This is a genomic window from Nesterenkonia halophila, assembly GCF_009467795.1.
In the GTDB taxonomy this organism is placed as follows: Bacteria; Actinomycetota; Actinomycetes; order Actinomycetales; family Micrococcaceae; genus Nesterenkonia; species Nesterenkonia halobia.
In genome coordinates this window covers 57,428-165,151 of record NZ_WIAX01000006.1, presented here as the reverse complement: position 1 = coordinate 165,151, position 107,724 = coordinate 57,428, and the positions used below count along the sequence as shown (strand labels likewise).

The 107,724-nt window shown below is 71.8% G+C and carries 103 protein-coding genes (1 of these 103 running past the window's edge); 42 read left to right on the top strand and 61 right to left on the bottom strand.

The window, feature by feature from the left end:
* Window positions 1-249 precede the first annotated feature (249 nt).
* From tyrS to GCL72_RS03205, 4 genes are read right to left on the bottom strand one after another with little or no spacing between them, the layout of a single operon-like run.
* On the bottom strand, window positions 250-1,563 hold the full coding sequence (gene tyrS, locus GCL72_RS03220) for a tyrosine--tRNA ligase (protein ID WP_153143270.1): 1,314 nt from the start codon (window positions 1,561-1,563) through the stop codon (window positions 250-252).
* A gap of 49 nt (window positions 1,564-1,612) precedes the next feature.
* On the bottom strand, window positions 1,613-3,937 hold the full coding sequence (locus GCL72_RS03215; RefSeq protein WP_246160981.1) for a HelD family protein: 2,325 nt from the start codon (window positions 3,935-3,937) through the stop codon (window positions 1,613-1,615).
* A gap of 49 nt (window positions 3,938-3,986) precedes the next feature.
* The gene (locus GCL72_RS03210) at window positions 3,987-4,721 is read right to left on the bottom strand and encodes a DNA-3-methyladenine glycosylase (RefSeq protein WP_153143269.1); all 735 of its coding nucleotides are present in this window, start codon (window positions 4,719-4,721) and stop codon (window positions 3,987-3,989) included.
* 46 nt (window positions 4,722-4,767) lie between these two features.
* Complete coding sequence (locus tag GCL72_RS03205; protein ID WP_153143268.1) at window positions 4,768-5,709, bottom strand: GTP-binding protein; 942 nt, start codon at window positions 5,707-5,709, stop codon at window positions 4,768-4,770.
* Window positions 5,710-5,927: 218 nt separating this feature from the next.
* Here GCL72_RS03205 and ykgO point away from each other — a divergent pair, with 218 nt between their 5' ends.
* Complete coding sequence (gene ykgO, locus GCL72_RS03200) at window positions 5,928-6,050, top strand: type B 50S ribosomal protein L36 (RefSeq protein WP_153143267.1); 123 nt, start codon at window positions 5,928-5,930, stop codon at window positions 6,048-6,050.
* A gap of 58 nt (window positions 6,051-6,108) precedes the next feature.
* On the opposite strand, the gene GCL72_RS03195 is transcribed toward ykgO, so the two are convergent.
* From GCL72_RS03195 to GCL72_RS03180, 4 genes are all read right to left on the bottom strand, one after another.
* A complete protein-coding gene (locus tag GCL72_RS03195) occupies window positions 6,109-6,912 on the bottom strand; it encodes a lytic transglycosylase domain-containing protein (protein ID WP_153143266.1) in 804 nt (267 codons plus the stop codon).
* Between the two features lie 5 nt (window positions 6,913-6,917).
* Window positions 6,918-8,384, bottom strand: coding sequence for an argininosuccinate lyase (argH, locus tag GCL72_RS03190; protein WP_153143265.1), 1,467 nt, complete (start codon window positions 8,382-8,384; stop codon window positions 6,918-6,920).
* A gap of 3 nt (window positions 8,385-8,387) precedes the next feature.
* Entirely contained in the window at window positions 8,388-9,626 is a 1,239-nt protein-coding gene (locus tag GCL72_RS03185; protein ID WP_153143264.1) for an argininosuccinate synthase, read from the bottom strand.
* Window positions 9,627-9,759: 133 nt separating this feature from the next.
* Entirely contained in the window at window positions 9,760-10,788 is a 1,029-nt protein-coding gene (locus GCL72_RS03180; protein ID WP_153143263.1) for an arsenic resistance protein, read from the bottom strand.
* 89 nt (window positions 10,789-10,877) lie between these two features.
* On the opposite strand from GCL72_RS03180, the gene GCL72_RS03175 reads away from it, so the two are divergent.
* The 3 genes from GCL72_RS03175 (at window position 10,878) to GCL72_RS03165 (ending at window position 13,994) form a co-directional block, all read left to right on the top strand.
* Entirely contained in the window at window positions 10,878-11,339 is a 462-nt protein-coding gene (locus GCL72_RS03175) for an ankyrin repeat domain-containing protein (RefSeq protein ID WP_153143262.1), read from the top strand.
* Between the two features lie 250 nt (window positions 11,340-11,589).
* The gene (locus GCL72_RS03170) at window positions 11,590-12,966 is read left to right on the top strand and encodes a hemolysin family protein (RefSeq protein WP_153143261.1); all 1,377 of its coding nucleotides are present in this window, start codon (window positions 11,590-11,592) and stop codon (window positions 12,964-12,966) included.
* A complete protein-coding gene (locus GCL72_RS03165; protein WP_153143260.1) occupies window positions 12,963-13,994 on the top strand; it encodes a CNNM domain-containing protein in 1,032 nt (343 codons plus the stop codon). Before GCL72_RS03170 ends, GCL72_RS03165 begins: the two co-directional genes overlap by 4 nt.
* Window positions 13,995-14,073: 79 nt before the next feature.
* On the opposite strand, the gene GCL72_RS03160 is transcribed toward GCL72_RS03165, so the two are convergent.
* The 6 genes from GCL72_RS03160 to argC form a co-directional block, all read right to left on the bottom strand.
* Window positions 14,074-14,577, bottom strand: coding sequence for an arginine repressor (locus GCL72_RS03160; RefSeq protein WP_153143259.1), 504 nt, complete (start codon window positions 14,575-14,577; stop codon window positions 14,074-14,076).
* Entirely contained in the window at window positions 14,574-15,551 is a 978-nt protein-coding gene (gene argF / locus GCL72_RS03155) for an ornithine carbamoyltransferase (RefSeq protein WP_153143258.1), read from the bottom strand. Before argF ends, GCL72_RS03160 begins: the two co-directional genes overlap by 4 nt.
* Window positions 15,551-16,792: an acetylornithine transaminase gene (locus GCL72_RS03150; protein ID WP_153143257.1), complete on the bottom strand. Its 1,242-nt coding sequence runs from the start codon at window positions 16,790-16,792 to the stop codon at window positions 15,551-15,553. Before GCL72_RS03150 ends, argF begins: the two co-directional genes overlap by 1 nt.
* Entirely contained in the window at window positions 16,789-17,691 is a 903-nt protein-coding gene (gene argB / locus GCL72_RS03145; RefSeq protein WP_211364953.1) for an acetylglutamate kinase, read from the bottom strand. The genes GCL72_RS03150 and argB overlap by 4 nt, the downstream gene beginning before the upstream one ends.
* 118 nt (window positions 17,692-17,809) lie before the next feature.
* Complete coding sequence (gene argJ / locus GCL72_RS03140; RefSeq protein WP_153143255.1) at window positions 17,810-18,976, bottom strand: bifunctional glutamate N-acetyltransferase/amino-acid acetyltransferase ArgJ; 1,167 nt, start codon at window positions 18,974-18,976, stop codon at window positions 17,810-17,812.
* Complete coding sequence (gene argC, locus GCL72_RS03135) at window positions 18,973-20,004, bottom strand: N-acetyl-gamma-glutamyl-phosphate reductase (RefSeq protein WP_153143254.1); 1,032 nt, start codon at window positions 20,002-20,004, stop codon at window positions 18,973-18,975. The genes argJ and argC overlap by 4 nt, the downstream gene beginning before the upstream one ends.
* Window positions 20,005-20,163: 159 nt before the next feature.
* On the opposite strand from argC, the gene GCL72_RS03130 reads away from it, so the two are divergent.
* Entirely contained in the window at window positions 20,164-21,171 is a 1,008-nt protein-coding gene (locus GCL72_RS03130; RefSeq protein WP_153143253.1) for a quinone oxidoreductase family protein, read from the top strand.
* A gap of 121 nt (window positions 21,172-21,292) precedes the next feature.
* On the opposite strand, the gene pheT is transcribed toward GCL72_RS03130, so the two are convergent.
* Window positions 21,293-23,863, bottom strand: coding sequence for a phenylalanine--tRNA ligase subunit beta (gene pheT / locus GCL72_RS03125; RefSeq protein WP_153143252.1), 2,571 nt, complete (start codon window positions 23,861-23,863; stop codon window positions 21,293-21,295).
* A gap of 4 nt (window positions 23,864-23,867) precedes the next feature.
* A complete protein-coding gene (gene pheS, locus GCL72_RS03120) occupies window positions 23,868-24,941 on the bottom strand; it encodes a phenylalanine--tRNA ligase subunit alpha (RefSeq protein WP_246160980.1) in 1,074 nt (357 codons plus the stop codon).
* Between the two features lie 398 nt (window positions 24,942-25,339).
* Between pheS and GCL72_RS03115 the strand changes: the two genes are divergently transcribed.
* Window positions 25,340-26,329, top strand: a complete 990-nt coding sequence (locus tag GCL72_RS03115; protein WP_153143251.1) for an aldo/keto reductase — start codon at window positions 25,340-25,342, stop codon at window positions 26,327-26,329.
* 101 nt (window positions 26,330-26,430) lie between these two features.
* On the opposite strand, the gene GCL72_RS03110 is transcribed toward GCL72_RS03115, so the two are convergent.
* Together GCL72_RS03110 and GCL72_RS03105 are read right to left on the bottom strand one after the other, a co-directional pair.
* Window positions 26,431-26,949 (bottom strand): (deoxy)nucleoside triphosphate pyrophosphohydrolase, encoded by a 519-nt coding sequence (locus GCL72_RS03110; protein WP_153143250.1) that lies wholly within the window; start codon window positions 26,947-26,949, stop codon window positions 26,431-26,433.
* Window positions 26,939-27,511 (bottom strand): SRPBCC family protein, encoded by a 573-nt coding sequence (locus tag GCL72_RS03105; protein WP_211364952.1) that lies wholly within the window; start codon window positions 27,509-27,511, stop codon window positions 26,939-26,941. Before GCL72_RS03105 ends, GCL72_RS03110 begins: the two co-directional genes overlap by 11 nt.
* A gap of 186 nt (window positions 27,512-27,697) precedes the next feature.
* Here GCL72_RS03105 and GCL72_RS03100 point away from each other — a divergent pair, with 186 nt between their 5' ends.
* The gene (locus GCL72_RS03100) at window positions 27,698-28,237 is read left to right on the top strand and encodes an O-acetyl-ADP-ribose deacetylase (protein WP_153143249.1); all 540 of its coding nucleotides are present in this window, start codon (window positions 27,698-27,700) and stop codon (window positions 28,235-28,237) included.
* A gap of 22 nt (window positions 28,238-28,259) precedes the next feature.
* Here the strand turns inward: GCL72_RS03100 and GCL72_RS03095 are convergent, their stop codons facing one another.
* Window positions 28,260-28,850, bottom strand: a complete 591-nt coding sequence (locus GCL72_RS03095) for a mycothiol transferase (RefSeq protein WP_153143248.1) — start codon at window positions 28,848-28,850, stop codon at window positions 28,260-28,262.
* Window positions 28,851-28,918: 68 nt separating this feature from the next.
* Between GCL72_RS03095 and GCL72_RS03090 the strand changes: the two genes are divergently transcribed.
* Window positions 28,919-29,953 carry a helix-turn-helix transcriptional regulator gene (locus GCL72_RS03090; RefSeq protein ID WP_170289544.1) on the top strand — a complete coding sequence of 345 codons (1,035 nt, stop codon included), beginning with the start codon at window positions 28,919-28,921 and terminating at the stop codon, window positions 29,951-29,953.
* Here GCL72_RS03090 and GCL72_RS03085 read toward each other — a convergent pair.
* Complete coding sequence (locus GCL72_RS03085) at window positions 29,913-30,524, bottom strand: protein-L-isoaspartate O-methyltransferase family protein (RefSeq protein ID WP_153143246.1); 612 nt, start codon at window positions 30,522-30,524, stop codon at window positions 29,913-29,915. The genes GCL72_RS03090 and GCL72_RS03085 overlap by 41 nt on opposite strands.
* Before the next feature lie 156 nt (window positions 30,525-30,680).
* On the opposite strand from GCL72_RS03085, the gene GCL72_RS03080 reads away from it, so the two are divergent.
* Window positions 30,681-31,046, top strand: coding sequence for a YidH family protein (locus GCL72_RS03080; RefSeq protein WP_153143245.1), 366 nt, complete (start codon window positions 30,681-30,683; stop codon window positions 31,044-31,046).
* 4 nt (window positions 31,047-31,050) lie between these two features.
* A complete protein-coding gene (locus GCL72_RS03075; RefSeq protein WP_153143244.1) occupies window positions 31,051-31,401 on the top strand; it encodes a DUF202 domain-containing protein in 351 nt (116 codons plus the stop codon).
* Between the two features lie 15 nt (window positions 31,402-31,416).
* Here GCL72_RS03075 and GCL72_RS03070 read toward each other — a convergent pair whose 3' ends face one another.
* A complete protein-coding gene (locus GCL72_RS03070) occupies window positions 31,417-31,806 on the bottom strand; it encodes an aldo/keto reductase (RefSeq protein WP_153143243.1) in 390 nt (129 codons plus the stop codon).
* A gap of 102 nt (window positions 31,807-31,908) precedes the next feature.
* Between GCL72_RS03070 and GCL72_RS03065 the strand changes: the two genes are divergently transcribed.
* Window positions 31,909-32,871, top strand: a complete 963-nt coding sequence (locus GCL72_RS03065; protein WP_153143242.1) for an EamA family transporter — start codon at window positions 31,909-31,911, stop codon at window positions 32,869-32,871.
* On the opposite strand, the gene GCL72_RS03060 is transcribed toward GCL72_RS03065, so the two are convergent.
* From GCL72_RS03060 to GCL72_RS03035, 6 genes are all read right to left on the bottom strand, one after another.
* Window positions 32,852-33,766: an NADP-dependent oxidoreductase gene (locus GCL72_RS03060; RefSeq protein ID WP_343030136.1), complete on the bottom strand. Its 915-nt coding sequence runs from the start codon at window positions 33,764-33,766 to the stop codon at window positions 32,852-32,854. The genes GCL72_RS03065 and GCL72_RS03060 overlap by 20 nt on opposite strands.
* 77 nt (window positions 33,767-33,843) lie before the next feature.
* A complete protein-coding gene (locus tag GCL72_RS03055) occupies window positions 33,844-34,866 on the bottom strand; it encodes a glycine betaine ABC transporter substrate-binding protein (RefSeq protein WP_246160979.1) in 1,023 nt (340 codons plus the stop codon).
* The gene (locus tag GCL72_RS03050) at window positions 34,863-35,609 is read right to left on the bottom strand and encodes an ABC transporter permease (protein ID WP_153143241.1); all 747 of its coding nucleotides are present in this window, start codon (window positions 35,607-35,609) and stop codon (window positions 34,863-34,865) included. The genes GCL72_RS03055 and GCL72_RS03050 overlap by 4 nt, the downstream gene beginning before the upstream one ends.
* Window positions 35,609-36,748 carry an ABC transporter ATP-binding protein gene (locus GCL72_RS03045; protein ID WP_153143240.1) on the bottom strand — a complete coding sequence of 380 codons (1,140 nt, stop codon included), beginning with the start codon at window positions 36,746-36,748 and terminating at the stop codon, window positions 35,609-35,611. Before GCL72_RS03045 ends, GCL72_RS03050 begins: the two co-directional genes overlap by 1 nt.
* The gene (locus tag GCL72_RS03040) at window positions 36,745-37,428 is read right to left on the bottom strand and encodes an ABC transporter permease (RefSeq protein WP_425486757.1); all 684 of its coding nucleotides are present in this window, start codon (window positions 37,426-37,428) and stop codon (window positions 36,745-36,747) included. Before GCL72_RS03040 ends, GCL72_RS03045 begins: the two co-directional genes overlap by 4 nt.
* A gap of 73 nt (window positions 37,429-37,501) precedes the next feature.
* Window positions 37,502-38,233, bottom strand: coding sequence for a sulfite exporter TauE/SafE family protein (locus tag GCL72_RS03035; RefSeq protein WP_246160978.1), 732 nt, complete (start codon window positions 38,231-38,233; stop codon window positions 37,502-37,504).
* Window positions 38,234-38,301: 68 nt separating this feature from the next.
* On the opposite strand from GCL72_RS03035, the gene GCL72_RS03030 reads away from it, so the two are divergent.
* Both GCL72_RS03030 and GCL72_RS03025 read left to right on the top strand, forming a co-directional pair.
* A complete protein-coding gene (locus GCL72_RS03030; RefSeq protein ID WP_153143238.1) occupies window positions 38,302-38,646 on the top strand; it encodes a VOC family protein in 345 nt (114 codons plus the stop codon).
* Entirely contained in the window at window positions 38,577-38,996 is a 420-nt protein-coding gene (locus GCL72_RS03025) for a M23 family metallopeptidase (RefSeq protein WP_281347422.1), read from the top strand. Before GCL72_RS03030 ends, GCL72_RS03025 begins: the two co-directional genes overlap by 70 nt.
* A gap of 63 nt (window positions 38,997-39,059) precedes the next feature.
* Here GCL72_RS03025 and GCL72_RS03020 read toward each other — a convergent pair whose 3' ends face one another.
* Both GCL72_RS03020 and GCL72_RS03015 read right to left on the bottom strand, forming a co-directional pair.
* Complete coding sequence (locus GCL72_RS03020) at window positions 39,060-39,503, bottom strand: N-acetylmuramoyl-L-alanine amidase (protein ID WP_153143236.1); 444 nt, start codon at window positions 39,501-39,503, stop codon at window positions 39,060-39,062.
* A gap of 3 nt (window positions 39,504-39,506) precedes the next feature.
* On the bottom strand, window positions 39,507-39,773 hold the full coding sequence (locus tag GCL72_RS03015) for a hypothetical protein (protein ID WP_153143235.1): 267 nt from the start codon (window positions 39,771-39,773) through the stop codon (window positions 39,507-39,509).
* A gap of 215 nt (window positions 39,774-39,988) precedes the next feature.
* Between GCL72_RS03015 and GCL72_RS03010 the strand changes: the two genes are divergently transcribed.
* Together GCL72_RS03010 and GCL72_RS03005 are read left to right on the top strand one after the other, a co-directional pair.
* Window positions 39,989-40,627 (top strand): acyl-CoA-like ligand-binding transcription factor, encoded by a 639-nt coding sequence (locus GCL72_RS03010; RefSeq protein ID WP_153143234.1) that lies wholly within the window; start codon window positions 39,989-39,991, stop codon window positions 40,625-40,627.
* A 64-nt stretch (window positions 40,628-40,691) separates the two neighbouring features.
* Window positions 40,692-42,197 (top strand): MDR family MFS transporter, encoded by a 1,506-nt coding sequence (locus tag GCL72_RS03005; RefSeq protein ID WP_153143233.1) that lies wholly within the window; start codon window positions 40,692-40,694, stop codon window positions 42,195-42,197.
* A 68-nt stretch (window positions 42,198-42,265) separates the two neighbouring features.
* Here the strand turns inward: GCL72_RS03005 and GCL72_RS03000 are convergent, their stop codons facing one another.
* On the bottom strand, window positions 42,266-43,150 hold the full coding sequence (locus tag GCL72_RS03000) for a phosphatase PAP2 family protein (RefSeq protein WP_170289543.1): 885 nt from the start codon (window positions 43,148-43,150) through the stop codon (window positions 42,266-42,268).
* Between the two features lie 214 nt (window positions 43,151-43,364).
* Between GCL72_RS03000 and GCL72_RS02995 the strand changes: the two genes are divergently transcribed.
* The 4 genes from GCL72_RS02995 to GCL72_RS02985 all read left to right on the top strand — a co-directional run bounded on the left by GCL72_RS02995 (window position 43,365) and on the right by GCL72_RS02985 (window position 46,161).
* Window positions 43,365-44,072, top strand: coding sequence for a maleylpyruvate isomerase family mycothiol-dependent enzyme (locus tag GCL72_RS02995; RefSeq protein ID WP_153143231.1), 708 nt, complete (start codon window positions 43,365-43,367; stop codon window positions 44,070-44,072).
* 41 nt (window positions 44,073-44,113) lie between these two features.
* Window positions 44,114-44,941, top strand: a complete 828-nt coding sequence (locus tag GCL72_RS02990) for an aldo/keto reductase (protein WP_153143230.1) — start codon at window positions 44,114-44,116, stop codon at window positions 44,939-44,941.
* A 117-nt stretch (window positions 44,942-45,058) separates the two neighbouring features.
* Window positions 45,059-45,181 carry a hypothetical protein gene (locus tag GCL72_RS09925; RefSeq protein ID WP_281347421.1) on the top strand — a complete coding sequence of 41 codons (123 nt, stop codon included), beginning with the start codon at window positions 45,059-45,061 and terminating at the stop codon, window positions 45,179-45,181.
* A gap of 53 nt (window positions 45,182-45,234) precedes the next feature.
* Complete coding sequence (locus GCL72_RS02985) at window positions 45,235-46,161, top strand: CHAD domain-containing protein (RefSeq protein WP_153143229.1); 927 nt, start codon at window positions 45,235-45,237, stop codon at window positions 46,159-46,161.
* A 5-nt stretch (window positions 46,162-46,166) separates the two neighbouring features.
* On the opposite strand, the gene GCL72_RS02980 is transcribed toward GCL72_RS02985, so the two are convergent.
* The 8 genes from GCL72_RS02980 to GCL72_RS02945 form a co-directional block, all read right to left on the bottom strand.
* Window positions 46,167-46,646 carry a GNAT family N-acetyltransferase gene (locus tag GCL72_RS02980; protein WP_153143228.1) on the bottom strand — a complete coding sequence of 160 codons (480 nt, stop codon included), beginning with the start codon at window positions 46,644-46,646 and terminating at the stop codon, window positions 46,167-46,169.
* 122 nt (window positions 46,647-46,768) lie between these two features.
* Window positions 46,769-47,176 (bottom strand): hypothetical protein, encoded by a 408-nt coding sequence (locus GCL72_RS02975; protein WP_153143227.1) that lies wholly within the window; start codon window positions 47,174-47,176, stop codon window positions 46,769-46,771.
* 129 nt (window positions 47,177-47,305) lie between these two features.
* Complete coding sequence (locus tag GCL72_RS02970) at window positions 47,306-48,112, bottom strand: alpha/beta fold hydrolase (RefSeq protein ID WP_153143226.1); 807 nt, start codon at window positions 48,110-48,112, stop codon at window positions 47,306-47,308.
* Window positions 48,113-48,121: 9 nt separating this feature from the next.
* Window positions 48,122-49,309, bottom strand: coding sequence for a low temperature requirement protein A (locus tag GCL72_RS02965; RefSeq protein ID WP_170289542.1), 1,188 nt, complete (start codon window positions 49,307-49,309; stop codon window positions 48,122-48,124).
* Window positions 49,310-49,318: 9 nt separating this feature from the next.
* Window positions 49,319-49,924: a class I SAM-dependent methyltransferase gene (locus tag GCL72_RS02960; RefSeq protein ID WP_153143225.1), complete on the bottom strand. Its 606-nt coding sequence runs from the start codon at window positions 49,922-49,924 to the stop codon at window positions 49,319-49,321.
* 97 nt (window positions 49,925-50,021) lie between these two features.
* Window positions 50,022-50,624: a dihydrofolate reductase family protein gene (locus GCL72_RS02955; protein ID WP_153143224.1), complete on the bottom strand. Its 603-nt coding sequence runs from the start codon at window positions 50,622-50,624 to the stop codon at window positions 50,022-50,024.
* A 50-nt stretch (window positions 50,625-50,674) separates the two neighbouring features.
* Window positions 50,675-51,322 (bottom strand): dihydrofolate reductase family protein, encoded by a 648-nt coding sequence (locus GCL72_RS02950; protein ID WP_170289541.1) that lies wholly within the window; start codon window positions 51,320-51,322, stop codon window positions 50,675-50,677.
* Window positions 51,323-51,353: 31 nt separating this feature from the next.
* Window positions 51,354-52,016 carry a winged helix-turn-helix transcriptional regulator gene (locus tag GCL72_RS02945; protein WP_153143222.1) on the bottom strand — a complete coding sequence of 221 codons (663 nt, stop codon included), beginning with the start codon at window positions 52,014-52,016 and terminating at the stop codon, window positions 51,354-51,356.
* Window positions 52,017-52,088: 72 nt separating this feature from the next.
* Here GCL72_RS02945 and arfB point away from each other — a divergent pair, with 72 nt between their 5' ends.
* Window positions 52,089-52,529: an alternative ribosome rescue aminoacyl-tRNA hydrolase ArfB gene (gene arfB, locus GCL72_RS02940; protein WP_153143221.1), complete on the top strand. Its 441-nt coding sequence runs from the start codon at window positions 52,089-52,091 to the stop codon at window positions 52,527-52,529.
* Between the two features lie 28 nt (window positions 52,530-52,557).
* Here the strand turns inward: arfB and GCL72_RS02935 are convergent, their stop codons facing one another.
* Together GCL72_RS02935 and GCL72_RS02930 are read right to left on the bottom strand one after the other, a co-directional pair.
* A complete protein-coding gene (locus tag GCL72_RS02935; RefSeq protein WP_153143220.1) occupies window positions 52,558-53,115 on the bottom strand; it encodes a dihydrofolate reductase family protein in 558 nt (185 codons plus the stop codon).
* A gap of 85 nt (window positions 53,116-53,200) precedes the next feature.
* On the bottom strand, window positions 53,201-54,733 hold the full coding sequence (locus tag GCL72_RS02930) for a BCCT family transporter (RefSeq protein WP_153143219.1): 1,533 nt from the start codon (window positions 54,731-54,733) through the stop codon (window positions 53,201-53,203).
* A 116-nt stretch (window positions 54,734-54,849) separates the two neighbouring features.
* Between GCL72_RS02930 and GCL72_RS02925 the strand changes: the two genes are divergently transcribed.
* Window positions 54,850-55,104 (top strand): PspC domain-containing protein, encoded by a 255-nt coding sequence (locus GCL72_RS02925; protein ID WP_153143218.1) that lies wholly within the window; start codon window positions 54,850-54,852, stop codon window positions 55,102-55,104.
* Window positions 55,105-55,530: 426 nt separating this feature from the next.
* On the opposite strand, the gene GCL72_RS02920 is transcribed toward GCL72_RS02925, so the two are convergent.
* From GCL72_RS02920 to ychF, 3 genes are all read right to left on the bottom strand, one after another.
* Window positions 55,531-58,029 (bottom strand): PEP/pyruvate-binding domain-containing protein, encoded by a 2,499-nt coding sequence (locus tag GCL72_RS02920; RefSeq protein ID WP_153143217.1) that lies wholly within the window; start codon window positions 58,027-58,029, stop codon window positions 55,531-55,533.
* A gap of 55 nt (window positions 58,030-58,084) precedes the next feature.
* The gene (locus GCL72_RS02915; protein ID WP_153143216.1) at window positions 58,085-59,176 is read right to left on the bottom strand and encodes a lysophospholipid acyltransferase family protein; all 1,092 of its coding nucleotides are present in this window, start codon (window positions 59,174-59,176) and stop codon (window positions 58,085-58,087) included.
* Between the two features lie 959 nt (window positions 59,177-60,135).
* Window positions 60,136-61,221: a redox-regulated ATPase YchF gene (gene ychF, locus GCL72_RS02910; protein WP_153143215.1), complete on the bottom strand. Its 1,086-nt coding sequence runs from the start codon at window positions 61,219-61,221 to the stop codon at window positions 60,136-60,138.
* A gap of 211 nt (window positions 61,222-61,432) precedes the next feature.
* Between ychF and betT the strand changes: the two genes are divergently transcribed.
* The 9 genes from betT to GCL72_RS02865 all read left to right on the top strand — a co-directional run bounded on the left by betT (window position 61,433) and on the right by GCL72_RS02865 (window position 72,921).
* Complete coding sequence (gene betT, locus GCL72_RS02905) at window positions 61,433-63,589, top strand: choline BCCT transporter BetT (RefSeq protein WP_153143214.1); 2,157 nt, start codon at window positions 61,433-61,435, stop codon at window positions 63,587-63,589.
* Between the two features lie 34 nt (window positions 63,590-63,623).
* Complete coding sequence (locus tag GCL72_RS02900; RefSeq protein ID WP_153143213.1) at window positions 63,624-65,105, top strand: aldehyde dehydrogenase family protein; 1,482 nt, start codon at window positions 63,624-63,626, stop codon at window positions 65,103-65,105.
* Window positions 65,106-65,119: 14 nt separating this feature from the next.
* Window positions 65,120-66,694: a GMC family oxidoreductase gene (locus GCL72_RS02895; protein ID WP_153143212.1), complete on the top strand. Its 1,575-nt coding sequence runs from the start codon at window positions 65,120-65,122 to the stop codon at window positions 66,692-66,694.
* A 243-nt stretch (window positions 66,695-66,937) separates the two neighbouring features.
* A complete protein-coding gene (locus GCL72_RS02890) occupies window positions 66,938-67,903 on the top strand; it encodes an ABC transporter ATP-binding protein (RefSeq protein WP_153143211.1) in 966 nt (321 codons plus the stop codon).
* Window positions 67,900-68,661: an ABC transporter permease gene (locus tag GCL72_RS02885; protein WP_153143210.1), complete on the top strand. Its 762-nt coding sequence runs from the start codon at window positions 67,900-67,902 to the stop codon at window positions 68,659-68,661. The genes GCL72_RS02890 and GCL72_RS02885 overlap by 4 nt, the downstream gene beginning before the upstream one ends.
* Before the next feature lie 65 nt (window positions 68,662-68,726).
* Window positions 68,727-69,902 (top strand): sensor histidine kinase, encoded by a 1,176-nt coding sequence (locus GCL72_RS02880; RefSeq protein ID WP_170289540.1) that lies wholly within the window; start codon window positions 68,727-68,729, stop codon window positions 69,900-69,902.
* Window positions 69,899-70,540, top strand: a complete 642-nt coding sequence (locus GCL72_RS02875; protein WP_153143208.1) for a response regulator transcription factor — start codon at window positions 69,899-69,901, stop codon at window positions 70,538-70,540. Before GCL72_RS02880 ends, GCL72_RS02875 begins: the two co-directional genes overlap by 4 nt.
* Window positions 70,531-71,796: an MFS transporter gene (locus GCL72_RS02870; RefSeq protein ID WP_153143207.1), complete on the top strand. Its 1,266-nt coding sequence runs from the start codon at window positions 70,531-70,533 to the stop codon at window positions 71,794-71,796. The genes GCL72_RS02875 and GCL72_RS02870 overlap by 10 nt, the downstream gene beginning before the upstream one ends.
* A 162-nt stretch (window positions 71,797-71,958) precedes the next feature.
* Window positions 71,959-72,921, top strand: a complete 963-nt coding sequence (locus GCL72_RS02865) for a universal stress protein (protein WP_153143206.1) — start codon at window positions 71,959-71,961, stop codon at window positions 72,919-72,921.
* Between the two features lie 21 nt (window positions 72,922-72,942).
* Here GCL72_RS02865 and GCL72_RS02860 read toward each other — a convergent pair whose 3' ends face one another.
* Both GCL72_RS02860 and GCL72_RS02855 read right to left on the bottom strand, forming a co-directional pair.
* Entirely contained in the window at window positions 72,943-73,698 is a 756-nt protein-coding gene (locus tag GCL72_RS02860; RefSeq protein ID WP_153143205.1) for a histidine phosphatase family protein, read from the bottom strand.
* An 84-nt stretch (window positions 73,699-73,782) separates the two neighbouring features.
* The gene (locus tag GCL72_RS02855) at window positions 73,783-74,772 is read right to left on the bottom strand and encodes a hypothetical protein (protein ID WP_153143204.1); all 990 of its coding nucleotides are present in this window, start codon (window positions 74,770-74,772) and stop codon (window positions 73,783-73,785) included.
* A 123-nt stretch (window positions 74,773-74,895) separates the two neighbouring features.
* On the opposite strand from GCL72_RS02855, the gene GCL72_RS02850 reads away from it, so the two are divergent.
* On the top strand, window positions 74,896-76,173 hold the full coding sequence (locus GCL72_RS02850) for a DNA recombination protein RmuC (RefSeq protein ID WP_170289539.1): 1,278 nt from the start codon (window positions 74,896-74,898) through the stop codon (window positions 76,171-76,173).
* Window positions 76,174-76,190: 17 nt separating this feature from the next.
* Here GCL72_RS02850 and GCL72_RS02845 read toward each other — a convergent pair whose 3' ends face one another.
* Complete coding sequence (locus GCL72_RS02845; RefSeq protein ID WP_153143202.1) at window positions 76,191-76,955, bottom strand: TSUP family transporter; 765 nt, start codon at window positions 76,953-76,955, stop codon at window positions 76,191-76,193.
* A gap of 329 nt (window positions 76,956-77,284) precedes the next feature.
* Between GCL72_RS02845 and GCL72_RS02840 the strand changes: the two genes are divergently transcribed.
* On the top strand, window positions 77,285-77,446 hold the full coding sequence (locus GCL72_RS02840) for a hypothetical protein (RefSeq protein ID WP_153143201.1): 162 nt from the start codon (window positions 77,285-77,287) through the stop codon (window positions 77,444-77,446).
* A 266-nt stretch (window positions 77,447-77,712) separates the two neighbouring features.
* Here GCL72_RS02840 and GCL72_RS02835 read toward each other — a convergent pair whose 3' ends face one another.
* Together GCL72_RS02835 and GCL72_RS02830 are read right to left on the bottom strand one after the other, a co-directional pair.
* The gene (locus GCL72_RS02835) at window positions 77,713-78,816 is read right to left on the bottom strand and encodes a 4-hydroxy-3-methylbut-2-enyl diphosphate reductase (protein WP_153143200.1); all 1,104 of its coding nucleotides are present in this window, start codon (window positions 78,814-78,816) and stop codon (window positions 77,713-77,715) included.
* A 31-nt stretch (window positions 78,817-78,847) separates the two neighbouring features.
* The gene (locus GCL72_RS02830; RefSeq protein ID WP_153143199.1) at window positions 78,848-79,804 is read right to left on the bottom strand and encodes a hypothetical protein; all 957 of its coding nucleotides are present in this window, start codon (window positions 79,802-79,804) and stop codon (window positions 78,848-78,850) included.
* A gap of 225 nt (window positions 79,805-80,029) precedes the next feature.
* On the opposite strand from GCL72_RS02830, the gene xseA reads away from it, so the two are divergent.
* Together xseA and GCL72_RS02820 are read left to right on the top strand one after the other, a co-directional pair.
* Entirely contained in the window at window positions 80,030-81,415 is a 1,386-nt protein-coding gene (xseA, locus tag GCL72_RS02825; protein WP_153143198.1) for an exodeoxyribonuclease VII large subunit, read from the top strand.
* A complete protein-coding gene (locus GCL72_RS02820; protein WP_153143197.1) occupies window positions 81,412-81,705 on the top strand; it encodes an exodeoxyribonuclease VII small subunit in 294 nt (97 codons plus the stop codon). The genes xseA and GCL72_RS02820 overlap by 4 nt, the downstream gene beginning before the upstream one ends.
* A 16-nt stretch (window positions 81,706-81,721) precedes the next feature.
* Here the strand turns inward: GCL72_RS02820 and GCL72_RS02815 are convergent, their stop codons facing one another.
* From GCL72_RS02815 to GCL72_RS02805, 3 genes are all read right to left on the bottom strand, one after another.
* Complete coding sequence (locus tag GCL72_RS02815; RefSeq protein WP_153143196.1) at window positions 81,722-82,960, bottom strand: pyridoxal phosphate-dependent aminotransferase; 1,239 nt, start codon at window positions 82,958-82,960, stop codon at window positions 81,722-81,724.
* 82 nt (window positions 82,961-83,042) lie between these two features.
* Window positions 83,043-84,296 carry a pyridoxal phosphate-dependent aminotransferase gene (locus GCL72_RS02810; protein WP_153143195.1) on the bottom strand — a complete coding sequence of 418 codons (1,254 nt, stop codon included), beginning with the start codon at window positions 84,294-84,296 and terminating at the stop codon, window positions 83,043-83,045.
* A 121-nt stretch (window positions 84,297-84,417) separates the two neighbouring features.
* The gene (locus GCL72_RS02805; RefSeq protein WP_153143194.1) at window positions 84,418-85,500 is read right to left on the bottom strand and encodes a glycine betaine ABC transporter substrate-binding protein; all 1,083 of its coding nucleotides are present in this window, start codon (window positions 85,498-85,500) and stop codon (window positions 84,418-84,420) included.
* Window positions 85,501-85,560: 60 nt separating this feature from the next.
* On the opposite strand from GCL72_RS02805, the gene GCL72_RS02800 reads away from it, so the two are divergent.
* On the top strand, window positions 85,561-87,366 hold the full coding sequence (locus GCL72_RS02800) for a tetratricopeptide repeat protein (RefSeq protein WP_153143193.1): 1,806 nt from the start codon (window positions 85,561-85,563) through the stop codon (window positions 87,364-87,366).
* A 31-nt stretch (window positions 87,367-87,397) separates the two neighbouring features.
* Here the strand turns inward: GCL72_RS02800 and GCL72_RS02795 are convergent, their stop codons facing one another.
* The 5 genes from GCL72_RS02795 to GCL72_RS02775 form a co-directional block, all read right to left on the bottom strand.
* Window positions 87,398-88,723: an aminoglycoside phosphotransferase/kinase family protein gene (locus tag GCL72_RS02795; RefSeq protein ID WP_153143192.1), complete on the bottom strand. Its 1,326-nt coding sequence runs from the start codon at window positions 88,721-88,723 to the stop codon at window positions 87,398-87,400.
* 16 nt (window positions 88,724-88,739) lie between these two features.
* A complete protein-coding gene (locus tag GCL72_RS02790) occupies window positions 88,740-89,609 on the bottom strand; it encodes a hypothetical protein (protein ID WP_153143191.1) in 870 nt (289 codons plus the stop codon).
* A 401-nt stretch (window positions 89,610-90,010) separates the two neighbouring features.
* On the bottom strand, window positions 90,011-90,703 hold the full coding sequence (locus GCL72_RS02785) for a GNAT family N-acetyltransferase (RefSeq protein WP_153143190.1): 693 nt from the start codon (window positions 90,701-90,703) through the stop codon (window positions 90,011-90,013).
* Complete coding sequence (locus GCL72_RS02780; RefSeq protein ID WP_153143189.1) at window positions 90,700-92,448, bottom strand: DUF885 domain-containing protein; 1,749 nt, start codon at window positions 92,446-92,448, stop codon at window positions 90,700-90,702. Before GCL72_RS02780 ends, GCL72_RS02785 begins: the two co-directional genes overlap by 4 nt.
* Window positions 92,445-93,884, bottom strand: a complete 1,440-nt coding sequence (locus GCL72_RS02775) for an NAD(P)H-quinone dehydrogenase (protein WP_153143188.1) — start codon at window positions 93,882-93,884, stop codon at window positions 92,445-92,447. Before GCL72_RS02775 ends, GCL72_RS02780 begins: the two co-directional genes overlap by 4 nt.
* A gap of 135 nt (window positions 93,885-94,019) precedes the next feature.
* Between GCL72_RS02775 and GCL72_RS02770 the strand changes: the two genes are divergently transcribed.
* From GCL72_RS02770 to GCL72_RS02750, 5 genes are all read left to right on the top strand, one after another.
* A complete protein-coding gene (locus GCL72_RS02770) occupies window positions 94,020-94,904 on the top strand; it encodes a purine-nucleoside phosphorylase (RefSeq protein ID WP_153143187.1) in 885 nt (294 codons plus the stop codon).
* A gap of 93 nt (window positions 94,905-94,997) precedes the next feature.
* The gene (locus tag GCL72_RS02765; protein WP_153143186.1) at window positions 94,998-96,842 is read left to right on the top strand and encodes a phospho-sugar mutase; all 1,845 of its coding nucleotides are present in this window, start codon (window positions 94,998-95,000) and stop codon (window positions 96,840-96,842) included.
* Between the two features lie 126 nt (window positions 96,843-96,968).
* Entirely contained in the window at window positions 96,969-97,706 is a 738-nt protein-coding gene (gene deoC / locus GCL72_RS02760; protein WP_153143185.1) for a deoxyribose-phosphate aldolase, read from the top strand.
* 82 nt (window positions 97,707-97,788) lie between these two features.
* On the top strand, window positions 97,789-98,064 hold the full coding sequence (locus GCL72_RS02755) for a hypothetical protein (RefSeq protein WP_211364950.1): 276 nt from the start codon (window positions 97,789-97,791) through the stop codon (window positions 98,062-98,064).
* Window positions 98,065-98,075: 11 nt separating this feature from the next.
* A complete protein-coding gene (locus tag GCL72_RS02750) occupies window positions 98,076-99,122 on the top strand; it encodes an acyltransferase family protein (RefSeq protein ID WP_153143184.1) in 1,047 nt (348 codons plus the stop codon).
* 10 nt (window positions 99,123-99,132) lie between these two features.
* On the opposite strand, the gene mfd is transcribed toward GCL72_RS02750, so the two are convergent.
* The gene (mfd, locus tag GCL72_RS02745; protein WP_153143183.1) at window positions 99,133-102,753 is read right to left on the bottom strand and encodes a transcription-repair coupling factor; all 3,621 of its coding nucleotides are present in this window, start codon (window positions 102,751-102,753) and stop codon (window positions 99,133-99,135) included.
* Window positions 102,754-103,078: 325 nt separating this feature from the next.
* Between mfd and GCL72_RS02740 the strand changes: the two genes are divergently transcribed.
* A complete protein-coding gene (locus GCL72_RS02740; RefSeq protein ID WP_170289538.1) occupies window positions 103,079-103,582 on the top strand; it encodes a DUF2505 domain-containing protein in 504 nt (167 codons plus the stop codon).
* A 93-nt stretch (window positions 103,583-103,675) separates the two neighbouring features.
* On the opposite strand, the gene pth is transcribed toward GCL72_RS02740, so the two are convergent.
* Window positions 103,676-104,260, bottom strand: coding sequence for an aminoacyl-tRNA hydrolase (gene pth / locus GCL72_RS02735; RefSeq protein WP_153143181.1), 585 nt, complete (start codon window positions 104,258-104,260; stop codon window positions 103,676-103,678).
* A gap of 52 nt (window positions 104,261-104,312) precedes the next feature.
* A complete protein-coding gene (locus GCL72_RS02730; RefSeq protein ID WP_153143180.1) occupies window positions 104,313-104,954 on the bottom strand; it encodes a 50S ribosomal protein L25/general stress protein Ctc in 642 nt (213 codons plus the stop codon).
* Between the two features lie 281 nt (window positions 104,955-105,235).
* On the opposite strand from GCL72_RS02730, the gene GCL72_RS02725 reads away from it, so the two are divergent.
* A complete protein-coding gene (locus GCL72_RS02725; RefSeq protein WP_153143179.1) occupies window positions 105,236-106,057 on the top strand; it encodes an alpha/beta fold hydrolase in 822 nt (273 codons plus the stop codon).
* Between the two features lie 73 nt (window positions 106,058-106,130).
* On the opposite strand, the gene GCL72_RS02720 is transcribed toward GCL72_RS02725, so the two are convergent.
* Together GCL72_RS02720 and GCL72_RS02715 are read right to left on the bottom strand one after the other, a co-directional pair.
* Window positions 106,131-107,252 carry an NAD(P)-dependent alcohol dehydrogenase gene (locus tag GCL72_RS02720; RefSeq protein ID WP_153143178.1) on the bottom strand — a complete coding sequence of 374 codons (1,122 nt, stop codon included), beginning with the start codon at window positions 107,250-107,252 and terminating at the stop codon, window positions 106,131-106,133.
* 246 nt (window positions 107,253-107,498) lie between these two features.
* Window positions 107,499-107,724, bottom strand: partial view of a ribose-phosphate diphosphokinase gene (locus tag GCL72_RS02715; protein WP_153143177.1) — the 3' portion only. Its footprint extends 755 nt past the window's final position; only the last 226 of its 981 coding nucleotides appear in the window; its start codon lies off the right edge, out of view — the gene reads right to left on this strand; it ends in the stop codon at window positions 107,499-107,501.

Here is a 107,724-nt window from a genome sequence, read left to right as displayed (position 1 = left end):
TCCAGTCGCCATGCCCGGCCCAGCACCCCAGAGCGACCCTTCCGGCGTCTGCCCTGTGCCCTGAGCACGGGATAAAACTTTACACACACCCCGGTGACCCGTGCAAACTCGCTGCGCGGTGACCTCGACCACATGCGGAAGAAGCCGCCGGCCCGACCCGTGTGCGGGTCTGACCTGCGGCTTCTTCTATCCCTCACGGCGGAGGGAGCAATGGTGGGCGCCTACCCGACGGCAGAGGGCGCCTCGGGGTCACCCCCGGCGTCGAGTCACCATCGCCAGGTTCTTCTTGCCCCGGCGCAGCACCAGGTGCTCGCCGTGGAGCCACTGGTCCTCAGGTGGGGGCAGCTCGCCGTCGTCGACCTTCACGTTGTTCGCATACGCCCCGCCGTCCTTCACCGTCCGGCGCGCCTCGGACTTCGACGAGACCAGACCGGCGGCCACGAAGAGGTCCACCAGCGGCGTCTCCGGATCCACCTCGGCGTGGGGCAGCTGCTCCGCGGCGCCGCGGAGCGTGGGGGCATCGATCTGCGAGACGTCCCCCTTGCCGAAGAGCGCCTCGGAGGCTTCGATGACCCGACGGGTCTCGTCCTCCCCGTGCACCAGGGTGGTGACCTCCCAAGCGAGCCTCTTCTGCGCCGTCCGCGCCTGGGGGCGCTCGGCGACCTCGGTCTCCAGCTCCTCGATCTCCGCCCGGGTGAGGAAGGTGAAGACCTTCAGTCGATCGATCACGTCGGCGTCGGCCGCGTTGAGCCAGAACTGGTAGAAGGTGTACGGCGAGCAGAGCTCGGAGTCCAGCCAGATGGCGTTGCCCTCCGACTTGCCGAACTTCGACCCGTCGGCATTGGTGATCAACGGCGTGCCGAGCGCGTGGACCTGGGCATCCTCCACCCGGCGGACCAGCTCGGTGCCGGCGGTCAGGTTCCCCCATTGGTCCGAACCGCCGGTCTGCAGCCGGCACCCGTGCTCGCGGTAGAGCTGCAGGAAGTCCAGCCCCTGCAGAATCTGGTAGCTGAACTCCGTGTAGGAGATCCCCTCCTCGGAGTGCAGCCGCTTGGCGACGATGTCCTTCTTGACCATCGTGCCCACCCGGAAATGCTTGCCGATGTCCCGCAGGAACTCGATGGCGCTCATCCCCTGGGTCCAGTCCAGGTTATTCACCATCGTCGCGGCGTTCTCGCCCTCGTCGAAGTCCAGGTAGTGGCGGATCTGATCCTTGAGGCTGTCCACCCATCCGGACACGGTCTCCGGAGTGTTCAGCACCCGCTCGCCGCTCTGCCGAGGGTCGCCGATCAGCCCGGTCGACCCGCCCACCAGGGCCAGGGGCCGGTGCCCGGCGAGCTGCAGCCGACGCATCGTCAGCAGCTGGACCAGATGCCCCAGATGCAGCGACGCCGCCGTCGGGTCGAAGCCGCAGTAATAGGTGACGGGCCCCTGGGCGAGGGTCTTCTCCAGCTCCTGCTCATCGGTGGAGACCTGCACCAGGCCGCGCCAGGTGAGCTCCTGCCAGATCGTCTCGAAGCTGTCGTCGATGCGCTGGGCGTCCAGCGCGGGGTTCTTCTCCATGGGGCTGTTCTCCATCACCTGAGTCACGTTAGCACTCCCCCGCACGGGGTCAGTCCGCGTCCGGCGCCGCCGCGAACCCCGGAGGCAGCTCCTCCGCGGCGACCACGTGCAGCGCATGGGTCGGCCGGGTCAGCGCGACGTACAGGCTCCCGATCCGCCCGCCGGCCTCGCGGAGCAGAGCGGCCGGCTCGACGACGACCACCGCGTCGAACTCCAGTCCCTTGGCGTCGTCGGCGCCGAGCACCACGATGTCCTGGGCCAGCGAGCCGGCGCCCTCGCCGACGCGGTCGCCGTAGCGGCCGCGCAGGCTGCGGCGCAGCGGCTCCACCATCGGCTCCGGCACGATCGCGGCCACCAGTCCTTCGCCGAGGCGCTCGATCTCGGCGTCGACGGCGGCGGCCGCGGACGCCTGGAGACGGTCGGCGTCGACGGACTCGACCACCGGGTCGTGCTCGCCGTCGCGGACAGTGCGCAGGCTGGTGATCGGCAGACCGTGCGCCCGGGCGACGCGCTCGGCGAGGTCCACGATGCGCCGCGGCGTGCGGTAATTGACCGTCAGCTCCTCGACGCGCAGTCGGTCGCCGACGAAAGGCCCCATCGCCTGCGCCCAGCTCGCGGCCGCCGTCGCCGAGGACCCCTGAGCGGTGTCGCCGACGACGGTGAAGGACTTCAGCGGGCAGCGGCGCATCAGCACGTGCCACTGCATCGCCGAGAGCTCCTGGGCCTCGTCGACGACGACGTGTCCGTAGGTCCAGGTGCGGTCCACCTGGGCCTGCTCGGCCGCGGAGAGCCGACCGGCGGTCTCGGTGTTCATCGCCGCCACGCCCTCGGCGTCGAGGAAGCCTTCGATGCCCTTCTCCTCCAGCTGGGGCGCGGCGTTCTCCACCGCCTTCTGGGCGTTCTCCAGATTCTTGTCCCGTTCGGCCTGCTGGCGGGCCTCCTCGCGGCCGGCCGAGTCGTCGAGGTCGCCGAGCAGCTCGGCGGCCTCGTCCAGCAGCGGCACGTCGGAGGTGGTCAGCGGCGCTCCCGGCGCACGGCGGAGCAGCTCGCGCTCGGCCTCGTCGAGCTGCGGGGCCGCCCGCCGCAGGTACTCGGGCTTGGAGAAGAGGTCCTCGAGCAGATGCTGCGGCGTGCGCGGCATCCAGCACAGGTTCAGCAGCACGCGCACGTCGCGGGAGGAGCGCACGTCCTCGGTCAGATAGCTGCGGTCTGCCTCGTTGCCCTCCGACCGTTTGTTCAGGGTCTTCTCGACCTTCTCGGCGATCTCCCGGACCATGACCTTCACGAACGTGGTCCGGGCCTCGTTGTACGGCTTGCCGGTGGCCCGGGCGCGCTCTTGGGCGCGGCGGATCATCGCCGGAGTGACCTTCGCCCGGATGCCCTCGACTTCGACGTGGCGCGGCTCGTCGATGGTCCGCTGCCGGTCGGCGACGGCGGCGGCGACGACGTCGACCATGTCCAGCCGTCCCTTGATCTCGGCGACGCGCGGGTCCTCCTCCTCGATGCCGTGGACCCCCGGATAGAGGTCGGCCAGCGAGCTCATCACCACGCCGGTCTCGCCGAGCGAGGGCAGCACACGCTCGATGTAGGACATGAAGGTGGGGTTCGGCCCGACGATCAGCACCCCGGCGGACTTCAGCCGCTCGCGGTGGCCGTAGAGCAGGTAGGCCGCCCGGTGCAGCGCCACGGCGGTCTTGCCGGTGCCGGGCCCGCCCTGCACGACCATCACCCCGGGCATCTCGGAGCGGATGATGCGGTCCTGCTCGGCCTGGATGGTCGCGACGATGTCGCCCATCTGGCCGGTGCGCCGCGCCGTCAGCGCTGCCAGCAGCGCGCCGTCGCCGTGGTTCTCGGTGGCCTCGGCGAGCATGTCGACATCGAGCACCTCGTCCTCGATGCCCTGGACCTCGCGGCGCCGCAGCATCAGGTGGCGGCGCCGCCGCACGCCGTGCCGCTCGAAGGCGGTGGCCTGGTAGAAGACCCCGGCCTCGGGCGCGCGCCAGTCGATCATCAGCCGCTGCAGGTCGTCGGTGGTCAGCCCGATGCGGCCGATGTAGCGGCACTCGCCGCCGTCCAGGTCCAGCCGTCCGAAGACCAGCCGGTCGTCGACGGCGTTGAGCTGGGCGAGGCGGTCCTCGTACATCGTCGCGAAGGCGTCGCGCTCCGAGATGTTCTGCATGGTGCCCACCGCGCCGGTGCTGCGCACCTGGGTCAGCTGGTCGTGCTTCTCGTCGCGCAGCTCGTCCAGCCGTCGGTACAGCACGGCGACGTAGCGGCGTTCATCCTCGAGGCCGCCCTCCAGCGGCGGCACCGGGACGTCGTGGGTGGCGGGGTGCAGCGGCTCGGCCGAGGCCGAGGAGATGGAGTCACTCATCTGGATGCGCATCTCTCATGTCCGAATACGATGACCACCCATCCTACAGTCATGCGGGTGAACCTCGGGTGACCACGTCGTCCCCGCGGGCAGCGCCGACGGCGCCCTCCGCGGGCACGTTCCGTCCGGGCCGATAGGCCGAGACGCTCGGCTCGTCGACCAGCCGGAACCGCCAGGGGAACGCCGCTCCCCCGCCGACGCCGGAGACGCCGACCCGCGGGCCGGAATGCACCTCGCCGACGGCGTCCGCCGGCGGGGAGAGCAGGAAGGCCGCGCCGTCGTCGAGGTCCGGCGAGGCGGCGGCCTCCCCGGGCTCCGGATGCTGCCGGGCCGGGGCCAGACGCACCGGCGTCGCGTCCATCGGCAGCGTGATCCCGAGCCCCTGGCCCAGCCGACCGGGGCCGGCGAGCAGCTTCGCCCCGGTCTCGCGGCCGCGGCGCCGCGCTGCCAGCTCCCTCCCGCCGAGGACCTCTCCAGCGCGCAGCAGCACGCCGCCGGCCGTGCCCTCCGGCCCGCAGGCGAGGTTCAGGCAGCGGTGGATGCCGTAGTTGAGATAGACGTAGGTCCGCCGCGGCGGCCCGAAGAGCGAGGCGTTGCGCGCTGTGGGACCGCGGAAGCTGTGCGCGCCGGGGTCCTCGCCCTGGTCCCCGTAGGCCTCCACCTCGGTCAGCCGCACCGCGACCGCGCCGTCGGCGGTGACCACCGTCAGCCGGCAGCCCAGCAGCGCCGGCGCCAGCTCGGTCGCGTGGCCGGCGAAGAGTGCGTCGAGCGTCGTGATGTCCACGTCACCAGTCTGGCAGGCCGGATGCGCGGTCGACGTCGGGGCCGGGTCAACGGTCCGGGGCGACGTTCCATCGCGGGAACGGATCAGCGTACTGCGACCAGGCGGCGGGCCCGGCCGTCAGCTCCTGGTCGTCGAGCACCGCCTCGTCCAGCGCGGAGACCAGTCGCCGCGCGTCCATCCCCACGCTGACGATAGCCAGGTCCTGGCCGAAGGACAGGACCTGGTCGGCGTCGGCCGATCCGTCGACGGCCAGCGGCTCCAGGACCAGGCTCCGTCCGACCTGATCCCACCTCGCGAGGACGTGCGGACGCGAGGCCAGGCGGCAGAAGCCCGCCGACCGGACGATCGACCCGCCGGAGCCGCGGGCGAAGAACGTCTCCAGCACGGCGTGGAGCCTGCCCGGGTGGAAGGGGCGCAGCTGCTCGTAGTGCAGCACCTCCACCGGCGCCGGCCCGTCAGTCGGGGCGACCTCCCCGTTGATCACGCCGACCCACCCGGCTCGCGTCTGCTCCTGCCGGTACAGCGTCGGGCGTCGATGCCGCAGCGCCTCGACGACGGCGGCATCGCCGTCCTCTCCCGAGGTCCGCCGGATCGCCGCCTGCGGGCTGAGCGCCCCGACGAGGGCCTCCAGCACGAGCAGCCGGTCCTCCGCCAGGGCCGAGGCCCTGGCCAGGACCACCTGCGAGGCGTGCTCGATCTGCTGGACCACCAGGTCGGCCCGCCGCGCGTAATCCTCGCCGCCCGGCAGCGGGACCAGGTCCGGCGAATCCAGATCGGCCAGCAGGTGGGCGGCGTCGACGACGCAGACCATATCGCTCAGCCGCGTGGCACCGTCCGACTCGGCGAACAGTCCGATGGCCTCCATCGCCGGCATCCCCAGCGGCAGCTCGACGACCAGCCCGGGGCCGTCGGTCGAGCGGGCCAGCAGATCCGCGGTCCGGTCGATCAGCCCGACGTCGGCCTGCACCTTCCCCGCGGGAAGCAGCACCCGTCCTTCCTGCCGAGCCAGGCGTCGGGCCAGCGCCTGTCGTACAGGAGGGCAGGAGCCCACGACGGCGACGACGTCGACCGGTTCCCCGCCGCCTCCCGGGCTGCGGCTCCCGCGGCCCCGCGCCCGTCCGTCCTCCGCCGAGCACTCCATTGGCATCCCTTCCCGTCGACGCGTAGCATTATCGCTAATAATACTCATTCTCAACAATAGGCGCAATGAAGGTGCGCAACTCGGTGAAGTCGCTGAAACGTCGGCCCGGCGCGCAGGTCGTGCGCCGTCGCGGCAGGACCTGCGTCATCAATAAGCGCGACCCCCGCTTCAAGGCCCGCCAGGGGTGACAGCCGGCGGATCCCGCCCGACGCCGCCGCGCACCGCACTGCGGACCTCACCGCGGCCTCACCGCGCGGCGGCGTAGTCCTCCGCCCAGCCGGCCACTGAACGGGCGTAGTTGTCGGACTGGTTATAGGCGGCGACGGCGGCGTTCCAGCCCGAGTCCTCGGTCAGGTCGCCGCCGTGGGCGCAGAGGTGGCCGGCGGCGGCGAGCGCCGCGTCGTCGTACTGCTGCGGGTCGGCGACGCCGTCCCGGTTCCCGTCGCGGCCGCGCCGCTCCCAGGTCGTGGGGATGAACTGCATCGGGCCCACCGCCCGGTCCCAGACGTCGTCGCCGTCGAGCTCGCCGCCGTCGGTGTCGACGATCTCCCGCGTCCCCGGGCGGCCGTCGAGCGGGATGCCGATGATCTCCGGGCGGACGGTGCCGTCCTCGGCGATCTGTGAGCCCCCGTGGGAGCCGTGGACGCTCTCCACCCGCCCGATGCCGGCGAGGGTCGTCCAGCCGATCCGGCAGTCCGGACGGCTCTCGGCGAGGTGCAGCGACGCCCCGGCGTAGGCGGCCAGCGGCCGCTCGGGGATCCCGGTGTCCGCGGCGACCTCGGCGAGCCAGTCCGCGTCGGGCAGCTCGGCCAGCGGCGCCGCCGTCGTCCGCCCGGTCTGCTCGGCGGCCTGCAGCGGCCGGGGCTGCGGCGGAGCGTCCGGGCGGCCGGTGGGCGACGGGTCCGGCTCGGCCGGGGCCAGCGACCCGCAGCCCACCAGCGTCGCCGCCAGCAGCAGCGCGGCCGCCGGCCGGCCTCCGCGCGGTCGACTGCGCAGACCGCGCCGTCGACCGCGCCGGAGTGCGCCGGCCGGACCCGAGCGCGCCGCCATGCCGATCAGCTGACCGCGTCCGGACCCACCACACTGCCGTCAGAGGCGGCGAACGCGCGGACCGGGGCCAGCTGGCGCTTCAGCTCGGTCAGCTGCTCGGCCACTGCGGAGACGGCCGTGCCGCCCTGCGAGGAGCGCGAGTTCAGCGAGCCCAGCGTGGTCAGCACCTCGCGCACCGCCGGAGTCAGGTGCTCCGAGACGGCCGCGAGCTCGTCGTCGGTGAGATCCCAGAGCTCGACGTCGCGCGCCTCGGCGACGCGCACCGCCTCGCCGGCCAGCTCGTGGGCGACGCGGAAGGGCACGCCCTGCCGGACCAGCCATTCGGCGATGTCCGTGGCCAGGGCGAAGCCGCGCGGGGCGAGCTCGGCCATCCGCTCCGTGTGGAAGGTCAGCGTGCCGACCATCCCCGAGACCGCCGGCAGCAGCAGCTCCAGCGTGTCGACGGCGTCGAAGAGCGGCTCCTTGTCCTCCTGCAGATCCCGGTTGTAGGCCAGCGGCAGGCCCTTCAGCGTGGTCAGCAGGCCGGTGAGGTCGCCGATCAGCCGGCCGGACTTGCCGCGGGCGAGCTCGGCGACGTCGGGGTTCTTCTTCTGCGGCATGATCGAGCTGCCCGTGGAGAAGGCGTCGTCGAGCGTGACGAAGCCGGCCTCCTTGGTGGCCCAGAAGATGACCTCCTCGCTGATCCGCGAGAGGTCGACGCCGATCATCGCCGTCACCCAGGAGAACTCGGCGTAGACGTCCCGCGAGGCGGTGCCGTCGATGGAGTTCCAGGTCGCGTCGGCGAAGCCGAGCTCCTCGGCCACCCGCACCGGGTCCAGCCCCAGCGAGGAGCCGGCGAGCGCGCCGGAGCCGTAGGGCGAGACCGCCGCGCGCTCGTCCCAATCGGCCAGCCGCTGCAGGTCGCGCAGCAGCGCCCAGGCGTGGGCCAGCAGGTGGTGGCCCAGCAGCACCGGCTGGGCGTGCTGCAGATGCGTGCGACCGGGCATCGGGGCCGCGGGATGCGCCTCGGCCTGGGCGACGAGCGCGTCGACGACCTCCAGCACGCCGGAGGCGACGACTCGAGCATGATCGCGCAGGAACATCCGTCCCATCGTGGCGATCTGGTCGTTGCGCGAGCGCCCGGCCCGCAGCTTCCCGCCCAGCTCCTCGCCGGCGCGCTCGAGCAGGCCGCGCTCCAGGGCGCCGTGGACGTCCTCGTCGGACTCCGCCGGCCCGAAGGCTCCGGAGAGCACGTCGGACTCCAGCCGATCCAGCGCGGCCAGCATCGACTCCAGCTCGGCGTCGTCGAGCAGGCCGGTGCGGTGCAGCACCCGCGCGTGGGCGCGGGATCCGGCGATGTCATAGCGGGCGAGCCGGAAGTCGAACTGCGTCGACTTGCTCAGCGCGGCCAGCGCGTCGGCCGGCCCGGAGGCGAAGCGACCGCCCCAGAGCGCGCCTTCGTTCGTCGCGTGAGAGTCCTGCTGATCAGCCATCGTTCACTGCGTCCCGATGCCGTGGCCGGAGAGGTCCGGCTTGCCGTACAGCCGCTCCTCACGCTGCGAGGCGACCTTCGAGGAGAGCCCGTAGATGTCGATGAACCCGGGCGCCGAGGACTGGTCGAAGGCGTCGCCCTCGTCGTAGGTGGCCAGGTTGAAGTCGTACAGCGAGGTCGCCGACTTCCGTCCCTGGACCGTGGCCCGACCGCCGTGCAGCTCCAGGCGGATCTCGCCGGAGACATGCGTCTGGGTCGCCTCGATGAAGGTGTCCAGGTTCTTCTTCAGCGGCGAGAACCACTGGCCGTCGTAGACCAGCTCGGTCCAGCGCTGGTCCACGGTCTTCTTGAACCGGGCCTGCTCGCGCTCCAGAGTGACGTTCTCCAGCTCCTGGTGGGCGGCGATCAGCGCCATCGCTCCGGGAGCCTCGTAGATCTCGCGGGACTTGATGCCGACCAGGCGGTCCTCGACGATGTCGATCCGGCCGATGCCCTGGGCGCCGGCACGGCGGTTGAGCTGGTAGATCGCCTCCAGCGGAGTGACCGTCGCGCCGTCGATCGCCACCGGCACGCCCGCCTCGAAGGTGATGGTGGCGACGTCGGGCGCCGGCGGGAAGGCCGGGTCCTCGGTGTAGTCGTAGACGTCCTTGGTGGGGCTGTTCCAGATGTCCTCGAGGAAGCCGGTCTCCACCGCGCGGCCCCAGACGTTCTGGTCGATGGAGAACGGATTGGACTTGGTCGTCTCGATCGGCAGCTGGTGGCGCTCGGCGTACTCGATCGCCTTCTCGCGGGTCAGGGCCAGGTCGCGCACCGGGGCGATGCACTTCAGCTCCGGGCCGAGGGTCTGGATGGAGACCTCGAAGCGGACCTGGTCGTTGCCCTTGCCGGTGCAGCCGTGGGCGACGGTGGAGGCGCCGAACTGCTGGGCGGCGGCCACCAGGTGCTTGGAGATGATCGGGCGCGAGATCGCCGAGACCAGCGGGTAGGAGTCCATGTAGAGCCCGTTGGCCTTCAGCGTGGCCATGCAGTACTGCTCGGCGAACTCGTCGCGGGCGTCGGCCACGTAGGCCTCGACGGCGCCGCAGTCCAGGGCGCGCTGGCGGACGGTCTCCAGGGACTCGCCTCCCTGGCCGACGTCGACGGCGACGGCGACGACCTCGGCCCCGGTGGCTTCGGCGATCCAGCCGATCGCCACGGAGGTGTCGAGTCCGCCCGAATAGGCGAGAACAATGCGGTCGGTCATTCCACTGGCTCCTTGCGTCGTCCCGGCGGGGCGGGAGGGTGTGCGGCTCGCCGGCGATTCTACATAAATATTCGATCGCCTGCATACTCCGTGCCGCGGCTCGCCCTGCTCCTGCTGAGGCACAGTGTCACACTCACGCGGCGAGCGTCATCGCGCGCCGGCGCCGCAGCCGATCGGCCAGCAGCACCAGATGCGGGAACTCCAGCAGCATGCCGAGCACGATCGTCGCCGCGAGCACCGGATCCGGGCCCAGCGTGGCGCTGGTGAGCGCCAGCATCAGCGGCGCGTTGCGCGCGGCCCCGGAGACGCAGAGCAGCGCCGTCTCCTCGTGGCGCAGCCGGAGCCCGCGGGAGACGAGCTCGAGCAGGACCGTGCTCGCCGCGAAGAAGACGACCACGGCCGCCAGCGCCGGGGCGACGACGTCGAGCGCGCCGACCAGCTGCCCCGAGCCGCCGGCGAGCAGCACCGCGAGCAGTCCGGCCAGCACCACCGGCACGGCGCGCCCGGCGCCGGCGATGAGCCAGGAGGAGAGATCGACGGAGAAGCCGGCGGAGGGGTCGGCGCCGCGAGCACCGGACAGCCGAGCGGCGATCAGCCGCAGCACGACGGCGACGCCGGCCGGGACCAGCACCATCGATACCAGGGCCGGGCCGAGCCGTTCGAGGACCCCGTCGACGGCGCCGCCGGCGGCCAGCGAGACCCAGAACGGATAGAGCGCCAGCTGCAGCCCCAGATGCATCGGAATGAGGGCGGCGCCCAGCGCGGTGCTGCCGCCGGCCAGGCGCACGAAGCCCAGGAACCAGTCGGCGCAGGGGAAGAGCAGGTAGATCAGCACTCCGAGCCGGACCATCTCCTGCTCCGGACCGGGGAGGAACAGCCAGGACAGCCCCCAGGCCAGCGCCGGCAGCAGCAGGAAGTTGCAGACGACCAGCAGGCCCAGCACGCCGAGCCCGCGCCTCGACCGCAGCGCGGCGCCCCCGCCGATCGGCCGCAGCTCGAGGAAGAGGAGCGTCACCAGCAGCATGACCATCGGCTCACGGGCCGCGGCGGCGGCGCCGGAGAGCTGCGGAGCCAGCACTCCGACGACCAGCCCTGCCGCGATGCCGACCAGCCCGAGCAGCGCCGTCGAGCGAGACGGGGACGAGAGCGCCGAAGTCGTCATGGAAACCTTCACAAACTCTATTGAGAACCATTATCAGTAGATCACTCTACACAGGTCCCGCCGGGAGGACGAACCGGTAGACTGGCGGCATGCCTCATGACGCCTCCCCCGACGCCGGGCAGCCGGACGACCAGGCGCCCGAGACCGACCAGCCGACGCCGCCTGAGCTCACCGACGAGCAGCTGGAATTCCTCAATTCGATGTTCGACCTGGCCCGCCAGGGACGCGAGGAGGAGCTGCTCGCGCTCGTCGACCAGGGCATCCCGGTGAATCTGGCCAACTCCAAGGGCGACACGCTGCTGATCCTGGCCACCTACAACAACCACGTCTCCCTGGTCCGCGGCCTGCTGGCCCACGACGCCGACGTCCACCGGGTCAACGACCGCGGGCAGTCGGCGCTGACCTGCGCGGTCTTCCTGCAGAACGAGGAGTCGGTGACGCTGCTGCTCGACGCCGGCGCCGATCCCCGCCACGCGGGGCAGAACGCCTACGCCGTCACCGAGATGTTCGACCTGCCGGCGATGCGCGAGCTGCTGGACTCGCGCGGATGAACAGCTCCGCACGCTCCCGACCCTCCGACGCCTCGGCCGCCCGCGGCCGACGCTGAGCCCGGGCTCGCGCGGCCCCGGCTGCGGCCGGGGTGCGCTATCCTGTTGCCAGTCGTCACGCCGCGCAGGCGTCGGCGATGACCGTGTGACCGCTCCGTCTCGGAAGAGGTGCCGCCGCACTCGTGGACGACCCTGACTGTCGCCCCCGCCGCACGACCGTCCCGCTCCGGGCTCCTGACGCAGGGGCCGCGCGATGACCGCCGTCCTCCTGCTGCTGCTCGGCTGTCTGCTGATCTTCGTGATCATCCTGGCCAACGGCTACTTCGTCGCCCAGGAGTTCGCCTACATGTCGGTCGATCGCCACCGGCTGCGGGCCCTGGCCGACTCCGGAGACCGTGCCGCACAGCGCGCGCTGCGCGTCACCGGCCGGACGTCCTTCATGCTCTCCGGCGCCCAGCTGGGCATCACCGTCACCGGCCTGCTGGTCGGCTACGTCGCCGAGCCGCTCGTCGGCGAGGGGCTCGGCGAGCTCCTCGGCGGCGTCGGCGTCCCGGACGCGCTGAGCATCACCGCCGGCACCGTGCTGGCGCTGGCCGTCTCGACCGTGGTGCAGATGATCTTCGGCGAACTCTTCCCGAAGAACTACGCCATCGCGAACCCGACGCCGCTGGCGCTGGGCCTCTCCCGCTCGACGACCTGGTACCTGGCCGGGTTCGGCTGGTTCATCGCCCTCTTCGACCGCTCCTCCGAGCTGCTGCTGAAGCTGGTGGGCATGCGCCCCGTCGAGGACGTCGACTCCAGCGCGACCGCGGACGATCTCGAGCGCATCGTGGCCGACTCGCGGGCCAGCGGCCATCTGCCCGAGCAGATGTACCTGGCCTTCGACCGCATCCTCGACTTCCCCGACCAGGACGTCGAGCACGCCATGATCCCGCGGTCCCGCACCGGATACGTCGCCCCGGGGACCACCGTCGGCGAGGTCCGGGCGATGATGGCCGCCGAGCACACCCGGTATCCGGTGATCGACGCCGACGACCAGCCCATAGGCATCGTGACCATGCTGGACGTGCTCGCCGGCGGCGTCGACGACGCCGAGCCGGTGACGACGGCGATGCGCGAGCCGGTCATCCTTCCGACGCTGATGCGCCTGCCGGAGGCGGTGCGGACGCTGCGCCAGCAGCGCTCGCAGCTCGCCTGCGTCATCGACGAGTACGGCGGCTTCGTCGGCGTGGTCACCCTCGAGGACCTCGGCGAGGAGATCTTCGGCGACATCACCGACGAGCACGACGCCGAGCCGCCGCCGCTGGCCGAGGCGACGGGCGAGGACCGCTGGCGGGTCGACGGCGAGATCGCCCTGGACGAGCTCGAGCGTGCCGTCGGGCACGACGTCCCCGAGGGCGACTACGAGACGCTCTCCGGGCTGCTGATCGATCAGCACGGAGGCCTGCCCGACGTCGGCGACCGGGTGCTGATCGACCTTCCCGCCGAGCCCGGCGACTACTCCGCCGACGAGCCCCCGCCTCACCGTCGCCTGGAGGTCACCGTCGTCAGCCTCGAACGTCACGTGCCGTCCGTCGTCGAGCTGTCAGTCCATGAGGACCGGAACGCGGAGCAGGAGCAGGACCGATGACCGCATGGATCGTCCCCACCGTCGCCACGCTCGCGATCATCGCGCTCTCGGCGTTCTTCGTCGTGCTGGAGTTCTCCATGCTGGCCGCGCGGCGGCACCGGCTCGAGGAGGCCGCCGAGACCAGTCGCTCCGCCCGGGCGGCGCTGCGCGGACTCAATGAGCTGACCGTCATGCTCGCCGCCGCGCAGCTGGGCATCACCGCCTGCACCTTCGCCCTCGGCGCGGTCAGCAAGCCGGCCGTCCACCACGCGCTGGCTCCGCTGCTGGAGGCGACGGCCCTGCCGCTGTGGGCCGCCGATGCGGTGTCCTTCACCGTGGCGCTGCTGCTGATGACGTTCCTGCATCTGGTCGTCGGGGAGATGGCCCCGAAGTCCTGGGCCATCGCCCATCCGGAGCGATCCGCGCGGCTCGTCGCGGTCCCGGCCCGCGCGCTGGCCCGGCTGCTCCACCCGCTGCTGAGCGTGATCAACGGCCTCGCCAACCGGCTGGTCTCCGCCGCCGGGGTGGAGCCGGTCGACCGGGCCGCCGTCGGCGGCTACGACTCCGAGACCATCCACCAGCTCATCCGGCACTCGACGGACGCCGGCGCGCTCGACGAGGCCTCCGGCGGCCAGCTCACCCAGATCATCGCCCTGGAGACGCTGCCGGTCGAGGAGGTCAACGCCGGGCGCCGCCGGTCCGGCACCACGTCCCTGCCCGCGGGGGCGACGATGGCCGACGTCCAGCGCGCCGCCGCGCAGACTGCGCATCTGCGGATCCTGCTCCACGGCGACCGCCCGGCGGACGATCCGCGGATCGTCCACGTCCGCGACACGCTCACCGCCGATCCGCAGGATCCGGCCGTCGAGGTCTCGCGGCCGACGCTCGTGCTGCCGCCGGGCACGCCCGCCCCGCAGGTGCTGCAGCGGATGCGCGAGACCGGCGAGCAGCTGGTCGTCGTCCGGACGGAGGGACGCCCGCTGACCGGAGTGGTCACCTGGAACGACATCCTGCGTCGTGTCTGGCCCGAGTCGGCCCGGCAGGCGTAATCCGGCAGACGCAGCCCGGCGCCGGCGCCCGGCCCGGTCAGGTGACGCGGCTCAGACGGTGCGTCTCAGGAGACGCGGCTCAGGAACGACCTTCGGCGAAGCCGTTGAAGCGGGCGGCGACCGCCTCGCCGCCGACGGGGTCGGTGGTGACCAGCATGATCGTGTCGTCGCCGGCGATGGTGCCCAGCACGTCCTCCAGCCCGGCGTGGTCGACGGCGCTGGCCAGGAACTGCGCGGCCCCGGGCGGAGTCCTCAGGATGACCAGATTCGCGCTGGCCTCCGCGGAGACCAGCAGATCACGGCAGAGGCCCACCAGCCGCGCCGTCGTCGCCGCCTCGGTCTGCTCAGCCTGCAGCTCGCGCTCGTGGCCTTCGCCGGGCACCGCGTAGATCAGCGCGCCGTCGGCGCCGCGGACCCTAGCCGCGCCGATCTCCACCAGATCGCGCGAGAGCGTGCCCTGGGTGACCTTCAGCCCCTCGTCGGCGAGCTCCTGGGCGAGCTCGCCCTGCGAGCGCACACTGTGCCGGCTGATCAGCTCGCGGATCTTCGCCTGGCGCGCCGTCTTGGTCGCCGGAGCGGTCATCGCCGCTCCGCCGCGCGGACCTGGGAGACGGTCTGCTCGTCGGCCCGTCCGGACTCCACCAGCAGCCAGGCCATCAGCGCCTTCTGCGCGTGCAGGCGGTTCTCCGCCTCGTCCCAGACCGCCGACTGCGGCCCGTCGATGACCTCGCCGGTGATCTCCACTCCTCGATACGCCGGCAGGCAGTGCAGCACCAGGGCTCCCTCGGCGGCCTGCGCCATCGCCGCGGCGTCGACGCGGTAGTCGCCGAAGAGCCGCAGCCGCTGCTCCTTCTCCTCCTCCTGGCCCATCGACACCCAGGTGTCGGTGGCGACGACGTCGGCGTCGGCGAGCGCGACGGCCGGGTCGGCGGTGATCGTCGCCGAGCCGCCGGTGACCGCGGCGCGCTCCTCGGCGGCGGCGACGATCGCCGGATCGGGCCGGTGGCCGTCGGGGCCGGCGATGCGCACGTGCATCCCGGCGTTGACGCCGGCGAGCAGATAGGAATTGGCCATGTTGTTCGCCGCATCGCCCAGATAGGCCAGCGAGCGGCCGGACAGCTCGCCGAGCTGCTCGCGGACGGTGAGCAGATCCGCCAGCAGCTGGCAGGGGTGGTAGTCGTCGGAGAGCGCGTTGATCACCGGGGCCGCGGAGTGCGCGGCCATCTCCTCCAGGCCGGACTGCGCGTAGGTGCGCCAGATGATCACCGAGACCATCCGCTCGAGCACGCGGGCGGTGTCGGCGATGGACTCCTTGTGGCCCAGCTGGGACTCGCCGGGGTTGATCACCAGCGGCGAGCCGCCCAGGGCCGAGATCCCGGCGGAGAAGGAGAAACGGGTGCGCGTGGAGGTCTTGTCGAAGAACACGGCGGCGGTCTGCGGGCCGGCCAGGGCACGGATCGCGTAGGGATCGGCCTTCATCCGCGTCGCGAGGGTGAGCACGCGGTCGAGTTCCTCGGGGGCGAGGTCGAGGTCCGAGAGGAAGTGGCGGGTGCTCATCAGTTCTCCTTCGCGGCGGCGAGCAGGACGGGCAGGGCCTCGACGAAGCGCAGCACCTGCTCCTCGGCGATGTTCAGCGGCGGCGCCAGCCGCAGCGTGGTCGGCCCGGTGGCGTTGATGATGAAGCCGGCGTCCAGCGCAGCGGCCACCACCGCCGGGGCCAGTCCGGCGGCCGGGGCGCGCTGCGCATCGGCCTGCAGCTCGACGCCGAGCAGCAGCCCGGCGCCGCGGACTTCGGCGACGCCGTCGACGGCGGCGAGCGCGTCGGCGAGCGTCCCGCCCACGGCGCGGACGTGCGCCAGCAGCCCCTCCTCCTCGATGCCGGCGATCGTCGCCAGCGCGGCCGCCGTGGCCGGCGGGTTCCCGCCGAAGGTGGTCCCGTGCTGGCCGGCGGCCAGCAGCGCCGAGACCTCCTCGCCGCGGGTGATCAGCGCCCCGATCGGGAAGCCGCCGCCGAGTCCCTTGGCCAGCGTGACGGCGTCGGGGTCGACGCCGGCGGAGGCGAACCAGGCGCCGGTCCGGCCGACGCCGGTCTGGACCTCGTCGACGATCATCAGCGCCCCGGCCTCCCGCGTGATCGCGCGGACGGCGGCGAGATAGCCCTCGGGCATCGCGCGCACCCCGGCCTCGCCCTGGATGGGTTCGACGACGACGGCGGCGACGGTCTCGTCGACGGCGGCGCGCAGCGCCTCGACGTCGCCGGCAGGCACATGCTCGACCCCGGCAGGCATCGGCTCGAAGGGCTCGCGCTGGGCGGGCTTGCCGGTCATCGCCAGCGCTCCCATGGTCCGGCCGTGGAAGCTGTCGTCCAGCGCGATGATCCGCGGCCGTGCGGCGCCGCCGTGGCGACGGGCCAGTTTGAAGGCGGCCTCGTTGGACTCGGTGCCCGAGTTGGTGAAGAACACCTTCGACCCCTCCGGCGAGGCGGAGAGCCGCAGCAGCGTCTCGGCCAGCGCGACCTGGGACGGGCTGGTGAACAGATTCGAGATGTGGCCCAGCGTGGCGACCTGCTCGCCGATCGCCGCCGTCACCCGCGGATGGGCATGGCCCAGGGCGTTGACCGCGATCCCGGCCAGCAGGTCCAGGTACTCGCGGCCGTCGGCGTCGACGACGGTGGCCCCGGAGCCGCGCACCAGCACCCGCTGCGGGGTGCCGAAGACGCCCAGCAGCGCGTCGCGGTAGCGGCCCAGCAGCCCCTGCGAGCTCGCCGCGGCGTCGGCAGCATCAGTGGTCTCGCTCAACGGTCCTCCTCCGCATCGGGCACGACCTGGGTGCCCACGCCTTCAGTGGTCACGACCTCCAGCAGCATCGAATGCGGCTCGCGGCCGTCGACGATGTGCGCCCGCGGCACCCCGCCCTCGACGGCGGAGAGCGCGGCGGTCATCTTCGGGATCATCCCGGCCTGCAGATCGGGCAGCATCTCCTTCAGGTCGGAGGCCGCCAGCGAGGAGATCAGCGAGGAGCGGTCCGGCCAGTCGGCGTAGAGCCCCTCGACGTCGGTGAGCATGACCAGCTTGGCCGCCCCCAGCGCCGAGGCCACGGCGGCGGCGGCCAGGTCGGCGTTGACGTTGAGCACCTCGCCGGTCGGCCGCCCGGCGGCGTCGAACTCCGGGGCGATGGTGGAGATCACCGGGATGCGCTTGGCCGCCAGCAGGTCCTGCACGGCGTCGGGGTTGACTCCGGTGACCTCGCCGACCAGCCCGAGGTCGACGTTCTCGCCGTCGACGGTGACCTGCTTGCGCACTGCGCGCAGCAGCGCCGCATCCTCGCCGGAGAGGCCGACGGCGTAGGGGCCGTGCGAGTTGACCAGGCCGATGAGCTCGCGGCCGACCTGGCCGGTGAGCACCATGCGCACCACGTCCATGGCCTCCGGCGTGGTGACCCGGTAGCCTCCGCGGAACTCGGACTCCACGCCGACGGCCTCGAGCATCGTGTTGATCTGCGGGCCGCCGCCGTGGACGACGACGGGATTGACTCCGACGTGCCGCAGGAAGACCACGTCCTCGGCGAAGGCGCGGCGCAGCTCGTCGTCGACCATGGCGTTGCCGCCGTATTTGATGACGATGGTCTCGCCGGCGAACTTCTGCATCCAGGGCAGCGCCTCGATCAGCGTGGCCGCCCGCGCGCCGGCGGCGGCCAGCGGATCGGACTGCCGCGGCTGGTAGCTCGTGGAGGTGGGGTTCACAGGGGTCCTCACGATGGGTCTGGTCGGCGGATCCGGCGTCGACGAATCCGGACTCGGCGGATCCGGCCGAGGGTCAGCTGGAGTAGGCGGAGTTCTCGTGCACGTAGTCGTGGGTGAGGTCGTTGGTCAGGATGGTCGCCTCGGCGTCGCCGGCCTTGAGGTCGATGGTGACCTCCACCTGGCGGCCGGAGAGGTCGACGAGCTCGCGGTCCTCGCCGATGCCGCCGGACCGGCAGATCGTCACCCTGTTGACCGCGACGTCGATGGTCGCCGGATCGAAGGCGACGTCCGTGGTGCCCACGGCCGAGAGGATGCGCCCCCAGTTCGGGTCGCGGCCGAAGATCGCCGTCTTGAACAGATTCGAGCGGGCGACGGCGCGGCCGGCGGTCTCGGCGTCGGCCTCGCTGGCGGCATGGACCGTGGTGATCGCGATCTCGTGGGCCGCCCCCTCGGCGTCGGCGATCAGCTGGGCGGCCAGATCCCGGCACACTGCGGTGAGCGCGGCCTGGAACTCGGCCAGGTCCACGCCGGCGGGGTCGGCGTCGGAGTTGGCGCCGGAGGCCATGGCGACGACGGTGTCGTTGGTGGACATGCAGCCGTCGGAGTCGGCGCGGTTGAAGCTGACCCGCACCGCCTCGCGCAGGGCGGCGTCGAGGTCGGCCGGAGCGATGACCGCGTCGGTGGTCACCACGGAGAGCATCGTGGCCATGCCCGGGGCGAGCATGCCCGCGCCCTTGGCCATCCCGCCGACGGTGAAGCCGGTCCCCGCGGCCTGGGAGGTCTTGGCCACGGAGTCGGTGGTGCGGATGGCGTCGGCGGCGGCCTCGCCGGAGACGGCGTCGTCGGACAGCGCGCCGACGGCGGCGTCGACGCCGGGCAGCAGCGCCTCCATGTCCAGGCGCGTCCCGATGAGTCCGGTGGAGCAGACCAGCACGTCCTGGGAGGAGAGCTCGAGCGCCTCGGCGACGTGCTCGGCGGTGGCGTGGGTGTCGGCGAAGCCCTCCGGGCCGGTGCAGGCGTTGGCCCCGCCGGAGTTGAGCACCACCGCCTCGGCCCGGCCGTCGTCGATCGCCTGCTGCGACCAGAGCACCGGGGCGGCGGCGACGCGATTGGTGGTGAAGACGGCCGCGGCGTGCTTCTCCGGGCCGGTGTTGACCACCAGGGCGAGGTCGCGCCCGGACGGCTTCAGTCCGGCCCCGACGCCGGCGGCGGTGAATCCTGCGGCGGCGGTGATGCTCATGGTGCGACTCCCATCATGTCCAGTCCGGCGGTCTCGTCCAGCCCCAGGGCCAGGTTCATCGACTGCACCGCGCCGCCGGCGGTGCCCTTGGTGAGGTTGTCCGAGGCGGAGACGACGACCGCCCGGCCGGCGTGCTCGTCGACGGCGAGCTGCACGGTGATGTGGTTGGAGCCGACGACCTGCTTGGTGGCCGGCCACTGCCCCTCGGGCAGCAGGTGGACGAAGGGCTCGGCGTCGTACTGTGCGGCGTAGGCCGCCCGCAGCTGCTCCGCCGTCGTGCCCGGGGCGAGCTTCGCCGTCGAGGTGGCCAGGATGCCGCGGGACATCGGCGCCAGCGTCGGGGTGAAGGAGACCTGCACGTCGGCGCCGGCGGCGGCGCGCAGGCCCTGCTCGATCTCCGGGGTGTGGCGGTGCACGCCGCCGACGCCGTAGGGGCTCATCCCGCCGGAGACCTCGGAGGCCAGCAGATGCGGCTTCAGCGACTTCCCCGCCCCGGAGGTGCCGGTGGCCGCGACGATCACGATGTCCTCGCGCTCGACCAGTCCGGAGGCGACCGCCGGGGCGAGCCCCAGCAGGATCGTCGTGGGATAGCAGCCCGGCACCGCCACGCGGCGGGTGCCGCGCAGCCGGTCGCGGCCGCCGGGCAGCTCGGGCAGCCCGTAGGGCCAGGTGCCCTGGTGCGCACCGTCGTAGAAGGCGTCCCAGTCCGCCGACGACTCCAGGCGGTGGTCGGCGGCGGCATCGATGACCAGCACGTCCTCGCCCAGCTGGGCGGCGATCTCGCCGCTGGCTCCGTGCGGCAGGGCGAGGAGGACGACGTCGTGGCCGGCCAGGACCTCGGCGGTGGTGTCCTCGATGGTCCGGTCGGCCAGGGCGTGCAGATGCGGCTGCACCGCGCCCAGCCGCTCCCCGGCCGAGGAGTGCGCCGTGACGGCGCCGACCTCGACCTCGGGATGGGCGGCGAGCAGGCGCAGGACTTCTCCCCCGGCATAGCCGGAGGCTCCGGAGACGGCGACGCGATAGCTCATGCCGGCCAGTCTACGCCGATGTATGCAGGTTCATCAATATTTATGCATATCCGATGCGGCGGGGAGCTGCCGGGCGACGGGCCGGCGATCAGCGCGGAACGACTCCGCGCTCCCCGGCGGCTGTTCGGCGCGACCAGGTGATTTCGGTACTCTGTGCGCATGGTCGACAACACTGTGTATCCCGAGGACCTGCCCGATGCCGCGCAGGTCGTGCGCGCCGAGCAGGCCGGCGGACCGGACGTCCTCTCCCCGGCGGAGACCGCGCTGCCCGAGCCCGCCCCCGGCCAGGTCCTGGTGGAGACGTCCGCGGCCGGCGTCAACTTCATCGAGACCTACCAGCGCGCCGGCGTCTACCCCGTCGAGCACCCCTTCGTCCCCGGCACCGAGGGCGCGGGCCGGGTGATCGACGTGGGCGAGGGCGTCGAAGGCCTCGCCGTGGGCTCACGGATCGCCACCAGCGAGGCCGCGACCGGCACCTACGCCAGCCACTTCCTGGTGGAGGCGGCCAAGGCGGTCCCGGTGCCCGACGACATCAGCGACGAGCAGGCCGCCGCCCTGCCCCTGCAGGGGGCCACCGCCCACTACCTGATCAACTCCACCTACCGGGTCTCGCCCGGCGAGACGGTGCTGACCCATGCCGGCGCCGGCGGCGTCGGCCAGCTGCTCACCCAGCTGCTCAAGGCCAAGGGGGCCCGGGTGATCACCACGACGTCGACGCGGGAGAAGGCAGAGATCGCCCAGGCCGCCGGTGCCGACCACGTGCTGGACTACCAGGACTTCGCCGAGCAGGTCCGCGAGATCACCGCCGACGCGGGCGTCTCGGTCGTCTACGACGGCGTCGGCCGGGCGACCTTCGAGGGCTCGCTGCGCAGCCTCGGGGTGCGCGGCACCATGGTGCTCTTCGGCGGTTCCTCCGGCCAGGTGCCGCCGCTGGACCTGCAGGAGCTCAACGCCCGCGGCGGCCTCTACATCACCCGCCCGGCGCTGGCGTGGTACCTGCGCAACGCCGAGGAGCGGGCCTGGCGCTTCTCCGAGCTGTTCAAGGCGCTGGGCGACGGCACGCTGACGCTCTCCATCGGCGCGACCTACCCGCTGGCCCAGGCCGGGCAGGCCCACGAGGACCTGGAGAACCGCCGCACCACCGGTAAGCTGCTGCTCAAACCCTGATCACGCCCGGCCCGCCCGCCGGAACCGACCCCGCCGACGACGACGGCCCCTCGCCCCGGAGCACCGGAGCGAGGGGCCGTCGTCGTTCTGCAGGATCGTGAAGCCGTGCGCGGAAGGTGCCTCAGCGCTGGGTCGCGCCGTGGCGCCGCTCGGCCAGTGCGACCGCGTGCCCGCGGGCCTCCGAGGCCTCGTCGGCGGTCAGCGTCCGGTCCGACGCGCGGAAGCGCAGCGCGAAGGCCAGCGACTTCCTGCCGTCCTCGATGCCCTCGCCGGCGTAGACGTCGAAGAGCTCGACGTCCTCGAGCAGCGCGCCGGCGCCCTCGGCCAGCGTCGCGCGCAGCTCGCCGGCCGGCAGCCTTGCGTCGACGATCAGCGAGACGTCCTGCGTGGTCTGCGGGAACGTCGACAGCTCGGCGGCGGTGACCTGCTCGGGCGCGGCGGCCAGCACCGCGGAGAGGTCCAGCTCCACCGCCGCGGTGCGCGCGGGCAGATCCCAGGCCTCGACGACCTTCGGGTGCAGCTCTCCGGCGACGCCGATCCTCGTGCCCGCCGCGGCGCCGTCGGCCGCCGGCAGCCGCAGCTCCGCAGTGCGCCCGGGGTGGAAGGCCTGGTGGGCACCCTGGACGACCTCCAGCTCGAGGCCGACGCGCTCGGCGACGTCGCGGGCGACCTCGATCGCGTCCGCCCAGTCCTGGCGGCGCCCGGAGGCGCCGACCTCCGCCGCCGGCTCGGCGCCGCAGAGCGTCGCGGCGACGTGCCAGGGCTGGTCGGGGATGCCGGCGACCAGATCGGCGAGGACCTCCTCGCCGGGGTGGACGCCGAGACCCGGGATCTCCGCGCTGCCGACCTGCTGGCCGGGAAGGAAGACCGCGCCGGCCTCGTAGAGCGCGAGGTCGGCGAAGCCGCGGGAGACGTTGCGCCGCAGCGTGTCCAGCAGCCCGGGCAGCAGGCTGGTGCGCAGCGTGGCGTGCTGGGCGGCGATCGGGTTCACCAGCCGCAGCATCGGCCAGGGCTCCGCGCTCTGCTCGGCGCGGCCGAAGAGCGTGTTGGCCTCCTCGGAGAGGAAGGGGTAGCTCAGCGTCTCGGTCAGTCCCGCGGCCGCCAGTCCGTCGAGCACCTGGCGGCGGCGACGCTGGTCGGCGGTGAGCCCGCGGCCTGCCGGCGCCTGCGGCAGGCGCGCCGGGATGCGGTCGTAGCCGACCAGCCGGGCGATCTCCTCGACGAGGTCCTCGGCGATGGTCAGATCCGGCCGCCAGCTGGGCGGGGTTACGTCCAGCCGGCCTGCGGAGTCGGGGCCGACGACAGTCGCTCCGATCGCGCGCAGCGTCTCGACGATCTGCTCCTCGGTGTACTCCACGCCGGTCAGCCGCTGCGCCAGCGTCGGGTCGAAGGACACGACCGGCGGCAGGGCCGGGTCGCCGACGGCGGTGATCTCGCCGGAGTCGGTGCCGGCGGCCAGCTCGACGAGCAGCTCGACGGCGCGCTGGGCGGCGAGATCGGGCAGCAGCGGGTCGACGCCGCGCTCGTTGCGCTTCGAGGCCTCCGAGGGCAGCTTGTGCCGCCGCCGAGTGCGCCCGATGGAGATCGGGTCGAAGTGGGCGGCCTCGATGAGCACCGACGTGGTCGTCTCTCCGACCTCGGTCTCGCCGCCGCCCATGACGCCGGCCAGTCCGATCGCCCCGCGGTCGTCGGCGATGACCAGGTCCTCGGCGTCGAGCGCGCGGGCCTTGTCGTCCAACGTGGTCAGCGTCTCGCCGGCGGCGGCGCGGCGTACGCGGACCGGGCCGCGCAGCTGCTCGGCGTCGTAGAAGTGCAGCGGCTGGCCCAGCTCCCACATGACGTAGTTGGAGATGTCGACAGGCAGCGAGATCGGACGCATGCCCGCCAGGCGCAGCCGGGAGGCCATCCAGGGCGGAGTGGGCGCGGTGACGTCGACGCCGGTGACCCTCCGCGCGACGAAGCGGTCGCAGCCGGCGGTGCCGTAGATCGGGGACTCGTCCTCCAGCCGGACCTCGTGGCCGGCCGCCGCCGCCTCGGGGACGACGATCTGCGCGGCCGGATCGACGACCTCGGTGCCGGTGGCGTGGCCGTATTCGCGGGCGACGCCGCGCATCGAGAAGGCGTAGCCGCGGTCCGGGGTCACATTGATCTCGGCGGCCTCGTCGGTCAGCCCGAGCAGCGCCAGCGCGTCGGCGCCGACCTCGGGGTCCAGCCCGAGCGTGGAGAGCACCAGGATCCCGTCGTGGTCCTCGCCGAGACCCAGCTCCTTGGTCGAGGCGATCATCCCGGCCGAGACGTGGCCATAGGTCTTCCGGACGCTGATCCGGAAGTCGCCGGGCAGCACCGCGCCGGGCAGGGTGACCACGACTTTGTCGCCGACGTCGAAGTTGTGCGCCCCGCAGACCACGCCCTGCACACCGTCGGGCTCGATGCCCTCGTGCGTGAGCGTCTGGGGCTGTCCCTCGGGGACGACGCGCACGCGGCACCAGTTGATGGTCTTGCCGTTGGTCTGCGGCTCGGGGGTCTTCTCCAGCACCTCGCCGACGACGACGGGACCGCTGATCTCCTCGGAGGGCCGGTGGACGTCCTCCTCCTCGAGGCCGACGCGGACGAGCCGGGACATCAGGTCCTCGGCCGTGCCGTCGACGTCGAAGCTGGTGTACTCGCGGATCCAGGACAGGGGGATGCGCATGCCCTCAGACCTCCATTCCGAAGTGCTGGCTGAAGCGGACGTCGCCTTCGATCATGTCGTGCATGTCGGACACGCCGTTGCGGAACATCAGCGTGCGCTCCACGCCCATGCCGAAGGCGAACCCGGTGTGGCGCTCCGGGTCGACCCCGGCGGCGCGGAGCACGTTCGGGTTGACCATCCCGCAGCCGCCCCACTCGACCCACTGCGGACCGCCGGCGGCGTCGGGGTGCCAGACGTCCATCTCGGCGCTGGGCTCGGTGAACGGGAAATAGGCCGGACGCAGCCGGATCTCGGCCTCCTCGCCGAACATCTGGCGGGCGAAGTGCTCCAGCGTGCCGCGCAGATCGGCCATCGTCAGGCCCTCGTCGACGGCGAGCCCCTCGAACTGGTGGAAGACCGGAGTATGGGTGGCGTCGAGCTCATCCGTGCGGAAGGTCCGTCCGGGGCAGAGCACGTAGGTCGGCAGCTCGCGCTCCAGCAGCGAGCGCACCTGCACCGGGGAGGTGTGGGTGCGCAGCACCAGGTGGGCGTCCTTCGGCTCGAGGAAGAAGGTGTCCTGCATCTCCCGGGAGGGGTGGTCCGGCGCGATGTTCAGCGCGTCGAAGTTGAACCATTCGGACTCGACCTCCGGGCCCTCGGCGATCTCCCAGCCCATGGCGGTGAAGATGTCGGAGACCCGCTCCTGCAGCACCGAGAGCGGGTGCCGGGCTCCGGGGCGACGGCGGCGCGGCGCGGCGGTGACGTCGACGGCCTCCTCGACGAGCATCCGCTCGGCGTGCTCGGCCTCCAGCACCTCGGTGCGCGCGGCCAGCGCCTGCTGGATCCGGCCGCGGGCCTGGCCGAGCAGCTTGCCGGCGGCGGCCTTCTCCTCCTTGGACAGGTCTTTGATCTGCCGGTTGGCCAGCACGATCGGGGCCTTGTCCCCGGTGTGGACCAGTCGCGCGGTCTTCAGCTGGTCGAGGTCGGCGGCGTCGTCGAAGGCGGCCAGCGCCGCGTCGACGCAGCGCTGGACGGCCGCCTCGTCGAGCGGATGAGGTGTCTCGGGCGTGGACATTCTGCTCCCGTGGAAGGCGTTCATGAATGATCCCGCTCAGTCTATGCGGTCGGCTCTCCGAGCGCAGATCGCAGGACGCGCGTCCAGGGGTGGAACTGCCGTGGACCGCCGCCGAGGAGGCTCGCGAGGAGCGTGTCGAACATACGATCTGACAGGTTCTTCACAGACTCCGCGGGATCGAACACCTCTTCTATTCCGCGGCGCGGCGTCTTGCAGACTACCTAGAATACGTGTTCTAATGGCAAGGCGCGATGGGAAGCGCGACGCGCGCAGAAGCCCTCCTCACTGCTTCTGCGCGCGTCTCCCATGCCCGGACCCCGACACCACGCCGAGTGCCACCTCCTCAGCGTCTTGACCTGCGCGATCCCGGCGACCAACGATGGACTCGCCGCCAGGAACCGGATGAACGAGGAGCCTGCATCATGAGCGCATCCCACGAAGCCCTCCCCCACCGGATCGGATTCGGCACCGCCCCGCTGGGGAACATGTTCCGCGACATCCCTGAGGAGGAGGCGCGGGCCACTCTCGACGCCGCGTGGGAGCAGGGCGTCCGGTACTTCGACACCGCGCCGTTCTACGGCGCCGGACTGGCCGAGACGCGGCTCGGCGCGATGCTCGCCGAGCACGACCGGGACGAGTACGTGCTCAGCACCAAGGTGGGCCGCTATCTCCTCGACGAGGAGGAGGAGAAGTCGGGGCTCTTCGCACAGGGACTGTCCCACCAGGTCGTGACGGACTACGGCGCCGAGGCCACGCGACGCTCCATCGAGCAGAGTCTCGAGCGGCTGCGGACCGACCGGCTGGACTTCGTGTTCGTCCACGACGTCTCCCCCGACTTCCACGGCGACGCCTGGCTCGACCACCTCGCCGCGGCGCGCAACGGGGCCTTCCGCGTCCTCACGCAGCTGCAGGAGGAGGGCATGATCCGCGGCTGGGGCCTAGGCGTCAACACCACCGAGCCCATCGAGCTCGCTCTGGACCTGGACGAGACCCCGCCGACGATGAGCCTCTCGGCGACCCAGTACACCCTGCTGCAGCACGAGCGGGCCCTGGAGCGCATGATGCCCGCGACGGCGTCCCGAGGCGCCGGAATCGTCGTCGGCGCCCCCTACAACTCGGGCGCGCTGATGGGCGGCGACCACTTCGACTACGGCGAGGTGCCGCCGGAGGTCGGCCGACGGGTCGCCGCGCTCGGCGAGATCGCCGCGCGCCACAGCGTGGGCCTGAAGGCCGCCGCGCTGCAGTTCTCCACCGCCCATCCGGCCGTCGCTGCGGTGATCCCGGGATCGAGCCGGCCGCAGCGCATCGGCGAGGACCTCGCCGCGCTGCAGGAGCAGATTCCGGAGGCGTTCTGGCAGGAGCTGCGCGAGCAGGAGCTCATCGCCGCCGACGCCCCGGTCCCGACGAGCTGAGCAGCACGGCGGCACGGCCGGCGGGGTCCGGCGAGGCTCCGCCGGCCGGCCCGCGGGACTCCCCGGGGCTCTGCCGCCGGTCTGCTCAGCCGCGGGAGCGCTCAGCTGTCCGCGGCGTGCTCGGCATCCTCGGCGGCGCGGGCCTCTCCGGGCCGCTCCCGGCCGAGCTGGTGCAGCAGCTCCTCGACGATCGGCACGTCGGCGGGGATCCAGTCGTGCTCGAGCAGCGATTCGTCCACCGGGGCCCAGACGAGCTGATCATGATCCTGCAGCGGGGCCGGCTCGCCGTCGACGACCGTCCCGAGGAACAGCCGCATCACCGCCGTGCCGACGAGCGGCCATCCCAGCCCCGGGGAGAATCCTGCCGCAGAGGAGCCGACGAGCTCCTCGCCGAGCACCGCCTCGATGCCCAGCTCTTCGCGCAGCTCCCGGTGCACTCCGTCCTCCGCGGTCTCGCCCGGCTCGATCTTGCCGCCGGGGAACTCCCACATCCCGGCGATCGCGGCGGGACGCGTCCGACGGGCGATCAGCAGGCGGCGCGGTCCGCCGTCGGCCGATTCGCGCAGCAGCGCCGCGGCGCCGACGACCGTCCGCGACGCCCGGTCCTGCTCACCGGCCATCGGGGCGCGCTCCGGTTCCGTCCTGGGCCTCGCAGAGCTGCTTCAATCGGGCGACGGAGGCGGCCAGCTGGTCCGCCGTCGTGGCTCGGGCCTTCGCCAGCCGGCGCTCGTCGGCCAGGCGGGACCAGTCGTAGGTATGGGTGACCTCGGCGCGCCCCTCGGCGCGCGATGCGATCGACCAGCGCCACAGATGCCCGGCCGGCTCGGCGCCGACGTCGGCGGGCATCCAGGCGATGAGTTCGCCCTCGACGAATTCCACGACGTGGTTCTCCCGCGTCAGGCCGTTGGTCAGCCGGGTGCGGAACACGTCGCCGACGGCCGTGACGCGCTGCTCGGCCGCGGCGTGGTCGAGATTGTCGTTCCCGTCCCAGGCGATCTGGCGGGACGGGTCGGCGATGTGCTCGAAGAGCGTCGCCGGATCGGCGGAGACGACGTCGCGCGCGGCGACCACACAGGCGCAGTGGCCGGGGTCGTAGGCGACGTCCTCCGCCCCGTTGTCTCCGTACGAGGCGCTCCCCCGCGGCGCGTCGGCACCGCCGGGTGCGGAGGATGCTGAAGCCATAGGGCCAGACTACGTCACCACTCGGCGCCGGATGGCGGAACAGCGGCGCTGCAGGAGGCGACCGTCCGCCGAGGATCTGGCGTCGAGAGGCCCGGCCGGGCGTCGCCCCGGGGATCGACCCCGGGCGCCCGAGCATTGCCCGGGCCGCCGTGTCGGCGCCAGACTCGTGGACCGGAGGTGCACCGCATGGACATCACGATCGTCGAAGGCGACATCACCGAGCAGCAGATCGATGCGATCGTCGACGCGGCCAACTCGTCGCTGACAGGTGGCGGAGGCGTCGACGGCGCCATCCATGCCGCCGCGGGCCCGGAGCTGCTGTCCCACTGCCGCGCACTGCGCGAGGAGGCCTGGCCGGACGGGCTGCCGCCCGGAGAAGCCGCCGCGACGCCCGCCGGCCGGCTGCCGGCGACCCATGTGATCCACACAGTCGGACCGAACCGTCATGCCGGACAGACCGACCCCGCCGTGCTGACGTCCTGCTTCCGCCGCAGTCTCGAGGTCGCGGTGGAGATCGACGCCGTTCGTGTCGCGTTCCCGGCGATCGGCGCAGGCGTCTACGGCTGGGCGGGCGCCGACGTCGCCGAGGCCGCGCGCAGCGCCCTCGGCGAGATCGCAGCCGACACCACCGGACGCTTCGATGCGCTCGAGGAGGTGCGCTTCGTGCTCTTCGACGGGGCGACGGCCGAGGCCTTCCGCACCGCCTTCGCCGGCGGGGCACGCTGACCGGGTCGGATCCCGGGCCCTCTCAGGCGCGCTGGTAGTCGGCCCAGTCGAAGGTCTCGCCCACGTCGCGGGCGTTGAGCGCATAGGCGATCTGCCCGTCCAGGCTCTCCCGGAGGAGATCGGCTTGGCCGACGTGTCGGGCCACCTCGGCGATCAGGTGCTGGCAGATCCAGCGCACGTTCCAGGACTCCAGGTCTTTCGGGAACCACGGGGCGTCCGGCACCGGGACCCGCGCGTCGAGGTCGACCGCGGTGAGGATCGGTCGCACCAGGTCCCGGACGTGCTCGAGGCGGGCCCGCAGCTGCTCGCCGGTGAGCTCGGGGACCTCCCGGCCGGTGTGGAACCCCTCGAAACCGGCGGCGAGGTCCTCCGGGGACGCCGGATGCCGATCGGCGAGCAGGCCGCGGCTCTGCACATGGTCCAGCCAGCGGGCGACGGCCTGGGTCACGTGGGCGAGCAGGCCCGCCAGGCTCAGCGGGCTGACCGTCGGCGTCGCGCGGAGCGAGGCATCGTCGAGGTCGATCGCGGCGATGCGCAGCTGCTCCAGCTGCTGGACCAGGTACGTCGCCAGCGCGTCGCGCTCCTCTGTGACGGCGGGGGTGATGAACGGCATCGTGGCCTCCTGGCGGATCGTTCGGTCTGCGGGACGAATCCAGCATGCCCGGCCGTCCAGGACAGATCATGTCCGCATCCTCCGTCTACGGTGAGGACATGGCCGACGCCGGAGAGACCGACCCCACCCGCCGGGCGCTGCAGATCCTCGGCATCCTGCAGGCACGCTCCTCCGCCTCCGCCACGGAGCTCGCCGCACGCCTGCGCGTCACCGAGCGGACCGTCCGCCGCGACATGCAGCGCCTGCGCGACCTGGGCTACCGGGTCGACGGCGAGGCCGGACAGGGCGGCGGCTACCGGCTGGCCGGCGGATCGGACCGGCCGCTGCTGGTGCTCGAGGCCGACGAGGCCTCGGCCGTGGTGCTCGGGCTCTCGCACCTGACCGACCTGGGGCTCTCCGGATTGGAGGATCCGGCGCTCTCCGCCCTGGCAAAAGTCGCACGCACGATGTCCCCGACGCTCTCAGCCCGGGCCGAACGGCTGCGCCGCGGCACCGCCGTCGTCGGCGAGCGCGCCCAGACCGCCGACGTCGAGCAGGTGGCCCGCCTGGCCGAGGCCGCCGCCGAAGGACGGATCATCACGGTGACGCACCGACGTCGTGACGGCGCGACCACCGACCGGCGGATCGATCCGCACCGGGTGGTCGCCTTCGCCGGGCGCTGGTACCTCTTCGGCTGGTGCCACCTGCGCCGGGACTGGCGCACCTTCCGCATCGACCGTCTCACCGACCTGCACGTCACCACCCTGCGGCAGCAGGTCCGCGTCGCCCCGGACGCCGCCGGCGCCGTGCGACGCGCCGTGCTGCACTCCCCCTATCCGCAGCTCGCCCGGGTGCTGGTCGAGGCCCCGGCCGAGGAGGTCCGCGCGAAAATCCCCGCCCGTGCCGCCGACGTCGAACCCGCCGACGACTCCGCGCGCACGCTGATCACCGCTGGCGCCCACGACCTCACCGGGCTGGCGCTGCATCTGGCGATGCTCGAGCTGCCGCTGGAGGTGATCGAGCCCGTCGAGCTGGTCGAGACGCTGCATCGTCTCGGCGAGACGCTCTGTTCGGCCGCTGCCGTCAGCGCAGCGGGACGAAGCGGTACTGCCCGTGCCGAGTGATCTCCAGACCGTCGGAGTCGCGTCGGATGCGGTGCATCTCGCCGCGGACCGGCACCACCATCACCCCGCCGGCCTGCTCGCCGTCGGGCGCGAGGAGCTGCTCGACGAGCTCCTCCGGGATCCGCGGGGCGTCGGCGGAGACCAGGATCCGGTCGTACGGGGCGTGCTCGGGAAGTCCGAGCACTCCCGGGCCGGCCGCATGCACCTGCACGGTTCCCGGACACCGGGCGGCGACGACCTGTGCCGCGGAGGCGGCCAGGTCCGGCTCCAGCTCGACGCCGTGGACCACCCCGGCCTCGCCGACCAGCACCCCGAGCAGCGCGGCCGTCCAGCCCGACCCGGAGCCGACGTCCAGCGCTCGCTGACCGGGCCGGATGTCGAGCAGACGCAGCATCCGCGCCACTGTGGTCGGCTGGGAGTTGGTCTGTCCGCAGCCGATGGCCAGCGGCTCGTCGGCGGCGCTGTGGCACCTCACCGAGACCGGGAGGAAGTCGGCACGAGGCACCTCGGCCATCGCCCGGGCGACGGCGTCCTCGGCCGGCCCGTCAGGCCCCTGCTGGATGGCAACCATGATGCCTCCAGGATAGGCGCGACCGGCGGGCGAGGACGAGGCTCGGCCGGTCGGCGGCGGCCGGCCGCCGTCGACACATCGTCGTCGGCTCTGCAACGGCCGAGGCGACGGCATAGGATGCACAGTGTCCCCGACTCCCCGACATCCTGTGGTGCCATGACCTCCGCACGCCGCTTCCCGCAGTCCGTCTACCGGCACGGCGACGAGCCCGACGCCCGGTTCACGCTGGCCAACGAGCGCACCTTCCTGGCCTGGATCCGCACTGCGCTGGCGCTGATGGCCGCCGGCGTCGCCCTCGAGGCGCTGGGCACGGGGATGCACACCGGGCTGCGCCTCGCCGCGGCGCTCGTGCTGATCCTCGCCGGCATCATGACCGCCGCGATGGCCTGGTACGGCTGGAAGCGGACCGAACGGACCCTGCGGCTGCGGAAGCCGCTGCCCGCTCCGCCGATCGGCCTGCCGCTGACCGTCATCGCCGTCGTCGTCGGCGTGCTCGTCGGCCTGGCGATGCTGCTGGGGTGAGGCGATGAGCAGCGCCGTCGACGATCAGCTCTTCGACCCCGGGCTGCAGCCCGAGCGCACTGCCCTGGCGTGGCGGCGCACCGGGCTGTCGATGATCGCCGCCACGCTGATCGCCCTGCGGACTGTGCCCCAGCTGCTGGGCGCCTGGACCCTGGTGCCGCTGCTCGGGCTCGTCGTCGCCGCCGTGGCGGCCACGTGGATGGCCCACCGCCGCTACCGGGCCCATCACGCGCGACTGACCGCCGGAGAGGGCGACCGGGTGCCCTTCTCCGGCGGCCGGCTGGCCGCGCTGACGGCAGTGGTCACGCTCGGGCTCGGGGCGGCCTGCCTGTCCTTCGCCGTCACCCGGTTCTGAGCCGGGCGCGAGGCCTCAGGCCGGCACGCGAGCCGAGACGTCGTCGAGGGCGGCGAGCTCGTCGTCGCCCAGCTGCAGCCGCACCGACTCCATCAGCGCCGGCAGCTGCACGGCGGTCCGGGCGCTGGCGATCGGCGCGGCGACAGTGGGCCGACTGCACAGCCAGGCCAGCGCGACGGTCGGGATGGTCACGCCGTGGCCGGCGGCGATCTCCTCCAGCGTGGAGATCACGCGCAGCCTCTCCTCGGAGACGTAGCCGGAGGCCATCTGCTCACGGTCCGCGCCGCGGAGATCCTCGGCGCCGCGGTACTTGCCGGTGAGGAAGCCGCTGGCCAGCGCGAAGCAGGGCATCACCGCCAGATTCTCCTGGGCGGCGACGCCGCCGCCGGTTCCATCCCGGTGCAACGTCCCATCGACGGCGGTATTCCTGGCCTCAGCACCGTCGCCGAAGCTCGTCGGCCGAGGTCACGGACGCCTCGCGGCGGCGTCGGCGCCTAAGCTGGCAGGGTGCTCTCGCTGCGATCCTCCGTGCCGCTGACCGTGCTCTCCGGCGTCCTGCTGGTCGTCGCCTCCTGTGCGGCGGTGCAGGGGTCTGCGGCGCTGGCCTCCACGCTCTTCGACGTGGTGAGTCCTGCCGGAGTCGTCGCCTGGCGTCAGCTCTTCGGTGCGGCGACGCTGCTGATCATCGCGGTGATCGCCCGGCGCCTCGGCGCGGCCGGGGCGCTGCTGCGCCGGCGCCCGCGCGGCGAGTGGGGACTGGTCCTCGCCCTCGGCGCGGCGATGGCGGCGATGAATCTCAGCTATTACGTCGCCGTGCGCGTGCTGCCGCTGGGCGTGGCCGCGACGATGATGTTCCTGGGCCCCTTCGCCCTGGCGGCACTGGCGTCGCGGCGCGGGCGTCAGCTGATCGGGCCGCTCCTGGCGCTGCTCGGCGTGGTGCTGATCAGCCGACCCGGCGGCGCCGTGGACGTCGCCGGGCTGCTCCTCGGCGCGCTGGCGGCCGTGGCCCTGGCGGTCTACACGATCTGCTCGGGCCGGCTGGGCGATCGCGGCGGCGTGGACAGCCTGGCACTGGCCTCGGTCGTCTCGGCGATGCTGCTCAGTCCGATCGCGGCGTCCCACGCCGCCGAGCCCACGCCGGCGGCCTGGGCGGTGCTGGTCGTGCTCGGCGTCGTGGGGATCTCGGCGACGTTCCTCTGCGACTTCCTGGCGCTGCGGCTGCTCGGCGCCCGGGCGGTGGCCACCCTCTTCGCCCTGGATCCGGTCATCGGGGCGATCATCGGGGTGATCTTCCTGGCCGACGCGCTGAGCCTCGGCGTCGGCGCGGGGATCCTGGCCGTCGCCGGCGGCGGCGCGCTGACCATGCTCACTGCGACCTCCCGCTCCCGGGCGCCGCGGCCGGAGACCGACCGCGGCGCCGGAGCCGAGGAGGCGGAGCCGAACGAGGGAGTCAGCGGGTCGGGTCGATGAGCAGCTTGCCGTTCGCTTCGCCGCGGCGGCTGACCTCCATGGCCTCGGCGGCCTCGGCCAGCGGGACGGTCCGGTCGACGACGACGTCGAGCGTGCCGTCGGCGAGCCGGCCCAGCAGCTCGGCCAGCCGCGGCCCGTCGGGACGGACCCAGACCCAGTGGCCGCCGCGCTGTTCGACCGAGGGGTCGGCGATGGAGATGTGCCGGCCGCCCTCGGCCAGCACCGCAGTGGTCTGCTCGAGCACGCCGCCGACGAAGTCGGCGACTGTCGTCACCCCCTGCGGCGCCAGCTCGCGGACTCGCTCGACCAGGCCGTCGCCGTAGGCCACCGGCTCGACGCCCAGGTCGCGCAGCCGCTGGTGGTTGGCCTCGGAGGCCGTGCCGATCACCCGAGCGCCGGCGTCGACGGCGAGCTGCGCGGCCAGGTGGCCCACGCCGCCGGAGGCGGCATGGATGAGCAGCGTGTCGTCGGCGGTCAGCTCCAGGATCTCCAGCGAACGCTTCGCAGTGAGTCCGGCGAGCGGCAGCCCGGCGGAGGTCGCCAGGTCCACGCTCTCGGGGACCTTCGCCGCCGACGTCGCCGGCACGGCCACGTGCTCGGCGTAGGTGCCTCCGTGGACGTAGTCCTTCCGCGCGTAGGAGGCGACGCGGTCGCCGACGGAGAACTCGGGCACGTCCGGGCCGACGGCCTCGACCACGCCGGAGACGTCCCACCCCGGAGTCACCGGGAAGACGACGTCCATCATGGCGTCCAGCCCGCCGGCCATCAGCTTCCAGTCCACCGGATTGACCGCCGCGCGCTCGACGGCGATCAGCACCCAGCCCGGCCCGACCTTCGGCGCCGGCATCTCGGTCAGGGTCAGGTTCTGCGGGTCTCCGTATGCGGAGTAGGTCATGGCACGCATGTCCACGGCAACGTGAATGCGGAGCCGATCATTCCGAGCCCGCGGACCGGCGGGCGCGGCCCCGACGGTCACTCATCGGCGACGAGCCCCTCCTCGCGCAAGTAGTCCCAGGCGACCGCCGCCGGCTCCTCGCCGCCGACGTCGACGCGGGCATTGAGGCCGCTCATCGTCTCGTTGTCGAGGCGCTCGGTCAGCGGCGTCAGCAGGTCGGTCAGCTGCGGATGCTCGTCCAGGACCTCCTCGGCCAGCACCGGCGCGACGTTGTACTTGGGGAAGTACTGCTCGTCGTCCTCGAGCACCACCAGGTCCAGCGCGGGGATCCGCCCGTCGGTGGTGAAGACTTCGCCGAAGGTGCAGGCGCCGTCGGCGGTCGCCTGGTAGATCGCACCGAGGTCCATCACGCGCCGACGATCCTCCGGCGCCTCGTCCAACCCGTAGTGGCTCAGCAGCGGTTCGAAGCCGTCGTTGCGGGCGGCGAACTCGGCGTCGATGCAGTAGGTCTGCTCCGACGGCGGCAGCTCGTCGATCTGCGAGAGCCGCGTGATGCCATGCTCCTCGGAGGTCTTGCGGGTGACGGCGAATCCGTAGGTGTTGTTCAGCTCGGCCGGCTCCAGCCAGGCCAGACCGTTCTCCGCGTCCGCGTCGCGGACGGCCTCGTACTGCTCGCGCACGTCGATGATCGGATCGTCGTTCCCCATGTAGGTGATCCAGGCGGTGCCGGTGTACTCCCACTGGAAGTCCATCTGTCCCTGCAGCATCGCCTGGCGGACGCTGTTGGAGCCGGGCACATTGGTCAGGTCCTGGACGTCGGCGCCGGCCGACTGCATAAGGATCACCGCAATCTTGCCCAGGATGATCTGCTCGGTGAAGTTCTTCGACCCGACGTCGAGGCTGGCTCCGGAGAGGTCGACGCCGGCGACGTCGCCGGTCAGCCGGCCCGTCGGCGAGAAGCCGCCGGCGGTGCCCAGCCCGCATCCGGTGAGCAGGAGCACCGAGGCCAGCGCCGTCGCCAGCACCTGGACGAGCCGCGGACAGCGCCCGACGGGCCAGCGGCGGCGTGGTGCGCTGCGGATCGGAATCATGCGTGTCATGCCAGCCCCTTCGGCGTCGCGAACAACTCCATCACCCGGCCGGTCCACTCCACGAGCAGCGCCAGCAGGGCCACCAGGAGGGCGCCGGAGACCAAGATCGAATGGCGGAACATGATGATGCCGGTCTGGATGAGCGTCCCGAGTCCCCCGGCATCGATGAACGTGGCGAAGGCGCCGGCGCCGACCAGCAGCACCAGGGCGGTGCGCACTCCGGTCATGATGACCGGCAGCGCCATCGGCAGCTCGACGCGGCGCAGCACCTGGAACGGCGACATGCCCATCCCCCGGGCGGCCTCGATCACCGCCGGGTCGACGCCGCGCAGCCCGGCGACGGTGTTGGCCAGCACCGGTAGGAACGCGTAGACGGTCAGCGCCAGCACGGCGGTCCAGAAGCCGAAGCCCACCGCCAGCGCGAGCAGCACGATCACGCCGATGACCGGGGCGGCCTGGCCGGCGTTCGCCGCCGCGGTCACCGCCGGAGCCAGGAAGCCCGCCCGGGCGCGGGTGAGCAGGATGCCCAGCGGCACCGCGCAGCCGACGACGAGCACCGCGCAGACCAGCACGATCAGCACGTGTTCCAGGGCCAGCTGCCCGACGGCGTCCCAGGCCAGCGCGCGGGCCTCGATGTCGCCGAGGTCCGCGGAGGCCCGCCACAGGCACCAGCCGGCCAGCACCACCAGCACGACAGCCGGCAGGCCGAAGAGCAGCAGCCGATCCTCGCGGGAGAGCGCGGTGGTGCGCATCAGGCCGCCTCCACGCGGAGGCTGCGGATGTGCTCGGTGACCGCGTCGTAGGTGATCACGCCGATGTAGGCGTCACGCTCGATGACCATGGCGCCTCCGTGGCTGGAGACCAGCATCGAGTCCAGCGCGTCGGAGAGCGTGGAGCGGTGGTCGACGACGGTCTGCAGCTCGGTGGTCGGCTCGGAGACGACGGCGTGCCGGCCCAGCGTGCGCAGGAAGAGCCACTCGCGCGGCCGATCGCGCTCGTCGAGGATCACCACCGAGGACTCGCCGGCGGCCTCGACCCGAGCGGTCACCTCGGCGACGTCCTCGCCGATCCGGCAGGTCTGAGGTTCGGTCAGCTCGAGGTCTCCGACGCGCAGCAGGGAGAGCTGCTTGAGCGTGGAGCCGGAGCCGATGAAGTCCGCGACGAAATCCTCCGAGGGGGCGGCGAGGATCCGCTCGGGGGTGTCGTACTGGGCGATGCGCGCGCCCTCGTCGAGGATCAGGATCCGGTCGCCGAGCTTGATGGCCTCGTCGATGTCGTGGGTGACGCAGACGATGGTCTTCTGCAGCTCATCCTGGATGCTCATCAGCTCGTCCTGCAGGCGTTGCCGGGTGATCGGGTCGACGGCGCCGAAGGGCTCGTCCATGAGGATCACCGGCGGGTCGGCGGCGAGTCCGCGGGCGACGCCGACCCGCTGCTGCTGACCTCCGGAGAGCTCGCGCGGATGCCGGTCGCGGTAGATCCGCGGGTCGAGGCCGACGAGGTCGAGCAGCTCGTCGACGCGCGATGCGATGCGCCCGCGATCCCAGTTCAGCAGCTTCGGGACCAGGCCGACGTTCTCGGCCACCGTCATGTGCGGCATGAGGCCGCCGCCCTGGATGACGTAGCCGATGGAGCGGCGCAGCGTCGTCGGGTCCTTGGTGGTGATGTCCTCGCCGTCGAGCAGCAGCCGCCCCGAGGTGGGCTCGATGAGCCGATTGATCATCTTCAGCGAGGTGGTCTTCCCGCAGCCGGAAGGGCCGACGAACATCACCGTCTCGCCGGCCGGGACGGAGAGCGAGAGCCCGTCGACGGCCGGAGACTTCTGGCCCGGATAGCTCTTGGTCACGTCGACCAGCTCGAGCGCGGCGCCGGTGGTGGTCTGCTGGGTCATGCGCGGATCCCCCTGGAGGTGGTGAAGCGGGACAGGAGCACGAGGAGGGCGTCGAGGAGGAGGGCCAACACGATGATGCCCACGGTGCCGACCACCGCGTAGTTCACCGCGTTGGCTCCCCCGACCTGCGTCAGGCCGGTGTAGATGTAGCTGCCCAGTCCGGGACCCAGCGCATAGGCCGCGATGGCGGCGACTCCCATGGACATCTGTGCGGACACCCTGATGCCGGTCATGATCACGGGCCACGACAGCGGCAGGCGGACGCGCCAGAACACCGCCGACCCACTCATGCCCTGGCCGCGTGCGGACTCGATGATCGTGCTGTCCACGCCCTGCAGGCCCACCACAGCGTTGCGGAGGATCGGCAGCGCGGCGTAGAAGGTCACCACCACGACCGACGGGACCGTGCCGATGCCGACCACCGGCAGCAGCAGGCCGAGCAGCGCGAACGACGGGATGGTCAGCCCGACGGCGGAGACGGCGTTGGCCACCGGCGTGAGCCGGCGGATCGTGGTCACCAGCACCGCTAGCCCGACGGCGATCACGGCGGCGAGGATCATCGACTGCACCACCAGCGAGGTGTGCTGATAGGCGCGGAAGAGGATGTCCGCCCACCGTGAGTCGATGAAGGCGATCACAGATCCAGCTCCTCTCCTGCAGGCGGCACAAACGACAGTCATCTTAGTCGCGCGGCCGAATTTTTCCAGTCGGATTCCTCGCCGGCGGCCTCGGACGGCGTGCCGTCACCTCTGGTCAGAGCAGCAGATTGAGCGCCCCGACCGCAGTGAGCACCAGCACCAGCCGGTCGAAGAGCCGCTGGGAGATCCGCACGGCCAGCCAGCGCCCGACACAGGCGGAGATGACGACGCCGGGCACCAGCACCGCCGCGATCAGCGCTACCTGGGCGTCGAGCAGCCCGAGGCCGATCTGGAAGGGCACCTTGGTCAGGTTGATCGCGAAGAAGAACCACGCGGCGGTGCCCAGGAAAGTGCGCACCGGCAGCTGCTTGGCCAGCAGATACATGCTCATCACCGCGCCTCCGGCATTGGCAACCATCGTGGTGAATCCGCCCAGCCAGCCGTAGCCGAACGCGGCGGCGCGCCCTGAGGAGGGCTGGGCGGCAGTGCGTCGGCGCCACAGGGTCAGCACCAGCAGCGCCAGCAGGATCGTCCCGATCACCCGGCGGACGACGGCATCGTCGGCCAGTCCGAGGAAGGCCGCCCCGACCAGCAGGCCGACCAGCACCGCCGGGACCAGGCGCCGGAGCGTGGCCCAGTCGACGTCGCGGCGGTACATCCAGACGGCGAAGAGGTCGCCGACGATGAGCAGGACCAGCAGCGCGGCGGTCGACTCGCGCGCCGGCAGGGCGGCGGCGAAGACTGCGACGGCCAGCGCGCCCGCGCCGGGCACCGCCGTCTTCGACAGCCCGACGATCAGTGCGCCGCAGGCCAGCAGGATCCAGGTCATCAGGTCGAGGTCGATCACCGGCCCAGCCTATAGGCGACGGCCGGCACCCCTGGCCCCGTCGGCGCGCGATCTGGTGCCCTGAGTTCATGCCCGTCGAGAGGATCGCCCCGATGCTGACCGTCGACGACGTCGGCGCCGCCGCCCGTCAGCATGGTGCCGTGCTGGGGATGGAACTCGTCATGGACCTGGGCTGGGTCGCCTTCCTGGCCGACGACGCCGGCCATCAGCTGGGCCTGATGACCGCCGACGCCTCGGCGCCGGTCAACCCGGACGTCTCGGTGTTCGTCGACGACGTCGACGCCGCGCACCGGGCCGCCGTGCAGGCCGGCGCGGAGATCGTGCATCCGCTCACCGACGAGGAGTGGGGCGTGCGGCGATTCTTCTACCGCGACTCCTCCGGTCGGGTGGTCAACGTGGGCACCCATCGCTGACGGCGATCACCGGAAACCACGTCATGCTGCGCGACGCCGCCACCGGCCTGTTCGTCACGCTGGTGCACCTGCGGCGCGGCTCCGTCCGTGTCGTCGGCGGCGATCGGCTCCGCCTCGGCGAGAGCATCGGGGCCTGCGGGGACTCCGGGAGCTCGACCCAGCCGCATGTCCACCTGCAGGTCACCGACACCGCTGACATGACGACGACGCGCGGCCTCCCGGTGCTGCACCTCGACTATCAGGAGTGGCCGTCCGGTGGAGGCGACTCGGTCGACGTCACGACCGGCGTGCCGGCCGAGAGGCCCGTCGTCGGGGGAGCTCCACCACGGCCGCCTCTCCCCGGAGCTTGAGCGGTGGAGCCGACGACGCCGAGCCCACGGCAACCGGACGGCTCGCCCCCGTCGCGACCGGGTTCAGACCTGCTGGGCGGTCCGGTCCCGGATGTCCTCCCAGTCGACCGTGCCCGGGCAGGCGGTGGCCCTGATGGAGTCATGCGGCACGATGGCGGTCATCGGGTCGAGCCCGAACTGTCGACAGAGGATCGTGCAGCGGTCCACCGAAGCCATGATCGTCTCCCAGGTGGGCGCTCGGTACTGGTCCGCAGAGTGTTCGATCCCGATGCTGCGCTGGTTGAACCCCCAGTCGCCTGCGTGCCAGGCAGTGTTGAACACGCTGACGTACTGGTGGACGCGTCCCTCCCCGATCCCGTAGTGGGCGCTGACCCCGGAGTCGGGGTTCTGGAAGGTCGCATCGGCCGCGGAGAGCCGCCCGACGATGTAGTGGATGACGATGCGGTCGATCGGCGTGCCGCCGCGACCCTCGGTGTAGTTGGGGGAGGTGACCCAGGTCGGCGACATGACTCAGTCCCCTTTGCCCAGCGGGCAGCCGACATCGCTGGCGGGGTTGGCGCGCTTGGATGCCCGGTCGTAGCGCGTCGGGGGCGGGCCGGGGACCTGCCCGCTGCGGCCTGGGGCGCCGGAGGCGGCGCGAGAACCGCCCGCGGCGTGTTCGGCGGCGGAGGTCGCGTGGGCGGGGGCAGCGGAGACCGCGGCAGCGGCGGCCACGCCGGCTCCGGCGACCAGCCCGGCCGCCCCGCCGGAGAGGAGGCTGCGTCTCGAAGAGTCCATGGGACGAAGGTATCCGGGCTTGAGGAGCGGTTCAAGCGTCCGACCCCGCCGTTCCGCCGCTCCCCCGATCCCAGCCCTCAGTCGCCCCGCGCATCGGTCGAGGCCAGATGAGCAGGCCCCGGCCGGCGGCCGGCCCGGGGCTGCTCCGGCACCGCGAGCAGGATCACAGCCCATATTTTTGCAGACTGTGCAAGTTTTTGGATACCGTCGCAGTCATGGAGGACGCGGAGCAGTCGGTCGGTGCCATGGGCCGGAGGGAGCACAAGAAGGTCCTGACCCGCCGCTCGATCCGCAGCGTCGCGCTGGATCTCGCCGTCGACGTCGGCCTCTCGCACCTGACGGTGGAGATGATCGCCGAGGCCGCCGAGATCTCGCCCCGGACGTTCTTCAACTACTTCTCCTGCAAGGAGGACGCCCTCGTCACCGATGCCGGGGCGGTCGCCGAGCTGCTGCGCACGCTCGTCGAGGCTCGGCCCGCGGAGGAGGCGCCGCTGCGCGCGATCCGCATGGCCATGACGGAGAACGACCCCGCCTCGCTGGTGCAGGCGAGCCGAACGCGCGCCCGGACCCGCCAGCAGCTGGTCCAGGAGCACCCGGCGCTGATGGCACGACAGCTGGGCAAGTACGCCCAGCTCGAACAGTCCTTCGCCGCGGCGGTCGCCCGGCGGCTCGACGCCGACGTCGACGAGGACCTGCAGCCGGCGCTGATCGCCGGTGCCGCGGTCAGCGCGATCCGCATCGCCGTGCGGCGCTGGACGACTGACGAGACGGCGTCGCTGGACGAGCTCATCGGCTCGGCCTTCGACCTGCTGGAGCAGGGCGGCACGACCGCCGCCGACACACACCACCGCTGACCGCGACGCACCCCGGCGCCGAACAGTCGGGGACCAGGCATGACAGATGAAGGAAGGTCGCCCCTTGTCGACTGAACACCGATCCCCCGACGTCGCCGGGGAGGCCGCCGGCCGTCGCGCCGCGGACTCGCCGCCGCAGCCGATCAATCGCCGCGTGGTGATGGCGGTGCTGGTCTCGGGCGCCTTCGTCATCATCCTGAACCAGACGCTGCTGAACACCGCCCTGCCGGCGTTCATGGCGGACTTCGGCATCTCGGCGAGCGCCGCCCAGTGGATGACGACGATCTTCATGCTGGTCAACGGCATCATGATCCCGGTCACCGCGTTCCTGATCCAGAAGTTCACCACGCGGGCGCTGTTCTTCACCGCGATGATCCTGTTCATCGTCGGCACTGCCATCTGTGCGGCCGCTCCGGTCTATCCGCTGCTGCTCGCCGGCCGCGTGGTGCAGGCCGCCAGCGGCGGCATCATCATCCCGCTGATGCAGACGATCCTCTTCGCCATCTTCCCGGTGGAGAAGCGCGGCAGCGCCATGGGCACCTTCGGACTCGTGATCGGCTTCGCCCCGGCGATCGGGCCGAGCCTCTCGGGCTGGATCGTCGACCACCTGCCGTGGCAGGTGCTGTTCCTGATGATGCTGCCGATCGCGATCGTCGACCTGATCATCGGGCTGTTCATCCTGAAGAACGTCACCGAGCGCACCTTCCCGCGCCTCGACGTGCTCTCGATCATCCTGTCCTCGCTGGGCTTCGGCGGCCTGCTCTTCGGCTTCGGCACCGCCGGCGACGCCGGCTGGTCCAGCCCCCAGGTCTTCCTGCCGCTGGTCCTCGGCGCAGTGGTGCTGGTGATCTTCATCCTGCGCCAGCTGAAGCTCCCCCAGCCGATCCTCGAGTTCCGGGTGCTGCGCTACCCGATGTTCACGCTGAACACCGCCCTGGGCATGTGCGTGTTCATCGTGATGATCGGTGGCATGCTCATCATCCCGCTGTACATGCAGAACATGACCGGCCACACCGCGGTGGAGTCCGGGCTGGCCCTGCTGCCCGGCGCGGCGCTCATGGGCCTGATGTCGCCGATCACCGGACGGATCTTCGACGCTGTCGGAGCGCGCTGGCTCGCCGTCCTCGGCTTCACCCTGGTGACCGGCTCGACCTTCTTCCTGGCCGATCTGGACGCCCAGACCACCTTCGCCTACATCGCCGGGGTCAACACCGTGCGGATGGTCGGCACCGCGATGGTCATCATGCCGGTGACCACGGCGGCGCTGAACCAGCTCCCCCGCCACCTGGTGCCGCACGGCACCGCGCTGAACAACACGCTGCGCCAGATCGCCGCCTCCGTGGGCACCGCCGGACTGGTCACCATCATGTCCGCCACGGCGCGCGACCCGCAGGTCTACGGCATCGAAGGGCCCATCCACGGCGCCAATGTGGCCTTCCTCGTCGCCGGCTCCGTCGGCGTGCTGGGCATCATCGGCGCCTTCTTCAGCAAGGACTCGAAGGGCACGGCCTCACGCGCCGCGGCCGGCGAGGTGCCCGCCGGCGAGGCCCGGGAGAACGAGCCGGCCTGATCCAGGCCGGCCGCGCGGCACGCCGCTCCTGCCGGCCTGGTCGTCGCGGAGGCGACGACGGCGCCCGGTCAGGGCGAGGCCTCCGGCGTGGTCTCGGCGTCCCGCCCCTCCGGCACCTCGGGTGCGCGCGGGGCGCGCCCAGGCAGCCAGCCGCGCCGGTCGGCCTCGATGACCAGGCGCAGCAGCAGCGTCCCGGCCACGGCGCCGGCGACCAGATCGGTGACCCAGTGCCACCCCAGCCAGAACGAGACCACGCTGGCATGGCAGGCGATCGCCGCGACGACGAGGGTCAGCCAGCGGGCCGCACGAGCCCCGCGCCGGGTCCAGTGGACCAACAGATAGACCACCATCCCGTAGATGAGCACGCTCTCGGCGGCATGGCCCGACGGGAAACTGATGCCGTACCAGCCCTCCCGCAGCAGTCCGCCGGCGAAGAACTCCGGGTTCCCCAGCTTCGGGGCCGGACGGGCGAAGAGGATCTTCATCCCGCCGATGCCGAGGAAGAAGGCGGCCTCGGCCAGCGCCGCGCACGCCAGCGGCCGCCAGGAGCGGTGTCTCCAGGCCAGCGCCCCGGCCACCAGGGCCAGCACCGGAAGACAGACCGACTGTCCGGCGACTTTGTCGAGCACGTCGCGGAAGAGCGGCAGCAGCTCCGGAGTGAGCTCCTCGGCCCAGTGACCGTGGAGACGGACGTCGAGCTCGGAGGCCGGGCCGAGGGCCAGCGCCGTGACCGCCGCCAGGATCGCCGCCAGCATGGGGATGGAGGTGAGTCCGGCGACGGCGGACTCAGCACGACTGCCGGGCGTCACACCTGTCGTCGGAGTGATGCGCGGCATGCTCGGCATCTGCGGCAGACGCGGCGACGACGTCGCCGGGACGGCCGCAGTCCCCCATCCGAAGACATCCTCCTCGGTCTGCGGGAGGCTGCCCTCCCCGATCCCTCTGTTCGTCACCTGTGCCCTCCGTTCCCGGGGCTCCCATGACGTCCCCCCGCTCTGACAGCATGCTGTCGAGGAACGCGGCCGCCGCGGGACGGTCACGCGCCTCCGCCCCGATGCTATCGAGGATCGGAGCCGCGCGGACCCCATCGAGGCACCGATCACCGGTCATGCCCGAGCGCGGAGCCACGCCGCCGTCGACGACGACGGCGCGGTCTAGGCTGGAACGATGGACACGCCAGAGCTGCTCGCCGAGCTGACCGTCCTGCAGCGCCGCTTCCACGCCGGTCTGCGCGAAGCTCCACCCGCCGCGCCCGTGCCGACCTGCGCGGGCTGGACCGTCACGGATCTGGCGGACCACCTGGCCGGCGTCCACGCCTGGGCGGCCATGATGGCGAGCGACCAGCGCAGCGTCCGGCCTCCGGCCCGCCGCGGGAACATCGCCGACCATTACGCCGGACGCGCCGACGAGCTGCACCACGCTCTCGCCCAACTCGATCCCGAAGCGCTCGTCCCGACGTTCGACGGCCGCGGCCCTGCGGCGTTCTGGCACCGCCGGCAGACGCATGAGACGCTCATCCACCTCTACGACCTGTCGCTGGCGCGGGGAACCGCCCCGCCCGAGACGGCCGTCGAGGTCTGGGCCGACGCAGTGGACGAGGTGGTCCATGTCCTCCACCCGCGCCAGGTGCGCCTCGACCGGACGAAGCCTCCGCAGGATTCGCTGCGCCTCGTCGCCGAGGATGCCGGCGCGCCGGGCGGCACGGCCTGGACTCTTCCGGCCGGGGCGGCGACACCGGCGGCGACGGTGACCGGTACGGCGCAGCATCTGGCGCTGGTGCTCTGGCGCCGGCTCTCCCTCGACGCCGCCGACGTCGTGGTCTCCGGCGATGCCGACGCCGCCCGCCGGGAGCTCGACGCCCCGGTGACGCCGTGAGCCGCGCCCGCGGCCCGGCCGCGACGACGTAGGCTCGAGCCATGGAGCATCTTCCGCTGAACTCCGGGCCGTCCATTCCGCAGGTCGGCTTCGGCACCGGCGGCACCCCGGACGCCGCCGAGCGCGTCGCCGCCGCCCTGCAGACCGGGTACCGCCACCTCGACACCGCCCAGCGCTACGGCAACGAGTCCGGCGTGGGCGCGGGGATCCGGGCGTCCAGCGTGCCGCGCGAGGACCTCTTCGTCACCACCAAGCTCGACGATTTCCACCACGCGCCGGCCGACGTCGACCGCACCCTCGACGAGTCGCTGGCGCGGCTCGGCCTCGACGCCGTCGACCTGTTTCTCATCCACTGGCCGATGCCGCGGCTGGAGGTCTCCTTCGTCGACACCTGGCGGGCGATGCTCGCCGCCCGCGACTCGGGACGGGCCCGCGCCGTCGGCGTCTCCAACTTCCAGCAGGATCATCTGGAGCAGATCATCGAGGCCACCGGAGAGGTGCCCGACGCCGACCAGATCGAGATCCATCCGACCTTCGCGAACGACACGCTGCGGGCCTTCTGCCGCGAGCACGGCATCGTCGTCACCGCCTGGAGCCCGCTGGGCAAGGGCGACGACCTGGCCGAGCCCGCCGTCATCGCCCTCGCCGAGCGGCTGGGGCGCAGCCCGGCGCAGGTGATCCTGCGCTGGCATATGCAGCGCGGCGACGTGATCATCCCGAAGTCCTCCCGCCCCGAGGGCATGGCGGCGAACCTGGACATCCTCGACTGGCGGCTCGAGGCGGAGGACGTCGCCGCGCTGGAGGCTCTGGACCGTGGCGAGACCGGGCGGCGCACTCCGCATCCGGACGAGATCGAACTGCGCGGCTGACCGTGGCCTCCGCTCAAGGCCTCGGACGAGCAGCAGGGGGCGCAGACGACAGACCGATTCGCTCCACCGCCCGAACAGCTCTGGCCGCGGCGGCCGGAGTCGAGTTGAATGGGTGTCATGTCCGCCTCGCGCCTCGCCGCCTCCCTCCTGGTGCCCATGACCGTCTTCCAGGCAGGTCTCGCCGCCGGAGCCCCGGCCACGGCCGCGGGAACTGCGGCGATCGCCCCGACGCGCGCCTGAGCTGCCGGGCGATCGCTGTTCCGTCACACTACGAGCTTCGCAGGAGGGAGCCCATGTCGCGTCCTGAGCACAACACCGCCGAGGAGGCGCTGACCGCCGCCGTCGGACTGCGGGCGCAGGTCGTCCTCGACCGGGTGCCGGCCGCCGTGGAGGACCAGTACGACGCCGTCCATCAGCTGCGCACTGCGGTGCGCCGGCTGCGATCGCTGCTGGCGGTCTTCCGCTCGCACTTTCTGGCCGAGGAGGTGACCGACCTGCGGCACCGGCTCTCGACGCTCGGCGACGTCCTCGGCGAGCCTCGCGATCTCGAGGTCGCCGCGGAGCTCGCCGGCTCGGTGCTGGAGGAGCTGCGCGCCTCCCGCGACGACGAGCCCGTCACGGAGGTCTCGGCGACGCTGATCGACTCGGTGCTCGAGGAGCGGGCGACGGCCCACGCGACCTTCGTCGCGTGGTGGGAGGACCACGGCGAGGAGCTGACGAGCGCATTGGAGGGCTGGGCCGAGGGCGCCCCTGTCGACCCGGCCCTGGCCGAGGAAGCGGCGAAGCCGTTCCTGAAGGACGCGCTCCGCTCCGAGGTCGCGCGCGCTCGGATCATGGCCGACCGGCTCGAGGTCGGGCTGCTGGAGGGGCCGGACGACCGGACTCTGGCCGACGCCCACCGCCTGCGCAAGGCGGGACGGCGTCTGCGCTACATCGCCGAGGCCTTCACCCAGCCTCCGGCGGAGGTACTGGGGAAGAAGGCCCGTCGCGCCGGCAAGCGCGGATCGCGGCTCCAGACAGTGCTGGGCGACCACCGCGACGCGCTGCTGCTCGGCGGCCGTGCCCGTCGCCTGGCGGTCGAGGCGTCGACGCCGGGCGCCGCAGACGATTTCCGGGCCTTCGCCGCCGTCGCCGAGGCCCGAGCCTCCTCCGCACTGGCGGACCTGCCGCAGGCGATGACGAAGCTGCGGTCCGCTGCCACGACCCTGGGACCTGTCTGAGGTGATCACGTCAGTGTGAATCGCATCCACGGCAGCTCCCGTCCGGCGATCGATTCGCTCGGCACTCGTCCGATCGTCTCCGCACCGTGCGCGGCATAGAACGAGGCGGCACCGGGGTCGGCTGTGAAAGTCAGCTCGCTGAAGCCACGTTCGGCCGCGGAAGACAGCGCTTCCTCCAACAGTCGGCGCCCGACGCCGGTGCCGATCGTGTCGTGATCGACGAAGAGGGCAGCGAGCTCGCCCGACGGCGGGGCGCCGGCGACCCGGGAGAAGCCGACGACCCTTTCCAAGATCTCAGCGACGGTGACCTGGGAGTCGGCGATCAGCTCCGGAGTGACCGTCAGCTCGTCCCGGCAGGCGTCGAGGAACGCGGAGGAATACCCCCAGTACGCCTTCGAGCGCATGGCCACTGCAGACAGAGCCGCGGCGTCGTCACCTCGCCCGGCGCGCAGAGTGACGTGCGGGTCCCGCTCCGATGTGTTCATCGCTTCCCTCCCGCTCCACCCGAAGCACGCCGAGGCTGCCGACGAGCCGCTGCGGGTCAGGTTTCCACGGTGAGGGTCGTTCGTCGAGACCCCGCGGAGACGCCCGGTCCTCGCCCCGGCCCTCACCCCGGCGCGGGCACCGGCTCGACGTGGTGCGCCCAGGCGGTGAAGACGCCGATCACCCGCGTGCCGGCCGCGCCGAACGCCGTCTCGGCGTCGGCACGCCACCGGTCCAGAATGCCGTCGGGCAGGCGCCGGGAGGAGGAGAAGGCCAGGACCGCCGCCGGCAGTCCGATCGCGGCGAGCGCGGTCAGCATCTCGCGGCGTTCCTCGTCGTCGACGAGCCAGTCGGTCTGGTCGATGAGCACCGGCGTCGGGTAGCCGATGTCGTTCTCGTCGCAGGGCAGCACGGCGAAGGTGTTCTGCGCGCGGTCGGATTCTTTGACGAGCAGGTCGACGACGTCGCCGGCCAGGTGCGGGGTCGAGAGCGGGCGGTCGGTCCAGTCGGGTGGAAGATCATCGAATGCCATGACTCGATCCTCGGCGAGCGCGGGGCCGCCCGCCAGCGGATCCGGGCCGATGTGGACGGAGCGTCCACAGCTGCGCCGAGGCTTTGACAGCGCGGACCGAGCTCGGTCCGCTCCCCCGCCCCGCGGTCCTCAGCCCCCGGCGGCGAGGAAGCGCCGCAGCACGGAGGTGAAGACCTCCGGCTGCTCGGCGTGGACCCAATGACCGGCCCCCTTGATCCGCACCAGATGCGCCTGGGGGAAGTGCTCGCGCATGGCCGGCCGGTGCTCCTCGGCGATGTAGTCCGACTCCGCGCCGGCGATCCAGAGCACCGGGCCGGTGAACTCGCGATCGCCCTGCTCCGGGAAGCCGCCGATCACGTCGAGCTCGGAGCGCAGCAGCTCCAGGTTCGACAGCCAGCGGAAGCCGTCGCCGTCGCGGACCAGGCTCTGCAGCAGGAATCCGCGGATCATCGACGACCGGATCGGCTCCTGCAGCTGCTCATCGGCCTCGCGGCGCGACGCCAGCGCACGCGGGTCCAGCTGGGCGAGGCTGTCGAGCAGGTGCTCGAACTCACCCCTGGATCCGCCGGAGGCCACCGGGGAGATGTCGACGACGACGAGCCGCTCGATCAGATCCGGGTGCCGCAGCGCGAGCACCATGGCGACTTTGCCGCCCATCGAGTGGCCCACCAGATGGACCGGGCCCTCGCTCGCGACGCCGGCGCGCAGCTCGGCGGCGATGAGGTCGGCCATCTGCTCGTAGTCGAGGTGCTCGGTCCACGCGGAGCGCCCGTGGTTGGGCAGGTCGACCAGCAGGCTCGCATGCTCCTCGGCCAGGCCCTTGGCGATCTGGGTGAAGTTCTTGCCCTGGCCGAAGAGTCCGTGGAGGAAGACGACTGTCGAGCCGTCGCCGTCGACTGTGGTGGTGTGCAGGGTGAAGTCGGATGCGTCGCTCACCGCACCAGCCTACGTGGCTCGTCCCGCATGCGCGGCAGATCGCCGCTGGACGGCGGTGAACACCGCCAGCGTCGTCGTCACCGACAGCACGGCCAGGCTCAGGGCTGCAACCGGAACCGCCTCGCGCAGGGCGACGGCGGCACCGGTGATCAGCACCAGCACGACCGCGGCGATGACCCGGGAGCGGGCGAGGCGCCCGAAGCGCGAGCGCAGGAACATCAGGTTGCCGGCCAGATAGACCAGCGGCCCCGCCGTCGTCACCAGCACGATCGCCGGGGTCAGGGTCCCGTGGGTCAGCCGCAGCTCGATCGAGACCGCCACGAGGACGGCGCCGAGGACCATGAGCGCATGGGCGTAGGCGAACGCCGTGCGCAGCGCGCCGGTCGAGGTGTCGCCGTGTTCGGCCCCGGAGCCCGCCAGGGCGAAGTAGTTCCACCAGAGGACGAAGAGCGACGCGAAGCCCACGCTCAGGCTTCCCACCAGGGGCAGGTCGAGGGGCGTCCGGTCGGCGACGGCGCCGCCCATCAGCAGGATGGACTGGCCGAGGGCCATGACGAAGACCAGACGGTTCCTCCGGGCCAGATGCTCGGCGTCGGCGTCCCAGAGATGCATCGGCGCCGACCCGACGAAGGGCACCCGGAAGCGGGCCAGCGGGGCGGCGTAGTCGACGACGACGGCGGCGAGCCAGAGCGGGATCCGCCACTGGTCCGGGGCCGCCGCGCCGAGGATCCAGAAGACGCCGGCGAACAGCGTCCACAGCAGCAGCATCCGGTAGTTGCGGGCCAGCTGCCGGCCGGCGAAGGCGAGCATCATGACCGCCGGCCGGAGGATCCCCATGAACAGGTAACACCCGACGAAGAGCCAGACGCGCTCGTCGAAGGCCGTCGGGATAGCGACAGCCATGCCCAGGGCGGCGAGCATCAGGACCACCGACAGCAGCTGGACGCGCGTGCGGAGCGGATCGAGCCAGTTCATCGCCCACGCGGTGTAGTTCCACCCCCACCACACCGCGGCGAAGAGGATGAGGGTCTGCAGCGCTCCGATGCAGCTGAGGTCGCCGAGCAGGATCTGCGCGAGCTGGACGGCGGCGAAGACGTAGACGAGGTCGAAGAACAGCTCCACAGGGGCCACGCGGGAGCGGCGCGCGGCCGGCCGGGCCAGGGAGGCGCGGGAGGTGATGCTCGGTGCCACGGTCACGGCCCCGAGCTATCCGGCGGCGTGGCGGAGCACGGTGACGGCGAAGTCGGCGTCGTCGTGCCAGGCGTGGAGCTGCCAGCTGGAGAAGCGGTGCTCGACCCGCAGCCCGGCCGAGGCGACGAACGCGTCGAAGTCCTCCAGGCGCAGATGGCGGTCGGTGTGGAATCCGACGAGCAGGAACCCGTCGGCGGCCACGCAGGCGGCGAGCCGGCGCAGCACCTGCGTCTCGGTGCCGGGGGCGAGGAAGACCATGACGTTGCCGGCCAGCAGGACGGCGTCGAGCGGAGCCGACTCCCCCAGCTTCTGCAGATCCAGCTCGGCCAGGTCGGCGACGAGATACCGCGGGCCCGGATGGTCCTCCTCGGCCGCGGTGATCAGTTCGGCATCGGCGTCGACGCCGACGACGGCGTGTCCGCGGGCATGGAGCTCCCCGGCGTGCCGGCCCGGCCCGCAGCCGGCGTCGAGGACCCGCGCATGCCGCGGCACCATCGCGTCGAGCAGACGCGCCTCGCCCACGAGGTCCTGCCCCGCGGCGGCCATGGTCCGGAACCGCTCGATATACCACTGCGAGTGGCCGTGTTTCGTCTCTGTCGCCCAGCGCGTCGGCTCTGCCATGCCACCAGACTACGGGCGGATGGAGCCGAGGCCGGAATCCCCCATGATCGGCGAGCTCATCGCCCGCGAAACCCGCTGCCGGCCCCCGGACACCGTCTCAGCGCATGTCGAAGCTCAGATGCGTGGCGTTCGGAGAGGCGACGACATCGGTCTGCCTCAGCGGCAGCGGCGCGTCCACCAGATCGAACAATCGCGTGCCCGAGCCCATGATGATGGGCGAGAGGTGGATGCGCAGCTGGTCCACCAATCCGGCGGAGAGGGCGCTGTCGATGACCTCGGCTCCGCCCATGATGACGACCTCGCGGCCTCCTGCCGCGTCGCGCGCGGCGCTGACGGCGGCCTCGACTCCGTCGGTGACGAAGGTGAATCCTTCGGCATGACGCGGCTTCTGCGGCACCGAATGCGTCAGGACGAACACCGGAGGAGTCTGCGGAGTCTCATGATCGTAGGCATAGTTGATCGAGTCGTCCCAGCCGTTCGGACCGTCCACGAAGTCGAAGGTGCGACGCCCCATGACCACCGCTCCGGTCCGCTCCCCTCCCCGCTCGAGGACCTTTCGATCCTCGGGGGACTCCTTCGAGTGGAAGGCCCACTGTTGGATGGCCTCGCCCCCGACGCCGAGTCCGTTCTCGGAGTCGGGGCCGGGCCCCGTGACGTATCCGTCCAGGGACATGCTGATGTCGGCACTGACAGTACTCATAGCGATCCTTCCGTGGGTGAGGAGCTGCTGCAGGTGATCGATCGATGGGCTCACGTGTCGATGACGACGTCCTGACCGTCCTGGACCGCCGCCCTCAGCGAGTTCTCGAAGACGTCGGGCGTCATCTCGGTGGAGAGGACGCCGCTCGACGTCACCGTGCTCTGTGCGACGTGCATGCCGCAGGCCGGCCCGTCCGCGTCGAAGAGGCGAGAACCGCCCCCGACCACGACCGGCGCCATGAGGAAGCGGTAGATGTCCACCAGCCCTGCCTGGTGCAGCGTGCGCGCCAGCCGGACGCTGCCGTGGACCTGCAGTTCTCGATCGTCGTCGACCGTCTTGAGCCGAGCGACGTCCTCGAGGAATCCGTCGCCGAGCGCCGTGCTGGAATCGGCCCAGATCTCGCCCAGCGGCGAGGAGGTGACCACATACTTGCGTCGGTTGTTGATCTGATCGGCCACGGCGTCCGCCGGATCGGTCACCTGCGGCCAGTGGGACGCGAAGGTCTCGAACGTTCGACGCCCGAGGAGGAGGGCGCCGCAGCGCCGAAACCACGCGTCGACCGCCTGACCGCAGCCCTCGTCGAAGTACGGCATCAGCCATCCTCCGCGGGTGAAGCCTCCCCGCGGATCCTCTGCGGCGCTGCCGGGGCTCTGGCTGACCCCGTCGAAGGTGGCGAAGAGATTGATGCTGAGTCTCATGGCGCGATCTCCGTCCGTGGTGATGGTCGATTCATGGCGTGCCGATGACGTCGTCCAGCGGCACGTGGAATGCCCGCACGAAGTCCTCCAGCACCGCATGCGGGCCTTCGATCTCGACAGCCCCGGACGTGATCGCCTCCGCGGCCGAGAGCCGACCGGCCAGCAGCAGCCTGAACTGTGGCCCGCCGTGGATGATCAGGGCCGGCGTCGACTCCGGCAGGCCGACGTCGACGGTGACCTCGCTCCCGTCCACGGCCGCCCACGCGCTCGCCGGTCCGACATGGATCGAAAAAGTCGCGGCGGTGATGGCCCCGGGGCGGTACGCCGCGCGCAGTGCCGCGGCCAACGAGGAGCTCGTGATGATCTCGTCCGGCGCCGGCACGCTCATCCGCTGCGCGCCCCACCGTCCGAGGCGATCGAGGATGGGCGTGAGCTCGGCCCCGTACGGGGTGAGCGTGTACACCACGCCTCCCCCCGGCTGCTGCGCGGCCCGACGTTCCACGATGCCCATCTGCTCCAGCTCCCGCAGCCGGGCGGTGAGCACGCTCGTCGGAACTCCCGGGAGCCCCTCCCCGAGGTCCTTGAATCGCCGGGGCCCCAGAGTCAGGTCACGGACGACGAGGAGCGCCCATCGCTCCCCCAGCACGCCGGCGGCCCGGGCCAGGCCGCAGAATTGCCGGTAATCCTTGGTCATAACTTCAGATTACGAAGTAACCTGTGGAAAAGCAAGCATGTGCCGGGCGCCGGGGTGCGACACACTCGCCCTATGGATGATCTGCACATAGTCCCGGGGCCTGGGATCCCCGGCGGCCTGCGCGTGCCGGAGGGAGAGCTGGCCGAGCAGTTCTCCCGTGCGTCGGGTCCGGGCGGTCAGGGTGTCGACACCACGGACTCGAAGGTGCAGCTCAGCCTGGACCTGGGCACGACGACGGCGCTGAGCGAGCCGCAGCGGCAGCACGTCCTCGATCGGCTCGCCGCGAGGCTCTCGGGCACCGTCCTGACCATCAGCGCCTCCGAGCACAGATCTCAGCGGCGCAATCGGACGGCGGCGAGACGAAGGCTCGCCGCGCTCCTGCGCGAGGCGGCGGCTCCCGACGCGGTCCGGCGGCCGACCCGGCCCACGAGAGGATCGCGGCGTCGGCGGCTGGACGCGAAGCGCCGGCGTTCTGAGACCAAGAGCTTCCGTCGGCGCCCGACGGCGGATTGATCCACACGCCGGCACGGGCCGGCGTCGCTCATCCGCGCGCGGGGCGGTAGCGGAGCAGGACGCCGCCGGTGTCCACGGCGTGGGATTCGAGGAGTTCGAGCGGCCGTGGGGTCTCGCTCGTCGTGAAGAACGGTGTGCCGGAGCCCAGGATCACCGGGGCGATGCCGAGCAGCAGCTCGTCGACGAGGTCGGCCTCGAGCAGGCTGTCCACCAGGTCCGCGCTGCCGAAGACGTAGATCGGGCGCTCGCCGAGCTGCTTCCGCCGCGTCAGCTCCCCGACGGGATCGGCGGTGGCCTCGGTGTTGTTCCATTCCGGCGCGGTGAGCGTGCGGGAGGCCACGAGCTTCGGGACGGCGTTCATGTACTCGGCGATCTCGGGCTCGTCCGTGTCGGCCGGCCAGTGGGCCGCCATGCCCTCATAGGTGATCCGGCCGAAGACGAGGAGTCCGACCTCCTCGCCGAACTGCAGGCTGAGACGACGCAGGTCCTCGCCCCAGATGTACTCATGGAGTCGCAGATCCCACAGCTGGTCTCCTTCGAAGAAGCCGTCGATCGAGATCACGTTCCAGACGGTGAGCGTGCCCACGATGATTCCTCCCTGGAGCGCCGCGCGGTGCGGATGGCACAGACCCTAGTGCGCCGGGAGCGGCACCACAATGGTTCGCCGATGATCATCCGGGCTCCCTCCGCAGGGTTCCGACGCGGTCGCGTCGCAGCATGATCACCAGGGACACCGCCAGCCCCAGGAGGATCACGGTGAACGGCGCCGCGGCGATCACCGCCGCGCTGCGCAGATCGTCCGGCCCTCCGCTGAGCAGCAGCACGGCGGCGAAGGCGGCCGCGAAGGACCACATCAGTCGCACCGGACGCGGGGGCTTCATCGCGCCGCCCGTCGTCGTGCTGCCGAGCATGAACGACGCCGAGTCGGCGGAGGTGATGAACAGCAGCGCCAGCACCGGCACCAGCACCACCAGCGCGATCTCCGTCAGCGGCAGAGTGTCGAAGACGGCGAGAGTGGCGATCGACTTCGCCTCCGAGGCGATCCCGGCGACCGACACCTCCCCGGCCAGCTCGCGCGCCAGCGCCGTGCCGCCGAAGACGGAGAACCAGACGATGCTGACCAGACTCGGCACCAGCACCACGCCGGTGACGATGCCGCGGATCGTGCGACCGCGGGAGATGCGGGCGATGAAAGTGCCGACGAACGGCGCCCAGCCGATCCACCAGGCCCAGAAGAAGTAGATCCAGTCCGCCGTCCAGGCGTCGCCGGCCGCGCCCTCCGTCGCGAGGCTCATCGGCACGAAGGTCGAGACGTAGTCGGCGACGCCGGTGCCGAGCCTCGTGACGATCGACCCGGTGGGTCCCAGGCTCAGCACGAGCACGAGCAGCAGGCCGCAGAGGGCGCCGTTGGCCAGGCTCAGGGCCCGGATGCCACGTCCCAGCCCGGTCATCGAGGAGATCGTGGCGAAAGTCATCAGTGCCACGATGATCGTGATCTTCACCCCGTAGGAGTCGGCCACGGCGAACTGGTCGGAGAGTCCCGCGTTGAGCTCGCCGGTGCCGAGCCCGAGCGAGGTGGCCACGCCGAAGAGGATCGCCAGCACCGCCAGAGTGTCGACGACGGCGCCGACCCAGCCGTCGGCGAGGCGCCCGAGCAGCGGGCGCAGCGCCGAGCTCACCAGCATGCCCCCGCCGCGGGTGAAGGCCGCATAGCCGATCGCGATCGCGACCACTGCGTAGATCCCCCAGGCATGCGGGCCCCAGAAGAGGAAGGAGTACCGCATGCCGGCGCGGGCCGCCTCCGCAGATCCTGGATCCGCGGCGCCGTAGGGCGGATCGGCGAGGTGGATGAGCGGCTCGGCCGTGCCCCAGAACAGGAAGCTGAGTCCGACGCCGGCGCTCACCAGCATCGTCACCCAGGAGACGACGCCGAACTCCGGCGCCGCATCCTGCCCGCCCAGGCGCTTCGTACCCGCCGGAGACAGCGCGAGCACGACGATGAAGACCAGCAGCAGCGACACGGTGATCGGATAGACGGGGCCGAAGGTCCCGACGACGACCTCGCGGATCGCCGCGAGGGAATCGGTGAGCACACGCGGGAAGAGCAGGCCGAAGGCGACGAACCCGACGGAGAGCGCCAGCGAGGCGTAGAAGACGGGCCCGAGGCGTGCCCGGGATTCCGGAGCAGTCGCTGGCACCTCCATGGCGCCAGAGTCTATGCCGCGGCGCGGGTCCGCCCAAGGGTCGGCCGACCTGCCCGAGGCCGCGGTGTGCGGCTGTGCTGGACGAGTCGACGGGGCCGGGTGCGTATCATCAGGGCATGGAACACTTCTTCGACACCATCCGCCGGATCGGATTCCGCCGCGGCCCCAAGCGCCTCATCGCCGGCGTCGGCGGCAGCCTCGCCGAGAAACTCGGGATGAACGTCTGGCTGGTCCGCCTGCTGCTCGTCATCCTCTCCCTGCTCCCTGTGGTGGGGATCGGCTCATACCTGGTGATCTGGGTGCTCACCCCGTGGCAGGACGGCCGCATCCCGCTGGAGCGGGCCCTCGGATTGCCGCAGGGGCCGCGCTGAGCCGGTCACGCAGTCAGGCCCTGCTCTTCTTCGAGGGGCAGCCCTAGACAGCGATGACTCGGCCAGGACACTGACGCCCCCTGCCGCGGCCGGATCGCGGCACCTGGATCTGCTCGAGAGCGGGTCTGCGGATTCTTGTGAATCGATCGCGGCGACCCAGTCGAGCGTCTAGGCGATGTCGGGCTGCTTCCATCGCCATCCTGGCAGCTCGGCCCCCGAAGTTCGTCGGGGTACTTCCTCGGCGCTGTCAGGCTCTTCATCCTTCCGGGGAACCAGCGCCTCCACCAGACCCGGGGCGATGCCGGCCCACTACGGCGCTGTGGAGGCACACCGCCGTCGGATCGATCATCACGCGGGCGCCGGCCCGTGGCATTCACGGGTCTCGCGTCGCCCCAGCAGCGTCACCGCGGTCTACGACGGCGACTGTCATACGAGGGCCACAGTTCCCTGTCCTCCGTCCATCCTCACCCGCTGGCCGTTCGTGAATCGACGGGTCGCATCTCGGATGCCCATGACTGCCGGGATGCCCAGTTCACGGGCTGTCACCGCGCCGTGGGAGAGAGCTCCGCCGCTTTCGGTGATGACACCTGCGGCTTGGTAGAACAGCGCTGTCCAGGCGGGGTTCGTCGTCCGGGCGACGAGGATCGCTCCGACGGGGAACTGCGGGAAGTCGTCGGGGCTGTGCACCACGAAGACCTCCGCCTCCACCTGTCCGGTGCTGCCGGCCGTGCCACACATGTCCGCTTCCTCGGAGAGGTCCGCGTCGGCTTCACCGTGCACCCAGTCCGGATCGGATTCGAGCGCCGCCCGGTAGCCGGCCCGCAGCTTCTGCGCCTCCGGCCGCAGCGAGGCCAGGGCGTCGGCGGACCCTTCGCGCAGCGCTCCCTCGAGGGTCTCGACGTGCAGGAAATAGACATCGTCCGGCTCGTCGAGCGCTTCCGCCTCGACCAGTCGCTGCCCCAGCGCGGAGAGCGCCCTGCGCATCGGCAGATTCAGCCGGGTCGTCTGGTAGTGCTCGAGGTCATCCAATGCCGTGTAGGTCCGCGCCAGGCGGATGACCTCCTGCAGGAAGTAGCGCAGATCGTCCGGCACCGCGTCCAGCACCTGCCGTTCGGCCTCCGCCTGCTGCGCCCGCAGCTGATTGGACGAGACCTGTGCGCCCGCTTCTCGGTGAGCGAGCACGCGCAGCTGGTTCACCACGATGTGCGGTGCGCCCACCCACGTGGGGTGGTACGCGTCGAAGTCGAGTTCACGATGGCCGTGGCGCTCGAGGAAGACGTCCAGCTCGCTCGCGAACGCGGGGAACTGCTCCCGCAGTTCATCCATCCGGCCTTCCGCGCTGGGTGCGGAGTCCAGCCACCCCAGCAGATCCGGTGTGGTCCTGATCGTCCGAGACAGCTGCCAGAGCTCGTCGTTGACTTGTCCGGTCTTCGTATCCGTCTGCGCCATCAGCTGGTCGAAAACCGACTGCGCCTGCTCGTCGGGCAGCTTCATCGACAGCAGCGTCAAGAGCCCCTTGTACAGCATGGACTGCGTGAGCGAGATCGCGATGTTGGGCAGGAAGTACCAGGAACCGAGATCGCTGATCTCACGCACATGATCCCAGAGGCCCTCGAGGTCCTTGTCCTCGAGCGAGGTGTGGGAGAGCCTGCCGATCCCCAGCAGGTAGGTGTCGAGGTCGCGCATCCACTGCACGGGCAGATCTTGGACCCACCCGTACTGACGGGCGATATCCGGCAATGACTGGCGGATGCTGTCGATGTCGCGGAACATGGCTGTGGGGAAGCGGCCGCTGTAGAGCTCCACGGCCGTCTGATTCCCGTAGATGTAGAAGTCCCGCATCGCGAACCACTTGTCGCCGAAGGGCGGCAGCCCCATGAGCTGGAAGCTGTGGCGCAGCGATGCGTGGAAGCCCGTCTCGACGAGGTCCCAGGTGAGCGGGGTGACGGGGTTCGGGTACCTCTCGGCGGACTCGTCGCGGGTCCAGCGCGCCGCCACCCGGGTGATCGGACGCGACTGCAGCAGGAAGAGGTCGCCGCCGCTCACGGCCCACTCGATGTCCTGGGGGAATCCGTAGTGGTCTTCGGCTCGCACAGCCAGTCGGGCGACCTCTGCGCGCATCTCCACGTCGATCGCCTCCGCCTCGGCCCGTTCCGGCGCGATGTCGACCTCCCGCGTCCCACCTTCGGCGTCGACGACGAGGGCCGCAGGCTTCGATGCGATGCGGATCCCCCTCTCCTCCGCCCCGTCCCGGCTGAGCAGGTATTCGTCGACCTCCGCCTCACCGCCCACCACTGTTTCGCCGAGCCCGTAGGAGGCATTCACGAGCACAGTGGTCAGATCGCCCCGCACCGGGTCGATCGAGAACGCGACGCCGGCAGCCTCTTCAGCCGTCACCTCGACCATCTGCTGGACGACGACGGCCATGGACGCCTGGAGGTGGTCGAGGCCCAGCCGGTCGCGGTACTTCATGGCGTGGATGTTCCACAGGGATGCATAGCAGCGCAGCACGGCGCGGGCGACCGAGGCCGCACCCCGCTCCCCCAGGAACGTGTCGTGCTGGCCGGCGAAAGCCGCGCCCGGGAGGTCCTCCATCGTCCCGGACGAGCGAACCGCGACCGAGCGATCCGCGAGTCCCACCTGTTCGAGTGCGGCGTCGACCTCCTGGACCCAGTTGTCCTCCAGGTCCATGCTCAGAAGGAGTTCCTGGACCTTCTCCGCCGCAGCTTCCGTCGTGTCCTCCTGCAGGATCCCGCGGATCTTCCGGCGAACCGGATCGAGAAGGGCCGCGTAGGTCTCTGCCGTCACGATGAAGCCGGGCGGGACCGGGAGCTCACGTGCGGACTTCGCGAGGCTCGCTCCCTTGCCTCCGGAGACGTCCAGTCGCGTGGCGTCGTCGTGGTTGAAGTCGATGATGCGGGACATGCGGACCTCTTCTGCTGCTGGTGATGGTTCGGACGAGGGAGAGAAGGATGGGGTCTCAAGCCAGCGGTGCCGTGTTCGGCTGCCAGCGGCGGGCCCGCACAAGTGCACGCCCGGCCACGAGGCTCAGCAGCCCCGCGCCGGCGAGGGCCGCGACAGCGGTTCCAGAACCGGTCGACGTCGCCCATACCGCCGCGACGGCGAGGATCAGTGCCCAGAGGACTGCGGCGCCGCTGCCTCCGAGCATCCGGAAGAATGTCACCGTGTTCCGCGCATCCGCCTTCCGTCCCACCCGCCCGGCGACCCACAGCACGGGGGCCACCGGCCAGTGGAGCACCAGACCGGCGCGACGGGGCCACGGACTGACGGGCTCCGCGGTGACGGGGGTCCGCGCCCGATGCCACGGCCCGGCAGGCGCCTCTTCTGTGACCGCCGGACTCGGCGAGGAGGTCGCCGCGCGCTGCTCGTCCAGGAACGCGGCGGCGAAGGATTCGCCGGCGCGCGCTCGGGCCGCGGCGCGGAATTGGACGTCGTCGAATGTCGACGGGTCCGGACAGTTCACGGACACGGCGTCGAGTGCCTCGGACAATAGCGCGTGCACCTGGTTCTCCCACTCGAGGTGCGGTCCTTCAACGGTGTCCGGGAGGTCGACGGCCGGTCCCAGCCACAGTTCCGCGATCGAGCCGTAGCGTTCCGGAGCCGCGTAGAAGTGACCCACGGGGATCACGTCGACCTCGACGCCTGCCTCGCGCAGACGGCACCAGATCTTCGCGGCACCCCGCCGGTAGGAACCGGGAGCATGGCGCCATTCGCTGGTGCCCTCGGGGAAGATCACGAGGTCCCCGCCTGCGGTCAGGTGGTCGCCCCCCGCGGTGACGGGGTCGGCGACTCCCGACGGATCCATGCCATAGCGCTCCACATCCTTGGCGCGGATGACCGGAATGCCGGTGAAGAGGGCACGCAGGGGCCCACGCATCAGCTGCTTCGAGACCAGGTGCTGTGCGTACGGGAATGCGGACAGGACGACGCTGCCGTCAGCCGCCCCGTTGCGATGGCTGGCGATGATGAGGCGCGGACGACGCCGCGGACCTGGGTCCGTGCCACCCCGGCGAACAGGACCGAAAACGGCTCGTCGCATGGCCGACGCCACAGCGCGATGCCACGGGTCCAGGGACGCACGGCGCGGCGGACGACCCCCTGCTGCGGGCACGATCGCCACCCTCTCGTGCTCCGGCGGGCCCACGGGACTCATGCCGAACAGACTGGCACAGAATGTGTGTGCCGGACAACAGCCTGTGCATGCCGCGCAAAAGAGGGCAGTTGCAGAATGCAGCGCCAGACTGTCCTCCCCTGCCTGGCGGAGACCACTCCACGCGTGGAGCCCATGTTCCCAGTGCCACCGCCGGGATCAGGCGTGACAGGGCGAACACGACTGTGGCTGCGAGCTGTGACTTCCCGCACGACGCTGTCATGGAATGAGTCAGGGGAAACTCTCGGGCTAGGCGCCGAGCCCCGGCCCACGGGCTGACCGTGCCGGCGCAGCATGGGTCACCGTCGACACCGCACCCCCGGCCCTGAAACCTGTGGCCTCGAACGCGCGCTTCAACGTCGAGGCCCTCGGACAGGCGCTCCCCCGATCAACGCATCGACGCGCGGCGCTGTGACCATCGCGACGACGGGTGAAGGTTTTCTCTGCTCGTCCCCCTCGGGCCCGGGGCAGGTCACGCTCACGGAGACGATCGAGCCGCCGACACCGCCTCGGAGACGATCCTCGACAACTTCTGTCGAGGCTCGGACCCGACGACGAGCAGCTGGATATCGATCAGGCACACCTGCTCTCCCCCGCACGGCGCCCAGTCCACGAGGGATGGAGGAACATGTGATCCGCACCATCGATGTCGTCGAAGCGACCATGCAGGACGGGGACAAGGCCATACGTCACCACGATCAGAGCACGCGTTCGTGCCCCTGGAGAATGTCGGGACGCCCCGGCGCTTCCGATGAAGCCGCCCCTGCCCCATCGGAGCGCATCCAGCGCTTCAGCTGAGACGCAAGCCTCTTCAGGCACAGGCGGATATCTCCCCACCGCTGGAAGAGTCAGGGCATCTCTCACACGTTGAACTTGAAGTCGACCACGTCGCCGTCCTTCATGACGTAGTCCTTGCCCTCCAGGCGCACCTTGCCGTTTGACTTGGCCGTGGCCATCGAGCCGGCGGTGATGAGATCCGCGTAGGAGACGATCTCGGCCTTGATGAAGCCGCGCTGGAAGTCAGTGTGGATCACGCCGGCAGCCTGCGGGGCGGTGTCGCCCTTGTTGATCGTCCAGGCGCGGGCCTCCTTGGGCCCGGCGGTCAGGTAGGTCTGCAGTCCCAGCGTGTCGAAGCCGACGCGGGCGAGCTGCGACAGGCCGGACTCGTCCTGGCCGTTCATCTCGAGCATCTCGCGGGCCTCCTCCTCGGAGAGCTCCACCAGGTCGGCCTCGAGCTTCGCGTCGAGGAACACCGCCTGGGCCGGGGCGACCAGGTCGGCCAGCTCCTGCTGCTTCTCCGCGGAGCCCAGCACCGTCTCGTCGCAGTTGAACACGTAGATGAAGGGCTTCGCCGTCAGCAGGTTCAGCTGGCCGAGGTGCTCGTCGTCGAGCTCTCCGGAGGACAGCGCGGAGAAGATGGTCTCGCCGCGCTCGGCGACCGTCTGGGCGGCGAGGTAGGCGTCGAGCTGGGCCTGGTCGGCCTTCTTGCCCTTGACCTGCTTCTCCAGCTTGGGGATCGCGTTCTCCAGCGTCTGCAGATCCGCCAGCACCAGCTCGGTGTTGATCGTCTCCATATCCGAGGTCGGGTCCACGTCGCCGTCGACGTGGACGACGTTGTCGTCCTCGAAGGCGCGCACCACCTGGGCGATCGCATGGGCCTCGCGGATATTGGCCAGGAACTGGTTGCCCAGCCCCTCCCCCTCGGAGGCGCCCTTGACGATGCCGGCGATGTCGACGAACGAGACGGTCGCCGGCAGGATCCGCTCCGAGTCGTACATCTCGGCGAGCGTGCCCAGCCGCTGGTCGGGCAGGTCGACGACCCCGACATTGGGCTCGATCGTGGCGAACGGGTAGTTCGCCGCGAGGATGGTCTGGCGGGTCAGCGCGTTGAAGAGTGTGGACTTGCCCACGTTCGGCAGTCCCACGATTCCGATAGTCAGTGCCACGGTCACCCAACCTATCGCGCTCTGCGCGCGGGAAGCGACTCCGCCCCCGGTTCACCGCGATGAGCGTCACTCCGCATCGGCCGCTCGGCCGAATTGGCTAGGATCCAGCAGGTTCACCCTGCAGTATGGGCGGGGTGAGACATCGATCACGGAACTCCTGAGTACTACACGCACTGATGAGGTCATCGCACCGGAGGAAGGACAATTTCACATGCCATCCGCCACGGATCATCCGCAGCCGCCGGCTGCGCAGACCGGAGGCGGCGGTCGACGTCGCGAGAGTCCCAAGTCAGCCAGTGTCAACTGGCCGGTGTTCATCATCTCCGCGGCCATCATCGTCGCCTTCACCCTGTGGGCCGCCCTCGCGCCGACCACGGCCTACAACACCCTCGAGAGCGCCTTCACCTGGCTCAGCGGCAACCTGGGCTGGTACTTCATCCTGACCGCCGCGATCATCCTGATCTTCGTGCTGATCGTCGCGTTCTCCAGGGTCGGCAACACCAAGCTCGGCCCGGACCACGCGAAACCGAAGTTCAACCTTTTCACCTGGGCCTCGATGCTCTTCGCCGCCGGCATCGGCGTCGACCTGATGTATTTCTCGGTCATCGGGCCGGCCGCCAACTACCGCGTCGGCCCCGGCACGAGCCCCGAGTCCATGGAGGCCGCCGGCGACGCGGCCATCTGGACGATGTTCCACTACGGCTTCCCGGGATGGGCGATGTACGCGCTGACCGGCATGGCCTTCGGCCTCTTCGCCTACCGCCACCACCTGCCGCTGAGCATCCGCTCGGCGCTCTACCCGATCATCGGCAAGCGCGCCGAAGGAGCAGCCGGAACCAGCGTGCAGGTCGCCGCAGTGCTGGGGACCATCTTCGGCATCGCGACCAGCCTCGGCATCGGCGTCGTCTTCCTCTCCTACGGCCTGAACCACCTGTTCGGGATCGAGGCCACCACCGGCGTGCAGGCCGCGCTGATCGTGTTGGCCGCCGTCGTCGTCACCTTCTCCACCGTGTCCGGCGTCGACAAGGGCATCCGCCGGCTGGCCGAGCTGAACGTGGTCGTGGCCATCATCATGATGTTCTACGTCCTGATCTCCGGCGAGACCGCGCGGCTGCTCAACGCCCTGGTGAAGAACATCGGCGACTCCTTCGTGCAGGCCCCGAGCATGCTGATGGACACCTTCGCCTACAACACCACCGATGCCTGGGCCCAGGAGGGCTGGCTCGAGTGGTGGACCATCTTCTTCTGGACCTGGTGGATGGCCTGGGCGCTGTTCGTCGGCCTGTTCCTGGCCCGCATCTCCCGCGGCCGCACGCTGCGCCAGTTCATCATCGGCGTGCTGCTGGTGCCGTTCGCCTTCAACGCGCTGTGGATCTCGATCTTCGGCAACGCCACCGTCTTCCGGATCATGGGCGGCGACGCCGACTTCGCCGCCGCCGCCGAGGACGCCGAGGGCGCCGGCTTCTACGAGCTGATCAACCAGTTCCCCGGGGCCACCTTCGTCATCGGCGTCTCGGTCGTCGTCGGGCTGCTGTTCTACGTCACCTCGGCCGACTCCGGCGCGCTGGTGCTGGCCAACTTCACCTCGAACACCAAGACCGCCGACTCCGACGGGCCCCCGTGGCTGCGCATCGTCTGGAGCGTGATCATCGGCGCGCTGACGCTGGTGATGCTCATCCTCGACGGCGTCTACTCGCTGCAGATGGCCGCGGTGATCATCGGCGTGCCGCTGTCCATCGTGCTGTACATGCTCATGGCCAGCGTCTGGCGGACCCTGCGCCAGGAGAAGTACTCGGCCGACTCGATGCGCGCGGCCCTGCCGACGGCCCTCTCCGAGCGGATCATGGACGGCAGCTCGGCCGGCGGCCGCTGGCGCCGGCGCCTGGCCCGCGACATGCACTACCCCACGGCCGACGAGGTCACGGAGTTCATGGAGTCCACCGCCGCCCCGGCCATCGAGGAGGTCGCCGCCGAACTCGAGGAGCAGGGCGTGCAGGTCTACTGCGCCCGGGGCACCGTCCCGGACACGGACCTGCCGCAGATCGACCTCCACGTGGAGTTCGACGGCCACCCGCTCTTCAAGTACCAGGCCTACCCGGTGGAGTACGCCGTGCCGCATTTCGCGATGCGGTTCCGCTCGGCCGAGGAGAACTTCTTCCGCGTGGAGATCTTCTCCACGACCGGATCCTCCGGCCGCGACATCTTCGGCTGCAACAAGGAGCAGGTCATCGCCGATGTGCTGGACTCCTATGAGCGCCACCTCGCGGTGCTGCACATGAGCGACCAGGACGGCGGCCAGCTCGTGGCGCTGAACACCGAGGCCGTCCCCGACGACTGGGACCATGACCGCAGCCGTCCGTCCGAGTGACCACCCCGACATCACCGATCACGAGGAGAGCCCCATGACCGCAGAGACCCTGTACATCGACGGCCGGTGGGTACCGGCCGAGTCCGGCGCGACCCGCACCATCACCTGCCCCGCCGACGGCTCCGAGGTCGGCCTCGTCGCCGAGGCCGGCGAGGCCGACACCCTCAAGGCCATCGCCGCGGCCAAGAACGCCTTCGAGTCCCGAGTCTGGGTCGATACCCCGGCCGCCGAGCGCGGCGCGCTGGTGATGAAGGTCGCCGACGCCATCACCGAGCGCAAGGACGAGTTCGCCCGCGCCGAGGCCCTCGACACCGGCAAGCGCTTCGTCGAGGCCCAGATCGACATGGACGACATCATCGGCTGCTTCCGCCACTTCGGGAAGCTCGCCGACGCTGACGCCGGCCGCATCGTCGACGCCGGCGACCCGACGGTCGTCTCCAAGGTCGTCCACGAGCCGGTGGGCGTCTGCGGGATGATCACCCCGTGGAACTTCCCTCTGCTGCAGGCCGCCTGGAAGATCGCCCCGGCGCTGGCGGCCGGCAACTCGCTGGTGCTCAAGCCGGCCGAGCTGACACCGCACACTGCGATCCTGATCATGGACGTCCTCGACACCCTGGGTCTGCCGGCCGGGGTGGCCAACCTGGTCCTCGGCGCCGGCGCTACCGCCGGTGCGCCGCTGTCCTCGCATCCGGACGTCGACCTGATCTCCTTCACCGGCGGTCTGGTCACCGGACGGAAGATCGCCGCGGCCGCCTCCGAGACGGTCAAGAAGATCGCCCTGGAGCTCGGCGGCAAGAACCCCAACGTGGTCTTCGCCGACGCCGACTTCGACGCCGCGGTCGACAACGCCCTCAACGCCGGCTTCCTGGACTCCGGCCTGGTCTGCTCGGCGGGCAGCCGGCTGATCGTCCAGGACACCATCGCGGAGAAGTTCGTCGACGAGCTGGTCCGCCGCGCCGAGAACATCCGCATGGGCGGCCCGTTCGACGAGACCGCCGAGACCGGCCCGCTGATCTCGGCCGAGCACCGGGACAAAGTCACCCGCTACGTCGAGCAGGGCGTCGCCGAGGGTGCGCGGCTGCGCACCGGCGGCCACTGGGGCGGCGAGGAGCTGAAGGAGGGCTGCTTCTACGCCCCGACCGTCCTCGACCAGGTCACCCGCGGGATGAGCGTCGTCGTCGAGGAGGCCTTCGGCCCGGTGATCACCGTGGAGACCTTCTCCACCGAACAGGAGGCCGTCGCCACTGCCAACGACACCCACTACGGGCTGGCCGGAGCGGTGTGGACCTCCGACGCCGGCACCGCCCACCGGGTGTCGTCGAAGCTGCGCCACGGCACCATCTGGATCAACGACTACCACCCCTACCTGCCGCAGGCGGAGTGGGGCGGCTTCAAGCAGTCCGGCATCGGCCGCGAGCTCGGCCTGGGCGGCCTGGAGGAGTACCGCGAGACCAAGCACATCTATCAGAACACCGAACCGGCGGTCAGCGGCTGGTTCTCGATGCCGGAGAAGTGAGGACAGGAGAGAGAATGACTGAGAACACCACCTTCGACTACGTCGTCGTCGGCGGCGGCTCCGCCGGCGCGGCGGTGGCCGCGCGGCTGAGCGAGGACTCCGATGTCAGCGTCGCGCTGCTGGAGGCCGGCCCGACCGACGCCGACAAGGACGTCGTGCTGCGGCTGAACCGCTGGATGGAGCTGCTCGAGTCCGGCTACGACTGGGACTACCCCATCGAGCCGCAGCAGAACGGCAACTCCTTCATGCGCCACGCCCGTGCCAAGGTCCTCGGCGGCTGCTCGTCGCACAACTCCTGCATCGCCTTCTGGGCGCCCAAGGAGGACCTGGACGAGTGGGAGTCCATGGGCGCGGCGGGCTGGAACGCCGAGGCCACCTACCCGCTCTACCAGCGTCTGGAGACCAACGACGCCGCCGGCGACCACCATGGCCGTACCGGCCCGGTGAACCTGATGACCATCCCGCCGCACGACCCCTGCGGCGTCTCGCTGCTGGACGCCTGCGAGGAGGCCGGCATCCCGCGGGTGCAGTTCAACACCGGCGAGACCGTGGTCAAGGGCGCCAACTTCTTCCAGGTCAACCGCAAAGAGGACGGCACGCGTTCGTCGTCGTCGGTCTCCTACCTGCACCCGATCCTGGACCGGGAGAACCTGACCATCCTCACCGACACCTGGGTGAAGGAGATCCTCTTCGACGGCGACCGCGCCGTCGGGCTCTCGGCGGTCGGCGGAGCCTTCGGCAAGGCCCACACGATCACCGCGACCCGGGAGATCGTCCTCTCGGCCGGTGCCATCGACTCGCCGAAGCTGCTGATGCTCTCCGGGATCGGGCCGGCCGAGCACCTGGCCGAGCACGGCATCGCCTCCCGCGTGGACTCCCGCGGCGTCGGCGAGCACCTGCAGGACCACCCGGAGGCGGTCATCGGCTGGGACGCGAAGAAGCCGATGATCGAGGAGGGCTACCAGTGGTGGGAGATCGGCATCTTCGCCGACACCAAGGAGGGCACCGGCGCCTCCGACAAGCCGGGCCGTCCGGACCTGATGATGCACTACGGTGCGGTGCCCTTCGACATGCACACGCTGCGTCAGGGCTACCCCACCAGTGAGAACACCTTCTGCCTGACCCCGAACATCACCCACGCGAAGTCGCGCGGGACGGTGCGGCTGCAGTCGCGGGACTACCGGGACAAGCCGCATGTGGACCCGAAGTACTTCACCGACGCCGAGGGCCACGACATGCGGGTCGCGGTCGAGGGCATCAAGCTGGCTCGTGAGATCGTCTCGCAGCCGGCGATGGCCGAGTGGGCCGGCGAGGAGCTCTATCCGGGCAGGGACGTGGTCACCGACGAGCAGATCGCCGACTACGTCTCCCGGACCCACAACACCGTCTACCACCCGGCCGGCACAGTGCGAATGGGCGCGGTCGAGGACGACATGTCCCCGCTGGATCCCGAGCTGCGGGTCAAGGGGGTGACCGGGCTGCGTGTGGCTGATGCCTCGGTGATGCCGGAGCTGACGACGGTGAATCCGAACATCACCACGATGATGATCGGCGAGCGCTGCGCGGACCTGATCAAGGCCTCACGCTGAGGCTCGCCGCGCACAGCTGATCGATCTGAGGGGCGTCGACGGGCACTGTCCCGTCGGCGCCCCTCATTCGTCCGGGCGAGTCGAATTCACCCCTGCGTCCGGGACCTCGCCGGTCTCCTCGTACTCGGCGGGCAGCGTCTGCATCACCGCCTGGCCGGCCCCGGCGGATTCCTGACATCTGTCATGGCGGATCGATGACGTCCGGCCCTGGGCGCCATGCCGCGGCCCGAGCAGACTGAGGGCATGAGCCGCACATCAGTCATCACCACCCGCGACGTCCGCGTGACCTACCCGGACGGGGCCGGCGGTCGCGTGCACGCCGTCGACGGCGTGGACCTCGATGTCTCCCGCGGCGAGGTCACCGCTCTGCTGGGGCCCAACGGCGCGGGCAAGACCACGCTGATCGACGTGCTGCTGGGCCTGACCGCACCCGACCAGGGCAGCCTGGAAGTGCTGGGGACCTCTCCCACGGCCGCAGTGCGCGACGGGCGGATCTCGGCGCTGCTGCAGACCGGCGGTCTGCTGCCGGATCTCACCGCCGCCGAGACGGTGCGGATGATCGCCGCGCTGCATCGGAATCCCGCCGACGTCGACGAGGTCATCGACACCGCCGGCGTCCGGCCCTTCGCCTCCCGGCGCGTCGGCAAGTGTTCCGGCGGCCAGCAGCAGCGGCTGCGCTTCGCGCTGGCGCTGCTCCCGCGGCCGGAGGTGCTGATCCTCGACGAGCCCACCGCCGGCATGGACGTCTCCGCCCGCCACGAGTTCTGGGACCGGATGCGCGCCCAGGCCGACGCCGGAGCCACGGTCCTCTTCGCCACCCACTATCTGGAGGAGGCCGAGCAGTTCGCCCGCCGGACGGTGCTGCTCGACCACGGCCGGATGCTCGCCGACGGCGCCACCGACGAGGTCCGCTCCCGCGCCGGGGCGACGCATCTGCAGGTGACCTGGTCGCCGACCGAGGCCGAGCTCGCCGTCCTGCATGAGACGGTGCCCGACGTCCGCGCGGTCGAGCAGCGCGGCAGCCGGCTGGCGCTGCGCACCGACACCCCCGACGCCGCGGCGGTCCATCTGCTCACCCGCACCGCCGCCCACGACCTCACCGTGCGTCCGGCGAGCCTCGAGGAGGCCTTCCAGATGCTCACGGGCGACGGCGACGGCCCCGTCGGGACGGACGAGACGGCCCAGGACCCTGAGGAGCTGCTCCGATGAACCTCACCACCTACATCGCCATGGACTTCTGGCGGAATCTGCGCAATGCGGGCAACTCCTTCTTCGTCATCGTGCTGCCCACGGCGCTGTTCCTCTTCTTCGGCGCCTCGATGGACTGGTCCGACGGCCCGGTGCAGGACGGCAATGTCAGCGCCTGGATCATGATCGGCATCGCCTGCTACGGCGCGGCGATGGCGACGGCCTCGCTGGCCGGCGCCGCCGCCGTCGAGCTGCAGCAGGGCTGGGGCCGGCAGCTCTCGCTGACCGCGATGCCGCCCGGAGCCTTCGTCGGGGCGAAGACGGTGATCTCGTTGGCGATGGCCGCGCTGCCGGTGATCGTGCTCAACCTCGCCGGCGTGCTCACCATCGCCGACATGCCGCTGGGCACCTGGCTGGCCGCCGCGGCGCTGACCATACTCGGCGCCGCCCCCTTCGCCCTCTACGGGCTGGCGATCGGACTGACCTTCCGCTCCGACGCCGCCGTCGGCACCGCCAGCGGCATCCTGGTGATCTTCAGCTTCCTCGGCAACGGCTTCATGCCGCTGGACGGCGTCCTGCTCGACATCGGCCGGCTCACGCCGATGTACGGGCTGGTCGCGCTGGCGAGGTACCCGCTGACCGACGGGATGCTGGTCGGCATGGCCGGGCCCGGCGGAACCGATCCGCTGTGGATGGTGCTGGCCAACGTCCTGGCCTGGACGCTGATCTTCGGCGCGCTGTGCCTGCTCGCCCAGCGCCGGCGGACGCGTCGGCAGTGAGCGCGGGACGTGAGCGGACACCGTCCGCCGCGGCGCGGGCGAAGGGGATGCGTAGCATGGGCGGCATGAGCACGGACAGCCAGCGCGCCCACGACGGCTCAGGCTCGTTCCACGGCGTCGCCTATGCCGGCATCTGGCTGATCGTGCTCGGGCTGCCGGTCGGCTCGGCCTTCCTGCGACCGGTCCCGCCGCTCCTCACGGCGCTGACCGTGGCGGCGACGCTGCTGTTCATCGTCACCTACCTGTGGCTGTTCTGGCGGCTGCCGGACAGCCATCTCGTCGGCGCCCGCGAGCGCAGGATCCTGCTGGTCGGGCTGTTCGTGCTCATCGGACTGATCGCCCTCGCCGCCCCGGGCGCCGGCTCCTGGTCGACGGCCTACACCCCGTTCCTCGCCGCGCTGCTCATCTTCACCCTGCCGCTGCGCCTCGGACTGCCGCTCGGCGTCGCGCTCTGGCTGGTGCCCGGGGTCGTCTGGGCGCTGGCCGCCGAGGAGATCTGGGTGCTGGCCGGCCCGGGATTCGGCGTGCTGATCATCGTCTTCGCCCGGCTGGTGGAGCACAACGAGCGGCGCACGCGCCTGGTCGAGGATCGGCTGCGCTCGGCCGCCGAGCGTGACGCCATCGCCCGCGACGTCCACGACGTGCTCGGCCACTCGCTGACCGGGCTGTCCATCCGCACCCAGCTGGCCCGTCGGCTCATCGACACCGATCCCGAGCGGGCCCGTGCCGAGCTGGACACCATCGACGCGCTCTCCCGCGAGGCGCTGGATCAGGTGCGCAGCACGGTCAGCCGGCTGCGCACCCCGGAACTGGCCGGCGAGCTGGCCACCGCCCGCCGGACGCTGGCCGCGGCCGGGATCACCGCGCAGATCGACGTCGCCGAGGAGCTGCGGCTCGGGGACCCGCCGGAGCCGGGCGGCCTGCAGGAGCACGAGGCCGAGCGCCGGAGGCTCTTCGCCTGGGCGCTGCGCGAGGCGGTGACCAATGTGGTCCGCCACGCGCAGGCGGAGCGCTGCCGGATCACGGTGACGCCGGCGCGGGTGGAGATCGTCGACGACGGCGTCGGCTGCCCGGACCCCGACGTCGAGGCGCCCGGCCCCACCACATCCGCCGACGGCGTCGGCGGCACCGGACTGCGCGGGCTCCGCGAGCGCGCCGCCGCCCAGAGGGCGACGGTGCGGCTCCGCCCGGGCGACGAGGCGACGGGCACCGGCACACGAGTGGAGGTGATCGCGGCATGAGCTCGTCGGAGGACGGCAGCCCGGAGAACGCCCCGATCCGTCTGCTGCTGGCCGACGACCAGGACCTGGTCCGCGGCGGGCTCGCCGCGCTGCTCGAGCTGGAGCCGGATCTGACCGTCGTCGCCGCCGTCGGGCGCGGCGACGAGGTGCTCGCCGCTGTGCAGTCCCACCGGCCCGACGTCGCCTTGGTCGACATCGAGATGCCCGGTGCCGACGGCCTCACCGTCGCCGCCCGGCTGGCCCGCGAGGCTCCGGACTGCCGATGCCTGATCGTGACCACGTTCGGCCGACCCGGGTATCTGCGCCGGGCCATGGACGCCGGCGCGGCCGGGTTCATCGTCAAGGACACTCCGGCCGAGCAGCTCGCGGCGGCGGTGCGCCGAGTCGCCGCCGGCGAGCGCGTCGTCGACCCGCAGCTGGCCGCGGCTTCGCTGGCCGGCGGGGAGAACCCGTTCACCGCCCGCGAGCAGGAGGTGCTGCGCGCCGCCGCCGACGGCGCCTCGGTGCGGACGATCGCCGAGACGATCCACCTCTCCCCCGGCACGGTCCGCAATCACCTCTCGGCGATCATCGGCAAGACGCATGCGCAGAACCGGCACGATGCCGCCCGGATCGCGCAGGGACGGGGATGGATCTGAGTCGCGGGGGCCTGGTCGACCTCACGCCGCTGCGCGACGCCCCGGCCTTCCGACGGCTCTGGGCCGCGGGGATCGCCTCCGCGCTGTCCTCTCAGCTGGTGCTCGTCGCCGTGCTCTTCCATGTCTGGGAGGTGACCGGAAGCCCGCTGTGGACCGGAGCGGTCGGGCTCGTCTCGGCGACGACCAAGACTCTCGGCTCGCTGCTCGGAGGCGGTGTCGCCGACGTCCGTGATCGAGGTCGCGTGCTGCGCTGGGCCGCGGCGGGCCAGCTGGCCGCCGTGACCGGCCTCGGCCTGCAGGCGCTGTCCGTCGTCGACCTCGGCCGCCCGATCGACGGCGTCCTGGTGGTTCTGGCTCTGACCGGCTGCGACGCCTTATTCGGTGGGTTCGGCGCCGCCTCTAGTCGAAGCCTGCCGGCACGTCTGCTGGAACCTGCCCAGCTGCCCTCCGGCATCGCTCTGATGCACCTCGGCGTCCAGGCGGCGATGCTGCTGGGACCTGCCGCGGCCGGAGTGATCATCGGCGCCTCCGGTCTGGCCGCCTGCTTCGGCACCGGCGCCGCCGCGCTGGCTCTGATGCTCTGGGCCGTGCTGCGCCTGCCGGCCGTTCCGCCCGCCGGATCTCAGTCAGGGAGGCGCTGGGCGCTGGTCTGGGAGGGCGTCCGGCAGGTCAGTCGCCCCGGTGCCGTGCGCGGGGCCTTCGGCACGGATCTCTTCGCGACGCTGCTGGTCATGCCCGTCGCGCTGTTCCCGATGATCAACGCGCTGCGTCTGGACGGGGCGCCGGAGACGCTGGGCATGATGACCAGTTCGATCGCCGTCGGCGGACTGCTGGCCGGGGTGTTCTCCGGGGCTGTGGTCCGTCGGCAGCGCCTCGGGCGCATCCAGTCTGCGGCGGCGGCTGTCTGGTGCCTGGCCCTGATCGGCTTCGGCGTGAGCACGACGCTGCCGCTGATCCTGGGCTCCTTGGCCCTGGCCGGGGCGGCCGATACGGTCAGCGTCATAGCGCGCGGGGCCATCGTCCAGATCGTCACCCCCGATGACCGGCGCGGGCGCGTCTCGGCCGCCGAGCACATCATCGGAGCCGCCGGACCTGACATCGGCAATGCCCGGGCCGGCCTCGTCGCCGGAGCTGTGGGCGCCCCGGCCGCGATGGTCGGCGGCGGGGCTCTCGCCCTGCTGGGCATCGGCTGGATCGCGCTGCGGAACACTGAGCTGCACGGCTTCCGCCGCGCAGACTTCGGCGGGCACCGGTGACCGCCCCCGCTGTCGGCGGTCCTCGACCCACAGGTCTCCGGAGCGGCCGAGAGTTCTACTGGGTGTAGAAATCGAGGAGTAGACTCGCCCACGACGGCGGTCCGCCGGATCGCCGACGCTCCGCCGTCGTCTCGCTCAGGACTCCGACACAGGAGGTACACCATGTCACGAGAGACGCCCCCTGCCCGCTCCGCCATCGCCTACGACGCGGCTCAGCGGCCGCTCGGCGTCGTCGTCGGCTTCGACGGCTCCGAGAACTCCCGACGCGCGCTCGACCATGCCGCCGAAACCGCTCGGCGCCGCGAGTCGCCGCTGACCGTCGTCACCGCCTATCACTCCTCGCCGCCGATCTACACGACGCTGGCCGCCGTGCCGGAAGAGCCCGAGGCGGAGGTCCGCCGCCGCGAGGTCGACGCGGTACTCGAGGCGGCGCGGAAGCTCCTGGCCGACCATCCGGGACGCGTCGACTATCGCGCCGAACGCGGCGACTCCACCGGAGTGCTGGCCGAGCTCTCCGGCTCCGCCGAGCTGGTCGTCGTCGGCGCCCGCGGCCGCGGCGGCTTCCTGGAACTCGTGCTCGGATCGGTCGCCTCAGCGCTGCCGTCCCATGCGAAGGCTCCGACGGTCATCGTCCCCTCGGACGAGGCGGCGGCCGCGCATGCTGCCGACGCTGCCGGACCGGTGGTGGTGGGCGTCGACGGCTCCTCGGAGAGCCGGGTCGCCGCCCTGCAGGCCGCCCACGCCGCCGCTGAGCGTGGTGCCGAGCTGCAGCTGGTGATGGCCGCCCCATCCCGCGACGGGCTGGCCCAGTGGTACCCGAATCTCGTCGAGGAACAGGCCCTCGCCGCACAGCGCAAGGAGCTGGAGACCTCGCTGGAGGCCGAGGCCTCCTGGCTCGCACACCACGTCCCGGAGGTGACGATCCGGTCCTCCGTCGAGATCGGCAGCTCGATCCCGCTGCTGACCGATCACTCCCGCGAGGCGCAGCTGACCGTCGTCGGCACCCGCGGGCGCGGCGCCGTCGCTGGCACGCTGCTGGGGTCGACCTCGCGCGGGGTGCTCCATCACGCGCACAGCCCGGTCATGGTCGTCCCCGCCCTGGACGACGACCGGGTGTCCGGCTGAGCCTCGCAGCTCAGACCGGACTCAGACCGAGACGGAGTCGACCGCCGGGTTCAGCAGCTCCGGGGAGAGGTTCAGCACCCGCAGCCGGGACTGGCCGATGATCTCGTCGTCGGTCAGCCCCGTGATCTGCTGAGCCTGGCGGGCGGCGTCGTCGTCGAGACCGCCGTGCGGCAGCGAGCTGGACACCGGGCCGGTGGTCAGCGGCACGTCGACGACGGTCACCGCCGCCGGCGTCAGCGGGATCGACTGCGACCGATCGATGAGCTGCAGGCGCTCGAGCAGCACGCGCAGTGCGGCTCCGTGACTGACGGCCACTGTGGTGCGCACGTCGAAGCTCAGGTCCGGCGACGGCGTGGGCTCGGCCTCCGCCGTCGCCCGGACGATCTCGCAGAAGGCTGCGAGCATCCGGTCGCTGAGGTCCTGCTGCGTCTCGCCGCCGGCGGGCGTGTAGGCTCCGGCGCGCCAGCCGGCGAACTGCTCGGGCTCGGCATCCCTGACCGAGGCGGCGTAGGCGCCCTCCCACTCGCCGAGCCCCTGCTCGACGAGCGTGTCCCAGATGCGCGGCGGGTGATCCAGCCCGAACGCCGCATAGGTCTGCTGCGTGCGCACCAGCGCCGAGGCATGGCCCTGACGCGGGTTCTGCGCGCGGACGAAGCCGCCGGTCACCGTCGCCTGCTCACGACCGGAGTCGGCCAGCGAGATGTCGGACCGGCCCTGCAGACGGTGGTCCTTGTTCCACGGGGTCTCTCCGTGGCGGACGAGCAGGACTCGGATCATGGGGATGCTCCTGGAAGGTTGTGGCGGGACGATCGGGGCGAGGTGGTCGTCGACGGTCTGCGGACCGGATTCGATTCTATGCCCTCACCCGGCGGCCTCCCGGCGGTCGCGCACCGTGGAGAAGACCGAGACCAGCACGATGCCGACGACGCCGGCGACGACGAGCAGCGGGAAGGACGCGCCGAGGACCAGGTCGGCGGCCAGCACGACGGCCGGCAGGCAGGCCAGCAGCAGCGCGGCGTGCAGCGTCTTCGCCAGCGTCACGCCCCACTGCAGCAACAGGATCGGCCCGGCGATCGCCGCCGCGCCGACCAGCACGATGCCGGCGAGCTCTCCGGCGGCGAGGCCGGTCTCGACGGCGCCGGGCACCGTCAGCGCCAGGCCCAGCACCCAGACCAGGTGGAAGCGCACTGCACTGATCTCCCAGGCGAGGATGCCGCGGGAGGCCATCGCCTTCGAGACCAGCAGCACCCCGACCGCACAGATCCCGGCTGCCAGGCAGAGCAGCGTGCCCAGCAGCAGCCGACCGGCGTCGCCGCCGGCGCGCGAGGCCTCGACCAGGATCATCGTCGCCGTGGTTCCGGAGAGGGCGAGCACCAGCAGCGGATGCGCCCAGGCCGCGGCCCGGTGCCGGAAGGCCCGCCAGGTGACCAGCAGCACCACGACCGGGCCGATGCCGACCTCCAGCACGCTGGCCGCCGTCGGCGCGATGAGCGTCGCGGCGATGTAGAACAGCCCGAAGGCCCCGGCGGTGACCCCGTTGACCAGCAGCAGGTCGCGGAGACCGATGCGGGCCAGCAGCGGAGCCGCCCGCGGTCGGCTGCCACGGCGGAGGCCGTCGAGCTGCCAGCCTGCGACGCCGACGACGGCGGCGACCAGGAAGGCCGTCGCCGTGGTGAGCACCGAGTGCTCCGGGGCGACGACGTGACCGACCACGCCGGTGCCGATCCCCTGCCAGAGCACCGCCAGCGCGACCACCAGAGCACCCAGGCCCTCACGGCTGACAGGCGTCGTCGCCGTGCCCGTCGACGGATGCTCCGACGGCGCCTCGGCGGCCGCACGACTGCTGGTCATCGGTGTCCTCCTCCAGTGTCCTCACATCTGCGCTCGGCGTCCCAGGATTCCACGCCGCGGCCGGCGGTGCACGTCGCCGCCACGGTCGCCGGACGTGTCGGCGGCAGGTGGGATGCTGGGGGCATGATGTGGACGATGCTGCTGCTGGGACTCGTGATCGGCCTGCTCGCCGGCGCCGTCGGCGCCCGCCTGCTCGGCAGGCCCGACGCCGACTCCTCCCAGGAGGTCGAGATGCTGCGCGGCGAGCGGGACGAGGCTCGCGCCGAGCGCGACGAGGCCCGATCGACCGGCGAACGCCTCCGCGAGCAGCTCCACGCCGCCGAGGTGCAGGCGGCCTCGCTGCGCTCCCGGCTGGAGGCGGTCGAGCAGCAGCGGGCCGAGGACGCCGACGCCGCCCGCGAACGCGAGTCGCTGGTGGAGATGCTGCAGCCGGTCCGCCAGGGCGTCACCGAGATGCACCGGCAGGTCCAGACGCTGGAGAAGGAACGCGCCGCCCAACATTCGCAGCTGAAGGCCCAGCTGAGCGAGGCGGCGAAGAACGACCAGCGCCTCTACGACTCCACCCAGGCGCTGCTGGGCAGCCTGCACTCCACCTCCGCCCGCGGCTACTGGGGCGAGGTCCAGCTGCGCCGCATCGTCGAGGCCGCCGGCATGCTGCCGCACGTGGACTTCGTCGAGCAGCACAGCGGCACCGACGGCGACGGCGCCGCGCTGCGCCCGGACATGGTGGTGCACCTGCCGGGCGAGCGGCAGCTGGTCATCGACGCCAAGGCGCCGCTGAGCCTGACCGACGCCGCCGGCCAGGCCAAGGCGCTGAAGCAGCATGTGGCAGTGCTGGCCTCGAAGGACTATGCGGCCACCGTCGACCGCTCCCCGGATGTGATCTTCTGCTTCGTGCCGGCCGAGTCGCTGCTCTCCTCGGCCCTGGAGGCCGATCCGGAGCTGCTCGACCATGCGCTGACCCGCGGAGTCTCGCTGGTCTCGCCGGCTTCGCTGCTGGCCAGCCTCAAGGCGGTCGAGACCGCCTGGCGGCATGAGCGGCTGGCGCAGAACATGCGCGAGATCGTCGACCACTCCCGCGACCTCTACAAGCGGCTGCAGAAGATGAGCGACCACCTGGGCAGGACCGGTGACCGACTGCGCCAGGCGGTGCAGGCCTACAACGGGCTGATCGGCAACATCGAGCGGCAGGTGCTGCCGAAGGTCGAGGCGATCAGCCGGCTGCAGGTCGCCGACAGCGCCGAGGCCGACGATGCCGCCCTGGAGGATCTGGGCGAGACGCTGACCGTCGCCGAAGTCGGCCACGACGTCAACGATCTGGGACCCCGGCTGGCCCAGGGCGCCGATCTCGCCGGAGAGGGTGCCGGGACGGACGGCGCAGAGACCGCGCCGCGCTCCTGATCCGGCCGATCAGCCGATCAGCCGATCAGATCCAGCACGCCGCGCAGGATCGCGCCGACCCCGCCGAGGCCGGCCAGCGTGACCGCGACCCGCCGCGCCGTCGTCGGCGTGACCGCCCGGGCCGCGCGCCCGCCGATCAGCACGCCGGCCAGCACAGTGGCCACCACCGCCGGGACCAGCAGCGCCGGGGCGAGCCCGTCGGCATCGTCGAGGGGCACCGATCCCATCATCAGCTTCACCAGGACCGAGATCAGGCCCATGGAGAGGAAGATCGGCTGCAGCGTGGCGGCGAAGCTGGTCTGATCCCAGCGTGAGAGCTTCGCGTGGATGACCATGACCGGGGCGGCCACGCCGGAGGCGGTGTTGAAGAAGCCGCCCAGCAGCCCGGCGGTCAGTCGCGAGCCCGTCGAGGACCATTCGGGCAGCCGCGGCAGCGCGACCGCGACCAACAGCGCGCAGACGACGATCGCTCCGACGAGGATGGACAGCCAGCCGGCGTCGACGGTGCCGACCATCCAGGCCGCCGGCACCGCGCCGACCGCCGCGGCCGGCAGGATCACGGCGAAGCGCCGCCAGCTGATCCGCGACCAGACCGCGGCCATGATCAGCGCCCCGGAGACCACTGTGGTCATGTTGGTGATCAGCACCCCGAGCGCCGGACCCAGCAGGATGGACAGCACCGGCGAGACCACCAGCCCCACGCCGGTGCCCGAGATCCGCTGCAGCACGGTCCCGAGCAGCACGGCGGCGACGACGGCCGTCACCATGCCGAGGATCGTCATGCCTGCCATCCTAAACGCCGGCGCGCCGACGCGTTCGCCTCGTCCACACCCCTTCCCCGGGGAGGACCTGAACTCCAGGTCCACATTTCCTGAACACTCCGCATGGATGATTTCAGCCGCTATTCAGGCTGCACACACGCTACTTTCAAGTAACTGCTCGCTCCGGAAAACTCTCGGCAAATTTCTCGCCATCACATCCTTCCTGAGGATGACCCCGCCGATCTGAGTCGATAGGATGAGTCCAGTTCCGAACTGCTTCCACGGAACGGAACGTCTCGATAATTGAGTCGAGGAATCGACTGAAAATCCCCTATCCAAAGGAGATCCCCATGAACACCGACGCAGGCGCGAACCTCGAAGCCACTGCCGACATCCTGGGCGTGGACCTGAGCGTCGTCACCGACCTGGTGGCCAACCTGGGCGTGTCCCTGGGCGGCACCGTCGCCTCGACCCTCAACACGGTCCTGACCCTGCTGGGCGGCATCCTCTGAGTATCGCCCACGCATGACCTGTGAGGCGGCACCCTCTGAGGCGCCGGCTCGCAGGCACTTCTGGGCCGGGTGAGGCCCGGGCGGATTCCGCCCGGGCCTCACCCGGCCCATCTGTGTCCTGCCGCGGCGAGCTGCCGGGAGGACTGTTCACTCGCGGCAGCTCGAGACGCCGGCCGGACTCACCCACGGCCGGGAGATTCTTTCTGGAACGAAGCGCCTAGGAAATACCCCGCAGCGTCCGAGGAAATCTGCCGCCGACGAGTGGGTCAGCGGGTCCGGCCCCCGCGGCCGGTGTCCTCATGCCCGGCGTCCTGCAGCGCCTTGCGGATCTCCTTCGGCAGCGAGAACACGATGTCCTCCTCGGCCGTCACGACCTCGGCGGCCTCCCCGTAGCCGTAGTCGGCCAGCAGCCGCAGGACCTCGTCGACGAGCACCTCGGGCACTGAAGCTCCGGAGGTCACGCCGATGGTGCGGGCGTCCTCGAACCAGGCCTCGTCGATCTGATTGGCGAAGTCCACCCGCTCGGCGCGCGCGGCGCCGTGCTCCAGGGCGACCTCCTTCAGCCGCACCGAGTTCGACGAGTTCGCCGAGCCGACCACGATGACCAGGTCGGACTCCGGCGAGATCTTCTTGATCGCCGCCTGGCGATTGCTGGTGGCGTAACAGATGTCGTCACTGGGCGGGTCCTGCAGATTCGGGAAGCGCTCGCGCAGGATCTGGACGATCTCCATGGTCTCGTCCACCGAGAGCGTGGTCTGCGAGAGCCAGACCAGCTGGTCCGGGTTCTGCACCTCGACGGTGCGGGCCTCCTCGGGGTTGTTCACCACTGTCGTCGCCTCGGGCGCCTCGCCGTAGGTGCCCTCGACCTCCTCATGGCCGTCATGGCCGATGAGCAGGATCTCGCGGTCGTCCTTGGCGAAGCGCACGGCTTCGCGATGGACTTTGGTGACCAGCGGGCAGGTCGCGTCGATGGTCTGCAGATTCCGATCCGCGGCAGTCTGCTTCACCTGCGGCGAGACCCCGTGGGCGGAGAAGACGAGCAGCGCCTCCTCGGGGACCTCGTCGGCCTCCTCGACGAAGATCACGCCCTTCTCGGTGAGCGTGTCGACCACGTGGCGGTTGTGCACGATCTCCTTGCGCACGTAGACCGGCGGCCCGTAGCGCTCCAGGGCCTTCTCCACCGCGACGACGGCGCGGTCGACGCCGGCGCAGTATCCGCGCGGGGCCGCCAGCAGCACGCGCCGCTCGCCTTCGAAGGTGGAGGCGGCGGCGACGTCCTCCGGGGACCGTCGCCGACGCGGGACCATCGGCGTCGGCACCGAGATGTGCTGGCCGTGAGCGGGAGCCTCCGTGGTCGTGCTGGTAGTCATGGCCCCAGTCTACCGGCCGAGGACAAAGCGATCAGACCTGAGAGACCGCGCTGTGATCAGGATGATGGACCGCCGCGCCCTCACCTCGCGGCCCCCTCCGGTCGCCGTCGACGCCGCGCAGTCCGCGGGCGGCCAGCAGTCCGACGAGGCCGGCGACGACGACCACGCCGGCCCCGCCGAGGAAGAGCCACCAGGTCGGCTGGGCCCAGGCGGCGAACTCGCCGGCGACAGGCTCGACCACTGCCGCAGAGGCGGGGCTCGCCCCCGCCGGCGCCGTCGGATCCGGCGACGCCGGGCCCAGCGCGGCGACCAGCCCCAGCCCGGCGGCGACCAGTCCGCCGAGGACCAGGCTCACCCAGCGGCCGCGCCCGCCGCCGAGCAGCAGGCCCAGCACGGCCAGCACCGCCGCGGAGATCGCGCCGACGGCCCAGTGGGAGGAGGCCTGCGCGAGCGTGGCGACACCGTAGTCGTCGACGCCGGAGTCCGAGACCGGGTCGACGTCGACGACGATCTGCGGGGCGAGCTGGTCGGCGGCCTCCTCCCCGACCAGCGGGAGCCGGCCGACCAGCACCTGGGCCACCGGAGTCAGGTCCAGCGGCACCGCCAGCTCCCCGGCCTCGCCGGAGGCGCCCTCGTGGAAGAGCGTCTCCAGCTGTTCGGCGTAGTCGGTCCGGGTGCTCTGCAGCGACTCCTCCCAGGCGGCGCGGGCGTCCTCGTCCTCCAGCAGATCCGACACCGCCGAGGAGACCAGGTTCTGCAGGCCGGATCCGACCAGGCCGGAGATCCCGGCCGGCAGCTGCTCGGCGGCGTCGTCGGCGATCCGCTCCGAGACCGCCTCGGCGAAGGCCTCGTCGGCGGGCAGCTGTCCGGCGATCTCGCGGATCGGCTCCGGCTCGCGCAGCAGCTGGTCGACCTGCTGGCCGGCCGTCGCGGCCGCGGCGAGCAGCCCGGCCAGCATCAGACAGATCGCGCTGAGGACATGGCGCATCGACAGACTCCTGACGTGGGACGGGCAGAGGTACTCCACAACGAGATCGCCGAGGCGGACCGTGACGCCGCGGCTCGGTAGAGTGGCGGACGACGGGCCGGCCCCTCGACGGAGGGCCAGGGTACTGCCCCACCCTGACCGGTGGCCGGACCGGCCGCTCTGACCGGCCGACCCGACCAGCCGACCTGATCAGCTCGCCCACCCGACGACCGCGAGGAGACGCACGTGACCGGTTCCGCGGAGCAGTCCTCCGGGCCCGCCGCCCTGCCGGCGACCAGCCAGGAGACTTCGCCGGACACCCCGTGGCCGCTGAGCCACTTCTCCGGCAAGCTCAAGGCCCATATCGAGAAGGTCTCCCCCACCTGGGTGGAAGGACAGCTCGTCGAGTTCACCATGCGCAACGGCAATGCCTGGATGACCCTGCGCGATCTGGAGCAGGAGATCTCCTTCAACGCCGTGGCCTGGCGCAACGTGGCCTCCGGGCTCGACGGCGTCGTCCAGCCCGGCGCCCGCGTCGTCGCCCAGGTGAAGCCCAACCTCTATGCCAAGACCGGCCGGCTGTCGCTGGTCACCCACCAGATGCGGCCGGTGGGGCTGGGCGACCTGCTCGCCCGCGTCGAGCAGCTCAAGCGCCAGCTGGGCGCCGAGGGACTCTTCGACCCGGCCCGGAAGAAGCCGCTTCCGGTGCTGCCGCGGCGCATCGGGCTCATCACCGGCCGCGACTCGGACGCGAAGAAGGACATCCTCCGCAACACCCACGCCCGCTGGGCCGCCGCGGCATTCGAGATCCGCGAGGTCACCACCCAGGGCGCGGCCGCCCCGGTCGACGTCTCCGTGGCGCTGGCCGAGCTGGACGCCCGCGCCGACGTCGACGTCATCGTCATCGCCCGCGGCGGCGGGGCCCTCGAGGAGGTCGTGCTGCCCTTCTCCGACGAGCGGCTGATCCGTGCCGTCTCCGAGGCGAGCACGCCGGTGGTCTCGGCCATCGGCCACGAGGCCGACCGACCGCTGCTCGACGAGGTCGCCGACGTCCGCGCCTCGACGCCGACGGGATCGGCCCGGCTGCTGGTGGTCGACGAGGCCGCCGAGCGGGAGCAGATCACCCAGACGCGGTCGCGGATGTCCTCGGGCGTGGAGCGGATGATCGGCCGTGAGGTCGAGTGGCTGGCCGCGCTGCGCTCCCGCCCGGTGCTGGCCGCCCCCGAGACCATGGTCGCCGGCCGCGCCGAGGAGATCGCCGGACTGCGCCGTCGGGCGCTGGTGTCGATGGAGGCCGCCGCGGCCCGCGCCGACGACTGGATCGCCCAGGCCCGGGCGCGGGTCACCGCCCTCTCGCCCCAGTCGACGCTGGACCGCGGCTATGCGGTGGTCCAGGACGGCGAGGGGATCGTCCGCGACGCCGCGACCCTCTCCCCCGGCGACGACGTGCGCGTGATGGTCGCCGCCGGCGAGTTCGACGCCGACGTGCGCGAGGTCCGCGAGCGGCGCGGCGGCACGGAGGGCCGGGACGACGGCCAGGACCAGGGCCAGGCCGAAGAGACCGCCCGAGACGCCCGGAACACTCAAGACACCCAGGACACTGACGTCACCCAGGAGGAGGATCCTCGATGAGCGAGACCCCGGAGAACACCTTCAGCACCGCCAAGCTCGACGACGTCGAGTCGATGAGCTATGAGCAGGCCCGCGACGAGCTGGTGCAGGTGGTGACCAAGCTGGAGACCGGCGGCGCCCCGCTGGAGGAGTCGCTGGCGCTATGGCAGCGCGGCGAGGCGCTGGCCGACCGCTGCGAGCGGTGGCTCGACGGCGCCCGCACCAGGCTGCAGGAGGTCCGCGAGAGCCTGGAGTCGACGGACTCCTCCGACGAGGCCGAGACCGGCGCCGCGGAGGGCCCCGCCACGTGACGTCCCGCGGGGGGGCTCAGGCGCGCACTGTCGCGTCGCGGTAGCTCTGCAGGAAGTCGGCGATGCCGGCGATGGCCTCCTCCAGCTCCTCGACGCCGGGCAGGGTCACCAGCCGGAAGTGGTTGTCGTCGATCCAGTTGAAGGCCCGCCCGTGCGAGACCAGGATCTTCTGCTGGCGCAGCAGCTCGATGACGAAGGACTCGTCGTCCTCGATGGGGTAGATCTCCGGATCCAGCCGCGGGAACAGGTACAGCGCGCCGTCGGACTGATGGACGTCGACGCCCTCGATCTCCGAGAGCAGCCGGTGGGCGACGGTGCGCTGCTCATGCAGCCGCCCGCCGGGACTGATCAGGTCCTCGATGGACTGGTGCCCGCCCAGGGCGGCCTGGATCGCATGCTGGGCCGGCACATTGGCGCACATCCGCATGTTCATCAGCAGGGTCAGGCCCTCGAGGTAGTTCTTCGCCCGATGCTTCGGCCCGGAGACGTAGATCCAGCCCGAGCGGAAGCCGGCCACCCGCCAGGTCTTCGACAGCCCGGAGAAGGTGATGGTGAAGACGTCGTCGGAGAGGGTGCAGACGTTGACCATCTCGGCGTCGTCGAAGGTGATGTTCTCGTAGATCTCGTCGGAGAGCAGGATGAGGTTGTGCCGCCGGGCGACGTCCACCAGCCCTTCGAGGACCTCGCGGGGGTACACCGCCCCGGTGGGGTTGTTCGGGTTGATGATCACCAGCGCTTTGGTCCGCTCGGTGACCTTCGACTCGACCTCCTCGGGATCCGGCCACCAGTTGTTCTGCTCGTCGCAGATGTAGTGGACCGCCGTGCCGCCGGCCAGCGTTGTCGCACCGGTCCACAGCGGGTAGTCCGGCGCGGGGATGAGGACCTCGTCGCCGGGGCCGAGCATCGCCTGCAGCACCATCGAGATCAGCTCGGAGACGCCGTTGCCCAGATAGATGTCATCCGGGTCGGTCTCGGTCATCCCGCGGCTCTGGTAGTACTGCGCGACGGCGATCCGGGCCGAGTAGATGCCCTGCGAGTCCGAGTACCCCTGGGCGGTGGCCAGGTTGCTGATCATCGTCATCCGGATCGAGTCCGGCGCCTCGAAGCCGAAGGGCGCCGGATTGCCGATGTTCAGCCGGGTGATGCGGTGCCCTTCACGCTCGAGCCGGGTGGCTTCCCGGGCGATCGGTCCGCGGACGTCGTAGCGGACGTCGCGGAGCTTGGGCGACTGGGTGAACTCCTCGAACTCCTCCATCCTCCCATCCTGCCTCACCGAGCCGGGTGTCTGCGGCCACATGCCGTCTCATGAAGGACTCTTCGGCACCTCCGGGACCGGCTCAGTCGACGCCGACGGCCCCCGGCGACACCGCGTCGCGGTAGCCGGCGAGGAAGTCGGCGATGCCGGCGATGGCCTCCTCCAGCTCCTCCACGGCGGGCAGGGTGACCAGGCGGAAGTGGTTGTCGTCGATCCAGTTGAAGGCCCGTCCGTGCGAGACCAGGATCTTCTGCTGGCGCAGCAGCTCGATGACGAAGGCCTCGTCGCTCTCGATGGGATAGATCTCCGGATCCAGCCGCGGAAAGAGGTACAGCGCGCCGTCGGCCTGATGGACGTCGACGCCCTCGATCTCCGAGAGCAACTTGTGCGCGACGTTCCGCTGTTCATAGAGCCGCCCGCCCGGCTGGATGAACTCGTCGATGGACTGATAGCCGCCCAACGCGGTCTGGATGGCGTGCTGGGCGGGCACGTTCGGGCACATCCGCAGATTCGACATCAGGTTCAGGCCCTCGAGGTAGTTCTTCGCGAGATGCTTCGCCCCGGAGATGTAGATCCACCCCGACCGGAAGCCGGCCACCCGCCAGGTCTTCGACAGCCCGGAGAAGGTGATGGTGAAGACGTCCTCGGCCAGCGTGCAGACATTGACCGTCTCGGCGTCGTCGTAGGTGATCTTCTCGTAGATCTCGTCGGAGAGCAGCATCAGGTTGTGCCGCCGGGCGACGTCGACCAGGTCCTCGAGGACCTCCTGCGGGTAGACCGCCCCGGTGGGGTTGTTCGGGTTGATGATCACCAGCGCCTTGGTCCGATCGGTGATCTTCGACTCGATCTCCTCGGCGTCCGGATACCACTTGTTCTGCTCATCGCAGATGTAGTGCACCGGCCGGCCGCCGCAGAGCGTCGTCACCGCCGTCCAGAGCGGGTAGTCCGGGGCGGGGATGAGGACCTCGTCGCCGGGGTTCAGCATGGTCTGCAGCACCATGGTGATCAGTTCGGAGACCCCATTGCCGAGGATGACGTCGTCGACGTCGGCCTCCTTCATCCCGCGGGTCTGGTAGTACTGCGCGACCGCGGTGCGGGCGGAGTAGATCCCCTGCGAGTCCGAATAGCCCTGGGCGGTCGGCAGATTCTTGATCATGTCGACCAGGATCGAATCCGGGGCTTCGAAGCCGAAGGGCGCGAGATTTCCGATGTTGAGCTTCGTGATGCGGTGGCCGGCCGCCTCCAGGCGTGCCGCCTCCGTCGCGATGGGGCCGCGGACGTCGTACCGGACGCCGCGCAGCTTGTCCGCCTGGGTGAACTCCTCGAACTCCTCCATAGAGCAATCCTGCCTCATGGGGGAGCTCCCGCACAGGGGGCGCCGCGGAGGAATCTCCCCGGACGCCGCTCGGCGCGCCGCCGCCCCGTCGATCCTCGGCGTGGCGGGGACGCGCTCCGCCCTACCCCCAGTCCTCCGGGGCGGCGATGAGATCCTCCTCGACCAGCCAGTACTCGGCGGCCTCGTGCGGCGCGAGCCCCTGCTCGCCGGAGAGCAGCCGACGCAGCGTGGTCACCGCCTCGGCGTCCAGCCGTGAGGAGACCTGGCCGACGATGTCGGGGATCTCCTCGGCCGCGGCGTCGTCGACCACCGGCACCAGCTGCTCACGGGGGAAGGCGTGGTCGGCATCGTCGAGGGCGACCAGCGCGTGCTGCTCGATGCCCGGATGGGTCGAGCTGATCACCGCCGCGTCGAGCTCGGCGGAGATCAGCCGCCGCACCAGCTCGTCCTCGCCGCCGGTGCTCACCGCGGCCGGCTCGCAGTCGTAGGTCGCGGCCAGCGAGTCCTCGGGAGTCGGCAGATCCTCGCGCGCCCCCACCACGAGCTGGTCGCAAGCCTCGGCGACGGAGGAGTCGCGGGCGTCGGAGGAGTCGCGGGGGATGTCCTGCTCGACGGCGGTGACCGTGGTGACCACCAGCGTCTCGGTGAGCACCGCGGCGGCGGGCTCCAGGACCTCGGCTCCGTCGACGGCGTCCTCGACCAGCCCCAGCACGGTCTCGGCCGTCGGAGTGGGGACTGCGGCCGCGGCGGTCGCCTCCGGCGAGGGAGCGGCCTGCTCCTGGTAGCCCTCGGGGTCGAGCTGCCGGGCCAGGTCCAGGGTGCCGGCGACGACCAGCGCGTCGTCGGAGCCGCCGTCGTCGCCCTCTCCCCCGTCCTCGGCGAAGCCGGCGACCAGCTCGCCGGGCTGTGCGTCGCGGACCTCGACCACCGCCGGAACGTCCCGGGAGTTCATCGCCAGCGAGTAGATGCCGGCCACGGCGCGCTCCAACTGATCGTCGGCGACGGCGATCGTCAGCGCCTCCTCGGCCTCCTCGCCGGTGGGCTCCTCCGCCGGGGGCGGGCCCGAGCAGCCCGGCACCAGCGCCGCGAGCGCGGCGAGGCCCCCGGCCCCGAGGACGCGCCCGGGGGCCCGTCCGGCGCTGCGCCCCGCCGCCCGCCGACCGGGTCCCGGAACAGGGCGCGGCGGGCGGTCGTCGTCAGTCATGAGCTTCATTCTACGGACGAAGGTTCTCCGCTTCCCACGCGGACGTCTTAGGCTGGACAGATGACCTCCGATGCGGCTGATGACCAGGTCCAGCTCCCCGGCGCGGCGCGGCTCGTCACGCGTCTGCAGGCGCTGCTGCACGGTCCGCAGCCGAGCGAGCCCGAGGCTCGGACCGCCCGCGGCTGGCTCGACCTCGCCTATGAGGCCGCCTACGGCGAGCGCTACCACGCCGCCGCCGACGCCGCCTCCCGCGGCCTCCAGTCCCGCGGCGGCCAGGAGCCGGAGAACCGGCTGATGCTGCTGCGCATCCTCTCCGGCGTCCACGAGATGCGCGGCGACTCGGCCGCCGCCGCCCCGCACCTCGCCGCGCGGGTCGCGCTGCTGCGCGACCTCGGCCGGAGCCGCCAGGCCCGCATCGAGGAGGAGCTCGGCGGCATGCTGCTGCGCGAGCCGGACACCGTCGAAGGCGACATCCTCGCCCGGGTCGCCGAGGAGCTGCGCGACGAGGACCGCGCCGCCGGCACGGGCGGCACGGACGAGACAGGCGGCACGGACGGCAGCCTGGAGCTGGCCGACGTGCTCTCCTCGCTGGCGGTGCGGGTGCTGCACGACGAGGGCCCCGAGCCCGCGCTGGAGCTGGTGCGCGAGGCGGTGGGGATCCTCGAGCGGCACGACCGTCAGGAGGCGCTGGCCGGGGCACGGATGTTCCTCGCCCACACGCTGCTGCTCACCGGAGAGTCCGCGGCGGCCCTGCAGATCGCCGACGGCGTGCTCCACGGACCGGCCAACCGCGCCGTGCGCGGGGCGATGGCCATGCTGAAGGCCACCATCCACCATCACGACGACCGGCACGACGAGGCGGTGGAGAGCGCGGTCACCTCCGCCGAGCTCTACTCGGCCTGCGGCGTGCGCAAGGGCGCGGCCTCGGCCGCGGCGCTGCTGGCCGGCATGGTCTCGGCCCTGGACCAGGGCGAGGCCGCGGTGCTCGCCTGGCGGATCGCCGTCCAGCAGGCCGAGCTCGGAGAGTTCCCCGAGGCGCGGATGCTCTCGCTGGCGCTGGGCCAGCAGCTGCTCGAGCTCGAGGACCATGCCGAGGCGGAGAGCGTCCTGGACGCGCTCTCGCTGCGGCTGGGCAGCTCCGAGGAGGATCTCTCCACCCGGGCGCGGGCGCTGATGGGGCTCGGCCACGCCGTCACGCAGCAGCAGCGCCCGCTGGAGGCGCTGGCTCACTGGGAGGAGGCCGCCCGGCTCTTCGCCCGCTCCGACGAGCCGGAGGAGGCCGCTCGCGCGCATCTGGCCGCCGGGGCGCTGGCCGCCTCGCTGGAGCGTCTCGACGATGCGCGGCGGCACTACGAGCAGGGGCTCGAGCTGGCCCGGCGCGAGGAGGACGAGGACCCGCTGACGCTGGTGCAGGCGCTGCATGCGCTGGGCCACCTGCTCACCCGCACGGAGGATTCCGAGGGGGTCGGGTACCTGCAGCGCGCCCTCGACGTCGCCCAGGAGCACGGCACCGAGTGGCAGGTCGCCGACATCACCGATTCGCTGGCCCGCGGCTACGTCGCGCTGGGCGAGGGCACCCAGGCGGTGGCCAAGGCGCTCGACGCCGCCGACCTCTTCGGGGCGGCCGGGGACGAGCGGGCCGCCGGCGGCGCCGAGGTCTTCGCGGGCAAAGTGCTGCTGGAGATGGGACGCCCCGACGAAGCCGAGGCCATCCTGCGCATGGCCGTCGGCGAGCGTGAGCCGGAGCAGGACCTGCTCCTCGAGGCGCTGGAGGCCCGCATCGAGGCGCTGATGCACCAGGACAAGGCCGACGAGGCCGCCGAGCTGCGCCGCGAGCTCACGCGGCTGAAGCGCCACCGAACCTGACCACGACCCGCCCCGGCTCACCGACCGTCGATCACCGCGGCAGCAGCTCCTGCGGCCACTCCGGCACCGGGTCGTCGGTGGGGAAGAACCCCAGCAGCGCCTCCGCGCAGGCCAGCCGATGCTCGGCCTGGTGCTGCCAGTCGGCCCGGTGGGCGTCCCGCGCCCCGGCCACCAGCGACAGCGCCACCGAGGCCGAGCGCAGCCGCAGCGCCTCCGGGTCCACGACGGCGGCGAAGGCGCGGGCGAAGCGAGCCAGCGCGGCGGGGGCGTGCACGTAGCGGGCATCGACGGCCGGCAGCACGGCCACATGCCCGAGGAAGCAGGCCAGATCGTCCACCCGGTGGCCGGGCCCCAGGGAGTCGACGTCGAGCAGGCAGGAGACCTCGTCGCCGCGCATCAGCACATTGGCCTCGTAGAAGTCCCCGTGGGTGGGCACCACCGGTCCGCGCTCCGTGTGCGGCAGTCCGTCGAGGATCGTCCGCTCCACCCGGCGGACCCGGTCGGTGCGCCGCGGCAGCGCGGAGAACGCCGCCGAGGCGTAGGCCGACAGCCGGTCGGTCCAGGCGTCGCGGGCGGGCAGCGTCATCACCTCCGCCGGCATCGCCTCCAGCAGTCCGAGGAACTGGGCGGGGTCGAGAGCCCCGCCGCCGTCGGCGAGGATCTGCTCGGCCAGCGGCTCGCCGGCGCCGGCCTCCAGGGCGACGACGTCGTCGACGGGCTCGCGCACCGGCACCGGAGCCGGGATGCCGGCGTCGAGCAGCATCCGGTGCCGGGCATGCAGATCGGAGGCGCGGCCGGCGCGCAGCACCTTCAGATACAGCCGCGACCCGTCGTCGAAGGCCGCGGCGATCACCGCACGACGCAGCGGCCGGTAGCTGATCGTCTCCAGCCCCACCAGCCGGCGGCCGCGCCCCCAGGTCTCGGCCACCGAGGCCGGGTCGGTGGCCAGCGGCAGGCCGGGCAGCGCCGGGTCCAGCGGATGCTGCCAGATCGCCAGCCGCCCGTGGGGACTGTGCGAGTAGATCACTCCCGGCCCGTGGTCGGGCACCGCCTCGGTGGTCATGCCGACATAGAGGTCGTCGACGTGGTCGGAGGTCTCGGTGTAGGAGCCGGCCGGCCAGGACCGGGCCATCACCGGCCGGGCCGTGGAGACCCGGTAGATGCCGGTCACCCCGGCCCCGGGACGGTGCTGGATGGATTCCAGATGCACCGAGGTGGCATAGACGCCGGTGTGCTGGATCGCCGCCGCGATGGGCGAATGGGCGTCGTAGGACTCCAGGAACGCGATCTGCCGAGCTTCCTGCTCGGCGCTGCGGCTCTCCGGCGCGGCGCGGGATGCGTCCTGGGGCTGCTCCATCGAGTCGCCGGTCTCCTCAGGCCCGCCGCCGCTTGAGCACGGCATCCAGGTCCAGCGAATCCTGGACGGCGGTCTGCCGGCGCGGCCGCGGCATCTCGCGGACCTCGTCGGCCGCCGCGGCGCCGTCGGCGCCCTCTGGGGCTTCTCCGGCGGCCTCCTGCTGCTCGGCGCGGATCTGCGCGGCGGCGTCCTTGAGCTTGACCTCCCCCTCCGGCCGCGGCTCCTCGGGGACCAGCGGCTCCGGCGCCGGACGCTCGGCGGCGCGCGCCTCCAGGTACTTCGGCTTGGGGACCTCGCGCGGCTCCCAGGCGCGAGCCGGCGAGGCCGCATGCGCCGCCGGCGGCACCGGCTGCTCGTGCGGGGCGTCGGCGAAGGTCCGGCCCAGCTGCAGCGGCAGGCCGTCGGCGTCGAGCTCCTGCAGCGAGCCGGGCCCGCCGCGGCCGCTCGCGTCGTGGGTCAGCGCGTCGAAGGGCGGAGTGCGGGCCTCGGCGACCGCCCGATCGGTGGTCGGCACGCTCGGCCGGCGCAGCCCGGAGGCCTCGACGTCGGGGTTCATCGCCTCGCGCAGCGCCTCGTCCAGCCGGGCGCGCCGCCGCCGACGCCGGCGGACCACCGCCATCGTGCGCAGCGTGGCCACGCCCAGCAGCGCGACGCCGCCGGAGAGCAGCGGCACCGGTCCCGACGCGACGCCGAGGCCCACCAGCAGACCGGCGATCAGCGTGGTCAGCAGCGCCAGCGCGACGATCAGCGCGACGGCGGTGCGGCCCCAGTGGACGGTGAACTCGCCGCCGGAGCCCGCCCCGTCCGTCCTGTCCGGCGCGGCGGCCGGGGCGGCGGAGTCGGCGGCTGCGGCGCTGGCGTCGCCGTGAGGTGTCGCGTCAGTCATGGAAGCCCTTCGTCCTGCATGCTCCGCACGACCGGCCGGCGGGGCGGGCCCGGCGCCGGCGGCGTCGCGCCCGCGTCGGGTCCGGCGCACAGTCGGTCGCGCCGTCGGATTCTCGGATGGTCGGTTCGGCATCCGCTGGGCCCTCGTGATCAGCGCCGCCAGGAAGAGCCCGGCGACGACGGCGAAGAGCGCCGAAGAATGGACGGGCAGGCTGGGGAGCACGTCGATGATCGCCGTGTCGAGGCGATCGAGGCCCAGCGTCACCGTGCGCCCACCTGCCCTTCTTCGGACACTCCCCGGCGCCGCGGCCGAGGGTGTCGCTGATCATGAAGTTCAGTCCCCCACCTTAGCCGACGATCCTCCCGCATCCCGGGGATCCGCACGGTGCGGCGTGCGGCGTGTCACGCTCCGGCCGCGGCGAGCAGGCTCGGACGCGGATACCGGGTGCGCAGCGGCCCGGCTCCCGGCACGCGGGGCAGCAGTCCGGGGCCCAGCTCCTCAGCGGTGAGCGCGAAGCAGCGGTGGTCGACCCAGGCGCCGTCGATGTGCAGGTAGCGTTCGCGCAGCCCCTCCTCGCGCAGCCCCAGCTTCTCCACCACGCGCAGGCTGGCCGCGTTCTCCGGGCGGACGGCGATCTCGATCCGGTGCAGCCGCCGCTCGAGGATGAGGTGGTCGACGGCGGCGGCGACGGCGACGGTCATCAGCCCTCGGCCGGCGTGGTCGCGGTCGATCCAGTAACCGAGCCCGGCACTGCGCGCCGAGCCGCCGATGATCGGCCCGACGGTCAGCTGCCCGATCAGCGACGGCGCGCCGGAGGCGTCGGCGAACCAGAGGAACCAGGGCAGCTGGGCCCCGGCGCGGGCCTCGCGGGTCAGCCCGCGGACCATGGTGCGGAAGGCCGTCGGAGTCATCCGCGCCCGCGGGGCCTCGGGGACGGTGGCGTCCCAGGGGGCCAGCCAGTCCTCGTTGGCCAGCCGCAGCGCCAGGAAGCGGTGCTCGTCGCGCAGCGCACAGGGCCGCAGGCTCAGCAGCCCGCCGTCGACCGTCGCGGAGAGCTCCACCGGCCAGCCGGCCGCCCGACGCCGCGTCCTCATCGCGCTCCCGGGGATGCTCCGTCGCGCGGCCCGACGGCCAGGCGCAGCGTGTCGAGGCCGACCATGCCCAGCTGCAGCAGCTCGGTGTGGAAGGCCCGCAGGTCGAAGGCCTCGCCCTCGGCCGCGCGACGCTCGGCGCGCAGCTGCTCGAAGACCCGCTGGCCGACCTTGTAGGAGGGCGCCTGCCCCGGCCAGCCTAGGTAGCGGACGAACTCGAACTCCTGCTGGGCCTCGGAGATCGGGAGGTGCTCGCGCAGGAACTCGCGGCCCTGCTCCGGGGTCCACACGCCGCCGCCGAGGGCCTCGGGAGCCTCGAAGCCACAGTGGACGCCGATGTCGAAGACCACGCGGGCCGCACGCATGCGCTGCATGTCCAGCATTCCGAGCTCATCGCCGGCGTCGGCGAGGAAGCCCAGCTCGTCCATGAGCTGCTCGGCATAGAGCGCCCAGCCCTCGGCGAATCCGGAGACGTGGCAGCCGTGCCGCCGCCAGCTGTTCAGCCGGTCCTTCACCAGCGTGGCGGTGCCGATCTGCAGATGATGGCCGGGCACGCCCTCGTGGTAGACCGTGGTGGTCTCCGCCCAGGTGGTGAAGCTGGTGTCCTCCGGCGGCACCGACCACCACATCCGGCCCGGGCGGGAGAAGTCGTCGCTGGGGCCGGTGTAGTACACGCCGCCGTCCTGGGTCGGGGCGATCCGGCACTCCAGCACGTCCATCGGGGCGGGGATGTCGAAGTGGGCGCCGGACAGCGCGGCGACGGCCTCGTCGGAGAGCCGCTGCATCCATGCCTGCAGCGCCTCGGTGCCCTCCAGCCGGCGCGCCGGGTCGACGTCGAGGATCCGCCGGGCCTCGGCGACGTCGGCGCCGGGGCGGATGCGCTCGGCGACCTTCCGCTGCCGGGCGACGATCGACTCGAGCTCCTCCAGCCCCCATCGGTAGGTCTCTTCGAGGTCGAGCTCGGTGCCGGTGAACACCCGCGAGGCCAGCCGGTAGTGCTCGACGCCGACGGCGTCGGCCTGCGGCGCCGTCGGCAGCAGGTCCTCGGCCAGCCGGTCGGCGAGCCGCTCATAGCCGGCGGCCGCCGCGGCCGCGCCCGCGCGCACAGCCGTCACCGCGGCGTCGTCCATCCCGGCCTGTCGGGCGGCGTCGACGAAGGTGGACAGCGCACCGTCGGCGGCCGCATAGCTGCGCGACTGCTCGATGACCGCGCGGATCTGCCGGGCCGCCGGCACCTGCCCGGCCGCCCGCGAGGCGCACAGCGACTCCCACCAGCCCTCCAGCGCGGCGGGCAGGTTCTGCAGCCGGCCGGCGAGGTGCGCGAAGTCCTGCGGGCTGGACTGCGGCATCAGCTCCGGGACCATCCGCACCTCCTGGGGCACGGAGGCCAGATTGTTCAGCTCGGTGCGGCCGGTCGCGTGCAGCTCGAGCTCCAGGCCCAGCCGCTCGCGCAGCGCATGGACGGTGACCTCGTCGACGGCGTCGGCCGGCTCGAGCTCCTCCAGGGCCGCCAGCGTCTCGCGGTTCAGCGCCGCGACGGCCTCCCGGCCGGCGGGCGAATAGTCGGCGTACTCGGTCTCGGCGCCGGAGCGGCCGAGGATCGTCGCCTCGTCGGGATGCAGCGCCAGCCAGCGCTCGAAGTGTTCCTCGGCGCAGGCGTCGACGGCGGTGGGGGTCCGCTCCGGCGCCGAGGCCGCGGACGCCTCCGGCGCCTGCTCCTGCCGCCGCGGCGGCGTCGCGCCGCTCACTGGTGGACGTGGAGTCGGCGGGCGGCCTCGGAGAGCGAGCCGGTCAGCGACGGGTAGACGGTGAAGGTGGAGGCGACGTCGTCGACGTGGATCTTCTGGGTCACCGCCAGCGCCAGCGGGAAGATCAGCTCGGAGGCGCGCGGGGCGACGACGACCGCGCCGATCGTCGTCCCCGAGCCTTTGCGGGCGAAGATCTTGACGAAGCCGTCATGGATGTTGGTCATCTTCGCCCGCGGGTTCGTCGACAGGTCCAGCTTGACCACGTCGGCCTGATAGGCGCCGGAATCCACCTGCGCCTGGCTGACGCCGACGGTGGCGATCTCCGGGGAAGTGAAGACGTTCGAGGCGACCTGGTGCAGCTTCAGCGGCTTCACCGCGTCGCCCTGCATGTGCGAGACCGCCACGCGGCCCTGCATCGCCGCGACCGAGGCCAGGGGCATCTGACCGGTGCAGTCGCCGGCGGCGTAGATGTTCGTCGCCGTGGTCCGCGAGACGGTGTCGACCATGATGTGGCCGGAGTCGGTGGTCTGCACGCCGCACTCCTCCAGCCCGACGTCCGCGGTGTTCGGCACGCCGCCGACGGCCATCAGGCAGTGCGAGCCCTCGATGACGCGGCCGTCGGAGAGCGTGACGGCGACGCCGTCGGCGGTGCGCTCGACCTTCTCCGCGCGGGTCTTCGAGGCGACGTTGACCCCGACCCGGGCGAAGGAGTTCTCCAGCACGCGGGCGGCGTCGGGGTCCTCGCCGGGCAGCACCCTCTCGCGCGAGGAGACCAGGGTGACCTCGGTGCCCAGCCGGCAGTACGCCGAGGCGAACTCCGCGCCGGTGACGCCCGAGCCGACGACGATCATGTGCTCGGGAGGCTCGGTCAGCGAGTAGGCCTGCGTCCAGTTGAGGATGCGCTCGCCGTCGGGCACCGCCGTGGGCAGCTCGCGCGGGTGGGCGCCGGTGGCGACGATGACCGCGTCGGCCTTGATCAGCTCCACCGAGCCGTCGGCGCGGGTCGCCTCGATGCTGTGCGGCGGCTTCAGCCGCCCGCGGCCGTCGATGACGGTGACCCCGGCGGCCTCCAGCGACTCCCGGATGTCCTCCGACTGCGTATGGGCCAGCTCGAGCAGCCGCTCGTTGACGGTCGAGAAGTCGGCCCAGGCGTCGGTGGTGTGCGAGTCGTCGTCATCCTGGCCGAAGCGGACGCCGAACGCCGTGGAGGCGTTGACCCGGCGCATCGCGTCGGCAGTGGCGATGAGCGTCTTCGACGGGACGACGTCGGTGAGCACCGCAGAGCCGCCGACGCCCTTCTCCTCCACGATGGTGACCTCCGCCCCGGCGTGGGCGGCGACCAGCGCGGCCTCGTAGCCGCCGGGGCCGCCTCCGAGGATCGCGACGCGTGCAGGGGCGAAAAGGCTTTTCGGAGTCTCAGAAGTCACAGGGGCCATTCTGCCCAGTCGGGCGCGTCTTGTCAGGTTCGCCCGGGCACGGCGCCGCATCCGGCGGGCCGAAGACAGGCCGCCGACGCCGCCCTGGCCTGCGGAGGGAGCATCGGGGGCCGACAGCCGGTAGATTGGAGGGCGATGAGTGACAACACAGTCCGCACCGACGGCGCGCCGCAGACGGCCGCGCCCCAGGATCTGACCCCGACCGACGACCCCGCCGCGCCCGCCAACCGGCTGGCCGAGGAGGCCGCCGCCGTCCTGCTGGACCGCGCGGGCATCGACGCCGTGGATCTGGCCTGCACGCTCGGCTCCGGGTGGGGCGAGGCCGCCGGCCAGCTCGGCGAGGTCGTCACCGGCGTCGACGCGGACGAGGTGCCCGGCTTCCACGTCTCCGGCGTCGCCGGCCACTCCGGGCGACTGACGATCATCCGCACCGAGTCCGGCGCGCATGTGCTCGTCGTCGGCGCCCGCACCCATTACTACGAGGGCCGCGGCGTCGACGCCGTCGCCCACGGGGTGCGCACTGCCGCGGCCGCCGGCGCGCGGACGATGGTGCTGACCAACGGCTGCGGCGGACTGAACGCCGACTGGGCGCCCGGCACGGCGGTGCTGATCCGCGACCACATCAACCTCACCGGGGTCTCGCCGCTGCGCGGAGCGCACTTCGTCGACCTGACCGACCTGTACTCGCCGCGGATGCGGGGCATCGCCCGGCAGATCGATCCGGCGCTTCCCGAGGGCGTCTACGCGCAGATGCCCGGCCCGCACTACGAGACGCCGGCCGAGGTCCGCCACGCCGGCATCATCGGCGCCGATCTGGTCGGGATGTCCACCGCGCTGGAGGCGATCTCCGCCCGCGCGGCGGGCATGGAGGTCTTCGGCATCTCGCTGGTGACCAATCAGGCCGCCGGCATCTCGCCGGAGCCGCTGAGCCACCAGGAGGTCGTCGACGCCGGGCGCGAGGCCGCCCCGCGGATCTCCGATCTGCTGGCCCGGGTGATCACCCGCTCGCTGCAGGACTGAACGGACCCGACCACCGCGCCCGCGACGAGCCCGCCGGGACGCCGCGGGCCCCTTCCGAGACCCCAGACCACTGACACAGTCGCCGCAGAGGAGATGAGGGACGTGCCGGAGACCGCCTCCGCCGATCAGCTGCTGACCACCGTCCACCGGTGGATCGAGCTCGACCCCGACCCCGCCACGCGTGAGCAGCTGACCGAGCTGCTGGCCCGCGCCGAATCCGCCGCGGCCGGCGCCGACGACGCCCGGCAGAGCCTCGAGCAGCTCTTCGCCGGACGGCTGGCCTTCGGCACCGCCGGGCTGCGCGCCGAGCTCGGTCCGGGCCCGCTCCGGATGAACCGCCTGGTCGTCCGACAGACCGCCGCCGGACTGCTCCGGCACGCCTCCCGCGAGCTGGTCGCCGCCGGCGACGACGGCTCCGGCCGGATCGTGATCGGCTACGACGCCCGCCACCAGTCCGACGCGTTCGCCGCCGAGACGGCCCGGCTCTTCGCCGACGCCGGCTGGGAGGTCCATCTCTTCGACCGTCCGGGTCCGACGCCCCTGCTGGCCCGTCAGGTGCTGGTGCGCTCGGCCGACGTCGGCGTGATGGTCACCGCCAGCCACAACCCGCCGCAGGACAACGGCTACAAGGTCTACCTGGGCGGGCGGCTCTCGCAGCACCTGGAGCCGCTCGGCCGCGGGGCCGGCGCGCAGATCACCGCGCCGATCGACCGGGCCATCGCCGCGACGATCGACGAGGTCGTCGCCGAGGACTTCGCCGCGGGCTCCCCCGCGCCGGCGGTGGAGCCGGCCCCGAGCCCGGCATTCCCCGCGACGGCCGAGATGATCGGCGACGACGCGCGCACCGCCTACCGCGAGCGCGCCCTCGAGCTGCTAGACCCGACTGAGCATCCGCACCGGGATTTGACGGTCATCTACACCGCGATGCACGGCGTCGGCGGCGAGCTGGTCACCGACCTGCTCTCTGCGGCCGGCTTCGAGCGCGTGGTCCCGGTGTCCGCGCAGTTCGACCCGGACCCGGACTTCCCCACCGCCGACTTCCCCAACCCGGAGGAGCCCGGCGCGCTGGACCTGGGCCTGCAGGCCGCCGCCGAGCATGAGGCCGACCTGCTGCTGGCCAACGACCCCGACGCCGACCGGCTCTCCGCGGCGCTCTTCGACCCCGCCCAGCAGGCCTGGCGCCAGCTCACCGGCGACGAGATGGGCGCGTTGCTGGGCGCGCATCTGCTCGACCGCGGGCCGCTGCGCGCCGGCGGCGAGGACGGCCCCGAGCCGGTGATGGCCAGCTCGGTCGTCTCCTCCCGCCAGCTCTCCGCACTGTGCCGGGCCCGCGGAGTCGGCCACGAGTCCACGCTGACCGGCTTCAAGTGGCTGGCGCGGGTGGCCGGCATGAGCTTCGGCTACGAGGAGGCCATCGGCTTCAACGTCGACCCGACGAGCGTGAAGGACAAGGACGGCGTCTCCGCCGCGCTGATCTTCGCCGAGCTCGTCGCGACGCTGAAGGCCCAGGGCCGCACCGTCTTCGACGCCCTCGACGCGATCGCCGCCGAGGCCGGGATCTTCGTCACCGGCCAGGTCACCGTCCGCGTCGAGGACCTCGCCCAGCTGGGCGAGATCACCGCGGGCCTGCGGGCGACGCCGCCGACGACGATCGCCGGCTCCCCGGTGGTCGAGTCGCTGGACCTCGCCCGGGACCCGCTGCCGGGCGCGACCTTCGACGAGGCCAAGACCACCGATGCGCTGATCCACCTCACCGAGGCCGGCGATCGCGTCATCGTCCGCCCCTCCGGCACCGAGCCGAAGGTCAAGTGCTATCTGGAGGCGGTCGCCGACACCCCCGGCACCGACGCGTCGACCCAGCAGATCGCCGCCGCCCGGGCGCGCGCCGCCGAGCGGCTCGAGGCGCTGCGCGAGGATATGGGCCGACTGCTGGGCTGAGCACCGCGCCGGCACCGCCTCCCCGAGCCGCGTCGCCGGCGCGGACCGCCGCAGACCCTCGCCCGGAGATCCCGGGCCCCGATCACCCCGACGCGGATCCCCACCGGGATCCGGAGAGGACACCCCATGGCCACCGCCTCCGCCACCGCCCCCGACGGCTCCCCCGTCCCCGCCCCGGCCCAGATGGCCGGGCTCATCGATCACACGATGCTCAAGCCCGACGCCGACGAGGCCACTGTGCTACGCGTGGCCGCCGAGGCCCGCGAGCACGGCTTCGCCTCCGTCTGCGTGAATCCGCGCTGGGTCCGGCAGGTCCACGCCGAGCTGCAGGGCTCGTCGACTGCGACCTGCACGGTGATCGGCTTCCCGCTGGGCGCGAACACCACCGCGACCAAGGTCGCCGAGACCGACGACGCGGCGGCCGGCGGCGCCACGGAGGTCGACATGGTCGTCGACATCGCCGCGGCGAACGCCGGCGAGGAGTTCGAGGTCGTCTCGCAGATCCGCACTGTGGCCACCGCCGCGCACGAGGGCGGTGCCATCCTGAAGGTCATCCTGGAGACCGCGCTGCTGACCGAGCAGGCCAAGGAGCTCGTCTGCCGCGCCGCCGCCGAGGCCGGGGCCGACTTCGTCAAGACCTCCACCGGCTTCGCCGGCGGCGGGGCGACCGAGGCCGACATCGCGCTGATGCACAGCATCGTCGGCGGACGGCTGGGCATCAAGGCCTCCGGCGGCGTGCGCACCTACGCCGACGCCGCGGCGATGGTCGCCGCCGGGGCGACCCGGCTCGGGGCCAGCTCCTCGCTTGATATCCTGGCAGGCGACGACGCGTCGTCCGCCTCCTCCGCGGCCGGCTCCTACTGATCCGCGGCAGGGCCGGCGTCGAGCCGACGACGGCGACCGACGACACCACCCGCACGCAGCACTCACAAGGGGATCCGACTCCATGATCAGCAACGGCAAGGTCACTTCCTACTCCGGCCAGGGCAACGTCGTCGGGAACGTCGTCGCCTTCATCTTCGTCTTCGGGCTGCTGCTCGGCTCGATCTTCGCCCTGTCGTTCTGGACGCTGGAGAACGCCTGGATCCCCGGGATGGCCTTCATGGTGCTGTGGACTCTGGCCTTCCTGGTGGCCAAGGAGCTCCTCGGCCGCGGCGACACGCTGACCCAGCAGGACATCCACGGCGAGCACGGGGAGCACGTCGAGCCGAAGGCGCACTGAGCCTGGACAGCATGGACCGAGAGCGCGGTGACCGGCGGGGACGTCGGTCACCGCGCTCTTCGCGCAGGCAGGGGACGACGCGCCGCAACGTCGGCATCGACGCGCTGCGCGTGGTCTCGGTCAGCGCCGTCGTCGTCGGCCATGCCGCCCCGGGCATGCCCGGCGCCGACTTCCTGCAGATCTGGCGGATGCCGCTGTTCTTCGTCCTGGCGGGCTTCTTCTTCTCCGACGCCCGCACCCTCGGCGGCGAGATCCGCACCCGCTGGCGGACGCTGGGCGTGCCCTACGTCGTCTGGTTCGTCCTAGTCTCGGCGGCGGTGGCAGCCATGGCCGCCACCCCCTGGCCCTTCGACGACGGCGTCGTCGCCCGCGCGCTGATCGGCGGGGCCTTCACCGACATGCCGTATCTGGCGATCTGGTTCATCTCGGTGCTGTTCTTCACCGCGGTGCTGATGCGGGCCGTGGTCGGCCTGCCCTGGTGGGTCGGAGCGGCGATCTCGGCGGCCGGACTGGTCCTCGTCGAGCTGCCCGACTCCGCGGCGGCCTACACTCCGCTGGGCATCGGGCTGGTGCCGGCATGCCTGGGCTTCATGCTCGCCGGCTTCTGGTTCCGCCGGATCCGGCACCGGGTGCCGCTGCCGCGGCTGACCGGACCGCTCGCCGTCGCCGTCGGGCTGGGCGCCGTCGCTCTGGGCGCCGAGCCGATGAACATGAAATGGTCGGGCTTCGGCACCTTCCTGCTCTCGCCCGCGCTGGCGGTGCTGATCTGCTGCGGGATGGTGCTGATCTTCGCGCATCCGGTCGACGACCTGCTGAGCCGGTCGCGACCGGCGAGGACTGTGGTCTCCGAGCTGGTCCGGGTCGCCACGCTGGTGGTATTCCTGCACCCGGTGATCCTGCATCTTGCCCAGCACCCTCTGGGGGTGGACAGCCAGGCGCTGCGCATCGTTATCGCGCTGCTGGTGTGCTGGGCGCTCGGCGTGCTGGTCAACCGGACTCGACTCTCGCCGCACCTGACCGGCCTGCCGGTCCGACGCCCCGCACCCGCTCGGGACTGACGGCCCCGGCTCAGCTCCCCGACGGGGCCGCGGGCTCGAAGATCGCGGTGAGCACCTGGTCCAGCCAGGACAGCAGCTCCGCATCGGCCAGCTCGCGGCCGCTGATCCCGCCGGTGGTCGGCTTCGGGATGAGCACCGCATGCAGCGAGGATTTGATCTGGCTGCCCGGGTACATCCGCTCCAGCCGCATCTGCCGCGACTCGGGCAGCTCCGCGACCGGGGCGAAGCGGATGAACTTCCCCTGGGTGCCGATGTCGTCGATGCCGACGGCCCGCGCCCGATTGCGCAGCCGGGCGACCTCGACCAGATTCGCCACCGCCTGCGGCGGCTCGCCGTAGCGGTCGCGCCATTCGGTCACGACCTCCTCGATCGCCTCGTCGGTGTCCGCGGCGGCCAGCTTCCGGTAGCCCTCCAGACGCAGCCGCTCGCCGGGGGCGTAGTCCTCCGGCAGATGCGCATCGATGGGCAGCTCGATCTTGACCTCGGCGGTCCGCTCCTCGGCCTCGCCGCGATAGTCGGCCACCGCCTCGCCGACCAGCCGCAGATACAGGTCGAAGCCGACGCCGGCGATGTGGCCGGACTGCTCGCCGCCGAGCAGGTTGCCGGCGCCGCGGATCTCCAGGTCCTTCATCGCCAGCTGCAGCCCGGCGCCGAGCTCGTTGTTCGCCGCCACCGCCTTCAGCCGCTCCAGGGCGACCTCGCCCAGCGGCTTCTCGGCCGGATAGAGGAAGTAGGCGTAGGCCCGCTCCCGCGAGCGCCCGACGCGGCCGCGCAGCTGGTGCAGCTGCGAGAGCCCGTAGGTCGAGGCGCGGTCGACGATGAGCGTGTTGGCGTTGGAGATGTCCAGGCCGGTCTCGATGATCGTGGTCGAGACCAGCACGTCAAAGCGCTTCTCCCAGAAGTCCTGGATGATCTGCTCCAGCCGGGACTCGCTCATCTGCCCGTGGGCGACCTCCACCCGGGCCTCGGGCACCAGCTCGCGCACCTTCGCGGCCGTCTCGTCGATGGTCGAGACCCGGTTGTGCACGAAGAACACCTGGCCCTCGCGCATCAGCTCGCGGCGGATCGCCGCCGAGACCTGCTTGTCGGTGAAGGGCCCGACGTAGGTCAGCACCGGGTGGCGCTCCTCCGGCGGCGTGGCCAGCGTGGAGGTCTCGCGGATGCCGGCCATCGACATCTCCAGCGTCCGCGGGATCGGCGTCGCCGACATCGCCAGCACGTCGACGTTGGTGCGCAGCTTCTTCAGCGCCTCCTTGTGCTCGACGCCGAAACGCTGCTCCTCGTCGATGATCACCAGCCCGAGGTCCTTGAACTTCACCTCGCTGCTGAGCAGCCGATGGGTGCCGATGACGACGTCGATCTCGCCGCTGTGCACGCCCTCGAGGACCTCGCGGGACTCCTTGGCGGTCTGGAAGCGCGAGAGCGCGCGCACGGTGACCGGGAAGCCCGCGAAGCGTTCGGTGAAGGTCTCGTAGTGCTGAGAGGCCAGCAGCGTCGTCGGCACCAGCAGCGAGACCTGCTTGCCGTCCTGGACGGCCTTGAACGCCGCACGGACGGCGATCTCGGTCTTGCCGTAGCCGACGTCGCCGGAGATCAGTCGGTCCATCGGGATCTCGCGCTCCATGTCGCGCTTGACGTCGTCGATGGTGGTCAGCTGGTCCGGGGTCTCCGGATGCGGGAAGGCGTCCTCCAGCTCGGCCTGCCAGGGAGAGTCCGGAGCGAAGGCGTGGCCGCGAGAGGCCATGCGGGCGGCGTAGAGCCGGATCAGTTCCCCGGCGATCTCGCGGACGGCCTTGCGGGCCTTCTTCTTCGTCTGCGCCCAGTCGCTGCCGCCCATCTTCGACAGACTCGGCGCGTCCCCGCCGACGTACTGGCTGACCTGATCGAGCTGGTCGGTGGGCACCATCAGCCGGTCCTTGGGCCCGCCGCGCTTCGAGGGCGCGTACTCCAGCACCAGGTATTCGCGGATGCCGGCGGTGCCTGACTTCACCGCCTGGGCGGAGCCGACCTTGCGCTGGACGAGCTCGACGAACTGGCCGATGCCGTGCTGCTCGTGGACGACGTAGTCGCCCGGGCTCAGCGCCAGCGGGTCGACGGCGTGCCGCCGGCGCCGTGCAGGCACCTTCCGCCCCTCGCCGGAGCTGGCGCGCATCGAGCGGCCCAGCATCTCCGACTCGGTCAGCAGCGCCAGGTGCAGCGCGTCGATCCCGAAGCCCTCCGAGACCTCGGCGGTGGTCACGGTGATCCGTCCCGGCGTCGGCGCCTCGGTCAGCCCCTCCACGCGCTCGACCGGCACCCGGTTCTCGGTGAGCAGCTCGGCCACGCGCTGGGCGGACCCGGCGCCGGCGGTGGTGACGACCACCGACCAGCGGTCGCGGGCACGCTCGGCGAGGAAGGTCATCACCTCGTCGACGCTGCCCCGATAGCCGAAGGGCTCGCGGGAGTCGATGGAGGCGACGTCGGCGTCCTGCTCGAGCTCCTCGTCCAGACCCAGCGAGGTGATCGACCACCAGCCGGCGCCGTGCTCCAGCGAGGCCTCGCGCGTCTCGGCGAGGCTGGCGAAGGAGCCGGCCGCCAGGTCGTCGCGCTCGGCGCTGGTCAGGTCCAGCGGGGCGGAGCCGCCGTCGCTGCTGGCCTGCCAGGCCGCGGCGAGGAACTCCTCGTTGGTGGTGTTCAGGTCGTGGGCGCGGGTGCGGGTCTTCTCCGGCTCGACGACCAGCGTCAGCGAGCCCTCCGGCAGCTCGGCGACGAACGGGACCATCTGCTCGACCAGCACCGGAGCCAGCGACTCCATACCCTCGACGGCCATGCCCTCGGCGATCTTGGCCAGCAGGTCCTGGGCATGGGGCATCTCCGGCAGCAGCGCCTTCGCCCGGGCGGCGACGTCGTCGGTGATCAGCAGCTCGCGGCAGGGAGCGGCGTCGAGGACCACGGGCGCCTCGTCGTCGAGGGAGCGCTGATCGGCCACCGAGAACCAGCGCATCTGCTCGACCTCGTCGCCGAAGAACTCCACGCGCAGCGGATGCGGCTCAGTGGGCGGGAAGACGTCCAGGATGCCGCCGCGGACGGCGAATTCGCCGCGCCGGGTGACCATGTCCACCCGGGAGTAGGCGGCGTCGGCCAGCGCGGAGACGATCGCGTCGAAGTCGTGCTCCTCGCCGACGGCCAGTCGCACCGGAGCCAGCTCCCCGAGTCCGGCGACGATCGGCTGGACCACCGCACGCACCGGGGCGACGACGACGTCGAGCGCGCCGGCCTCCTCCGGGTGCGCCAGTCGGCGCAGCACCGCCAGCCGGCGACCGACGGTGTCCGAGCGCGGCGAGAGCCGCTCATGCGGCAGCGTCTCCCAGGAGGGGAAGTGGGCGACCCGGGTCTCGGGCCGGTAGGCCTGCAGCGAGGAGGCCAGTTCCTCAGCCTCGCGGTCGGTGGCGGTCACGGTGAGCACCACGCCGGAGCCTGAGGCGGTGCGCAGCTGCCCGGCGATCTCGGCGACCAGCGCCGGGCGCATGCCGGACGTCGCGGCGACCTGCAGCTCCTCGGTCCGCTCGGACGCCGGCTTCGACGCCGCCGCGGCGACCCGTGCATAGGAGGAATCCGCCGCCAGGGCCGTACGCAGACCGGACAATGCCATGGAGTTGCTCGCCTCGCTTCGTGACAGGACCGTCGTCGGGGTGCCTTCGCAGGTGCCGTCCGGGCCGGCGGACTGATCCCGCGCCCCGGTCGGGAGGACCTCCACAGGATACTGCCCCGCCGGGCCGCGGGCACATATGTCCGCTCAGCGGGAACGTCGTCGGGGCCGGGCGCGAGCAGGACGCCGGCCGGCCGCCGCTCGCACGGCTCCTCCCCGAGCCGCTGACGCCGACGCATCCTGCGCAGAGCGGATCCGCCGAGAGCAGATCGGCCCGCCGGGCGCCTATGATGATCGGGACACGTCCCCCAGCGAAGGAGACCCCTCCGTGGCCCTCGAGACCGAGACCGTGATCTCCCACGGCGCCGAGCAGATCCTGCAGGCCTACACCTCCCGCGACTTCCACGAGCACCTGGCCGGGCGCGTCGGCTCGGAGCTGATCAGCTTCGGCGTCGACGGCGATCCGGCCGGAGCCGTCACCGTCACCTCCGAGCAGCGGATGCCGGTGGACCAGCTGCCGGACATCGCCAAGAAGGTCATCAAGGGTCAGGTCCAGGTCACCGTGACCGAGACCTGGTCCGCCCCCGACGCCGACGGGTCCCGCCGTTCGGACATGGACGTCGCGATCCACTCCGCCCCGGTGAAGGCCACGGCTTCGCAGGTGCTGCACGCCCGCGGCGACTCCGAGACGCTGGCGACTGTGCGCGGCGAGGTGACCACCTCGGTGCCGCTGATCGGCAAGAAGCTGGCGTCGGCGGCCGAGCCCTACATGAAGAAGTTCGTGGCGGTGCAGGCCCGGGAGGTCTCCGCCTGGATCAGCCGGAACGGCTGATCCGCCCCGACACGACGACGCCGGCCCGGGCTCCGCTCCTCGCGGATCCGGGCCGGCGTCGTCTGTGCGGAGCGGCTCCGCGGAGTCGCGGCCTCAGAGCTGGTGCACGCGGTTCTGCGCGGCGGTCAGGCCGTCGGCGATGACGTGCTCGACGGCGTCGCCGGCGCGCTGCAGCACCTGCGGCAGCGCCTTGCGCTCGTCGGCGGAGAAGTTCTGCAGCACGTAGTCGGCGGTGTCCATGCGCCCCGGCGGACGCGAGACCCCCACCCGCACGCGGATGTAGTCGCGGTCGCCGCCGAGGTGCTGGGTGATGGACTTCAGCCCGTTGTGCCCGCCCTCGGAGCCGCCGCGCTTGAGCTTGATGCGCTCGAAGTCCAGGTCGACCTCGTCGTGGATGACGATCAGTCGCGCCGGGTCGACATCGTAGTAGTCCATCAGCCGGCGGATCGGCTGACCCGAGGTGTTCATATAGCCCTCGGAGACGGCGAAGAGCATCTTGGGCCCGCCGGGCTGCAACCGGGCGCCGACCATCCGCGCGCCGACTTTGGTGCGGGCCAGGCCGGCCCCCATGCGGTCGACGAGCTCGTCGACGACCATCTGCCCCACGTTGTGCCGGGTGCGCGAGTAGCGGGGCCCGGGATTCCCGAGCCCCGCCACCAGCCAGTTCTCTGAACTCATGGAGTCGAGTCTATCGACCCGCTCGCCGCGGGTCGCATCGACTCCGGAGCGCTCACTCCTCGGAGGAGCCCTCGCCCTCGCCGGACTCCTCGGCGGAGGAGTCCCCGGCGGCCTCGGCCTCGTCCTCGTCGGACTCCTCGTCCTCGCCCAGGTCCTGCGCGGCGGGCTCGTAGATGGTCACGATCGGGGACTCGAGGTCCGACATCGCCAGCGTGGTGCCCTTCGGCAGCTGCAGCAGCTCCGGCAGCGCGTGCTCGGTGCGCTCGGTGATGTCGATGCTGACCGACTCCGGCAGGTGGGTCGCCTCGGCCTCGACGGAGACGGTCGGGTGGTCCAGCAGGTAGGCCAGGCCCGCGGCCGGCTCGCCGATGACCTCGACGGTGACGTCGACGACGACCTTCTCGCCGCGGCGGACCACGATGAGGTCGAGGTGGTCGACGCTGCGGTAGATGGCGTCGCGCTGGATGTCCTTCGGCAGCACCATCTGCTGCTTGCCCTCGACGTCCAGGGTGATCAGGGCGTTGGGGTTGCGGACCGCCAGGGTGGTCTCGTGCTTCGGCAGCAGCAGGTGCTGCGGGTCCTCGCCGTGGCCGTAGACGACGGCGGGGATGTAACCCTCGCGGCGGGCCCGGCGGGCGGCGCCCTTGCCGAAGTCGTCGCGCAGGTGGGCCTGAATGATGATCTTGTCCGACATGCTGTGTCCTTCGTTGGTCGACGGTCCTGACGTCCAGGGGTCGACGGGGGGGGGAAGACGTCGGACCATCGCACGCTGCACGGCATGCGGAGGGCTGTCGAGCCTCGCCTCGTCGATCACGGAGTCGCGGCGGCCTCGCCGTCCGCGCTCCCTCGCCTGGGCACAGTCGCTCATGCTATCACGGCCCAGGCGGCGCCCACGACGTCCCGGCGGCCGCCCCGGCCGGCGACGACGGGCTCCGACCTTGCCCGCCGACGGCGCGGACGACGATACTCGGCCCCATGGAGCACACCACGTTGAGCGCCACCACGCTGCATGCCCCGACCGAGCCGACCGCGCTGATCGTCCTGGTGCCGGGGCTCGGCACCGATGTGGCGAGCACCTGGGCGCGCACCGCCGCGCATCTGGTCGACGGCAGCGCGGCGGCCGGCCCGCAGGTGATCGGCGTCGATCTGCCCGGCCACGGCCTCTCCGCCCCCTGGACGGATGCGCCGGCGGAGCCGACCATGGCCGATCTGGGCGATCTGCTGGTCGAGGCGGTGGTCGAGCATCGGGCCCGCCATTCCGGACTGGCCGAGGTTCCCGTGACGGCCGCCGGCACGTCGCTGGCCGGCGGCCTGATGCTGCAGCTGGGCATCGACCACGCCGACCGCTTCGCCCATCTGGTCGTCGTCGGCGGGGCTCCGCGCTTCGGCGAGCCGCAGACCTGGATCGACCGGGCCGAGGCGATCCGCGCCTCGGGCACCGCCTCGCTGGCCGAGGGCAGCGCGGGCAAGTGGTTCACCGAGGACTTCCGCCGCGAGGGCCCTCACGTGGTGGAGGCGGTGCTGGACTCGCTGCGCGCGGCCGACGATGCCAGCTACGCCGCGCTGTGCAGCGTGCAGAGTCGCTTCGATCTGCGCGGCCGGCTCGACGAGGTCGCCGTGCCGGTGCTGGCCGTCGCCGGAGAGCACGACCCGGTGGCCCCGCCGGAGCAGGCCGAGATCATCGCCGCCGGGGTGCCTCGCGGCTCGGCGACGACAGTGCCCGGCGTCGCACATCAGATTCCGACGCAGAAGCCGACGGAGACGGCCGAGCTGCTGCGCGGCCTCCTGCAGAGCTAGCGCACCGTCCGGCCGCAGACGCCGTGCGCGCCGCCGACCAGGTGGTCGGCGGCCCGCACCATGAGCGACGTCGTCACGCCGCCGCGCTCTCCTCGGCGAAGGTCAGCACGGGCTTGAGCACGTCGCCCGACGCGGAATCGGCGAAGGCCTCGGCGATCTCGTCGAAGGCGTAGTGCTTGATCAGCTTGTCGAAGGGGAAGTCGCCGGCCCGGTGCAGGGCGATGAGCTCCGGGATGAACAGCTGCGGCACCGCGTCGCCCTCGACGATCCAGCTGAGCTTCAGCCCGCCGGACAGCGCCGACGGCATGTCGACGACCGCCTCGGCGTCCGCCGGCGAAGCTCCCACCAGGCCAGCGTGGCCCCAGGGGCCCAGGGAGTCGACCATCTGGCGGAAGACATGCGGATTCCCCGTGGTGTCCAGCGCGGTCTGCACGCCGTCTCCCGTGATCTCCCGGATCCGGGAGACGGCGTCCTCCTCCGCGCCGTTGATGGTGTGGGTGGCTCCGAGCTCGGCGGCCAGCTCCAGGCGGTGGGCGTGGACGTCCACTGCGATCACCGTCTGGAGCCGCCGGGCCGCCGCGGCCATGACCGCGGCCAGACCGACGGTGCCGGTGCCGAAGACGACGAGGCTGCCGCCCGGCGCCGGCTCGAGCACGTTCAGCACGGCCCCGGCGCCGGTCTGCAGCCCGCAGCCCAGCGGCGCGGCCAGATCCAGCGGAAGGTCCTCGGGGATCTTGACCACGCTGCGCACCGACGCGTTCACGCGCTCGGCGAAGGACGACTGCCCGAAGAAGTGCGAGCCCACCGTCGTCCCGTCCTCGGCGGCGAAGGCCGAGGTGCCGTCGCGGCGTCCGCCCTCGAAGTTGTACTCGTTGACCCGCAGGCAGCTCGACGGATGTCCGGAATAGCACTGTCGGCAGGTGCCGCAGCTGTTCACGCTGAGCACCACGTGGTCCCCGGGCTGCAGGTGATCCACCCCCTCGCCGACTGTCTCCACCACGCCGGCGCCCTCGTGGCCCAGCACGACCGGCGACCGGGTGGGGATCAGACCGTCCCGCACGGCGGCGTCGGTGTGACACACTCCCGTCGCCACCAGGCGGACCTGCACCTCGTTCGCCCTCGGATCGTCCAGAGCCAGCTCGCGGATCGCCAACGGCGACCCCGTCTCCTCCAGAACTGCGGCTCGCACGTTCATCGCGGCATCTCCTCGCTGCTCGTGGCGATGCCCGCAGGCATCGCGGGTGATCTGTCGGGAGTTTCAAGGGTGCGCGGCACCGGGTTATTTCTCCCGACGCACGAGCAGGACATCACACCGCGGCGAGGTGGCGGGACGAGGCAGGACTGCGGCCGACCGCCTCGATCTGTGCGAGGCGGTCGGCCGCAGTCCTGTGGTTCCCCGAGGAGGAGGATCGGCGGCGTCGCCGCCGCCTGCGGGGTCAGCTCAGGCGTTGCCCTCGAAGAGCGAGGTCACCGAGCCGTCCTCGAAGACCTCGCGGATCGCCCGCGCGAGGATCGGGGCGATGGAGAGCACCGTGAGGTTGCTGAAGCGCTTCTCGTCCGGGATCGGCAGCGTGTTGGTGACCACGACCTCCCGGGCCCCGGACTGCTCGAGACGCTCGGGCGCCGGATCGGAGAGCACAGCGTGGGTGGCGGCGATGATGACGTCC

Bases quoted from the DNA above. Each gene is read 5' to 3' on its own strand.
- tyrS (WP_153143270.1), bottom strand. From the start codon at position 1,563: ATGGAGAAGAACCCCGCGCTGGACGCCCAGCGCATCGACGACAGCTTC.
- GCL72_RS03215 (WP_246160981.1), bottom strand. From the start codon at position 3,937: ATGAGTGACTCCATCTCCTCGGCCTCGGCCGAGCCGCTGCACCCCGCC.
- ykgO (WP_153143267.1), top strand. From the start codon at position 5,928: ATGAAGGTGCGCAACTCGGTGAAGTCGCTGAAACGTCGGCCCGGCGCG.
- GCL72_RS03195 (WP_153143266.1), bottom strand. From the start codon at position 6,912: ATGGCGGCGCGCTCGGGTCCGGCCGGCGCACTCCGGCGCGGTCGACGG.
- argH (WP_153143265.1), bottom strand. From the start codon at position 8,384: ATGGCTGATCAGCAGGACTCTCACGCGACGAACGAAGGCGCGCTCTGG.
- GCL72_RS03185 (WP_153143264.1), bottom strand. From the start codon at position 9,626: ATGACCGACCGCATTGTTCTCGCCTATTCGGGCGGACTCGACACCTCC.
- GCL72_RS03180 (WP_153143263.1), bottom strand. From the start codon at position 10,788: ATGACGACTTCGGCGCTCTCGTCCCCGTCTCGCTCGACGGCGCTGCTC.
- GCL72_RS03175 (WP_153143262.1), top strand. From the start codon at position 10,878: ATGCCTCATGACGCCTCCCCCGACGCCGGGCAGCCGGACGACCAGGCG.
- GCL72_RS03170 (WP_153143261.1), top strand. From the start codon at position 11,590: ATGACCGCCGTCCTCCTGCTGCTGCTCGGCTGTCTGCTGATCTTCGTG.
- GCL72_RS03165 (WP_153143260.1), top strand. From the start codon at position 12,963: ATGACCGCATGGATCGTCCCCACCGTCGCCACGCTCGCGATCATCGCG.
- GCL72_RS03160 (WP_153143259.1), bottom strand. From the start codon at position 14,577: ATGACCGCTCCGGCGACCAAGACGGCGCGCCAGGCGAAGATCCGCGAG.
- argF (WP_153143258.1), bottom strand. From the start codon at position 15,551: ATGAGCACCCGCCACTTCCTCTCGGACCTCGACCTCGCCCCCGAGGAA.
- argJ (WP_153143255.1), bottom strand. From the start codon at position 18,976: ATGAGCATCACCGCCGCCGCAGGATTCACCGCCGCCGGCGTCGGGGCC.
- argC (WP_153143254.1), bottom strand. From the start codon at position 20,004: ATGAGCTATCGCGTCGCCGTCTCCGGAGCCTCCGGCTATGCCGGGGGA.
- GCL72_RS03130 (WP_153143253.1), top strand. From the start codon at position 20,164: ATGGTCGACAACACTGTGTATCCCGAGGACCTGCCCGATGCCGCGCAG.
- pheT (WP_153143252.1), bottom strand. From the start codon at position 23,863: ATGCGCATCCCCCTGTCCTGGATCCGCGAGTACACCAGCTTCGACGTC.
- pheS (WP_246160980.1), bottom strand. From the start codon at position 24,941: ATGAACGCCTTCCACGGGAGCAGAATGTCCACGCCCGAGACACCTCAT.
- GCL72_RS03115 (WP_153143251.1), top strand. From the start codon at position 25,340: ATGAGCGCATCCCACGAAGCCCTCCCCCACCGGATCGGATTCGGCACC.
- GCL72_RS03110 (WP_153143250.1), bottom strand. From the start codon at position 26,949: ATGGCCGGTGAGCAGGACCGGGCGTCGCGGACGGTCGTCGGCGCCGCG.
- GCL72_RS03105 (WP_211364952.1), bottom strand. From the start codon at position 27,511: ATGGCTTCAGCATCCTCCGCACCCGGCGGTGCCGACGCGCCGCGGGGG.
- GCL72_RS03100 (WP_153143249.1), top strand. From the start codon at position 27,698: ATGGACATCACGATCGTCGAAGGCGACATCACCGAGCAGCAGATCGAT.
- GCL72_RS03095 (WP_153143248.1), bottom strand. From the start codon at position 28,850: ATGCCGTTCATCACCCCCGCCGTCACAGAGGAGCGCGACGCGCTGGCG.
- GCL72_RS03090 (WP_170289544.1), top strand. From the start codon at position 28,919: ATGTCCGCATCCTCCGTCTACGGTGAGGACATGGCCGACGCCGGAGAG.
- GCL72_RS03085 (WP_153143246.1), bottom strand. From the start codon at position 30,524: ATGGTTGCCATCCAGCAGGGGCCTGACGGGCCGGCCGAGGACGCCGTC.
- GCL72_RS03080 (WP_153143245.1), top strand. From the start codon at position 30,681: ATGACCTCCGCACGCCGCTTCCCGCAGTCCGTCTACCGGCACGGCGAC.
- GCL72_RS03075 (WP_153143244.1), top strand. From the start codon at position 31,051: ATGAGCAGCGCCGTCGACGATCAGCTCTTCGACCCCGGGCTGCAGCCC.
- GCL72_RS03060 (WP_343030136.1), bottom strand. From the start codon at position 33,766: ATGACCTACTCCGCATACGGAGACCCGCAGAACCTGACCCTGACCGAG.
- GCL72_RS03055 (WP_246160979.1), bottom strand. From the start codon at position 34,866: ATGACACGCATGATTCCGATCCGCAGCGCACCACGCCGCCGCTGGCCC.
- GCL72_RS03050 (WP_153143241.1), bottom strand. From the start codon at position 35,609: ATGCGCACCACCGCGCTCTCCCGCGAGGATCGGCTGCTGCTCTTCGGC.
- GCL72_RS03045 (WP_153143240.1), bottom strand. From the start codon at position 36,748: ATGACCCAGCAGACCACCACCGGCGCCGCGCTCGAGCTGGTCGACGTG.
- GCL72_RS03040 (WP_425486757.1), bottom strand. From the start codon at position 37,428: ATGACTGTCGTTTGTGCCGCCTGCAGGAGAGGAGCTGGATCTGTGATC.
- GCL72_RS03030 (WP_153143238.1), top strand. From the start codon at position 38,302: ATGCCCGTCGAGAGGATCGCCCCGATGCTGACCGTCGACGACGTCGGC.
- GCL72_RS03020 (WP_153143236.1), bottom strand. From the start codon at position 39,503: ATGTCGCCGACCTGGGTCACCTCCCCCAACTACACCGAGGGTCGCGGC.
- GCL72_RS03015 (WP_153143235.1), bottom strand. From the start codon at position 39,773: ATGGACTCTTCGAGACGCAGCCTCCTCTCCGGCGGGGCGGCCGGGCTG.
- GCL72_RS03010 (WP_153143234.1), top strand. From the start codon at position 39,989: ATGGAGGACGCGGAGCAGTCGGTCGGTGCCATGGGCCGGAGGGAGCAC.
- GCL72_RS02995 (WP_153143231.1), top strand. From the start codon at position 43,365: ATGGACACGCCAGAGCTGCTCGCCGAGCTGACCGTCCTGCAGCGCCGC.
- GCL72_RS02990 (WP_153143230.1), top strand. From the start codon at position 44,114: ATGGAGCATCTTCCGCTGAACTCCGGGCCGTCCATTCCGCAGGTCGGC.
- GCL72_RS09925 (WP_281347421.1), top strand. From the start codon at position 45,059: ATGTCCGCCTCGCGCCTCGCCGCCTCCCTCCTGGTGCCCATGACCGTC.
- GCL72_RS02985 (WP_153143229.1), top strand. From the start codon at position 45,235: ATGTCGCGTCCTGAGCACAACACCGCCGAGGAGGCGCTGACCGCCGCC.
- GCL72_RS02980 (WP_153143228.1), bottom strand. From the start codon at position 46,646: ATGAACACATCGGAGCGGGACCCGCACGTCACTCTGCGCGCCGGGCGA.
- GCL72_RS02975 (WP_153143227.1), bottom strand. From the start codon at position 47,176: ATGGCATTCGATGATCTTCCACCCGACTGGACCGACCGCCCGCTCTCG.
- GCL72_RS02960 (WP_153143225.1), bottom strand. From the start codon at position 49,924: ATGGCAGAGCCGACGCGCTGGGCGACAGAGACGAAACACGGCCACTCG.
- GCL72_RS02955 (WP_153143224.1), bottom strand. From the start codon at position 50,624: ATGAGTACTGTCAGTGCCGACATCAGCATGTCCCTGGACGGATACGTC.
- GCL72_RS02950 (WP_170289541.1), bottom strand. From the start codon at position 51,322: ATGAGACTCAGCATCAATCTCTTCGCCACCTTCGACGGGGTCAGCCAG.
- GCL72_RS02945 (WP_153143222.1), bottom strand. From the start codon at position 52,016: ATGACCAAGGATTACCGGCAATTCTGCGGCCTGGCCCGGGCCGCCGGC.
- arfB (WP_153143221.1), top strand. From the start codon at position 52,089: ATGGATGATCTGCACATAGTCCCGGGGCCTGGGATCCCCGGCGGCCTG.
- GCL72_RS02930 (WP_153143219.1), bottom strand. From the start codon at position 54,733: ATGGAGGTGCCAGCGACTGCTCCGGAATCCCGGGCACGCCTCGGGCCC.
- GCL72_RS02925 (WP_153143218.1), top strand. From the start codon at position 54,850: ATGGAACACTTCTTCGACACCATCCGCCGGATCGGATTCCGCCGCGGC.
- GCL72_RS02920 (WP_153143217.1), bottom strand. From the start codon at position 58,029: ATGTCCCGCATCATCGACTTCAACCACGACGACGCCACGCGACTGGAC.
- betT (WP_153143214.1), top strand. From the start codon at position 61,433: ATGCCATCCGCCACGGATCATCCGCAGCCGCCGGCTGCGCAGACCGGA.
- GCL72_RS02900 (WP_153143213.1), top strand. From the start codon at position 63,624: ATGACCGCAGAGACCCTGTACATCGACGGCCGGTGGGTACCGGCCGAG.
- GCL72_RS02895 (WP_153143212.1), top strand. From the start codon at position 65,120: ATGACTGAGAACACCACCTTCGACTACGTCGTCGTCGGCGGCGGCTCC.
- GCL72_RS02890 (WP_153143211.1), top strand. From the start codon at position 66,938: ATGAGCCGCACATCAGTCATCACCACCCGCGACGTCCGCGTGACCTAC.
- GCL72_RS02885 (WP_153143210.1), top strand. From the start codon at position 67,900: ATGAACCTCACCACCTACATCGCCATGGACTTCTGGCGGAATCTGCGC.
- GCL72_RS02880 (WP_170289540.1), top strand. From the start codon at position 68,727: ATGAGCACGGACAGCCAGCGCGCCCACGACGGCTCAGGCTCGTTCCAC.
- GCL72_RS02875 (WP_153143208.1), top strand. From the start codon at position 69,899: ATGAGCTCGTCGGAGGACGGCAGCCCGGAGAACGCCCCGATCCGTCTG.
- GCL72_RS02870 (WP_153143207.1), top strand. From the start codon at position 70,531: ATGGATCTGAGTCGCGGGGGCCTGGTCGACCTCACGCCGCTGCGCGAC.
- GCL72_RS02865 (WP_153143206.1), top strand. From the start codon at position 71,959: ATGTCACGAGAGACGCCCCCTGCCCGCTCCGCCATCGCCTACGACGCG.
- GCL72_RS02860 (WP_153143205.1), bottom strand. From the start codon at position 73,698: ATGATCCGAGTCCTGCTCGTCCGCCACGGAGAGACCCCGTGGAACAAG.
- GCL72_RS02855 (WP_153143204.1), bottom strand. From the start codon at position 74,772: ATGACCAGCAGTCGTGCGGCCGCCGAGGCGCCGTCGGAGCATCCGTCG.
- GCL72_RS02850 (WP_170289539.1), top strand. From the start codon at position 74,896: ATGATGTGGACGATGCTGCTGCTGGGACTCGTGATCGGCCTGCTCGCC.
- GCL72_RS02845 (WP_153143202.1), bottom strand. From the start codon at position 76,955: ATGACGATCCTCGGCATGGTGACGGCCGTCGTCGCCGCCGTGCTGCTC.
- GCL72_RS02840 (WP_153143201.1), top strand. From the start codon at position 77,285: ATGAACACCGACGCAGGCGCGAACCTCGAAGCCACTGCCGACATCCTG.
- GCL72_RS02835 (WP_153143200.1), bottom strand. From the start codon at position 78,816: ATGACTACCAGCACGACCACGGAGGCTCCCGCTCACGGCCAGCACATC.
- GCL72_RS02830 (WP_153143199.1), bottom strand. From the start codon at position 79,804: ATGCGCCATGTCCTCAGCGCGATCTGTCTGATGCTGGCCGGGCTGCTC.
- GCL72_RS02820 (WP_153143197.1), top strand. From the start codon at position 81,412: ATGAGCGAGACCCCGGAGAACACCTTCAGCACCGCCAAGCTCGACGAC.
- GCL72_RS02815 (WP_153143196.1), bottom strand. From the start codon at position 82,960: ATGGAGGAGTTCGAGGAGTTCACCCAGTCGCCCAAGCTCCGCGACGTC.
- GCL72_RS02810 (WP_153143195.1), bottom strand. From the start codon at position 84,296: ATGGAGGAGTTCGAGGAGTTCACCCAGGCGGACAAGCTGCGCGGCGTC.
- GCL72_RS02805 (WP_153143194.1), bottom strand. From the start codon at position 85,500: ATGACTGACGACGACCGCCCGCCGCGCCCTGTTCCGGGACCCGGTCGG.
- GCL72_RS02800 (WP_153143193.1), top strand. From the start codon at position 85,561: ATGACCTCCGATGCGGCTGATGACCAGGTCCAGCTCCCCGGCGCGGCG.
- GCL72_RS02795 (WP_153143192.1), bottom strand. From the start codon at position 88,723: ATGGAGCAGCCCCAGGACGCATCCCGCGCCGCGCCGGAGAGCCGCAGC.
- GCL72_RS02790 (WP_153143191.1), bottom strand. From the start codon at position 89,609: ATGACTGACGCGACACCTCACGGCGACGCCAGCGCCGCAGCCGCCGAC.
- GCL72_RS02785 (WP_153143190.1), bottom strand. From the start codon at position 90,703: ATGAGGACGCGGCGTCGGGCGGCCGGCTGGCCGGTGGAGCTCTCCGCG.
- GCL72_RS02775 (WP_153143188.1), bottom strand. From the start codon at position 93,884: ATGGCCCCTGTGACTTCTGAGACTCCGAAAAGCCTTTTCGCCCCTGCA.
- GCL72_RS02770 (WP_153143187.1), top strand. From the start codon at position 94,020: ATGAGTGACAACACAGTCCGCACCGACGGCGCGCCGCAGACGGCCGCG.
- GCL72_RS02765 (WP_153143186.1), top strand. From the start codon at position 94,998: ATGAGGGACGTGCCGGAGACCGCCTCCGCCGATCAGCTGCTGACCACC.
- deoC (WP_153143185.1), top strand. From the start codon at position 96,969: ATGGCCACCGCCTCCGCCACCGCCCCCGACGGCTCCCCCGTCCCCGCC.
- GCL72_RS02755 (WP_211364950.1), top strand. From the start codon at position 97,789: ATGATCAGCAACGGCAAGGTCACTTCCTACTCCGGCCAGGGCAACGTC.
- GCL72_RS02750 (WP_153143184.1), top strand. From the start codon at position 98,076: ATGGACCGAGAGCGCGGTGACCGGCGGGGACGTCGGTCACCGCGCTCT.
- mfd (WP_153143183.1), bottom strand. From the start codon at position 102,753: ATGGCATTGTCCGGTCTGCGTACGGCCCTGGCGGCGGATTCCTCCTAT.
- pth (WP_153143181.1), bottom strand. From the start codon at position 104,260: ATGAGTTCAGAGAACTGGCTGGTGGCGGGGCTCGGGAATCCCGGGCCC.
- GCL72_RS02730 (WP_153143180.1), bottom strand. From the start codon at position 104,954: ATGTCGGACAAGATCATCATTCAGGCCCACCTGCGCGACGACTTCGGC.
- GCL72_RS02725 (WP_153143179.1), top strand. From the start codon at position 105,236: ATGGAGCACACCACGTTGAGCGCCACCACGCTGCATGCCCCGACCGAG.
- GCL72_RS02720 (WP_153143178.1), bottom strand. From the start codon at position 107,252: ATGAACGTGCGAGCCGCAGTTCTGGAGGAGACGGGGTCGCCGTTGGCG.